Here is a 108,263-nt window from a genome sequence, read left to right on the forward strand (position 1 = left end):
CACGATTGTGACGGCGGCGGCGGACACGCCGTTCTTTCCCTGCGATCTGGTGCCGCAACTGCAACTGGCGACCGAAGGGACGGCGCATCCGCTCGCCCTGGCCGCCACACCCGATCCCAAACGGGGCATGGCGCGGCACCCGACTTTCGGCCTCTGGCCCGTCGCGCTGCGCGACGATCTGCGGGCCGCGCTCAATGACGGTGTGCGCAAGGTCGTGCTGTGGACGGACCGGCACGATGGCCGACTTGCCGCATTCGCGGACGAGGCTGCATTCTTTAACGTCAACACACCCGATGATCTGATCAAGGCCGAGGACATGTTATGAGACTTTACGGCGTGGTCGGCTGGAAAAACGCGGGCAAAACCGGGCTGATGGAACGGCTGGTGACCGAGATCACGGGGCGCGGCCACCGGGTGTCGACCGTGAAACATGCCCATCACAGCTTTGACGTGGATCACGCGGGCAAGGACAGTTACCGCCACCGCGTGGCAGGTGCGACCGAGGTGCTGCTGGCCTCGCGCAACCGCTTTGCCCTGATGCACGAGTTGCGCGATGAGGATGAGCCGACGCTTGCCGAACTGCTCTCCAAACTCGCCCCCGTCGATCTGGTGCTGGTCGAAGGGTACAAACGCGACACCCATCCCAAGGTCGAAGCACACCGCGCCGTGACGGGCAACCCGTTGATCGCGCCGGATGATCCGACCATCCGCGCGGTGGCCAGCGACACGGCCCTGACGCTGGATCGGCCCGTGTTCGATCTGAACGACACCGCAGCGATTGCCGATTTCATTCTGGCCGAGGTGGGGTTGTGAAAACAGGCGCGGGGTTTGACAGGATCATCATTGTCGATTGGTCAGCCTCCAAGGTGCCATCCCCGAAAAAGCCGTCGCCAGATGCGATCTGGATGGCGGTGGTGGATGCAAAGGGCACACAGTGTTCCTATCACCGCACCCGCGCCGATGTGATGACCCGCCTGCGGGCGCAGTTCGATGCAGCACTGGCTGCGGGTCAGCGCGTATTGGCGGGCTTTGATTTCCCCTTTGGCTATCCTGCCGGCTTTGGCCGTGCGGTTGTGGGCGTCGATGATCCGCTGGCGCTTTGGTCTGCGCTCTCAGCGCGCATCGAAGACGGCGATGACAATGCCAACAACCGCTTTGACGTGGCGCGCGCCCTCAATCGCCTTTTTCCCGGTGTGGGTCCGTTCTGGGGCTGTCCTGCGGGTTTGGAAGACGCGGATTTGCCCGCCAGGGGAACGGCGCGCCATGGCCACGGGATGCCGGAAAAGCGGCAGGTGGAGTTGCGGATACCCTCTGCGCAGCCTTGTTGGAAACTCTACACAACCGGCTCTGTTGGTTCACAGGCCTTGCTCGGGATTGCACGGCTTCAGGCCTTGCGGGATAACTATGGCCCGGCGCTTTCGGTCAGCCCGTTTCAGGCCCCGGACACGCCAATTGTTCTGGCCGAGGTTTACCCCTCGATGCTCGCGGGTGAGGTGGCAGCCCGTCAGGGCGCGGATGAGATCAAGGACCGCGCGCAGGTGCGCGTGCTGGCCGAGGCGTTTGCGGGCCTGCCCCATACCGCGCTCGACGCGATGCTGCGTGAAGGGGACGGGGTGGAGGGCTGGATTCTCGGCCTCGGCCTCGGGCACGAAACGGCCCTGCGTGCCGCTCTGGCTGGCGCTCCGATGCCCTTGAAAAACGACTGCTTTGCCTTGCCGCCGGGCGTCCACTGGACACCGGTGGACGAGGCCTTGGCCAGTCTCAAATCGCGCCTTGGCCCGGTTGTCGGCACGACGCAGGTGCCTGTTGGCCAGGCTCTGGACCGGATCGTCTCGGCCGACATCATCGCGCCCCGCGCCCATCCCCCGCTGCCGAACACGGCTGTAGATGGTTACGGTTTCCTTAACGGACGCGGCGAAGGGCCCCACCAGATGTCGGTCATGGCCGAAGATATGGCGGCGGGCGCCGCACCCGACACCGTTGTCCCCGCGGGGACAGCCATCCGTATCCTGACCGGCGCCGCCTTGCCCCCTGGGGTCGACACCGTGATCCTGCAAGAAGACGTGACGGTAAGCGGCAACACGATCAGTTTCACAGGCCCGATTAAACACGGCGCCAACACCCGAAAGGCTGGTGAGGACGTCGCGGCAGGCGATGTCGTTGTGCACCGGGGGCGGCGGGTGACGCCCGCGGACGAGGCGCTGCTGTCGGCTGTCGGTGCGAACGCGGTTCCGGTTTACGCGCCCCTGCGTGTCGGCATCCTGTCCACGGGAAACGAACTGGTGCCCGCCGGGGCGGATGCCGGGCCGGGCCAGATTTACGACGCGAACCGGCCGATGCTGATGGGGTTGGTTTCCAAGCTGGGACACCACGCGGTGGACCTTGGGCAGGTGGCGGATGACCGTGCAGCGCTTGCGGCGCGGCTGGATGATGCTGCGGGCCAGGTCGATGTGATCCTGACCAGCGGGGGCGCCTCGGCGGGGGATCACGATCACGTCTCGGCCCTCCTGAACGAAGCGGGGGCCATGGCGCTCTGGCGCATCGCGATCAAGCCGGGCCGCCCCTTGGCGCTGGGCATGTGGCAGGGAACCCCCGTCTTCGGACTGCCCGGCAACCCGGTCGCGGCGATGGTCTGCACGCTGGTCTTTGGTGCACCTGCGCTGGCGCAGATGGCGGGGGCGGAGTGGTCCGCGCCGCAGGGGTTTATGGTGCCTGCCGCCTTTGAGAAACAGAAGAAGGCGGGGCGTCGCGAATACCTGCGGGCACGTATGGTCGGGGGCGAGGTCGAGGTCTTTGCCTCTGAAGGATCCGGGCGGATCAGTGGGCTGGCCTGGGCCGAGGGGCTGGTCGAACTGCCCGATCACGCCATGCAGGTGCGCCGTGGCGACCTGGTCCGGTACATCCCGTGGAGCGGCTTTGGCCTTTAGTCGAACGTGCCCGCAACGCGGCCCAGCAACATGAAGGCGCGCGCGGTGCGCGTGTCGCTGAGGGCAGACACATCTGCATCCGATGCGATTTCGGCAAAGGCCGACACGGTCTTGTCAAAGCGGCGCAGGAAGTGATGCGCGGCATCGCGAAAGATCGGATCCTGCTTCATCCGCCCGGCGGTCAGCGCCAGGGATGAACGATCCCTTACCCCACCGAGCGCTGCGACGGACCGCCCACGTGCGCCACTGGCGAACTGGCGCCAGATTTCGGGCCGCGCGCGGTCAGGGCGCAGATCGTCCATGTAGATGCCGTCCTGGCTGAGCAGGGTCAGGATGTCCTGTGCGGCCTGGATCAGCTGCGCGGTCTCGCGGTCCTTCATCGCCTTGCGCAGCGCGGCAAAGCCTTCCTCGTCTTCGGCCGTTTCGGGGAAGTTGAGGGCGCGGATGAAATCCTGCGTGGCAAGGGGCGGCGCCATGTCTTCGGCTGTGGTGCCAAGGGCGAGGGCGGGCTGGTCGCCCGCATCCGGCGCGGCAGGGGCCGGTTGGGCCGCAGCGGCGCGCGGCGGGCCGTCACCGTCGCGGCGGCTTTGAAAGGTGGCGAGCGCGGTTTCGGTCTTGCGCGCAGCGGCGGCGATTTCGTCCAGTTTGCGCGCCACCGAAGGTTCGGTGGACAGGTCGCGCCCCTGGGCCTGGGCGATATAGGCCTGGCGGATCGCGTCGATGGCGGCCTGCAAGCGCTGGCTTTCCTCGCGCATCACGCGGCTGGAGCGTGCAGCAGTCGCCGCGACCCAGATCATCGCCACGGGCATGAACACCGCGAGCATCGTGATGAGAAAGCGCAGACCCTCCGCGCCCGTCGGCTGCCCGTCACCGCCGCCGGACAGCAGAAAGAACGCCGCCGCCCCGACCAGCCAGATCGCGGACATGATCAAGGCGGCCACTTCGATACCCGTGACGCCCCCGTGTTTGGGCTTGTCATAGATGCCGAGCGGGGTCGGGCGCGATTGTGGTGAGGTCTTGTCGGCCATGGCCTCAGCTATAGCTGATTTTCAGGACTTCATAGGACTTTTCACCGCCCGGTGTGCGCACCTCGACGCTGTCGCCCTCTTCTTTGCCGATCAGGGCCCGCGCGATAGGCGATTTGATGTTCAAAAGCCCGTTTTCGATGTTGGCCTCGTATTCGCCGACGATCTGGTAGGTCTTTTCCTCGTCCGTGTCCTCGTCCACCAGGGTCACGGTCGCGCCGAACTTGATCGCGCCTGACATCTTGGTGGGGTCGATGACCTCGGCCAGCGAAATCACGCCTTCGAGTTCCTTGATCCGGCCCTCGATGAAGGACTGCTTTTCCTTGGCGGAATGGTATTCCGCGTTCTCGGACAGATCGCCATGCTCGCGCGCCTCGGCAATCGCCTTGATGATGGCGGGCCGCTCTTCGCTTTTGAGCTGTTTGAGTTCCGTTTCCAGTGCAGTCGCACCGGCGCGGGTCATAGGGATCTTTTCCATCGGCTGCGGTCCAATTAGCTGCGGCGGCCCCGTTAAGGGAGCCGCCGATACATGCGATGGAGAATACCTGACCCAATGGGGCGGGGGAATGCAAGCGGATTTGGGGGTGCCGATGGGTCGGGCAGGGGGCGCTGCCCCCGGCCTTCGGCCTCCCCCGTGGTATTTTCAGTCAGAAGACGCGCAGGGTCAGTCGTATTGCACCACCTCGTATTCGATCCCGTCAGTGTCGTGGAAATAGAAGCGTTGGCCGGGCTCGTAGTCGTAGTGTTCGCCCGGTGTGAACCCTTGGGCTGCGACACGCGTGCGCATGGCTGCGATGTCTTCGACCACCACGGCGATGTGATTGAGGCCGCCATTTGTCACGTAGTTGTCTTCGCGCGCGCCTACCTTGCCAGTCTTGGGGGCGTAGAGCGCGAGGTAATGCGTGTCGGTGCCCACATGCACCGTATAGCCGACATCGCGGGAATCGCCTGTCCAGCGGATGTGCCAGCCGAACAGATCGCACATCCACTGCGCTGTGCGGTCGGGATCGGTCACGGTGTAATTCGTGTGTTCGAGTTGCGCGGTCATAACGCTTCCTTTCGTGTGGTTGTAAGGCTACTGTCCCATCTCAAGTTCACTTTAGGTCAAGAGGTTTTTTGCGATGGCAACATCGGAGGGATTGAGCATCGGAGACATCGCGGCCCGCACCGGTCTGGCGGTGTCGGCGATCCGTTATTACGAGGACGAGGGGTTGGTCGCGCCGTGGCGCAATGATGCCGGGCGGCGCCGGTTTCAGCGCGCCGATATAAGGCGGCTGAGTTTCATCATGGTGGCGCAGCAATTCGGGTTCACACTGGCGCAGATCAAGGTCGAACTGGACCGCCTGCCGCGCCACCGCGCCCCGACCAAGGCCGACTGGACGCGCATCAGTGCCGAGTTCCGCGACGGTCTGGACGCGCGCATCGCGCAACTGCAAAAGCTGCGCGACACGCTGGATGGCTGTATCGGCTGTGGCTGTCTGAGCCTTGAGGCCTGCGCGCTGTACAACCCTGCCGACCGTGCGGCCAAGCGCGGCACAGGGCCGCGTTATCTGCTGGGGGACAGCCCTGATCCGGCCTGACTGCCCACGAATCTTGCGAACTTGACCCTCAATTCAAATAACGTGCCGTCTTTCCGTGAATTTTTTCTGGATTTTTTCACGGAGGCAATGCACCACGTTGCGAACGCATTATCTGTGCGATAGCGACGTGACCAACGTGCGACGCACTTGAGGGAAGAGGGAGCCGCCGAGATGGCCGATATTGAACGCGAAGCGATGGAATATGACGTGGTGATCGTCGGTGCAGGCCCTGCAGGTCTGTCGGCGGCCATTCGTCTGAAACAGCTGGATGCCGATCTGAACGTTGTTGTGCTGGAAAAGGGCTCGGAAGTGGGCGCGCACATCCTGTCGGGTGCGGTGCTGGACCCTTGTGGCCTCGATGCGCTGATCCCTGACTGGAAGGACAAGGGCGCGCCGCTGAACGTGCCTGTGGTCGAGGACAATTTCTATATGCTGGGTGAGGCAGGGCAGGTCCGTATCCCCAATGCCCCGATGCCGCCCCTGATGAACAACCACGGCAACTATATTGTCTCGATGGGCAATGTGTGCCGCTGGATGGCCGAGCAGGCCGAGGAGATGGGGGTCGAGATTTTCCCTGGCATGGCCTGTTCCGAGCTGGTTTACGGTGACAGTGGCGAAGTGAAGGGCGTTGTGGCCGGTGTGTTCGGCCTTGAGGCTGACGGGTCGATTGGTGAGGGCACAGAGCCGGGCATGGAGCTGCACGGCAAATACGTGTTCCTGTCCGAGGGTGTGAGGGGCAGCCTGTCGAAAGAGGTGATTGCCAAATACGATCTGGCCAAGGACAGCGAGCCGCAGAAGTACGGCCTTGGCATGAAGGAGATCTGGGAGATCGACCCGGCCAAGCACAAGGAAGGCACTGTCACCCACACGATGGGCTGGCCGCTGGGCGGCAACGCGGGCGGCGGGTCGTTCATCTATCACCTTGAGAACAATCAGGTTTATGTCGGCTTTGTTGTCCACCTGAACTACAAGAACCCGCACCTGTTCCCCTACATGGAATACCAGCGGTTCAAGCATCACCCGATGGTCGCGGACCTGCTGGAAGGCGGCAAGCGCGTGGCTTACGGCGCGCGCGCGATTTCCGAAGGTGGCTACCAGTCGATGCCCAAGATGGTGGCGCCCGGTGTGGCGCTGCTGGGCTGTTCGGTGGGCATGGTCAACGTGCCCCGCATCAAGGGCAACCACAACGCGATGCTGTCGGGCAAGGCGGCGGCCGAGGCGGCGTTTGACGCAATCAAGGCCGAGCGGTCGGGCGACGAGCTGACCGCTTACGAGACCGAAGTGCGCGAAGGCGCGATTGGCAAGGACCTCAAGAAGGTGCGCAACGTCAAGCCGCTGTGGTCCAAGTACGGGCTGACGGCCAGCCTGGTCCTGGGTGGGTTCGATATGTGGACCAACACGCTGGGCTTTTCGCTGTTTGGCACGATCGGGCATGGAAAGAACGATGCGGATGCGACCGAGGAAGCTTCCAAGCACACGCCCATCGACTATCCCAAGCCCGATGGCAAACTGTCCTTTGACCGTCTGACCAACGTCGCCTTCAGCTTTACCAATCACGAGGAAAGCCAACCGGCGCATCTGAAACTGACGGATGATGCGGTGCCGGTGAAGGTGAACCTGGCCAAATATGCAGGCCCTTCGGCACGCTATTGCCCGGCGGGTGTGTACGAGTTTGTGGAGGAAGAGGGCAAGGACGCGCGCTTTGTCATCAACTTCCAGAACTGCGTGCACTGCAAGACATGTGACATCAAGGATCCCAGCCAGAACATCACCTGGACCACGCCGCAAGGGGGTGACGGGCCGAACTACCCCAACATGTGATCGCAGTACCAGAACGATCAAAGGCCGGGCCATGTGCCCGGTCTTTTGCCGTTTCGCGCCCATAGTCTGACCATTTCGCGAGGTTACATTGCACCTCGCGCCAGACGTGCTAGCCTCTGCTCAACGCATAACAAAAGGCAGTCTTACCCGTGATCCGTACGCTTCTTGGCAGTGCCGCGCTGGCCGTTCTTGTGACCGTGGCCCCGCATGTCGCGCAGGCCCAATCCATTTCGGGCCCCTACCTGGCTGCACGTCAGGCCGCCATCGAAAACGATTTTGAGGCCGCCGCGCGCTATTACACCGAGGCGTTGTCGCGGGCGCCGGGCAATCCGGCACTGATGGAGGCGGTGATTTCCACCCAACTGGCGCTGGGCCGCGTGGACCGCGCCTTGCCCATCGCCAAACTGATCGAGTCGCGCGACCTGCGCTCGCAAACCGCCCATATGGCGGTGATTGCCGATCTGCTGGCGCGAGAAGAGTATGACACCTTCCTCGCCCGCGATGTCGAGCAGTTGGGGATCGGGCCGTTGGTGGACGGTCTACTGGTGGCCTGGGCCAAGATCGGCGCGGGTGATGCCGAAGGGGGCCTCGCGGATTTCGACACCATCAGTGAAGAGCGCGGATTGCGCGGATTTGCCTTGTATCACAAGGCGATGGCGCTGGCGGGCCTGGGCGATTTCGAGGCTGCCGAGGCGCTGTTCGAGGCCGAGGCAGGCCCGCTGCAACAGACCCGGCGTGGTGCCATGGCACGCGCCGAAGTGCTGTCGCAACTGGGCCGGAACGAGGATGCCATTGCGTCCCTGCAAGCAGCATTCGGCAGTTCGACCGACCCTGAATTGAGCGCGATGGAGCTGGCCCTTGAGGCCGGTGAAGTGCTGACGTTCACCCACATCACCTCGCCACGCGATGGCGCGGCGGAGGTGTTCTATTCGCTCGCAGGTGCCCTGCGCCAGGATGCGGGTGCGGATTACACCCTGCTCTATGGCCGTGTGGCACGCCATCTGCGCCCGGATCACATTGATGCGCTGCTGTTGAATGCCGATCTCTTGGAAGAGTTGGAGCAGTTTGGCCTCGCCAATGCCGCCTACAAACAAGTGCCTGCCGACCACCCGGCCTTTCACGCCGCCGAACTGGGCCGCGCGGCAGCTTTGCGTGAATCGGGTAAACCCGAAGCCGCCATCGAAGTGCTGGAACAACTGGCCAAACGGTTTGGCGATCTGTCGATTGTGCATTCCACGCTGGGCGACGTCCTGCGCCAGCAGGACCGTTTTGAAGAGGCTGTGGAGTCCTACAACAAGGCGATTGACCTGTTGGGAGAGGGCGAGCGGGGATCATGGTTCCTGCACTATGCGCGCGCGATTTCGCTGGAACGTCTCAAGGACTGGCCCCGGGCCGAGGCCGACTTTCGCAAGGCGCTGGAGCTCAATCCCGGCCAGCCGCAGGTGCTGAATTATCTCGGTTATTCGTTGGTAGAAAAACAAATCAAGCTGGATGAAGCCCTTGAAATGATTGAGGAAGCAGTCACGGCAAGCCCCGACAGCGGCTACATTGTCGACTCCCTTGGCTGGGTTCTCTACCGCCTTGGCCGCTACGATGAAGCGGTCGAACACATGGAACGCGCGGTCGAATTGATGCCCGTCGATCCGGTGGTCAACGACCACCTTGGCGACGTCTATTGGGCCGTGGGCCGCGAACGCGAGGCGCGGTTCCAGTGGATGCGCGCCCTCAGCTTTGTCGACCCGAGCGAGGTGGACGGCGAGGCCGACCCGGACCGAATGCGCCGCAAGCTGGACATCGGTCTGGACCGTGTGCTGGACGAAGAAGGTGCGGAGCCGCTGAAGGTGGCGGATGAAGACGGTTGAGGTTTTTGCCCCGGCCAAGATCAACCTGACGCTACATGTCACGGGGCAACTGCCGAACGGGTATCACACGCTGGATCTCGCTGGTGGCTTTTGCCGATATCGGGGATCGCATCACGCTGCATGCCAAGGCACTGCCCAAATCCTTTGAGGTGAGCGGGCCCGAGGCGGTGCCGGAGCTTGAGAGTGACCACAACATCATGTGGCACGCTGCGATGAAGTTCTGGGCACCCGATACGGCCCTGTCGATGCAGTTGGACAAACATCTGCCCATGGCCTCTGGCATTGGGGGCGGGTCGGCGGACGCGGCCGCCACCTATCGCGGTTTGCTGATGCTGCGTGCCGCCCATGAGGGGCAGGATGCGCCGCGCGATCCCACACCGCAGGATGCGCGCGATCTGCTTGAGATTGGGGCGGATGTGCCGATGTGCGTGATGAGCGATCCCGCACGGGTGCAGGGGATCGGCGAGCAGATTTCGCCGGTGCCGGATTTGCATCCCTATCCGATTGTGCTGGTCAATCCGCGCGTGCAGGTGTCAACGCCCGCCGTCTTTTCGCGGCTTGCGGTCAAGGACAACCCCGGCCTCGATCCCTGGCCCAGCAGTTTTGAAGACCGCGACGTGGCGCTCGATTGGATGTGCGCGCAGCGCAACGATTTGCAGGACGCGGCCATTCAGGATTGCCCGGCGATAGGGGATGTTCTGGGGGCGCTCGCGCGGCACGGCCCCTGCCGCCTTGCCCGTATGTCGGGATCAGGCGCGACCTGTTTTGGCCTTTATGAGCGGATGCATATGGCGAGTGCTGCCGCCGAGGCGATCAGCGCAGCCCATCCCGACTGGTGGGTCCGCGTCGGGCGCTTGAACGGAGGGAAACGTGCCGCGCCTCAGCTGATCCGTTCGACCACGTAGTCGGCCAGATCAATCAGCATGCCGCGCAGATCGTGTTCTGGCAGGGTGTGCAGTGCCGCCTTGGCCTTTTCCGCCCAGGCGATTGCGTCGTCCTTGGTATCTTCGAGCGCCGCGTGACGGTGCAGCAGATCAAGCGCATGGTCGAGGTCGCCATCCTCTTGCTGCCCCTTTTCGATGGTGCGTGACCAAAAGGCGCGCTGTTCGGCATCTGCCTTGGCCACGGCCTTGATCACCGGCAGCGTCAGTTTGCGTTCGCGGAAATCGTCACCAATGTTCTTGCCCGTGGCCGAGGACTGGCCTTGGTAATCGAGCAAGTCGTCCACGATCTGGAAGGCGATCCCGAGCGCGTCACCATAGTCGAACAGCGCCTGTACCACGGCCTTGTCCGCGCCCGCGATCACCCCGCCCACTTCGGTCGCGGCGGAGAAGAGGGCGGCTGTCTTGCCGCGCACCACTTGCAGATACACGGCCTCATCCGTGGCCAGATCCTGCGCGGCGGTCATTTGCAGCACTTCGCCCTCGGCAATGGTGGCAGACGCGTCCGACAGGATGCGCAGCACGTCCATCGATCCGGTTTCGGTCATCAACTGGAAACTGCGGGAAAACAGGTAGTCGCCCACCAGCACAGATGACTTGTTGTCCCACAGGAGGTTGGCTGTGGGCCGCCCGCGCCGCTGGGCGCTTTCGTCCACCACGTCATCATGCAGCAGGGTTGCGGTGTGGATGAATTCGACCGTGGCGGCGAGGTGGATGTGATAGGGGCCGGTGTAGCCACACATATGCGCCGTCGCCAGTGTCAGCATCGGACGCAGGCGCTTGCCCCCCGCATCGACCAGGTGGCGCGTCACTTCGGGGATGCGCGGCGCGTGCTGCGAGGCCATACGGGTCTGGATCAGCGCATTGACCGCATCCATATCTGCCGCCAGCCAGGCGGCCAGCCGGTCGTGCGGTTTGGAGATGTCCGATGCGTCCATGTTCTGTGCCCCATTGGCCCCTCGACATTCCGTGCGAGATGGCCCTACATCCATGATATGAAGGAACTTTTGCGCAGCACAGACCCGACGATCATCGCCTTTGCCTCGGCCCTTCTTGAAGGCGAGGATATAGACTGCTTTCAGATGGACGTAAATATGAGCGTCCTCGAGGGCGGCATCGGAATTTTCCCGCGACGGCTGATGGTGCGCACGGATGATTACGAGGCGGCGCTGAAGGTGGTGCGCGACAATGACATCGACCTCGGACAATGACCTGACATACGACGCCTTTTTGGGCGGAAAACTGCATTTGTGGCAGCCGGTTGCGGGCTATCGCGCGGGTGTGGACCCGGTTTTGCTGGCCGCCTCCGTTACGGCACGCGGCGGCGAGGCGGTGCTGGACCTTGGGTGCGGCGTGGGGGCTGCGGCGCTGTGTCTCGGGGCGCGGGTTGGGGGGCTCGACCTTGTCGGGGTCGAACGGCAAGAGGCTTATGCAACCCTCGCGGCGCGCAACGGGCTGGATGTCGTCACGGCAGACATCAGTGATTTGCCCGCCGATCTGCGTGCGCGCCGGTTCGATCATGTGCTCGCCAATCCGCCCTATTTCGACCGCACTGCGGGTCACGCGGCGCGGGACGCGGGGCGCGAGGGGGCGCGGGGCCATGACACGCCGCTGGCGGCCTGGATCGACGCCGGTGCACGGCGGCTGCGCCACAAGGGGTTCATGCATGTGATCCACCGGGCCGAACGTGTGCCAGACCTGTTGGCCGGTGCCGCCGGGCGTCTGGGCAGCCCCGAGATCTGGCCGATCTGTCCTCGGGTCGGAAAACCGGCAGAACTGGTGATTTTCCGGGCACGCAAGGATGGGCGCGCGGAATTTCGCCTCAATGCGCCGATCATTTTACACAACGGACTCCGGCACGAGCGGGACGGCGATAGCTATGCGCCTGAAATCCAATCGGTTTTGCGCGAAGGCGCGGCGCTCAACCTTTAAACCTTTGTTAAGCGAACATAGGTCTAGTTTTCCACATGCTGCGCGTGCGGCGTGACTTGGCACAAAACTTGTGCTTGGCTGTGCGTGCACTTTATCAGCAAGGAGGACCTAAATGAGCGTGACCGCCCATCTCGAAGAGTTGAAAAAGAAGCACCAAAGCCTGAGTGATCAGGTCGATATGGCCCAACGATCACCCGCAACCGACCATATCGAGGTCGCGGCCATGAAAAAACAAAAGCTGAAACTGAAAGAAGAAATCACGCGCCTGTCGAACTGACAGGCTGCACCAACGACGCAGGGATTAGGCCGCGCGTGACATACTGGCCCGCGCGGCAAGCAGCGCGCCGCCTGCAATCAGGGCGGCGGCGATGGCCAGCGACCAACTGGGCGCAGCAATTCCCGCGACGATCAAGACGACTGTCGACAAGAGCGGCGCCGCATAAGACGCGGTGCCGAGCATCTGTATGTCGCCCCGCTTCACGCCGATGTCCCAGACGTAGAAGGCCAGGCCAACCGGGCCCAGGCCCAGCATGATTGTGCTGAGCCAACCCAACGCGCCGCTGGGCCATACCGTTTGTTCCGTCATGAGGTGCAAGGGCAGGGACAGCGCCGCGCTTGCCACGCAAAACACCGCGACGGAGGCCGTTGGCACCGTACCAAACTTGCGCGACAGAACCGAATAGCTGGACCAGGTGAGCGCGCAGGCGAGGGCCAGCGCGTAGCCGGGCAATGCGCCCGCCTCGAAACCGGTGCCGCCGCCGCTGACGATCAGGGCTGCGCCCGCAAATCCCACGATTGCACCGAGGATATGACCGGGTTTTAACTGCTCTCCGGGCAGGAGGCCGGAAAACAACACGATCAGCAGGGGCCAGAGATAGGCAATCAGGCTCGCCTCGGCCGCAGGGGCAAGGCGCAGCGCGGAAAAATAGAGCGCGTGATAGCCGAACAGCCCAAGGGTGCCCATGACGTAGACATGTGCGGGGACGCGGCGCAGCTGGCCCAACTCTCCGCTTGCGGCCGTCCAGATCAGGCCGAGTGTGCCACCAATCGCAAAGCAGATGGCATTCAGCAGAAAGGGGGTGTCGGCGCACTGCCCACGGTCAGCAGGGCCAGTACACCCCACAACAGGACGGCCACAAAGCCGATCAACGTCGCTGTTTTCTTGGTCATTCGCCTTGATAATCCGCTGAAGGAACGCGGGTCATCGCGTCGGTGATGTAAGTGGTCTTGTCAATCTCGGTGACGATCCAGTCACGAAAGGCGGCGATCTGGGGGCGGGTTTCCGCGCCTTGGGCGCACAGGAACCTGAACCGCACACCTGTGTCCAATGCGACCCCGTAGGGCGCGACAAGGCGGCCATCGTCGATGTCCTTGACCACCACGGCGCGCCGCCCCAAGGCGACGCCGACACCCGCAAGGGCGGCGTCCACCGCGTGATCGGCCTGGCTGAACCGTGGGCCGGTGGTGGGTGCGTAATCGATGCCCACCGCCTTGAACCAGGTCTGCCAGTCGCTGCGCGGTTTGAGAAAACTGATGCTGTCGTCAAAAATCAGCGGCGCCTCTGTCAGGCTTTCCGGCGTTGGGTACTTTTCGGCCAGTGCGGGTGTCATCACGGGACAGACCCATTCATCGGCCAGCGGTATGGAATATAGTCCCTCATCCGCGCCGTAGCCAAAGCGGATGGCCACGTCGATGGCGTCGCGCCCAAAATCCATGATCTTGAGCGACGCGGAAAAGCGCAACTCGATATCCGGGTAGGCCTTGGCGAACTCATATAGCCGTGGGGCCAGCCATTTGGCGGTAAAGGCAGGCCCGGCTGTAACAGTAAGGCTTTGATTGTCTTGCGTTCTCTCGGCTGCGCGCCAGGCTGCGGCCAATGTCTGGAACCCATCTGATGCGCCGGGGGCAAGGGCGGCGCCCGCTTCGGTCAGCTCAACCGCGCGGTTCAGACGGCGAAAAAGGGGGCGCCCAGATGCTCTTCGAGGGATTTGATCTGAAAGCTGAGCGCTGCGGGGGTGACATGCAATTCCTCGGCTGCCTTGGCAAAAGACATGTGCCGGGCAGCGGCGTCAAAGGCGCGCAAGGCAGTCAGAGGGGGCAGGCGATCTGGCATGGTCAGTTAAGTACAGCTTAAGTGAAGCAAGGGAAAGTCTCGTTTGTCGCACCGGGCAAACAGGCGCATATTCATCTCAAGCAAACGCACACAGACACAGCCGGAGAGACATCATGTTCGAGACATCTGCAAACGCCACAATCCGCAACGCCATGCAAAAGGCCCACGCCGAGCGCGGTGCCGCCCTTGCCGACGCATGGAACTGGTTGTTCGGAGCAAAGACTTCCCGCTGATGCGCGCGCGCCATCTTACGGGATAAAGGGAGGGCCGGTGCAGCGATGCACTGGCCCTTTTTTACTCACATCTTCAAGGGTTTTGGCTGCTCAGACGAAGAACTGCGCGCCGTTGGCCGAGATGGTCGACCCGTTGATGAAGCCGGAATCGTCGGAGGCGAGGAAGACCACGCAGCGCGCGATTTCCTCGGGCTCACCCAGGCGGCCTGCCGGGATCTGAGCGATGATCGATTCGCGCACTTTTTCAGGCACGGCCATGACCATGTCGGTGCCGATATAGCCGGGGCAGATCGCATTCGCGGTGATGCCCGCGCGCGCGCCTTCTTGTGCCAGGGATTTGATGATGCCGAGGTCGCCGGCCTTGGTCGCGGCATAGTTGACCTGAGCGAACTGACCCTTTTGGCCGTTGATCGACGAAATCACGATGACACGGCCGAACTTGCGCTCGCGCATGCCGGGCCAGATCGGGTGGACGGTGTTGAACACACCGGTGAGGTTGGTGTCGACGACCTCGTGCCACTGCTCGGGCGTCATGCGGTGGAACGGGGCGTCGCGGGTGATGCCCGCATTTGCAACGACGACTTCGATGGGGCCCAGGTCGGCTTCGACCTGTTCGAGACCCGCTTTGGAACTGTCATAGTCCGCCACGTTCCACTTGTAGGTCTTGATGCCGGTTTCATCGGTGAACTTGGCCGCGGCTTCGTCGTTGCCGGCGTAGGTCGCCGCGACGGAATAGCCTGCATCCTTGAGGGCTGTGGAAATTGCGGCACCGATTCCTCGGCTGCCTCCGGTGACGAGAGCGACGCGGGACATTGATTGGACTCCTCCGAAGTGAATTTAACGTTATGTCGCGTATATCCGGGTTGCGCGCAACAATATTACGCGGCCTCCGCAAAATTAGGCGACTGTAGGTGTGGGCATTTAGGCGGCGCTGGCGCGCGCCGCCTTGATTTGGATCAGTCGCGCTCGAGGCACATGGCGACACCCATGCCGCCGCCGATGCACAGCGTGGCGAGGCCTTTCTTGGCGTCGCGGCGCTTCATTTCGAACAAGAGGGTGTTCAGAACGCGCGCGCCCGAGGCACCGATGGGGTGGCCGATGGCGATGGCGCCGCCGTTGACGTTCACAATGGCCGGATCCCAGCCCATGTCCTTGTTCACGGCGCAGGCCTGGGCGGCAAAGGCTTCGTTGGCTTCGACGAGGTCGAGGTCATCCACGCTCCAACCCGCTTTTTCGAGGGCCTTGCGCGAGGCGTAGATCGGGCCAACGCCCATGATCGACGGATCCAGACCAGCAGTGGCGTAGCTTGCGATGCGCGCCAGCGGCTCGATCCCGCGCTTTTCGGCGTTTTCGGCACTCATCAGCAGGGCACCGGCTGCGCCGTCGTTCAGTCCAGAGGCGTTGGCGGCGGTGACCGACCCGTCCTTGGTGAAGGCCGGACGCATCTTTTGCATCGCTTCGAGGTTGGCACCGTGGCGAATGTATTCATCTGCATCCACGACGATGTCGCCCTTGCGCGTTTTTACGGTGAAGGGCGTGATTTCATCGGCGAATTTGCCAGCCTTTTGCGCGGCTTCAGCCTTGTTCTGCGAGCCGACGGCGAATTCGTCCTGGGCGTCGCGGGTGATTTGCCACTGGTCGGCAACATTCTCGGCCGTCTGGCCCATGTGATAGCCGTTGAACGCATCCCACAACCCGTCGCGGATCATGGTGTCGATGTATTTGAGGTCGCCCATCTTGTGACCGGCGCGCAGGGCGGCGGCGTGGGGGGACAGCGTCATGTTTTCCTGACCACCGGCGGCCACGATGTCCGCGTCACCAAGCTGGATGTGCTGTGCGGCCAAGGCAACGGCGCGCAGACCCGAACCACAGACCTGGTTGATGCCCCATGCGGCGGCTTCCTTGGGAAGACCGGCATTGATATGCGCCTGGCGTGCGGGGTTTTGACCCTGTGCGGCGGTCAGCACCTGCCCGAGGATGGTTTCGGACACTTCCGATTTGTCGATGCCGGCCCGCTCGACAATCGCTTCGAGCATTGTGGCCCCGAGATCATGGGCAGGCGTGTTTGCGAAAGAACCACCAAAGCTGCCCACGGCAGTACGGGCGGCAGATGCGATGACGATGTTGGTCATTTTGGACAAATCCTCTGTCAAGTTAACGAGGATGATCCGAGACATGCACGTCGTGAGTAGGCATGGCGTGCGGGCCCCAGACTGCCCCGCGTTGCGCAGGCCATACTGGATTCTGCGCTACAATCGCAAAGGGTCAGGGTGTCTCAGGCGCGCACACCGGCCTTGCCTTGCGCGCCGCGTTCGCCAAACAGCCAGTTGGGCCGGACCTGCGGTGCATCGAAATAGTAGCCCTGCAAACAGTCGGCGCCCATCTGAACCAGCATTTCCACATCTTCGGCCCGTTCGACCCCTTCGGCCACCACCAGCATGTCGAAATGCTGCCCGATCTGGATCATCGCCTGCGTCAGAACCTGCGTGTCGGGATCATTTGCGATACCATTGCAGAACTGCATGTCCAGTTTGAGAATGTCGAAGTAGAAATCCTTGAGATAGCGCAGGGCGGTGTACCCGGCCCCGAAGTCATCAAGCGCAAAACAGATGCCGCGCGCGCTGAGCCTGTCCATGAAATCGACCACGAGTTCGGGCTGGTCCATGGCTGAGCCTTCGGTGATTTCCAGGATCAGCCGCTCGCCCACGGTCGAGATCCTTTTTCAGCCACCGGTTCAGGGTCTGCATCCAGCGCTGATACCCGATGGACCGCGCCGACATGTTTATGGACAGCCGTACCGACGGGTTTTCGTGCAGCGTGCGCAGCCCCATGTTCAAGGCCACTACGTCGATTTCGCGCCCCAGTTCCGCCCGTTCGACGACGGGCATGAAATCCTTGGCCGGGATGATGCGCCCGGTGTCGTCCATCACCCGGATCAGCCCCTCGTAAAAGCCGACGCGCCCGCGTTCGCGCGCAATGACCACAGGCTGAAACGCCAGAAGGGTCTGGTTGTGCTTGACAGCAAGGGCCACCATCTCGAGCGTGTCGCGGTCGCGATTTGTCACCGCCGCGCTCAGCGGGCTGTCCGCCCCTGCGGGCATGTCGATCGGTCGAAATTTTGCCATGGCCTCGCAGCGACCCCCTTGTCATCCGGTCTGGTCACATTGGCATTTGGGTCGTAAAAACAGTCTTAATGTTGGCATTTTGTTCTAATTTTATCTGTTAACCAAGCGGGGCTGTGATGGACGGACGTTGCGGATGGGCGGGGCACGAAAAAATCTATGTGGATTATCATGATACAGAGTGGGGCGTGCCGGAGTATGACGCCCGCACCTTGTGGGAAAAACTGATCCTCGACGGCTTTCAGGCGGGGTTGAGCTGGATCACGATTCTCAAGAAACGGGACAATTTCCGCGCAGCATTCCAAGGGTTCGACCCGCACGTGATTGCCGAGTGGGGCGAGGCGGACGTGGCCCGCCTGCTGGCCGATCCGGGTATCATCCGTCACCGGGGCAAGATCGAGGCAACGATCAGCAATGCCCGCGCCTATCTCGAGGTTAATGCCCAAGAGGGGTTCGATACGTTTTTATGGAATTACTTTGACGGCGTTCCCTTGCAGAACCATTGGGCGACCCAGGGCGACGTGCCGCCATACACGTCGCTGTCGACCCAGATCTCCAACGACATGAAAAAGCGCGGGTTCAAGTTTTGCGGCCCCACGATTGTCTATGCGTTTCTCGAGGCGACGGGGCTGGTCAACGACCACCTCACCACCTGCCATCGCCACGCCGATTGCGCAGCGATGGCACGCCCGCCAAAGGGGCGTTGACTCTGCCTGCGGCGCCCGTATAAGCGCGCATTCATTGGTGTTGGTGGTCCCCGCGAGGGGGTTCCTGTCGTCCCGGCCAAATCCGGGGAGAGGACAACGCCCTTCACGCGATCATCATCCCGAAAAGTGGATGCCGGTTTTCGGACAAGATGATGATGCACATATAACGAAGGAGATCAGCCGTGACAAAACGCACGTCTGCCAAGTACAAAATCGATCGCCGTATGGGCGAAAACATCTGGGGTCGCCCCAAATCCCCCGTCAACCGTCGTGAATATGGCCCCGGCCAGCACGGTCAGCGCCGCAAGGGCAAGCTGTCCGACTTCGGTATCCAGCTGCGCGCCAAGCAGAAGCTGAAGGGCTACTATGGCGACCTGACCGAGAAGCAGTTCCGCCGCATCTACGCCGAAGCCGAGCGTGTCAAAGGCGACACCGGTGAGAACTTGATTGGTTTGCTCGAGCGTCGCCTGGACGCCGTTGTCTACCGCGCGAAATTCGTGCCCACAGTGTTTGCGGCCCGTCAGTTCGTGAACCACGGCCACGTTCGTGTGAACGGGAAAAAGGTCAACATCCCCTCCTACCGCGTCAAGGAAGGCGACGTGATCGAGGTGCGTGACCGTTCCAAGCAACTGGCCGTCGTTCTGGAAGCGACACAGCTGCCCGAGCGTGATGTGCCGGACTACATGGATGTGGACCACTCGAAACTGACAGCGACATTCGTGCGCACACCGACACTGGGCGATGTGCCCTATCCGGTGATGATGGAACCGAACCTCGTCGTCGAATTCTACGCCAAGAACTGATCTGGTTCTTATCGTTTTGCAGATTTGGCCGTCCCTGTTTGGGGCGGCCTTTTTCGTTGTGGCCACGTGTCACGGCGCGCGCTCATCCGCTTGGGGCTAGGGTCGCGACACTGGCTGGAAAAGGAATGCTGACATGCTGTCTGCCCCCCAGGTGCGCGCCACCCCATTGCCCGCACATAGTGCCCTGCATGCCCTGAAGGGGCAGGGTGATTTTCTGGATTGTTACAGTGTGGCCGCAGACGTGCCGACGCGCCGCGCCGCCGAAGTCATCACCGACTTTCCCGGCTGGGCGCGGGTGCTGTTGCTGATCCGGCGCATTCTCACCACGCCTTTCGGCCTGTCGCAGGACGGACCAGACGCCCCGGACAAGGTGGGCCCTTTTCCCGTCGAGATCGATACCGAGACCGAGATGGTGGCGGGATTTGATGACAAACACCTCGAATTCCGGGTCTCTGTGCTGCGCCATGAGGGGCGGATTTCGCTGGCCACATGGGTGCACCCGCACAACATCTTTGGGCGGGCCTATCTGGCGGCGATCATGCCCTTTCACATCATGGTGGCGCGCAACGCGCTGGCGCGGGTGGCACAGGCGGCCAGGACCTGAGCCTAAGGGGCGGCGAGGCTGCGCAGCACCGCCTCTGACTCCGGATCGGACGGGAAGTACAGCTCGACCTTCAAATCCTCCAGCGCGACATCTTCGGGCGTGCCGAACTGCGCGATGGTGGCAAAGATCGACAGGCGCAGAGTGCCAGTGTTGAGGATTGTCGGGATCACGGGGTTGGCCGCGACGGATCTGGGGCGCGGCACCCGGCCCAAGTGATCGGCCGCGCGATCCAGCGCGGCGATGCCCCCTTGCGCCGCGCTTTCGGTGCGCAGGCGTTGGCAGGCATGATGCGCCACCTCTGCCCAGTTCTCGACAAGCGGCGGCAGGGTGTCCGAGGTCATGAGATCAAGCAGGCTGTCGCCCGGCACGACCCCCAGCAATCCATAGAGCATCCGGGCGGGCGCGTTCATCTGCAGTACCCGCCACAGCCGGTCCACGGCCAGGGCGGGATAGGGCGCGTGGGTGTCGAGCATGTGCCCGACAGCGGCGCGGATCGGGGCCATCTCTGCATCGTCCCAGGGGCGACCGGGGTAGCGCGCGGCAAAGCCTGCATGGGTCAGCATCTGATTGCGCGCATCCAGCGGCAGGGTCAGGGCCTCGCTCAACCGGGTGATCATCTCGCGACTGGGCCGCGCCCGCCCGCTTTCCAGAAACGAGATGTGGCGCGCCGAGACATTCGCCTCGCCCGCCAGATCAAGCTGGCTGAAGCGACGCGCCTTGCGCCATGTGCGCAGAGTGCCGGGAAAACCTGTCATGCCACCAACCTAGCGGTTCAGGCCGCGCACGTCAGTTACCTGTGAGGTAATTGATTTGCACCCGGCGCCGGGCGACATCCGTTGCCAAAGGGATTGGAGGGTGCAGATGACACAAGAGTTCCACAAGTTCTGGCTGAAGATCACGGCCATCGTGGTGGGGTCGTTCGGCCCCGTCTTTTTCCTTGGCACGATGCTGGCCACGTCCGAGCCTGCGCGCTGGTCACTGGACCTGCTCAGCTGGCCGCTTGATGGCGCGCCGACCTATGACGCCTACGGCACGCGGTTCCTGTCGGCGCTGACGGGCGGCTTCCTGTTCGGGTGGGGCGTGATGATCTGGTGCTTGCAACTTTGGGTCCATGACGCGGCACCGGAAGGGGTGCGCCGGGCGGTGCTGACCGGGCTGTTGGGCTGGTTCTTGCTGGACAGCGCCGGATCAATCACGTCAGGCACCCCCTCTAACGCCCTGTTTAACATCATTGTTTTGGTGATCGCTGTGGGGCCGCTGTGGCGGCCTGCGCGCCCATAACTGTCGCGCGTAAAGAATCGGCTATGCAAATATGCAACCTGTGGTAGGCTTGTCTCATTGATTAAGACATTTGGAGCCCATTCATGGCTGCCCGCGACATTTCATTTGCGAGCTTCAACCTCCTCAACCTGCAGCTGCCCGGTGACGCGGTTTACGGCGATACCGACGGCTGGGATGCAGACATCTACCAACGCAAGATAGACTTTACAGCCACCACTCTCGAACGCTTGGATGCCGATGTGATTGGCCTTCAGGAACTCTGGGCCGGTGCGGCCCTGGACGAGGCATTGACCGAGGCGGGGATGGCCTCGGACTACGCTGCCCTGGTCCCGTCCGACCATGAGGACGACAAGATCGTGTGCGCCGCCGCCGTGCGGCGCGACATGCTGGTGGGAGAGCCGGAATGGATCACCGACTTTCCCCCCGAATACGTCCTGAAAACGGGTGGGGATGACCCGCAACAGGATTTCCTCGAAGTGAACCTGAGCACGTTCTCGCGCCCCGTGCTGCATTTCCAGGTGCAACCGGACAGTCGCACGCCGGTGATCCACGTCTTTGTCTGCCACTTCAAGTCCCGCCGCCCGACACAGATCTGGCGCGAGCGCAGTTGGTACGAGAAAGAGGTGCACGGCCCCCATGCAACCGCGCTGGGCTATGCCATCTCGACCGTGCGGCGCACGGCCGAAGCGGCGGCCTTGCGGGTTCTGGTCACGCAACTGACCAAGACGACGGACACACCCGTTGTCCTGATCGGGGACATGAACGATGGCAAGGACAGCAACACGCTGAACATCCTGTCCGAACAGCCCACCTATCTCTCACCGCTGTCCTCGGGGGCGGTGACAACGCGCTCTACACCGCGCAGACCATGCAGGAATACCGCTCGGTCCGCGATGTGTACTACACCCATGTCTACAAGGGGCAGCGCGAAAGCCTGGACCACATCATGTTCAGCCAGGAGTTCTATGACAACTCCAAGCGGCGCAAATGGGCCTTTGACGAGATGCTGGTGCAGAACGATCATCTGAACTTTGACGACCACAAGGAAAGCGGCACCAACGATCACGGCGTGATCCGCGTCGGCTTCAAATGGAAGCCCGCGCCGGGGGCGACAAGCTAAAGCGCGCATTTGTCACTGGTCACTCGCTGCGCCCGGCCCTAAAACTGGCCGGACGAACGGAGAGCCCACATGACGCGCATCACCCCGCAACCCGGTATCATGGACATCGCCTTGTACGAGGGCGGGCAGTCGCATCTGGCTGGTGTCGCGGATGTGCTGAAACTCAGCTCGAACGAGAATCCGCTGGGCGCACCGCCTTCTGCCGTCGAGGCACTGACGGATGCGGCCCGGGGCATGCACCTCTACCCGTCCACCGATCACGCCGCCCTGCGCGCTGCCATTGCAGAGGTCTGGGGCCTTGAGCCCGAGCGCCTGATATGCGGTGTCGGCTCGGACGAGGTGCTGCAATTCGTAACCCAGGCCTATGCCGGGCCGGGGGACGAGATTATCTATACAGAACACGGGTTTTCCATGTACCCGATCCTGACCAGCATGGCCGGGGCCACGCGCATCTGCGTGTCCGAAACGAACCGGGTCGTGGATGTGGATGCGATCCTGGCGGCGGTGACCGAGCGCACGCGCGTCGTGCTGTTGGCCAACCCGGCCAACCCGACCGGCACCTTGCTGGGGCAGGACGAACTGGAACGGCTGGCCGATGCATTGCCGCCTTACGTGATCCTGGTGATCGACGGCGCCTATGTCGAGTTTGCGGTGGGCTATGACGGTGGCATTTCACTGGCCCGCAACCGCGCCAACGTTTTGGTAACGCGCACGTTTTCCAAGATTTACGGTCTCGGTGGCCTGCGCATCGGTTGGGGATACGGCGCCCAAGGGATGATCGACGTCATGACCCGCATCCGCCAGCCCTTCAATCTGTCGGTTGTGCAACTGGCCGCGGCCGAGGCGGCGGTGCGCGACACGGATTGGCTGGAAACATGCATTGCGTTGAACACCGAACAGCGCGCGCGCCTGACCGGTGCGCTGCGCCAGTTGGGTCTGGCCTGCGATGACAGCCACGCCAATTTCGTGCTCGCCCGCGCCAACACGGTCGAAGACGCCGACGCGGCCGAGGCCGCGTTGAACGCGAACGGCATCCTCATCCGGCGGGTGGCGGGCTACGGCTTTCCCGAGGGGTTGCGGATCACCGTGGGCACAGCGGAACAGACAGGCCGCGTCATCGCGGCGCTGACAGACTGGCGGAACGCGTCGTGAGCGTGATCTACGACAAGATCGCCTTTATCGGGCTTGGGTTGATCGCGGGATCCATGGCCTGGGCCACGCGGCGCGCCGACGCTGCCACGGTGATCAGCGGCTATGCACGCTCTGAGGCGACGCGCGACACCACCCGGCGGCTGGGCTTTTGCGACGTGGTGACGGACACGGCCGCCGACGCCATACGGGACGCCGACCTCGTGGTGCTGGCGGTGCCCGTCGGGGCCATGGGCCCCGTCATGGCCGACATCAAGGGGGCCCTGAAACCGGGCGCAACCGTGATCGATGTCGGCTCGGTCAAGCAGGCGGTGTTCGATGCCGTGCTGCCGCATCTGCCGGGTGGGGTGCATTTCGTCGGTACACACCCGATGGCAGGCACTGAACATAGCGGGCCCGAGTCCGGCTTTGCCGAGCTTTATGACAACCGCTGGACGCTGATCGTCACGCCCGATGATGCCGACGAAGGCACGGTCGACCGGGTCGAACGCTACTGGGCCGCGCTGGGCGCGATGACCGACCGGATGGAGGTGACGCATCACGACCGTGTCTGCGCCGTGGTCAGCCACATCCCACACCTGATCGCCTACACCATGGTCGGGGTCGCCGATGACCTGCGGCGCGTGACCGACAGCGAGGTCATCAAATTCTCTGCCGCCGGGTTTCGCGACTTTACCCGCATCGCAGCCTCTGATCCGACCATGTGGCGCGATGTGTTCCTGACGAACAAGGACGCGACGCTGGAAATCCTCGGGCGCTTCACCGAAGAGCTGTTTGCCCTGCAACGGGCCATCCGCACCGGGGATGGCGACCACCTGCACGACTATTTCACCCGCACCCGCGCGATCCGGCGCGGCATCATCGAGGCCGGGCAAGACACCGACGCACCGGATTTTGGCCGGGGGGCAAAGCGGTGAGGTGGATTGCGTTCATCGCAGTGGTGATGGCCACGATGGGCGTGGCCGCACCGGACAGTTCCAAACGCCCCGTGGCGCGGGCAGGCACCGATGCGCGCAACATCACCGTGCCGGTGCCCGCGATCGAGCAGGTGGTGGCAGCATCGGCCTTGCCCCGGTCGTCGACACTGCGGCCCAATCTGCGCCCGAAAACCATCGTGCAACAGGCCATGACCCGCCGTGCCGAACGGCGCAAGGGACAGGTCTGTGGCGATCCCGATCTGCAGGGCGACGAGGTCGGGTTTGTGCCCGGGCGCATCAATGGCTGCGGGATTGCCGAGGCGGTGCGGCTGCGCTCGGTCTCCGGTGTGACGCTGAGCCAGGCGGCGCTGATGGATTGCAACACGGCCAAGGCGCTCAAGCGCTGGACGGAAAAGGGTGCCAAACCCGCCCTGCGCAACAAGGGCGGTGGCCTCAGCAGCTACCGCGTCGCAGCGCATTATGCGTGCCGGACGCGCAACAACCAGCGCGGCGCGCGTATCTCGGAACATGGGAAGGGGCGCGCGATTGATATCTCGGGCTTTACCCTCAAGGACGGATCGACGCTGACCGTGCTCAATGACTGGAATTCGCGCCACCGCCGTGCGCTGCGGTCGATGCACCGCGCCGCTTGCGGCCCCTTCGGCACGGTGCTCGGCCCCAATTCCGACCGCTTCCACCGCGATCATTTCCATTTCGATACAGCGCGCTATCGCAGCGGGTCCTATTGCCGGTGAGGTCGGACTGGGGCTCTGCCCCAGACCCCGGGATTTTTTGGAACAGAGAAGAGGCAGCTAGCGCAGCACGATCCTGGGTGCCGGTCCAATCGGGATAAAGCCGAGATAGACAGCCCCGTTGCGCAGCCCCAGATCGACATCCAGTGTCGTTTCGCTGCCCGACGCGCCCGCAAGCGCCTGTAGGATGTTTTCCGCCTGACGCCGCAGCGTGTTTGGCAACGCGCCTGCGGATTCTGCCAGATCGAGCATGGTGCGCCAGTTTTCGGCCTGTACTGTCATCTCGCCCTCCGGCACGCCCTGCGCGTCCACCACCAGATCGGCGGCCATGTTCAGGCGCAGATCGCCCCACCGTGCCTCGACCAGATGCAGATCGATCACGCGCGGTTGCGGGCGGGCCGTGTCGAGCGCGCGTTGGTCCCAAGCGGTGTCAAAGGTCACGTCGGCGCGCAGTTGCAGGCTGTCAAAGGCGCGCGGGAAATTGTCGGGCAGGCGCAGCCGTGTGCGGGCCGGATCGCCGGGTGCAAATCCGTCTGCGCGCGCCTCGAACGCGTAAGATGGCCCTTGGGTCTGGGTCATTGTGAGGGTCAGGTTTTGCGCCAGCGCCTGTGACCCGGCAGCATCGCTGACCTGCCAGGGCCCGGATGTCCACCCAAGGCTTTCCAGTTCGAGCGCAGTGCCGGGGTGCAGTTCCAGCGCCATGATGCCGTCCTGCATGGTCAGGGCCGAGCGGCCCAGAGGCGAGGCGATCGTGATCGGATCATTATCCAGCGCAACCGTCACATCACCCGGCCACCACGCGGGGGCGGAGATGTCGAGGCGATCCGTGCGCACCGCAAGCCCCGCCTGCGGGTCGGCCAGCGCCAGATCCACAAGGCCCGCCTGCAAGGCTGTGGGAAAGCCGCCGCCTGCGATCTGCCCCACTTCGGCCTGCCACCCTTCGGCGGTGCGCGCGTCGATCCAGGCAGAGATGCCGCCGCGCAAGCCTGTCGAGGCCACCCACCACCACCCGCACCACGCCAGCAGTGCCACTGCGATGACCCACGTGATTTTGCGCATGGTGACCCTTTCCCTTGCCTGCGAAATCGGGTCTACCGCACCGGACGGGATAAGGACCAGACACAATGACGATGTGGGTATTTGGCTATGGCAGCCTGCTGTGGAACCCCGGCTTTGACGTGGCCGAAGAGGTGATGGCCACCTTGCCCGGCTGGTCGCGGTCGTTCTGCATGCGCTCGATCCACCATCGCGGCTCCGAGGCGGAGCCTGGGCTGGTGCTGGCGCTTGACGCGGCACCGGGTGCTGCCTGTGCAGGCGTTGCCCTGCGCGTCGCGCCCGGAACAGAAGACGCCACGCTGGCCTATCTGCGGGAACGGGAATTGATCTCGTCCGCCTATCTGGAAAAGATGCTGGACATCACGCTGGATGGCGGGCGTGCCGTCACGGCCGTGACCTATGTGATCGACCCGGATCACGTGCAGTATTGCGGCGGCCTGCCGCTGGAAGAGCAGGCACAGATCATTGCCCACGCGCATGGCGGGCGCGGCCCGAACCGCGACTATCTGTTCAACACTGCCCAGCATTTGAACGCTTTGGGCGTGGCGGATCCCGACCTTGACTGGTTGGCACGCCGCGTTGCAGCGATTTCGGTATAAATCCTTGGCGCTTTGGGCTTAAACCCGATAGATTGCGCCAAGAGCAGAGCAAATAAGGGGTCAGGAGCCAGCCGATGGCACAGACCACACCCGAGGCACAGCCGCATTTCTCGCACCCTGTGCGCCAAGTCCTTTTGATGGTCAGCGTTCTGGGCCTGTCAGGCTTTGGCGCGTTTTTGGCGTTGCCGCGGGTCCTGCCGGTCTTCCAGTCGAACCCGTATCTCAACGGGTTCATCATGTTCGTCTTTCTGATTGGCGTCGTGTCCTGTTTCTGGATGGTCTACCAGCTGATCACCTCGGTGCGCTGGATCGAAGGCTTTGCCGCCGATGGCCCGTCGGCCAGTGGCAAGGCCCCGCAATTGCTGGCCTCGCTGGCATCCTTGCTGCGCTCGCGCGGGGCCCGGATGCAGCTCAGCGCGTCCTCGACCCGGTCCATCCTCGATTCGGTCGCCACCCGCATCGACGAGGTGCGCGAGATCACGCGCTACATCGTCAGCATGCTGATTTTCCTGGGCCTTTTGGGCACGTTCTATGGTCTTGCGACAACCGTGCCCGCACTGGTCGACACCATCCGCAGCCTTGCCCCGCAAGAGGGCGAAGCGGGTGTCGAGGTGTTCAGCCGGTTGATGACAGGGCTGGAATCGCAACTGGACGGGATGGGCGTGGCCTTTGCCTCGTCCCTGCTGGGGCTGGCCGGATCGCTGATTGTGGGCCTGCTCGAGCTGTTTGCCGGGCACGGCCAGAACCGGTTTTACCGCGAGCTGGAAGAGTGGCTGAGTTCGATCACCCGCGTTGGCCTCAGCGCCGAGGGCGATGCGACGGGCGAGCAGGGGGCCATGGCGGGCGTGATCGACCATCTGGCCGAACAGATGGAAAGCCTGCAAACCATGTTCACGCAGTCCGACATCAGCCGCTCCATGGTGGATGAAAAGCTGGGCAAGCTGGCAGACGCGGTCGAAGGGATGACCGCGCAAATCCAAAGCCAGGGGTCAAGCAATGAGACGATGCTGCGTCTGGCCGAGGGGCAGGAACGGCTGATCCAGGTGATCGAGGCGCAGGGCACGGGCGACGGGATCGATGCCGAAAGCCGGATGCGGCTGCGCTCGATCGACGTGCAGATGCTGCGCATTCTCGAAGAGATCAGCGCCGGGCGGCAGGAAACTATGGCCGAGCTGCGCACAGACATTTCCGCCCTCGCCAACGCCCTGAGCCAGCCGCGCGGACAAGGGCGCAAGGCAGGCAACAATGGCGGACGCGGACGGCAAAACATAGGGGACGGCTGATATGGCCCTGTCGCGACGCACAGGGCAACGGTTCCAGGCCTCGATCTGGCCCGGCTTTGTCGATGCGATGACCGGGCTGCTGCTGGTGCTGATGTTCGTGCTGACCATCTTTATGGTTGTGCAATTCGTGCTGCGCGAAACGATCACCGGGCAGGAATCCGAACTGGACCAACTGGCAGGCGAAGTGGCCGCACTTGCGCAGGCCCTCGGTCTGGAAGAGCGGCGGGCAAACCAGCTGGACGCGCGCCTCACGTCGCTGAATGCAACCCTGAACGACGCGCAAAGCCAGGTGGAAACACAAGCCGATCAACTGGCGGCACAGGCGGCGCGGATTGCCGCGCTCACCTCTGAACGGGATGCGACAGCGACAGCTTTGACCGAGGCACAGACGCGCATCACCAGCTTTGAGGCGCAAGTGGCCGCACTGATTTCCGAGCGCGACGGGGCCCTTGAAACCGTGGCGGGCTTGGAAAGCGAACAGACCCGGTTGCTGTCGGAACAAGAGGCGCTGAACCTCGCGCTGGCCCAGGCCCGCACCGAAGTGGACGCACAATCAGAAGCGGCGCGGTTGGCGGCGGCCCGGACGGATGCACTGCAGGCCCTGATCGCGGATTTGCGCGCGCGCAATGCAGACAGCGCAGAAAGTGCGGCGGCCTTGCAGGCCGATCTGGACGCAGCGGCCCAAACCCTGAGCGAGGAAGAGGCCGCACGGCTGGCCGAAGCGGCGGCGGCGCAAGCCCTGCGCGAACGGTTGGAACAGGCCGATGCCGAACTGACCGCGATGACACTGGCGCTTGAGGCGCAACGCCAAGAGGCCGAGGACACGTTGACCCTGCTCGCAGCCGCCCGCGCGGCACAGGATGATCTGGATGCACAATTGGCAGTGGCGCTGTTGGCCACAGAGGCGGCGAACGCCGACACCGCGGTGTCGCAGGAACGGATCACGGCACTTGAGGATGAATTGGCCTCTGCGCTGTCCGCGCTGAGTGCGGCAAATGCCGAAAACACCACCCTCGCCGGAGAGCGCAGCAGCCTTGAGGCGCAACTGGCGGCCGCCCTTCTGAACGCCGAGGGCGGGGCGGCTGCTGCCGCGGACCTCGAGGCGCAATTGGCCCGCGCCCTTGGTCAACTGGATGCCAGCACCGCGCGCACGGCGACGCTCGAGGCGCGGCTGCGCGCAGCCGAAGACGCGTTGGAGGGCGGCACGGCGACGACAGCCACCCTGCAAACCGAGTTGGGCGAGGCGCAGGCGGCGCTTGCCGCCCGCGAGGCGGATGTTGCCGAGTTGCAGTCACAACTGGAGGACGCGCAAACAGCGCGCGCCGCCACGATCGAAGAGGTCACGGCCCTGCAGGCGCGCATGACCACGCTCGAGGCGCGGATCGCGGTCTCTGACCTGGAACTGGGTGATATCCGTGACCGTTTGGCGGCCGCCGTTGCGGCCAAGGCGGCGGCAGAAGGGCAACTGGCCGAACAGGAAACCAGCCTGTCGGATTTGCAGTTGCAACTGGCCGCGGCCATTGCCGCGCGCGATGCGGCCCAGGCGGATGCGCAGGCCGCAGGCAGCAGCAATGCGGATGTGCGCGCGCAACTGGCCGCCGCGCTGGCCGACAAACTGGCGGCCGAGAACGAATTGGAAAGCCTGGGTTCCGACACCGCCGAAGCGCGCGCTGCCCTTGTTGCTGCGCTGGCTGACAAGGCGGCGGCCGAACAGGCCTTGCTGGATCAGACGGCTGAGGCTGACCGCCGTGCGTCCCTGCTGGCCGCGGCCCGCGACGCATTGAGCGCGGAAGAGTCGGCAACGCTTGAGGCGCAGCGCCAGACTGAGCTGCTGAACCAGCAGGTGGCCGCGCTGCGGGAACAGCTGGGGCAATTGCAGGCGCTTTTGGATGACGCGGTGGCGCGCGATGCGGCCCGTGATGTGCAATTGCAATCGCTGGGCACAGAGTTGAACACGGCCCTGGCGCGTGTCGCGGCAGAAGAGCGGCGGCGGCGTGAGTTGGAGGAAAGCGAGCGCAAGCGGCTTGAGGCCGAGGCGCAGGATCTGGAGCGCTACCGCTCGGAATTCTTTGGCCGGTTGCGCGACGTTCTGGGCGCGCAGGAAGGGGTGCGGATCGTCGGTGACCGATTTGTGTTCTCCTCCGAGGTTCTGTTTCCGCCCGGCGGGGCCGAATTGTCGGATGCGGGCGAGGGCGAGATTGCCAAGATCGCGGGCATCCTGCGCAACATCGCCGATGACATCCCGCCTGAGATTGACTGGGTGATCCGTGTGGACGGGCATACGGACAACGTGCCGTTGTCCGGCCAGGGTGAATTTGCCGACAACTGGGAACTGAGCCAGGGGCGGGCCCTGTCGGTTGTGAAATACATGGTCAACTTTCTCGGGATACCGCCGAACCGGCTGTCGGCCAACGGGTTCGGGCAGTACCAGCCGATCAACCCCGCCGACACGGCGGATGCACGGGCGCAGAACCGGCGGATCGAGTTGAAGTTTACCGAGAAATAGGGCGCACCAGGGTGCGCCTTACCAAGACAGAGTCAGGATGTGTGTGAGACGGCAGCGGGGCGCAGGACACCTGCGCCTTACCGAACCAGCACCGTGCCCGTTTCGCTGTTGATCGTCCGGCTGCCGCGCATCAGGGTGACGGTGCCCTCATAGGTGCCCGGCGCCCAACCCGCACCGCGCAGCCGCTTGCCGACGGCGCGAAAGAATTGGGCCTGGTTCTTTTCCAGCACGACACGCTCATCCATCATCACACCGTCCGGGGCGTCGATGCGCAGGCGCAATGTATCCCCTTTCCTGCCGCCAAACGCATAGCCGAACACGACAAGCGCGGGCGCCGTCGTCGGGAGGGTTGCCGAGGCTGCGCGGCCCGCCTTGACCGCGTCAAACCCCGGCACCTTGTCGGCAAAGCCGACTGACAGGATGCCGCCGGGGCGATAGGGCAGGGGATTTTGCCACAGCGTTTCCGTGCTGGGGGCACCGCAGCTGATCTTGCCATCCGGATCGAAGGGGTCGATCACGTCCCCGTCCTTGCGCACGGTCATGTGCACATGCGGGAACTGGGTGCGTCCCGACAGCCCAACTTCGCCCAGGACAGTGGATTTGGTGACGCGATCCCCTATTTTGACCTCAAGTGAGCCGCGTTTCATATGGCAGTATTGTGTGGTCCAGCCGCCGCCATGGTCTATGACGACCCCGTTGCCACATTCGCGCCCGCTGATGCGGGAGGCGTCGCCGGTGCGGAACAGCCTGTCTTCCATCCCATCGCGTGTCGCGCGCACGGTTCCCGGCGCTGCGGCCAGAACGCTGACCCCGCGCCGCATCTGCTCGAGAGAGCGCAGGGCAAAATCAGTGCCTTGATGGGTGTCGTAGCTGAGATTGGAGCACCTGAAATCCATCGCCTGGTTCGAGGTGTCGTGATCGACATATTGCTGCACAAAGCAGTCGCTGCCCAGATCGCAATCAATGGGCGGGTTCAAGATGATATCCCTTGCCGCAAGGGGGCCTGCGGCAAGGGTTGTCAGTAGAGCGGCAAGTGCAGCCGCGCGCATCAGTCCGCCGTCAACAGGGGCGGCTTGTCACCGGACAGGCGCGGCTTGTCCGGACCTTCCAGTTTCAGGTCGAGTTCGCCGTTCTTGACGCCGACCTTGACCACGCCACCTTTCATCAGCTTGCCGAACAGTAGTTCTTCGGCCAGCGGCTTCTTGATGTGCTCCTGAATCACGCGACCCAGGGGGCGGGCGCCCATCTTGTCGTCATAGCCCTTGTTGGCGAGCCATTCGGCAGCAGGTTTGGTCAACTCGATGGTCACGTTGCGATCCATCAGTTGCGCCTCAAGCTGCAGCACGAACTTCTCGACCACCTGCAGGATCACGTCCTTTGGCAGCGGCGCAAAGCTGATCACCGCATCCAGACGGTTGCGGAATTCAGGCGTGAACGTGCGTTCGATGGCCGCCGTATCCTCGCCCTCGCGCCGGTCACGGCCAAAGCCGATGGCGGCCTTGGCCTGTTCGGAAGCACCCGCATTCGAGGTCATGATCAGGATCACGTTGCGGAAATCCACCGTCCGGCCGTTGTGGTCGGTCAGCTTGCCGTGGTCCATCACCTGCAGCAGGATGTTGTAGACATCCGGGTGCGCCTTTTCCATCTCATCGAGCAGCAGCACACAATGCGGATGCTGGTCGACACCGTCCGTCAGCATGCCACCCTGGTCAAACCCGACATAGCCCGGAGGGGCCCCGATCAGGCGCGAGACCGCGTGTTTCTCCATGTACTCGGACATATCGAACCGCAGCATTTCCACACCCAGCGTGTCCGCCAACTGCTTGGCGACCTCGGTTTTCCCCACGCCTGTCGGCCCGGCAAACAGGTAGTTGCCGATGGGCTTTTCAGGCTCGCGCAGACCGGCCCGCGCCAGTTTGATGGCCGAGGAAAGAGCGACAATCGCATCGTCCTGACCGAACACCACGCGCTTCAGCGAGGCCTCGAGGTCCTTCAGCGTCTCCGCATCGTCCTTCGAGACGTTCTTGGGCGGAATGCGCGCGATCTTGGCGACGACATTCTCGATCTCCTTGGTGCCGATGGTCTTGCGGCGCTTGGCAGCGGCGACCAGATGCTGGGCGGCGCCCGCCTCGTCGATCACGTCAATCGCGCTGTCGGGCAGCTTGCGGTCGTTGATGTAGCGACTGGCCAGCTCGACAGAGGTCTTGATCGCGTCGGAGGTGTATTTGACGCCGTGGTGATCTTCGAAATAGGGTTTGAGGCCGCGCAGGATCTTGGTGGCATCCTCGACCGAAGGCTCGTTCACGTCGATCTTCTGGAACCGGCGGCTCAGCGCGCGGTCCTTTTCGAAATGCTGACGGAACTCCTTGTAAGTGGTCGACCCCATGGTGCGCAGCTTGCCGCCCTGCAACGCAGGTTTCAGCAGGTTGGAGGCATCCATGGCCCCGCCAGAGGTCGCACCCGCACCGATCACGGTGTGGATTTCGTCGATGAACAGCACCGCGTCCTTGTGATCTTCCAGCTCGGTCACGACCGCTTTCAGCCGTTCCTCGAAATCACCGCGATAGCGGGTGCCAGCCAGCAATGCGCCCATGTCGAGCGAATAGATGGTGGTGCCTGCCAGCACCTCGGGGGTTTCACCGGCCACGATCTTGCGCGCGAGGCCCTCTGCAATCGCCGTTTTGCCCACGCCGGGGTCACCCACCAGCAGCGGGTTGTTCTTGCGGCGGCGGCACAGCACCTGAATGCAGCGCTCGACTTCGGAATCGCGCCCGATCAGCGGGTCGATGTCGCCCTCGCGGGATTTCTCGTTCAGGTCCACACAGTACTTGGCAAGCGCGCTTTCCTTTTTCTCGCCTTCGGTGACGCCTTGCGGCTCTTCCTCGGACTCGGGCGCGCCGGATACGGGGCGCGCCTCGCCAAAGGCCGGGTCCTTGGCGACGCCATGTGCGATGAAGTTCACCGCATCATAGCGCGTCATGTCCTGCTCCTGCAGGAAATAGGCGGCGTTGCTTTCGCGTTCGGCAAAGATGGCGACCAGCACGTTGGCGCCCGTCACCTCGGTGCGGCCAGAGGACTGCACGTGAATGGCGGCGCGCTGGATCACGCGCTGAAAGGCGGCCGTTGGCACAGCTTCCGAGCCGTCGATATCCGTCACGAGGTTGGACAGATCGTCGTCCACGAATTCTTCCAAAGTGCTGCGCAGATCGTCGATGTCGACCGAACAGGCCTGCATGACGCGGCGCGCATCGGGTTCTTCCATCAACGCCAGCAGCAGATGCTCGAGCGTAGCGAATTCGTGCCGGCGTTCGTTGGCCAGCGCAAGCGCTTGATGGATCGCTTTTTCCAGTGTCGTCGAGAATGAAGGCACGGCAGTGCTCCTTATCGCTCGGGGTCGGGTGGGGGCCGCAAGGGATGTCGAGGCCCCGTACCAACCATGGCCTCATGTGTTTAAGTTTGGTTGAACATCGCGCAGCTTCAAGGCTTTTCTTTGCCTCAAGCCTCACAATCTGCGTGAACAGCGCGTGTTTGTGCTCGAATTAGGCGCGCTTGGGAACGCTCCGTCTCAGAAATTGTCTTTTCTGTTGCGGATTTCCGTGAACACGTCGGTGGCGTTGGCGCCGGTCATGCCCAGGTGGGCCTGAATGGCGGGATCATGGGCGCGCAGAAACGGGTTTGTCGCCAGTTCTTCAGACAAGAGGGACGGAACGGTGGGGGTGCCCGATGCGCGTTTCTCGGTCACCTCCCGGACACGCGATATAAGGGCGGGATTTTCGGGATCAATGGTGAGGGCGAATTTGGCGTTTGCCGCTGTGTATTCGTGGCCCGAACAGACAACGGTGTCGCCGGGCAGGGCGGCCAGCTTTTGCAGGCTCTCGTGCATCTGCGGCTTTGTGCCTTCGAACACGCGGCCACAGCCCAGGGCCATCAGGCTGTCGGCGGTGAACACGGCCCTCGATGCCGGAAAATGAAAGGCGATGTGCCCGATCGTGTGGCCCGAAACGTCGATGACCGTACCAACCTCGGACCCGATGCGCACCTCGTCGCCTTCGCTCACCTTGACGTCCAGCGCGGGCAGGCGTTGCGCATCCGCCTCTGCACCGGTCACGCGGGCGGGGTGCTGGGCCAGAACCTCTGCCAGACCGTCGATGTGGTCATAGTGGTGATGCGTGATCAGCACGTCCGTCAGGGTCCAGCCCGTGTCCTCGAGCACGGCGAGGATCGGCGCCGCCTCGGGGATGTCGATCAGCGCAGTCGCGCCGCTGGCAGGATCATGCGCAAGATAGGCGTAATTGTCGGACAGGCAGGGGATCGTGCGGATGTCGAGGGGCATGGCAATTGCGCTTTCTTCCGTTAGGTATGTAGCCAAGGTGGTCCGCAGGGGCCGCAAGGGCAAGAGGGTGTGATGCATCTCGACGTGCAGGATCTGCGCAACTTCTATTATCGCAGTGCGCTGGGACGTGCGGCGCAGGGGTCGTTGCGGCGCCGGATGATCGAGGTGTGGCCCGAGGCCAAGGGGCAGACGGTCGCCGGTTTCGGCTTTGCCGTGCCGCTGCTGCGCCCTTACCTCGCCGAGGCGCGGCGCGTGATTGCACTGATGCCCGGACCGCAAGGCGTGATGCCCTGGCCTGCGGACAAGCCCAATGTGTCGGTCCTGACCGAGGAAACGCTGTGGCCGATCGAAACGGGCCACGTGGACAAACTGGTTGTCCTGCACGGGCTCGAAACATCCGAGCGTGCCTATGACCTGCTGGAAGAGGCATGGCGCGTGCTCGGCCCCGGTGGCAAGGCGCTGTTCATCGTGCCCAACCGCGCAGGCCTGTGGTCGCGGCGGGATCGCACGCCCTTTGGCTTTGGGCGGCCCTATTCGGCCAGCCAGCTCGAAACGCAGCTGCGCAAGCACCAGTTCCTGCCCGAACGCCATGTCGGGGCGCTCTACCAGTTCCCGTCGGGCAAGCGTGTGTGGATGAAATCCGGTGCGATGTTCGAAAAGGTGGGGCGATTGATGCCGGGCATGTTTGCAGGTGGGGCGTTCATGGTCGAAGCCTCGAAACTGGTCTATCCGCCCAAGGGCAAGGTCGTGCGCAGTTCGGCCAAGAAACAGACGGTGCCGCAGGGCGTGACGGCGCCAATTGCCGGGCGGCTCTGAGGGACGGGCGCGCGCGCGTACCCGATCCGCACCCGCCGCATTGCCTGAATAATGACCATCTGGGGCCGTCGCCGATCACCATCCCCTTCGGAATCGGATGGAAATGCGTGAGTTTTGTGACAGATTCCCAACAAAACCTTTGGCGCAAACGGTCGCACTTTACCTAACGCGCTGATAACGCTCAAAAACTGCCTTTGTAACTGTTCACGAACATATGTTGCGGGGTGGTGCACCCTCTGCTACATCCCCCCTGATTTCCGCGCCTTGGCCCAAATCAAGGCGTTCCCACGTCCCCGGACCACGCTATGTGGTAGCACACCGGGGCCAAGACTTCGAAAGGGTGGACGTGTCCGAACCAGCTTCGATCTCCACAGGTATCGCCGCGCGCTATGCCACTGCCGTATACGAACTTGCCAAGGATGCAGGCGACGTCAAAGGGCTTGAAGGCGACATCGCCACTTTGACAGCCGCAATGGCCGACAGCGCCGACTTCAACGATCTGATCCAGTCCCCGATCTACAGCCGTGCCGATCAGGCCACAGCCATCACGGCGATTGCGAAAAAGGCCGGGGTCTCGGCACTGATGACCAACACGCTGGCCCTGATGGCCGACAAGCGCCGCCTGTTCGTGGTGCCGCAACTGGTCCAGACGCTGCGTGACATCATCGCCGAGGACAAGGGCGAAGTGACGGCCGACGTCACCTCCGCCAAGGCGCTGACCAAGACGCAATCAGACAAACTCGCCAAGACGCTCACCGCCCGTATGGGCAAGGACGTCACTATTAATGCAACCGTCGATGAAAGCCTCATCGGCGGTTTGATCGTAAAAGTGGGCTCGAAGATGATCGACACGTCGATCCGCTCCAAGCTCTCTTCCCTCCAGAATGCAATGAAAGAGGTCGGATAAATGGGTATCCAAGCAGCAGAGATTTCTGCGATCCTGAAAGACCAGATCAAGAACTTTGGTCAGGAAGCAGAAGTGGCCGAAGTGGGCCGCGTTTTGTCGGTGGGTGACGGGATTGCCCGCGTCTATGGCCTCGACAATGTCCAAGCCGGTGAGATGGTCGAATTCCCCGGTGGCATTCAGGGCATGGCCCTGAACCTGGAAACCGACAACGTCGGTGTGGTGATCTTCGGCTCTGACCGCGACATTAAAGAAGGTGACACGGTCAAGCGCACGAACTCCATCGTGGACGTGCCCGTGGGCGACGAACTGCTGGGCCGCGTTGTGGACGGTCTGGGCAACCCGCTGGACGGCAAGGGCCCGATCAACGCCTCCGGCCGCAGCGTTGCGGACGTCAAGGCACCCGGCATCATCCCCCGCAAATCGGTGCACGAGCCGATGGCGACCGGCCTCAAGGCCGTGGACGCGATGATCCCGATTGGCCGTGGTCAGCGCGAACTGATCATTGGTGACCGTCAGACCGGCAAGACCGCCGTGGCCCTCGACGCGATCCTGAACCAGAAATCCTACAACGACGCCGCCGGCGATGATGAGAGCAAGAAGCTCTACTGCATCTACGTGGCCGTTGGCCAAAAGCGTTCGACCGTGGCGCAGCTGGTGAAGAAACTGGAAGAATCCGGCGCGATCGAATACTCGATCGTCGTGGCCGCAACCGCGTCCGACCCGGCGCCCATGCAGTTCCTGGCACCTTATGCCGCGACCTCCATGGCCGAGCACTTCCGTGACAATGGCCGCCACGCGCTGATCATCTATGATGACCTGTCCAAACAGGCCGTGTCCTATCGTCAGATGTCCCTGCTGCTGCGCCGCCCACCGGGCCGCGAAGCCTATCCCGGCGACGTTTTCTATCTCCACTCGCGCCTGCTGGAACGGTCGGCCAAGCTGAACGAAGACAATGGCGCGGGTTCGCTGACGGCCCTGCCGATCATCGAAACCCAAGGCGGCGACGTGTCGGCCTTTATCCCGACCAACGTGATTTCGATCACCGACGGCCAGATCTTCCTCGAGACCGAATTGTTCTACCAGGGCATCCGCCCCGCCGTGAACACAGGTCTGTCGGTGAGCCGCGTGGGTTCCTCGGCCCAGACAGACGCGATGTCGTCGGTGGCTGGCCCGGTGAAACTGAGCCTCGCCCAGTACCGCGAAATGGCGGCCTTTGCCCAGTTCGGTTCCGATCTGGATGCGGCAACCCAGCAGTTGCTGAACCGCGGTGCGCGCCTGACCGAGCTGATGAAGCAGGCCCAGTATTCGCCCCTGACCAACGCCGAAATCGTCTGCACCATCTTTGCAGGCACCAACGGCTACCTCGACAACATCCCCGTCAACCGCGTGGGTGACTTCGAAGCGGGTCTGCTGGCCTTCCTGCGCAGCCAGAAGGCGGACTTCCTGAACTGGATCGCGAATGACGACCCCAAGTTCAAATCGGGTGAGAACGTCGACAAGATGAAGGCGGTCCTCGACGAGTTCGCTTCGACCTTCGCATAAGGAGTATGCCAGAGGCGTTCATTTGCACGGTGTGTCGCCGGAAATCCACGGATCGGACCCCTTGTGGTTCAGACCTAAACTGTGGTTTCCGAACATCAAAATGGACGGCAACTGAGGTTAGTAAGGAAGAACTTAAATGGATGAGATTTTGGAATGCCACATCGAAGCTATTTTTAATCGCAGTCCTAGCGATTATCGTGGCGGCGGCGTTCCTCACCTCATCCTGAATTGGAAGGCAAATCTTTAGATGCCAAATCTCAAGGACCTGAAAAACAGGATCGAAAGCGTGAAATCCACGCGCAAGATCACCAAGGCCATGCAAATGGTGGCCGCCGCAAAACTGCGGCGGGCCCAGGAAGCGGCCGAAATGTCGCGCCCCTATGCCGAACGGTTCACTGCCGTGATGGCGGGGCTGGCCTCGGCGGCTGCCGGGTCTGACAGCGCGCCCAAGCTGCTGTCAGGCACAGGGTCGGACAAGGTGCAATTGCTGGTCGTCATGACCTCCGAACGCGGGCTTTGCGGTGGGTTCAACACCAACATCGCCAAACTCGCACGGGCGCACGCGACGAAGCTGCAAAACGACGGCAAGACCGTAAAAATCCTGACCGTCGGCAAAAAAGGCCGCGACCAGTTGAAACGCGACTTTGGCGAACTGTTCGTCGGGCACGTGGACATGTCCGAGGTCAAGCGGATGTCCTATGCCGACGCCCAAGGCGTGGCGAAGGATGTGCTGGGCCGCTTTGATGCGGGCGAGTTCGATGTGGCGACAATCTTCTTTGCGCGCTTCCAGAACGTCGTGACGCAAATCCCGACGGCCCAACAAATCATCCCCTTCGCGGTCCCAGAGGACTACGAGGCGGGCGAGACGCTCTATGACTACGAGCCCGACGAAGAGGCCATTCTGGCCGACCTTCTGCCGCGCGCCGTGGCCACGTCGATCTTTTCGGCCCTGCTGGAAAACGGCGCATCCGAACAAGGTGCACGGATGTCGGCAATGGACAACGCCACACGCAACGCGGGCGAGATGATCGACCAACTGACCATCCAGTACAACCGCTCGCGTCAGGCCGTGATCACGAACGAGCTGATCGAAATTATTTCCGGCGCTGAAGCGCTGTAAGAGAGAACCGGAGACGAAACATGGCAAATGCTAAAGGCAAAGTAACACAAGTCATCGGGGCCGTCGTCGACGTGCAGTTCGATGACCACCTGCCGGAAATTCTGAACGCGCTGACCACCGACAACAACGGCAACAAGCTGGTGTTGGAAGTGGCGCAGCACTTGGGTGAAAACACCGTCCGCACCATCGCGATGGACTCTTCCGAAGGTCTGGTCCGCGGTCAGGAAGTTGTCGACACGGACGGCCCCATCATGGTGCCCGTCGGCCCCAAGACTCTGGGCCGCATCCTGAACGTCGTGGGCGAGCCCGTTGACGAAGGTGGCCCTGTCGAGGCCGAGGAAAAGCGCCCGATCCACGCGGACGCCCCTGCCTTCGCCGAACAGGCGACCGAGTCCGAAATCCTCGTGACCGGCATCAAGGTGGTTGACCTGCTGGCGCCCTATTCGAAGGGCGGTAAAATCGGCCTCTTCGGCGGTGCCGGCGTGGGCAAGACCGTTCTCATCATGGAACTGATCAACAACATCGCCAAAGTGCACTCGGGCTACTCCGTGTTCGCGGGCGTGGGTGAGCGGACCCGTGAGGGCAACGACCTCTATCACGAGATGATCGAATCCAACGTGATCAAGCCCGACAACCTCGAAGAAAGCCAAGTGGCCCTGGTCTACGGCCAGATGAACGAACCTCCCGGTGCGCGTGCCCGTGTGGCCCTGACTGGCCTCACACTGGCCGAACAGTTCCGCGACGCCTCCGGTACGGACGTTCTGTTCTTCGTCGACAACATCTTCCGCTTTACCCAAGCGGGTTCCGAAGTGTCGGCCCTACTGGGTCGTATTCCTTCGGCGGTGGGCTACCAGCCGACACTGGCCACCGACATGGGCGCGATGCAGGAACGGATCACCTCGACCAAGTCGGGTTCGATCACCTCGATCCAGGCCGTCTACGTGCCTGCGGACGACCTCACCGACCCCGCGCCTGCGACAACCTTCGCGCACTTGGACGCGACAACCGTTCTGTCCCGTGCGATTTCGGAACTCGGCATCTACCCGGCCGTGGACCCGCTCGACAGCTCCTCGCGCCTGATGGACCCGCAGATCGTGGGTGAAGAGCACTACAAGGTGGCCTCGGACGTGCAGCAGATCCTGCAACGCTACAAGTCGCTGCAAGACATCATCGCCATTCTGGGCATGGACGAACTGTCCGAAGAGGACAAGCTGACCGTGGCTCGCGCCCGGAAAATCCAGCGCTTTCTGTCCCAGCCGTTTGACGTGGCCAAGGTCTTCACCGGCTCTGACGGTGTGCAGGTGCCGCTGGAAGACACGATTTCGTCTTTCAAGGCAGTTGTGGCCGGCGAATACGATCACCTGCCCGAAGGTGCCTTCTACATGGTGGGCGGCATCAACGAAGTGATCGCCAAAGCCGAGAAGATGGCCGCGGACGCTGCTTAAGAGTAACGCCGCCTCGCAGGTCGGGGCGGCCCTCCAATAAGGAGAAAGCAGATGCAATTTGATTTGGTATCCCCCGAGCGCAGCCTTGCCTCGATGGAAGCAACATCGGTGCAAATCCCCGGTGCGGACGGTGACATGACGGTGATGGCGGATCACGCCCCCACCATCACCACGCTGCGCCCCGGTGTGCTGAAGGTCGATGCCGGCGGTGCGAGCCATGAATATGTCGTGACCGGTGGTTTTGCCGAGATCGGCGTGGCGGGCGTGTCCGTCCTGGCCGAGCGTGCGGTTGCCCGGGGCGACATGACGCAAGACGACATGGATGCGATGTTCGACGAGGCGCAGGACGCCTATAACCGCGCCAAAGAGGCCGGGTATGTCGACGATGCAGCCAAACTGCTGGCAGACATGGCCGCCGTTGGCTCTGAAATCGGGCTGAGCACCAAGCAAGCCAGCCTGTAAGGGCTGTTGCCTTGAGAAATTGAGACAGGCCTTGCGAAACGCAGGGCCTTTTTCGTTTTTTGACCCTTAAAATGTCTCTTTCACGTGTTAGACACTGTGACCACCAAAAAGACGACCACATGAAACGACTGCGCAATCATCTGATAGGTATCGACCAGGGCGATACTGTCCTGTTTTCGGATTTCGAAGATGGGGGCGAAATGTGGACGGGGCGGGGGCAACGGGAAAGACGGCGGCGTATTGCCTTCTCCGAGCCATTTCGCGCATCCCCCACCGTGCATGTGTCGATCTCCATGTGGGACGTGGACAATGAAACGCCCATGCGCGCCGATGTTACGGCAGAAACCATCACACCGGACGGGTTTGACCTGGTGTTCCGCACCTGGGGCGACACCCGCGTGGCCCGTGTGCGCGTAGCGTGGATGGCCATGGGCGAATTGCGCCAGGTGGATGAGTGGGACCTTTACTAAAGCCGGGTGAGGCTTGGCAGATCGGCCCTTCGGGGAGAGTTTATCTGGCAAGATGAAGCGCGCATTAGCGCAGGACCGATGCCAGGAACCGCTTGGTGCGCGCCTTTGAGGGGGCCGAGAATATCTGGTCCGGCGTGCCCTCTTCGGCGATCACCCCCTGATCCATGAAACACACCCTGTCGGCCAGTTCGCGGGCAAACCCCATCTCGTGTGTGGCCAGCACCATCGTCATGCCGTCATCGCGCAAAGAGCGCAGCACATCCAGCACTTCGCCCACCAGTTCGGGATCAAGGGCCGAGGTGATCTCGTCAAAGAGCATGGTTTGCGGCTGCATCGCCAGGGCGCGGATCACCGCGACACGTTGCTGCTGCCCACCTGACAGCTGATCGGGGTATTTGCGCATATGCGCGGCAAGGCCAAAGCGGTCAAACAGGGCCTCGACCTCTGAGTGCAGCGCGGCCCCATCCGCGCGCAACACGCGGCGCGGGGCAAGGCAGACATTGTCAAAAGCCGTCATGTGCGGGAACAGGTTGAAGGACTGGAACACGATCCCGATGCGTTGCCGTATGGGACCAAGGTCAAAGCCCGGTTCGGCGATGTCCACACCGTCCAGCAGCACGGCGCCGTCATCCACAGGCTCCAGCCCGTTCATGCAGCGCAGCAGCGTCGATTTTCCCGACCCGGACGCGCCGATGAGGCACACCATCTCACCCGGCTGGATGCTCATGTCGATGCCCCGCAGCACCTGCACATCGCCAAAGCTTTTGGTGACGCCGCGCAACTCCAACCTAGGATCGGGCATCGCGGTCCCTGTTCAGCAGATAGTCGGCATAGCGTGTCGCAGGCACCGTGACACATAAGAAGATCACCGCCGCCACCACATAAGGCGTGAAATTGGCCAGCAAGCTTTTGAAGATGCCCGCTTGTCGCAGGATTTCGACCGGACCGATGAAAGACAGCAGCGCGACATCCTTTTGCAGCGCCACCAGCATGTTCATGTTGGCAGGCACCACGCGCCGGATCGCCTGCGGCAGGATCACGTATCGCATCGTGTCCCGTTCGCTGAGCCCGAGGCAGATGGCGGCATTGCGCTGGCTGGCATGGATGCTTTCGATGCCTGAGCGCAGCACCTCGGCCACATAGGCCGAATAGGTCAGCACCAGCGCCACCGTGCCCCAGATGTAGGGCGAATTCCACGGGCGGGGCAGGCCCAGGCCGGGGATGCCGAAGCCAACCAGATACACCAGCAGGACGACAGGAATACCGCGAAACAGATCCACATAGACCGCGCCAAAGATGCGCAGTGGAAACAGGGCAGGAGCCCGCGCGCCGCGCGCCAGTGCAATGGCAAGCCCGAGGACAAAGATCATCGGCACGGACCAGGCAAAGATCGCCACATCCAGCAGGAAGGCGCGCGCAAGGTCGGGAAAGGTGCGCAGGAAAATCTCGCCGTCGAAAAACGAGGCCCGGACCGCCTGCCATCCCGGCGCGAGGGGCACCAGCAGGATGACCAGCAGCACGACAGCCAGCGTGCTGCCCCCGGCGATCAGGTTGGCCCGGCGGCGTTGCCGGGCCTCGTAAGCCGCGCGTCTTGTCACTTGATCAGGGGCACGCCTGTGGCCTCTTGCAGCCACTCCGCCTCGATCGCGGCCAATGCACCGCTGTCTTTCAGGGCGGCCAGTGCTTCATCCACACAGGCCTTGAGGGCCGAGCCTTCGGGCATCAGCGCGCCGAACTGGTCGGGGTTTTCCGCCGCTGCGGGGTCGAACTGGCCCAGCACCGCACCGTTGTCGAGCAGCACGGCCGAGGTGAACAGCGCCGTGGGCAGATCGAATAGGGCGGCGTCGATCTGTCCCGCCTTGATGGCGGCGGTGACATTGGCGTTGTCATCATAGACCAGCGGGCTTTGCGTGGGCTGGATCGTCTCCATCACGATGGGCAGCGCCGTGGTCGAGGCCATCACCCCCCATTTGAGTTCCTTCAGGCTTTCCATCGTGCCCGTCGCCCCCGCATCAATCACGGCCTGCGTCGTCAGCACGGCCTGGGGCGCGGTGTAATAGGGGGCCGAGAAATCGACGATCTTGTCGCGATCTGCGGTGATCGAAAACTGCTGCATGTTGAGGTCAAAGTTCTTGGCACCCGGCTGGATCGCCTCGTCAAATGAGGTGCGCACCCAGGTCACGGCATCATCGGCAAACCCCATCTCTTCGGCTAGCGCATAGGCGACTGCGGCCTCGAACCCCTGTTTGCTTTCGGGGGCGTCGTCGATGACCCATGGGTAATAGGCGGGATTGCCGGTGGCGATGGTCAGCGTGCCTTCGGTCAGTGTCTTGCCGGCGGCGCAGTGACCGGCAGCAAAGGCCCCGCTTGCCAGAACGCTCAACACGGTCGCGGTGATGATGGTTTTCATCGGTGATCTCCCCACATGTTTGCCAAGATACTCGGGCAAGGCGCGAAAGGTGTCCAGAGGGTTTGCCGGATCGCCCCCGCGCCACGCCGCCTGCGGTCGAAATTTGATCAGACGTGCAGGGCGTGGCCATGGCGCGGCTTTGTCCTAGGTCTGCGGACATGAGCGATCCAGACACAGCCACCCGACCCGCCGTTGATGCAGCCATGACTGCGCCTGAGTTCCTGCGCTGGTACTGGCCGGTCGAGGCCCTGCACCAGTTCTGCGCGGCCCTGGGTATCGCGGCCACGGGCACAAAGGCCGTGTTGCGCGACCGGGTGGCCTATGCGCTGGCCCATCCCGGCGCGCCGGTTCCGCCCGCGTCGCGCACACGGGGCAAAAGCAAATTCAAATGGGCCACCGCCCCCCTGACCCGCGAGACAGAGATCACCGACACCGTGTCATTCGGGCCCAATCTGCGCGGGTTCTTTGCCGATCACATCGGCACCCGCTTTGTGTGCCATGGGGACTTCATGGCTTGGGTCAAGGCGAACGCGGGCGCCACCCTCGGGGATGCGATAGAGGCGTGGCACGTGCTTGAGGCGCGCAAGGATGATCCGGCCTTCCGGCGCGAGATCGCGGCCTGCAACAACTACCTGCAATACCTGCGCGACATTCGCGACGCCCATCCAGAGATGTCACTGGAGGCGGCCAGGACCTGCTGGGATCACAAGAAAATCCAGCCCGCCACCGACGGTTTCGTGATCTACGAACCCGGCGACCTGCGCGTCCTGCGCTGACGGCTTACTCTGCCGCGTACATCCCGTCATAGATCGGGCTGAGGGTCTCGGCCTCGAACAGCGAGGACACAGAGGTGCCATGCCAGATGTTCAGGATGGCCTGGGCAAAGACAGGGGCCGTCGGCACGATGCGGATGTTGGGCGCGGCCATCACGGCGTCGGTGGGCTGAATGCTGTCGGTGATCACCAGCGATTTCATCACCGATGCGGTCACACGCTCCACCGCCGGGCCGGACATGACGCCGTGCGAGATGTAGGAATGGACCTCCTTGGCCCCGTTTTCCGTCAACACCTCGGCGGCCTTGCACAGGGTGCCAGCGGTGTCGACCATGTCGTCCACGATCACACAGGTCTTGCCCGACACATCCCCGATGACAGTCATCTCGGCCACCTCGCCCGCCTTTTCGCGGCGCTTGTCCACGATGGACAGGGGGGCGCTCAACCGCTTGGCCAGATCACGGGCACGGGCCACACCACCCACATCGGGCGAGACAATCATCAGATCGTCCATGCGGCCCGCAAACTGCGTCTTGATGTCCAGCGCAAAAATGGGCGAGGCATAAAGGTTATCCACGGGGATGTCGAAAAAGCCTTGGATCTGGGCAGCGTGCAAATCCATGGTCAGCACCCGCTCGATCCCCGCGCCGACCAGCATGTTGGCCACCAGCTTGGACGAAATCGGCGTGCGGGCCTTGGTCCGGCGATCCTGCCGGGCATAGCCGAAATAGGGGATCACGGCGGTGATGCGGGCAGCCGAGGATCGGCGCAGCGCGTCGCACATGATCAGCAGCTCCATCAGGTTGTCATTGGCCGGGTTCGACGTGGGCTGGATGATGAACATATCCTCGCCGCGGACATTCTCGAACACCTCCACGAAAATCTCGCCGTCGTTGAACCGCTCGACCCGGGCCTCGACCAACCCCACATTGACCCCCCGGTGCAGCGACATGCGCCGCGCAATGGCTTTGGCCAACGGCAGGTTGGCATTGCCCGAGATCAGCTTGGGCTCTTGGATATTCGGCATGTTCGTTCCCCGCAGCACGATATGTGACAGATTCGTGATGTTGACTCCGCTTAACACGGGCGTACCGTCGCGCGAAGCAAAAGACCCCCGAACCGGAGAAAGAAATGCCCCATATCGACTATTACTTCGCGACACTGTCGCCCTACACCTACCTTGCCGGGAACCGGTTCGAAGAGGTGGCGGCCAAGCATGGGGCCACTGTGACCTACAAACCGCTCGATATCATGGCCCTGTTCGGGCGCACCGGCGGGACACCGCCCAAGGATCGCCACCCCAACCGGATCGAATACCGCGCCCAGGAACTGGTGCGGCAGGCCAAGAAATACGACATGCCCTTCAACCTCAAACCCGCGCACTGGCCCACCAATGCCGCGCCGTCCTCTTATGCAGTCATCGCCGCACAAGCGGCCGGTGGCGGCGACCTGGGCAAGCTGGTGCACTCCGTGCTGCGCGCCGTCTGGGCCGAGGAAAAGGACATCGCCGAGGATGACGTGGTCAAATCCTGCCTGACGGCTGCGGGCTTTGATGCCTCCCTTGCCGATAGCGGCCTGCTGGCGGGGGCAGAAACCTACGCCGCCAACCTCGAAGAGGCGGTGGACAAGGGCGCATTCGGCGCACCGTTCTACATCGTGGACGGCGATCAACGCTTTTGGGGGCAGGACAAGATCGAGGATCTTGATCTGCATCTCTCCGGCAAGCTGTGATCCCACATATCCACCGCCGGACCTTCGGGTCCGGCGGCCTCCCGATGCTCGCCATCCACTGCTCACTTGCCCATGCCGGGGCATGGCGCGGCATGGGCGCGGCCCTTGGCGATATCGCAACTCTGCACGGCTTCGATCTGCCCAATCACGGAAAATCGGGCGATTGGAACGGGCAGGGGGTCATGCATGACACCGCCACCGACATGGCCCTGCGCGTGCTCGACGATCTTGGCCCGGAGCCCGTCGATATCATCGGCCATTCCTTTGGCGCGACCGTGGCCCTGCGCCTCGCCATCGAACATCCCGACAGGGTGCGCGCGGCCATCCTGTTCGAACCGGTCTACTTTGCGCCGGTCATGGCCGACGATCCGGCCTTTCGCCCCAACTACACCCGCGACACCGCCGATTTCGATGCCGCGCTCGACGCAGGCGAGCGTGACGCAGCCGCCCGCGCCTTCAACAGAGCCTGGGGTGACAGCACGCGGTGGGAGGACATCCCGCAAACATCCCGCCGCTACATGGCCGACCGTATCGATTTCGTCCGGCACTCGGCCCCATTCCTGCTCGATGACAGTGCCGGGCTGCTGGCGCCCGGGCGCTTCGAGGCCGCGCACATGCCAGTCCTCCTGATGCGCGGGGCAGACTCGCGCTGGGCGGGCCCGGTCAACGCCGCCATCGCCCGACGCCTGCCCGATGCGCGTGACATCGCACTGCCGGGGCTTGGGCACATGGCCCCGATCACCGACCCGGATGCGGTGGCGAACCCTGTGCGCACCTTCCTCGCAACCCGGCCCTGACCCGCGGCATATCGCCCCGCGTTAACCAAATTTCGCCCTTGGATTTCAGCCATTTGCGCAAAATGTACAGTTTGGGGGGAAATCGGCGCAGTTCCGCAAAATAAGGCCCAGATCGCCCGAATACGCCTCTCACAAAACGTACAATTTCCGCACATAGCTGTTCACTTTGGCCGACATCTTGACCCCGGACACGGCCAAACCCGCCGCCAAAGGCCCGGTTAACACAGCGTACGCTCAGACCGGTTCGTCGATGATGTGATCTTCCCAATCGTCATCGGCGACATCGAATTCGCTCACCGTACGACCCTGCATGGAGACACCTGCCTCGTGCACCGTCTCCGCCGTCCCGCTGATCAGCGGATGCCAGTCCGCCAGCGGCTTGCCCTCATAAAGAAGCCGATAGGCGCAGGTTTGCGGCATCCAGTAGAGATGGCTGTCGATGTTGGACGGTTTCAGCACGATACAGTCCGGCACGAACTGGTGCCGGGTCTCGTAATGCGCGCAGCGGCAGGTCGCGTCATCCAGCAATCGGCAGGCCACGCGGGTCAGGGCGACCTCTCCGCTCTCGTCATCTTCCAGCTTGTTCAGACAGCACTTGCCACAGCCGTCACACAGCGCTTCCCACTCCGCTTCATTCATTTTCTTGAGGGGTTTTTTCTCCCAAAAACGGGGGCTTAGCCCGTTGCGCACAATCGGGTCGCTCATAGGGCCGTTAGGATCGCGCGCGCCTCTGCGCTGTCCGCATCCATCTGTGCAATCAGGGCTTCAAGGCTGTCAAACGTCTCTTCGCCCCGCAGATGTTCCACCAACGCGACCGAGACCGAGGCACCATAAAGATCGCCCGAGAAATCAAAGACGAAGGTCTCCAGGTTGGGCCGGTTCTCCCCGAACATGGGCCGCACACCCAAGGATGCAACGCCATGATACTCACCCGCATGCGGGCCGTCCAACACACTGAAAAGAACGGCATAAACGCCAAAAGCAGGCGGATGCAGTCCCTCGATCGACATGTTCGCCGTAGGGTATCCCAGCTCGCGCCCCCGCTGCTCGCCCCCGATCACAGGCCCTTCGATCCGGTGCCAATGCCCCAGCATGGCGGCCGCATCGCGCGGACGCGCCTCGCTCAGCGCCGTGCGGATTGCAGTTGACGAAACGGTCGCCTCCGAGCGCGCCAAAAGCGGGGCAATTGTCACCCCGAACCCCATCTCGCGCCCATATGCAGCAAGGTCTTCGGCCGTGCCCGCGCGCTTGCGGCCAAAGCAGAAACCAGCCCCCACAACCACGTGATTCAGACCCAGACCCTCGCAGATCACACGCTCTGCAAACTCCTCCGGGCTCAACCCGGCAAGGCCCGCGTTGAAGGGCAATTCGTAAAGGCGTTCGACCCCCAGTTTCTCTAGCCGACTGGCCCGCGCCGCCTGGCTCATCAGCTGAAAAGGCGGGGCATCAGGGGCAAAGTACACACGCGGGTGCGGCTCGAATGTCAGCACGCCCAAGGGGGCGTCGGGGGCGGCATCGCGGGCCAGGTCGATCACCGATTGGTGGCCCAGATGCACCCCGTCAAAGTTGCCGATGGCCACGGTCGCACCGCGGTCGGCATCCTCGACAAACTGATAATCGCGTATGATCCTCATGGCGCATGCCTAGCCGCGCGACGCCGCGAGAGCAAGCACATGCACTTGTCTTGTTTGAGCCGAAAATACCACGGGGGAGGCGCGTATACGCCGAGGGCAGCGTCCCCTAGTACACTGAAAATTCAGTCAAACTTGCGGGACGGTGCCAATACCATCGCTTCGCCCACCAGCACCTTTTTCCCGTCCACCGCGCAGTGGCAATCCAGTTTCACCCGGCGCTTGGCAAAGTCGATGTCGATGACCTTCACCTCGGCATAGACCATGTCGCCCGGACGCACCGGTGCGAGAAATTTAAGGGATTGGCCCATATACACCGTGCCGTGGCCGGGCAGTTGCTCTCCGATCACGGCAGAGATCAGGCCAGCCGTCAGCATCCCATGCGCAATACGCCCGGCAAAGATCGTGTCGCGCGCATAGTCGTCGTCCATATGCACCGGATTGTGGTCGGTCGAGACCTGGGCGAACATTTCGATGTCCTCATCCGTCACGACTTTGCGCAGGTGACGGGACATGCCCATTTCAATGTCTTCGATGCAGATCGTGCCGCGGGGCAGGTTGTCCAACATAGTGCGCTCCGGTAATTTTCTGACGCATGGCGCCATCCTCACGCAACGTAATTACTTTGCACGCGCAGAAAAGCAAGCAAAAAGAAGGTCAGCGCAGGTGCCCTATCGCAAAGGTCGGTGCGCTCATTTCCTTTTGTAAATAGGTGCTTAGCGAGTCCGAGTCCGGTTGGTGCGACGTTTTTGTTTCTGCGGCGGCCAGTCCGCCCGAGATGAACAGAGAATCGATGTCCTCGCCCATCGCGCCCGCGATGTCGGTCAAAACACCATCACCGATGGCGAGGATGGCGATGTCGGGCACATCCACACCCAGTTCGGCCAGCCGCCGACGCGCCAGATCATAGATCGGCGGATGGGGTTTCCCGAAATAGAGGCTCTCGCCCCCCATCTCCGTATAAAGCTGCGCCAGCGCGCCTGCGCACCACTCGCGCACTTCGCCCCGGTCCACCACGATATCGGGGTTCGCGCACAGCAGCTTCAGTCCCAATTGCTTGGCCATCAGGAATTCGGGGCGCATGGTGTCGGGGTCTGCCATCGGGTCGCGCGGGCCGGTGCAAACGATCCCTTCGGCCTCTTCCAGCGCCACCATCTTCACGTCGATCGGGTCCTTGATCACGCCGATGGGCTCAAAGAATTTCTCTTCCCCCGGATGCCCGATGAAATAGACCTTGGTGCCCACAACACCGCGAAACATGGCGGCGCGCGCACTGTCACCCGAGGTCGCAATCGTGTCCCAGGCATCGTCCGGCACGCCGAAATGCACCAGTTGCTTCGTCACCCCTGCACGTGGGCGGGGCGAGTTTGTCACCAGAACGACCTTGCCGCCCTTGGCCCGGTAGGCTTGCAGGGCCGCGACCGCCTCTGGCAAGGCGTGCACCCCGTTGTGCACACAGCCCCACAGATCGACGAACAGCGCGTCATAGCGGTCGGAAATCTCGGCGAGGGAGGAAATGATCTGGGCCATAAGCGCGCCTTTCAAATGAATGCTGCGCGCGGTCTGCCACAGGGCCGGGGCAAGGGAAAGGGCTCAGTCGGTGCTGTTGAGCGGATGATCCCGCGTCCAGTCATAAAGCCCGCTGTCCCGTTCGCGCACCGCCTGTTTCCAGCCGACAGCCTCGGCGCGCGCCTTGAAATTCAACCCTTCGGGCGAATGGCGCGTGATCCCATCGAACACTGTCGCCAGCCGTTGGGTCTGCGTGATCGTCGCCTCGATGGTCTGGTTGATCACCATCTTGTTCATTGCCAACTGGTTGATGGGCACGGTCGCCATGCGCTGCGCGAGGGCCTCGACCTCTGTGTCCAGCTGGTCGGCAGGCACGGCCTTGAGGACAAGGCCCATCTCGGCGGCCTCGCGGCCCGTGATCTTGTCGCCGGTCAGCATCATGCGCTTGGCCTTTTCCAAGCCCAGCCGATAGACCCACATCGCCGTGGTGGGGCAGCCCCAGACACGCGCGGGCATGTAGCCAATCTGCGCATCCTCGGCCATCACCACCAGATCGCAGCACAGGGCGATGTCTGACCCGCCCGCAACGGCATAGCCATGTACCTTGCAGATCACCGGCTTCATTGCGCGGAACAGGGACATGAAGGCCTGCGTGTTGGCCCACATGAATTGATAGTCCTGCATCGGATCCCAGGGCATGTCTTGAGTGATCCTGTTTTCGGGATCCTGCGCGTAGTGGGCCAGGTCATAGCCTGCGCAAAATGCCTTTCCCGCGCCGGACAGGACGATCACGTGGATCGCAGGATCACTGTCCAAGGCGCGCACCGCCGCTTCCAGTGCGCGCGGCATCTCGTAATCGATGGCGTTCATCACATCCGGGCGGCTCAGGATGATGCGCCCGATACGCCCGTCTTTCTGAATGTCCACTGCTGGCATGTTCCCCTCCCGATCTGCACTCATCCTAGTGCGCGGTCGGGATGCTTTGAAAGGTAAGGCGCATCTTGATGCGCACCGCACAAGAAAAAAGGCGAGGAGGGCCCCGCCTTTATCCTTCGCAAACTGTAAGGCGGACCTGTGGTCCGCCCCCGATCACACCTTGAGCTTCGGGATGATCTGTTTCTTGCGGCTCATCACACCGGGCAGCACCACGGTGTCGCCGGTCACGGTCGCATCAAAGCTTTTCTCGGCCACGCCCTTCACCCGGTCGTTGGGGATCAGCATCGTGGCTTCTTCGTTCAGGATGTCGACCACGAACAGCAGCACCTCGTCCGCGCCGTCTTCCTTGGCGACATCGACCATCGACGCCATCAGGCTGTCCTTGCGGTCCAGCACGATCTTGGGGGCAGTGGTTTCCAGCACGGACACGCGGAACTGGGTGCCGTCCACGGCATATTCCTTGCTGTCCATGCGCAGCAATTCAGCGTCCGAGAAGGCAGAAACATCCGATTTCGCCTCGAACATCTCGGCCGCATAGGCGGCGATGTCCACGCCCAGGTCCTTGGCCAGATCGTGCGCGATGGCCGTGTCTTCCTGTGTTGTCGTGGGCGAGCGGAATTCCAGCGTGTCCGAAAGGATGCAGGACAGCATGGCCCCTTTCACACCCGTGGGCATCTGCGCCATGTCCTTGCCGATCATCTTCCACATGATCGTGGCGGTGCAGGCCAGCGGCTCGATGCGGATGTCGATGGGACCCTTGGTTTCCAGGCCACCAACCAGTTTGTGGTGATCGATGATGCCCTGGATGTCGGCGTCATTGATGGTGTCCGGCAGCTCGGCGGGGTTGTTCGTGTCCACGATCACCACCGGCTGGTCGGCGTCCACGCCGTCGATGATACGCGGCTTGGGCAAGTCCCATTTGTTCAGCACGAATGCGGCCTCGGTGTTGGGTTCGCCCAGCAGCACGGGTTCGGCGGCGGTGCCTTTGATCTCGTTCAGATACCATGCCCAGATGATGGGCGAGCCTGTGGAATCGGTGTCGGGGGATTTGTGGCCAAAAACGAGCGTTGTCATATGGAATGCATCCTTTGGGAGGAGAGAATTTCGCGCCCTTATAGCAAGGTGTGTGGCCATGTCACGGGGGCGAGAGATGCAAGGATGTCGCGGGTAGGGATTTGACGAAACCCCGCTCATTGAGGTAGGATATTGCATCTGCAAAGGAGTGCCCTGCACATGGACAATCTGGCCTGACCGCCCACCCGTTCCGCACCAGCCTCGGTGCACCTTTCTTGCAGGAGTAATCTGACAATGGACCAGTCCGCCTGACCCGCATCCGCGGGACATGCTGCGCAGGCCAATGGCCGTGCGCGTTCCGACACTCAGATATGCGAGGCATCCCATGCCCAGAAAAACCAAAACACGCCGCACGCGCGGTGACACCCGCACTGTATCCAATCCAGCCAAAACCGCACCAAAGCGGCCGAACCCGCCGCGCGCACCGTCCGAGACGTTGCGCACCCAGATCAGGGGCGGGCGGCCGCCGCGCTTTCCGGGGCGCACCGGCGGGCGCTAAGCGCTTGCCTTGGGGCCGCGCGTGGGGTTTCCTCGCGTGGCCCATTTGAGACCCAGAGAGCACCGTGGCCGAACGCGAGACTGACCTGTACCCACCCGTCAAAACCTTTCTCGAAGGGCAGGGATATGTGGTGAAGTCCGAAGTGGGGGCAGCCGATGTGGTGGCGGTGCGCGGGGCCGAGCCGCCGGTGATTGTCGAGCTAAAGCTGGGGTTTTCCTTGACTCTCGTCCACCAGTGCGTTGCCCGCCTGTCGGTCAGCGACGATGTCTACATGGCCGTGGGGCGGGGCAAGGGGAAACGGTTTCTGAAATCGATCAAGGACATGACGAGGCTGTGCCGCCGATTGGGTCTTGGGCTGATGACAGTGCGCATCAGTGACGGCCTTGTCACTGTGCATTGCGATCCGGGGCCATATGCCCCGCGCAAGAACACCAAGCGTCAGGGCAAGTTGCTGCGCGAGTTCGCAGGGCGCGTCGGGGATCCGAATGATGGGGGGCAGACCCGGGTCGGGCTGATTACGGCCTACCGTCAGGATGCGCTGAAACTGGCGATGTATCTGTTTGAGGTGGGCGCCAGCAAGGGCGCGGATGTGGCGCGTGAAACCGGTGTGGTGCGCGCGACGACCATGATGCGCGATGACCACTACGGGTGGTTTGAAAAGGTGGAAAAGGGTGTTTACGGGCTGACGCCCAAAGGGGCATCTGCCGTTTCCGAGTCCGGGTCTGTTTTGGGGCAGTAACGGGTTTTGACACAAAACCCGGCTGTTTTCCGACGCGGAAAACGGCGCCTCCGATCAGCGTGGCGCGGGGAAACTGTGTCAGTTTCCAGCCGTTTTTTGCTTCAAAAAACGTCAGGCGGCAGAGGGGATCAGCGTTTCGGCCATCAGATCGTCCAGAAACAGGCTCAGCAACTGCAACCGCCCGGACACGTCTGCCTTGCGATAAAGGGCCGCGCACTGGGCCTTGACCGTGCCTTGCGCCGTGGCGCGCAGATCGGCCATTTCAGCGACGGAATACCCCTTGAGGGACAGAACCGCGATTGCGCGCTCTGCCTCTGTCAGCCCCCATTCTTCAAACCGGACCTCCAACAGGTCTGCAAATGCGCCCGAGGCGATCTTGAGTTGATCCGTGATCTTGTCTTCGCGCTGCATCATCTGGCGCAGCTCCGACGCGGTGAAGGCCAGGCTCAGGAACAGCGCGATCGTCACGATACCCTCGACCACATCGCTTTCGGCCAGCGCCCAGCTTTGCGTCGGCATCACCAGATCGAAAAACACGTCCGCCAGAAAATAGGCGCAACACAGCGCCTGGATGACAAAGAGGGTCACAAGGATCGTGCGGCGTGTCGGCATATTCAGGTCCAGTGCATTGGTCTGACCGCCCGGATGTGCCCGGGCGGTCGGTCATCGGCTCAGCTTAGTCGTCGTCGCTGTCGCCGTCATCATCGACTTCGATTTCCAGCACAAGCCCAGTGTCCATTGCCACCTCGACCTCATAGGCCACACCGTCCAGCGTGACTTCGGCTTCGATCTCGCCATCTTCGATCTCGATCTCCTGCACCTCGTATCCCATGCCTGTCAGGGCCGTGCGCACATCCGCTTCGGTTGTGCCCAGCGACTGGCCCACGTCCAGACCGGCAAAGGCAGCGGCAGGGGCCAGAAGGGCGGCGAGCAGGGCGGATTTCGTAAAAGATGTCATAGCGGTTTCTCCATTGATCACTATCGCGCCGCACCGTTGCGGCTGGGGATGATCTGTGGATCGAACAGCGGTGGTCGAATTGGACTTTTGGCAGAGTGTTTCGGGCCTAGGCCGAAGGTTTAGGCGGTTGGCCGGGGCCATTCGGGGCGATTACAGACAATTTTTGCAAATCCACCTTTGGCGAGGCGTTGACTCGGCTGCGCGAGTTCCCTACCTACCCCTGCGTTAGCACTCGCCACAAATGAGTGCTAACGGCCCCGAACGCGGGGTCCAAGGGAGAAACTTTGAGCCTTAAGGAGCTGCAAAGATGGCATTGAAACCGCTTCATGACCGCGTGCTGGTACGCCGCACGGAAAGCGAAGAGAAAACCGCTGGCGGGCTTATCATCCCCGATAGCGCCAAGGAAAAGCCCAGCGAAGGCGAAATCGTTGCCGCAGGCCCCGGTGCCCGCAAGGACAGCGGTGAGCTGATCGACATGGGTGTCAAAGCCGGCGACAAAGTGCTGTTCGGCAAGTGGTCCGGCACCGAAGTCACCATCGACGGCGAAGAGCTGCTGATGATGAAAGAAAGCGACATCATGGGGATCATCGAGTAAGCGCCCGCCGCTTCTCTGACCCTCACTCACACATTCTCAAAGGAGAAAGAATATGGCTGCTAAGGACGTCAAATTCGATACAGATGCCCGCAATCGCATGCTGGCAGGCGTGAACACTCTCGCCGACGCTGTAAAAGTGACACTGGGCCCCAAGGGCCGCAACGTGGTTCTGGACAAATCGTTCGGTGCCCCCCGCATTACCAAGGACGGTGTGTCGGTCGCCAAGGAAATCGAACTGGAAGACAAGTTCGAGAACATGGGCGCCCAGATGGTGAAAGAAGTTGCTTCTCGCACCAATGACGAAGCAGGCGACGGTACAACAACCGCGACTGTTCTGGCCCAGGCCATCGTCAAGGAAGGCATGAAATCGGTTGCCGCTGGCATGAACCCGATGGACCTCAAGCGCGGCATCGACATGGCGACATTGAAAGTGGTCGAGTCGATCAAATCCGCGTCGCGCCCCGTGTCTGACAGCGACGAAGTCGCCCAGGTCGGCACCATCTCGGCCAACGGCGAAACCGAAATCGGCCGCCAGATCGCAGACGCGATGCAGAAAGTCGGCAACGAGGGTGTGATCACCGTCGAAGAGAACAAGGGCCTGGAAACAGAGACCGATGTTGTCGAAGGCATGCAGTTCGACCGCGGCTACCTGAGCCCCTATTTTGTCACCAACGCCGACAAGATGACCACCGAACTCGAAGACTGCATGATCCTGCTGCACGAAAAGAAACTGTCGTCGCTGCAGCCCATGGTCCCCCTGCTCGAGCAGGTGATCCAGTCGCAGAAACCCCTGCTGATCATCGCGGAAGACGTCGAAGGCGAAGCGCTGGCAACTCTGGTTGTGAACAAACTGCGCGGCGGTCTGAAAATCGCGGCTGTCAAAGCCCCCGGCTTCGGCGATCGCCGCAAGGCCATGCTGCAGGATATCGGCATTCTGACCGGCGGTCAGGTCATCTCCGAAGAGCTGGGCATGAAGCTTGAGTCCGTGACCATGGACATGCTGGGCACAGCCAAGCGCGTTCAGATCACCAAGGACGAGACCACAGTGATCGACGGTGCAGGCGAGAAGGCAGAGATCGAAGCGCGCGTCGCCCAGATCCGCGGCCAGATCGAAGAAACCACATCCGATTACGACCGTGAGAAACTGCAAGAGCGTGTGGCCAAGCTGGCTGGCGGTGTTGCCGTGATCCGCGTCGGCGGCATGTCCGAAGTGGAAGTCAAAGAGCGCAAGGACCGCGTTGACGATGCCCTGAACGCGACCCGCGCTGCCGTGCAGGAAGGCGTTGTCGTCGGTGGTGGTGTTGCCCTGGTTCAGGCCGGCAAATCGCTGGACGACGTCAAGGGTGCGAACTCCGACCAGGACGTTGGTATCGCCATCGTGCGCAAGGCCATCGAAGCGCCGCTGCGCCAGATCGCCGAAAACTCCGGCGTTGACGGTTCGGTTGTTGCGGGCAAAATCCGCGAGAGCGACGACAAGGCCTTTGGTTTCAACGCACAGACTGAAGAATATGGCGACATGTTCAAGTTTGGCGTCATCGACCCGGCCAAAGTGGTGCGCACCGCGCTGCAAGACGCCGCATCGGTTGCCGGTCTGCTGATCACCACCGAAGCGATGGTGGCCGACAAGCCGTCCAAAGACGGTGGCGGCGCCCCCGCAATGCCCGACATGGGCGGCATGGGCGGCATGATGTAAGTCACGCCGACGTCGTTAAGACATCGAGAAGGGGTCGCCAGTGGCGGCCCCTTTTTACATGTCCGCGCCCTGCAACAAGGCAAAGTAATCGGGCAGCAACCGGTCAAACACCTCATGCCCCTTTGGCGTCAGTTCCAGTTGTGTTTGCCGCTGGTCAGCTGGTTGCGATCTGGCCGCGGCGATCATTCCCTTGTCCGACAAGGTGCCAAGCGCCTTGCTGAGGACCGGTTTTGACACATCGAGACGCACGGCAATCTCTGCCGCGGACAGGCTGTCGCGTTCAGGTTCCCGCACGATCATCATCAGGGCAAGAAACTGCGTCTGGGACAGGCCATGGCCCCGCAGGAACGCATCAATGCGGCGCAACAGGACGCTCGCAGCACGCAATTGCCCCAGCACGTGCAGGACGCGGGGGGCGACACGTCCGGCACCTGTTCGGTGACGCCCTCGATCATCGCCGGGCTCGGCAGATCCTTCAGAAAGAACATCAGCCGTGGCGGCGCATGCGAACGATGTCGACCGGCTGGGCGAGCCAATCCTGATAGGATGCAAAGACCGATGCCACATAGTCGGTGGCATAATGGGCCTCCAATGCGCTGTCGTCTTCCCAGTGTTCGACGAGGTAAAGCGCGCCGTCCTCTCCGTCGCCCACGTTCAACTCGAAACGGTGACACCCCGGTTCGGCGCGGGTGGCGTCCAGTATCCCTTCGATGGCGGCAAGTGCCGCGCCGCGGTGTTCGGGTTTCGGGCGGATGGTGGCAAAAAGGCTGAGTTCGGGCATGGCATTTCTCCATTTGGTTAGCATGATAACCATATTTGGAAGTCACATGAATGTGCAAGCCCGTACTTGGCGCATCCGCGTGACCAGCGTATGTGGCCTCATGCGTTTGATCCTCCTTACCGTCCTCACCATGATCGCCTTTGCGGCCAATTCCATCCTGAACCGGTTGGCGGTAGACAGCGGGGCCATCGACCCCTCCAGCTTTGCGATGATCCGGGTGCTGGCGGGGGCCGTTGCGCTTTGCATGATCCTGACGGTGCGCGGGGGCGGCTTGCCGATCCTGGCGCGGGGCCGTTTCGTGGGTGCGGCGAGCCTTGCGGCCTACATGATCGGGTTCTCGTTGGCATATGTGACGCTGGATGCGGGCCTTGGCGCGCTGATCCTGTTCGGGACAGTGCAGGTCACGATGTTTGCCTGGTCCGCCCTGCGCGGCGCAGGGCCGACACAGCGCCAGTTGCTTGGGGCAGGGGTCGCCTTTGCCGGCCTGATGCTTGCGCTGTGGCCTTCAGGCGAAGGCGCTGGCGATCTCGCGGGGGCACTCTTGATGGTGATCGCGGGGCTGGGCTGGGCGGCGTACACGATTGTAGGCAAGGGCGCGCAGGACCCTTTGGCCACGACGGCGGCCAATTTTGTCGTCGCAGTGCCCCTGCTGCTGCTGTTGCTGCTGGGGGCCGGGCTGCACGCGGCACCCACGGGCATTGCGCTTGCGATCCTGTCGGGGGCGGTCACGTCAGGTTTGGGCTATGCGTTGTGGTATCACGTGCTGCCGCAACTGGCGGGGCAAACCGCAGCCGTGGTGCAACTGAGCGTGCCGATCATCGCGATCACCGCCGGGGTTCTGTTTCTGGGCGAAGCGATGACAGTCGCAGTTGGCGTTGCTGCGGTGCTTGTGTTGGGAGGGATCGCGCTGGCTGTCACTTCACCAGCGGTTCAAGCGGGTCATACGTGACGCCATCCGCGTCAAAGGCGACGGATGCCAGACTGTCGGGTTTGTGCGGGATGTCGGCAAGTTCGCTGCGCGTGACCCAGTGCCGTTCCGTCACGATGGCCTCTGGATCGGCCCAACGGGCCGGGCGGGGCGAGCCCGGTGTGACCGCGCAGCGAAAATACACATCGACCTGGTGAAAACTGCTGCCGGGATCGTGGAACTCGTTCACCAGGCACGGCGCGCCGACCTCGATCACCAGCCCGGTTTCCTCGAAAACCTCTCGCGCCAGATTGTCGGGCAGGCTGCTGCCCAGTTCGACCCCGCCACCGGGGGCGCACATCAGCGGGCTTTGCCCGTCGGGCCAGGCATTCACCATCAGCAGGCGGCCGTTTTCCACGATGATGGCGCGCACGGCGAGGCGTGGAGATTTGGGGCGCATGTCCGGTTTCTTCCTTTGCGACGGGGCGTTGCCATTCCATAGGGCGACAGATGGGAGTATCTCAAGGGACATGAGATGGTTGATCGTGATATGTGCACTGGTTTTGATGCCCACACTCGCGCGTGCGGACTGCGTCGTACTGTTGCACGGGCTGGCGCGGAGCGAGGCGTCGCTGCTGGTGATGGAGCAGGCGTTGCTGGCGCAGGAGTATCGCGTCGTGCGCCCCGGCTACCCGTCGACCAGCGAAACGGTCGAGACTTTGGCAGCCGAGGTTGTCCCCCAGGCCATGGCCGATTGCGGCGATGACAAGGTGCATTTCGTGACCCATTCCATGGGCGGCATCCTCGTGCGCTACTGGTTCGCCAACCATGACCGCCCGGCGCGGCTGGGCCGCGTGGTGATGATGGGCCCGCCCAACCGGGGCAGCGAGGTTGTTGACACCTTGGGCGATCTCGAGGCGTTCGGCTGGCTTAACGGGCCTGCCGGTCGGCAATTGGGCACGGGCCCCGACAGCCTGCCGCGCAAGCTACCTGCCGTCGACTATCCGGTGGGCATCATCGCGGGTGAGCAGTCGTTAAACCCGTACTTTTCCTCCCTGCTGCCCGGGCGTGACGACGGCAAGGTCTCGGTCATCTCGACGGCTGTTGCGGGAATGCAGGACCATATCGTGCTGCCAGTCACGCACACCTTCATGATGAACAATCCCAATGTGATTGCGCAGGTTTTGACCTTTCTCGACACAGGCGCATTCGACCGTGATCTGCGTTGGGTCGATGCGGTGCTCGATCAACTGGGCTGTCCCGAGGGCGACTGCATCCTGGGGGGCGATGATGCTCGAAATTGATCTGGTTGGGGGCGAGGTGCTGCATCCTGACGGGCTGAGCACTGCCCCGCTGAGTGTTGCCGATGGCCATATCACGGACAGCCCGTCCGGGCGCGCCGTCGATGTGACCGGCTACCGCGTGTTGCCCGGTATCATTGATGTGCACGGCGATGGTTTTGAACGGCATATGGCGCCGCGCCGGGGCGCGATGAAGCAGACGGCCGAAGGCCTGGTCGCGGTCGAGGCGGAACTGGCCGCCAACGGGATCACCACGGGCGTGCTGGCGCAGTTCATCAGTTGGGAAGGCGGGTTGCGCGGATACGAATTCGCCGATCAGGTCTTTTGCGCCATGCGTGATGTGCGCGCCGATCTTGTGACCGACCTACGCCCACAATTGCGGTTCGAAATCAGTCTGTTGGAGCTCTACGACGATCTACCTGCGCATATTGCGGATTGGGGTGTCGAATATGTCGTGTTCAACGATCACCTGCCCCATGACCGGCTGGCCGAGGGACGCAAACCACCCCGCCTGACCGGGCAAGCGTTGAAGGCTGGGCGCAACCCCGAGGCACATTTTCAGATGCTGCTGGATCTGCATGCCAAGGCGAAAGAGGCGGAAACGGCCCTTGGCCCTCTTTGCGCCAGGTTGGCAGAGATGGGCGTGCGCATGGGCAGCCATGATGACCACACTGTCGACGATCGCAATGTCTGGCATGGGCGAGGCGTGCATGTCGCCGAATTTCCCGAAACGCTCGACGCGGCAGAGGCTGCGCATTCCGGCGGCGCGCCGGTGGTGCTTGGCTCGCCCAATCTGGTGCGGGGCGGGTCGCACAAGGGCAATGTATCGGCTCTTGATCTGGTCACGATGGGGCTGTGCGACGCCTTGGCCTCTGACTACCACTACCCCTCGCCACGCCGTGCGGCGCTGATGTTGGCGCGCAGCGGATTGCTGGATCTGGCGGGCGCCTGGGCGCTCGTGTCATCGGGACCTGCGGGCGTGCTGGGGTTGGATGATCGCGGCACTTTGGCACCGGGCAAGCGGGCCGACATCGTCATTCTGGATGCGCAAGACCGTGTCGCAGCCACGCTGTCCGGCGGGCGCGTCAGTTTCATGTCCGGGGACATAGCAAGCCAGTTTGTCGCCGCCGGGTGATCCCGCCCTCAGGACGTGATGCGGTTGACGTGGCCCATCTTGCGACCTGCGCGCGCTTCGGCTTTGCCATAAAGATGCAACGCCGTGCCGGGTTCGCTGGCGAGGGCCGGAACGCGGTCCATATCGTCGCCGATCAGGTTCTCCATCACCACATCCGCATGCCGCTTGCCGTCGCCAAGGGGCCAGCCGGCAACAGCGCGAATGTGCTGCTCGAACTGATCCACGACACAGCCATTCTGGGTCCAGTGCCCGGAATTGTGCACGCGCGGGGCAATCTCATTCACGATCAACCCCTCCGGTGTCACGAACAGTTCGACCCCCAGAACGCCGACATAATCCAGCGCATTCAGGATGTTGGCCGCCAGCAAGATCGCGTCTGTCCGTTGGCTCGCGCTTAGACGGGCGGGGACGGTGGTGGTGTGCAATATGCCGTCGCGGTGCACGTTCTCGCCGGGGTCGAAACAGGCCACGGCGCCGTCCAGCCCACGTGCGGCAATCACCGACACCTCGTGGCTGAAATCGACAAACCCTTCGAGGATCGCAGGGGCGCCCTGCATGTCCTTTAGTGCGGCCTCGGCATCGTCCGCTTGCATGATCCGGGCCTGCCCCTTGCCATCATAGCCAAAGCGGCGGGTTTTCAGGATCGCAGGTGCACCGATCTGGCCGAGGGCCGTCGCAAGCGCTGCCATGTCCGGCACATCCGCGTAAGGTGCGGTCTTGAGACCCAGCCCGCTCAGGAAATCCTTTTCCACCAGCCGGTCCTGGCTGACGCGCAAGGCCTCGCGACCGGGACGAATGGCGGCATGGTCCTCCAGCGCATCAAGGGTCAGGGTCGGGATGTTCTCGAATTCGTAAGTGATGACATCGACCGTGGTGGCAAAGGCGAACAGCGCATCGTTGTCTTCGAACGGGGCGGTGGTGACCAGGTGTGCGACGTCACCGGCCGGGGGCAGGGCGCCGGGATCAAAGATGTGAGTCTTGAACCCCAAACGGCTGGCCGCAACCGACAGCATCCGACCCAACTGGCCGCCGCCCAGAATGCCGATGGTCGATCCCGGCGCGAGGGGTTCAGTCATCGCTTGGTACCTCGGGGATCGACGCGGACAGGGCGGCGCGCCACGCATCCAGCCGTTCGGCCAGCGCATCATCTGAAACGGCCAGAATACCCGCCGCCATCAGTCCGGCATTTGCCGCACCCGCCGCTCCAATCGCCATGGTGGCGACGGGAAATCCGCGTGGCATCTGCAGGATGGAATAGAGGCTGTCGACACCCGACAGGGCCTTGGTCTGGACCGGAACGCCGATCACGGGCACACGGGTTTTTGACGCCATCATGCCCGGCAGATGCGCGGCACCTCCGGCCCCTGCAATGATCACTTTCAACCCGCGTGTCGCGGCCGTCTTGCCGTAATCCCACAGCCGATCCGGCGTGCGGTGCGCCGACACGATCCGCGCCTCATAGGGGATATCAAGCTGATCCAGCATGTCCGCCGCCTCGCGCATGGTCGGCCAGTCGGACTGGCTGCCCATGATGATGCCAACGGGTGGGGTTTGATCGGTCATGAGAAAACGGCCCTGCCTCTAGAAAGCGCGCACTATAGCCAGATCGCCCACGCTGGCAATGGCGTCCCGCCCGGTGTTGCGCCCCCAATCGTCAAACGGGAATTGACTTGATGCCGCAACGCAGCAAAGCTGCGGCATTGGCCACAAAGGAGTTTAGCAATGATCACCCCGTTCGACGTCTGGGCCCCGATGTTTCGCGCGCCGTTTTCCGGCGATGTGACGCAAGAGATCACCCCACGCTTCCTGTCGCCCGATATCAAGGGAAGCCCCGAGATCGAGCACAAGGTGCAGACCGAAGTGGCGAGTTATGGCACCCAGTTGGGCAAGGTCCTCGAGGCATTGCAAACCCTGTCGGAGGCTACAAACACGCCCCTGCCCGAGATCGACGCGCTGGTTGCGCGCATCGAAACGGTGAAATCCAACAGCAAAGATCACATTCGCGCGGATGCCGAGGCCGCCCTGAAACGCCTGCGCGCTGTGGATGAAGAGGGCTGGCGCAGATTGGTCGCGCAGGCCGATTAGGCGATGATATCGGGGGTCAGGCGATCCTCGAGGTTCGAAATCTTGTCCTTGAGTTGCAGCTTTTTCTTTTTGAGCCGCTGGATCGTCAACTGGTCGGATGTGCCCAATTCCTGCATTGCGCGGATCGCCTCGTCGAGATCACGGTGCTCGCGTTTGAACACTTCCAGTTCAATGCGCAACACATCATCGGTCTTCATGGAGAGGTCAGACGGTGCGTTCATGCGGCGATTCCAAGCAGTTGCAGAGACCTTAATATAATCACGTGGATGCGATACGCCTAGACCTTGTTCCGGCGTGTGTTTCTGCCCATATTCATACCATCCGCTGCCGCATTCGGGGCGGGTACTGACTGTCGCTTGATCTTGTAAGGACGTGTCGTATGACGAAAATGACTTTGGCTTCCTATCCCCACATGCTGGGATTCGAACAGCTTGAACGGCTTCTGGAACGCACTGCAAAGGGCAGTGAGGGCTACCCGCCATTCAATATCGAACAAACATCAGACTTTTCCTATCGCATCACTCTGGCCGTTGCAGGCTTTGGCGATGACGATCTGTCGATCACGGTCGAAGACCGCCAGCTGGTCATCCGTGGCCGGCAGTCGGAAGACACCGAAGGGCGCGTATTTTTGCATCGTGGCATTGCCGCGCGGCAGTTTCAGCGCAGTTTCGTGTTGGCCGACGGTGTCGAAGTGGGCGAGGCTGTGATGGAGAACGGGCTGCTGCATGTCGATCTGACTCGTGCCGCCCCCGAAACAATCGTCCAGACGATCAACATACGGAAAGGATAAGTCATGAATACGCCTTTTGATTTGAACGCCGATGTGGGCCGTATGGTATATGTCAAACCGGTCCTTGTGAACGATCTGCCGCGTGAAGTGCGCGATCAGGCCGAGGGGCTCGACCAGCTCTTTGCGGTCCACGATGCCGAGGGGCAGCAACTGGCCCTTGTTGCCAACCGCAAGCTGGCCTTTGCGCTGGCGGTTCAGCACGACTACGCACCACAACCCCTGCACTGATGCGCAGCGCCCTGGCCCTTGGCTTTGCGCTATGGGCCGGAGCATTCGGGCTGCCTGCTGCGGCCCAGGAGGGTGTGGCCTGCCTTCAGGCCCAACTGACCGACCTTGGCCATGATCCGGGGCCCGTTGATGGCACCATGCGCCCGGCTGTGCGTGATGCCGCGCAAGCCTGGGGTGGCGGTGATGGGTTTCCCGATCTGCGCCGCCGCACTGCCACCAGCTGGTGCCGGGAGATCGGCATCGCAAATCCCGATTTGCAGACATATTGGCCCAGCCGCGCGCCCGTGACCCTGCGCGCGCAAAGCCCTGCGGGAGAAGCGCTGTTGCGCCAATCCGTTGCCAATGTGCGCGCCTATTTTCAGGAACAGCACGGGATCGCCTTGGCCACCCGTGTGGCGCTGGTCGGCACCAGTGACCCGGCCTTTGTCAATCCTGCTTTGCAAGAGGTGTTGGCCGAGTTGGGGCGCCGCCCGCGTGTCCGGCTTATCGATACCGCGCGTCTGTGCCAAGGTGAGAAGGTCGGTGGCGCCGCCAACCGGGGCTACATGCTGTTCTGCTGGCCTGACGCGCTTGAAGATACTGCCTGGCAGGCGGTCACACGGCCGGAACTGCAAAAGGTGATGGTCCACGAGTACACACATCAGGTGCAATATGCGCTGGCCGCCGACGACCCGGCGCGGCGCGAGAACGGGGCGTGGCTGCTTGGCCCCCACTGGATGATCGAGGGGATGGCGGAACTGATCGAATGGCAATTCGAGACCGGCATCATCGATGCGGACGGAACAACCCTGTTTGATTTGCAATCGCGCGCGCGGCGCAGTCGGCTCATGCTGGACGATCTGTCGGTTCTGGGAACCGTTGAAACCTCCGAAGCCTACGGTGTGGCGCGGTTTGCGACCTACCTTTTGGCGCAGCGCAATGGCTCGGATGCTCTGTTTGACTACTTTCGCGCCATGGGTCGGGGTGCCTCGCAAGAGGCTGCGTTCCAATCCACATTTGGCCTTTCGCTCGAGGCCTATTCCACCTTGTTCGAGGATTTGCGGCGCGACTATGGTGCGGCACGCCGCTTTGGACGAGAGGGACCGTGATGCAATTTGACGTGGATTGGGTGGATGCGTTCACCGATCGCCCCTTTGGCGGCAACGGCTGTGCGGTTGTCCATGCCGGGGCGGGGTTGGACGATGCAACCTGCATGGCCTTTGTGCGAGAAACATCGCTGGTGGAATGCACGTTCACAGGCCCCTCGGATGTGGCTGACATCCGCGTGCGGTACTTCCTGGCCAGTCGCGAAATCCCCTTTGCCGGGCATCCCACTGTGGCAACGGTCGCCGCCTTGCGGCACCGTGGTCTGATTGGTGATGGCCCGCTGACGTTGGAAACAGGGGCGGGGATCGTGCCGGTCGACGTGGAGGGGACATCCGTGCGCATGACGCAGGTGGCTCCCAGCTTTGGTGCGTGCCCACCGGCAGAACTGGTCGCGGCCGTTGGCGGTATTGCGGCCGATGCCATCCTGCATCCTCCACGCGTTGTATCGACGGGCCTGCCTTTTTGCATCACCGTGCTCAGCGATCGCGCGACGCTTGAGGCGTTGCGTTTCGATATGCCCGCCTTCCAGACCTACCTCGATCATCTGGGTGTCCACGGCACCGATGTGATGGAGCCGTTCTGGGTCACGCTGGAGGGTGCAACAGGGCAGGGGGACACGTTCTCTCGCCTGCTGATGGCACCGCCCAGCCCCGCCGAGGATCCGTTCACGGGGTCTGCAACAGGAGCCATGGCTGCGTATCTGTGGTCAGAGAGTTTGATTGAAACGCCGCGCTTTGTCGCGGAACAAGGCCATGGTCTGGGACGGCCCGGGCAAGCGCGCGTCGAGGTGCTGGGTTCGCGGGACGCGATCATCGGGGTGGTCGTGGCCGGGGACGCCCATATCCTGATGAGCGGTACGCTGCATCTCTAGCGCTGGGCGTAGCGAGCTACGCCTTACGGAGTATCTCGTAAGGCGGAGGTGTCCTCCGCCCCGCAACAGAACAGCGCAGAACAAAAAAGGCGCACCAACAGGTGCGCCTTACGTTTCGTTAGGGGTAAGGCGCAGCTGGCTGCGCCCCCGCCCGATCAGCCATCAGCCGACAACAGCCCCATGCTTTCCAGCTTCAGCAGAACCTGGTGTGCGCAGTTGTCCACGTCGACATTCTCTGTCTCAACGCTCAACTCCGGGTTTTCGGGCACGTCATAGGGGTCGGAAATCCCTGTGAATTCCTTGATCTTGCCCTCACGCGCCAGCTTGTAGAGGCCCTTGCGGTCCCGGCGCTCGCATTCCTCGATCGAGGTGGCCACGTGCACTTCGACAAAGGCGCCAAATGCTTCCACATCCTCGCGCACGGCCCGACGGGTCGAGGCATAAGGCGCGATGGGCGCACAGATCGCGATGCCACCGTTCTTGGTGATCTCCGACGCGACATAGCCGATCCGGCGAATGTTGAGATCGCGGTGCTCTTTGCTGAAACCCAGTTCCGAGCTGAGGTTCTTACGCACGATGTCACCATCGAGCAGTGTCACCGGGCGGCCACCCATCTCCATCAGCTTGACCATAAGGGCGTTCGCGATTGTGGATTTGCCCGAGCCCGAGAAGCCTGTGAAGAACACGGTAAAGCCCTGCTTGGACCGCGGCGGACGCGTGCGACGCAGCTCTGTCACAACTTCGGGGAAGGAGAACCATTCGGGGATCTCCAGGCCTTCGGCCAGACGGCGGCGCAATTCTGTGCCCGAGATGTTCAGGATGGTGACGTTGTCGCGATCCGCGATCTCGTCATTGGGCTCATACTGGGCACGCTCTTGCACATAGACCATGTGCTTAAAGTCGACCATTTCGATGCCCATTTCTTCCTGATGCTCGCGGAACAGGTCCTGCGCGTCATAGGGGCCATAGAAATCTTCACCCTGGCTGTTGTTGCCGGGGCCTGCGTGATCGCGGCCAACGATAAAGTGGGTGCAGCCGTGGTTCTTGCGGATCAGACCGTGCCAGACCGCCTCGCGCGGGCCTGCCATGCGCATGGCAAGGTTCAGCAGGGACATGGACGTTGTTGCTGCCGGATACTTGTCGAGGACCGCCTCGTAACAGCGCACGCGGGTAAAGTGATCGACGTCGCCGGGTTTGGTCAGGCCGACAACGGGGTGGATCAGCAGGTTGGCCTGCGCTTCGCGCGCGGCGCGGAACGTCAGTTCCTGGTGGGCGCGGTGCAGCGGGTTGCGGGTTTGGAAGGCCACGACCTTGCGCCAGCCCATCTTGCGGAAATAGGCGCGCAATTCGTTTGGCGTGTTGCGCTTGGCGCGGAAATCATAGTGCACAGGCTGCTGGATGCCGGTGACCGGGCCACCAAGATAGATTTTGCCAGCGGTGTTGTGCAGGTAGTTCACGGCGGGGTGGGCCAGATCGTCGGCGCCAAAGACCTTCTCGGCCTCCAGGCTCTTGTTCGGTTCCCAGCGGTCGGTGACGGTCATGGTCGCAAGGATCACACCTTCCTGATCGCGCAGGGCGATGTCCTGACCGACCTCAAGGCCCTCTGCAAACGCTTCGCTCACATCCAGCGTGATGGGCATGGGCCACAGCGCGCCATCGGCGGTGCGCATGGTGTCGACGACACTGTTGTAGTCGGCTTCGGACAGGAACCCTTTGAGCGGGTTGAACCCGCCGTTCATCAGCAGCTCCAGATCGCAGATCTGACGGGGTGTCAAATCCCAGCTGACCAGGTCGCCAGCTTCGGATTTCAGCTTTTGTGCGCTGTCATAAGAGACGTAAAGCTCGGGGATCGGAGCGAGATTGTTTTCCATCAATTTGGTCCTGTAGTTCAAGGGGTTGAAGCCGGAGGTGGTGCCGGTCAATTCAGAATAAAGTGCGTCATATTCTGCGAATTTCCGGGTGAGGAATTGGTCTGTGAGCCGGTTCTTTTCGGCTGCACCGCGCGTGGTGAGCGCGTAAGAGTAGCGCTGGCGCTTGTCCGGGCCGTCATGGCCACCAACATCGACAAACCCGGCAGCGGTTGCATCGCGCAGCAGCGCGTTGAGCCGACCAAGCGAGACGCCCAGCACCTCGGCCATCGCGCGTTGCGATGCCTGCGGCGCGAGATCCAGCTGACGCAACAAGCGAAAAAGCTGGTCTTCGTACTCTGGACTGGTTTTGGTTGCAGCGCTTGGCATGTCACCGACTCGATTGCGTTCACGGATGAACGCATGTCATAAAAAGTATGTTCACGAAAGAACAAACTTTGTCGCAGGGCCGAAATCGCGAACCGTGGTTAATCGGCAACGCTCTGCAATGGGGCGCGATTTTCCATGGCGGGCTGTGCTTTCAAGACACTGGTGTCAGCGGCATCCCGCAAGGGCAGGGCAAGCAAATCCGCCTCCCGTCCGCGCAATGTCAGCGAGATGAGCGCCTCGGGCGGTGCATCCACCCCTGCCGCATCAAGCGTGTCGATGGAAATCAGCACCTGCACGCCTTGGGCCTTGGTCTCGCTTTCGAGCCGCGAGGCAATGTTGACGGTGTCGCCGATCAGGGTGCGGGGGGCCTGGCCGGCGGCCCCGATCTCACCCAGCACAACATTGCCCAGATGCACCCCGATCCCGATGGCGACGGGTGCGCTGCCTTCGCCTGCCAAGGTACGGTTAAAGGTGGTCAGCGCGTGCCCCATTCCTTCCACGGCCTTCAGCGCGGCCTGCGCCGACGTGGCCTCGGAATCGGTTTCGAAAACAGCCATCAGGCCATCGCCCATGTATTTGTCGACTGTGCCGCCCGCGCGCACGATGGGCGGCACGATCTCATCAAAAAAACGGTTGAGCAGGAACACCACGTCATAGGGCAACTGCCCGTCCGTGCGCGCGGTAAAGCCGCGCATGTCGAGGAAGAGAACCGCCAGACGCGCCTCCTTGCCCTGGCTGGCATGGGCGCGCCCACGTTTGCCGTCACGGTCAAAGACGCGGAACACAGTGACGGGCGCCGTGGGGCGGACCTGGCAGGCCAGCCGCGCATTGGGCGGCGCGCCCACGGCGGCAAGGCTGCGTTTCTCTGCCTCTGACGGGGGCGGCAGGTCGTCTTGCCCGTCCTCGATGATGACGCGGCACGTGGTGCATCGCCCGCGGCCACCGCACAAGGCGGTGTGCGCGACGCCACTGGTCTGCGACGTCTCTAGAATGGTCTGCCCGCGCGGCGCGCGCACGCTGGGCCCGTCCACATAGTGTATCCGTATGGGTTTGCGGATCGCGGCCACTCCACGCCGGATGACAAAGGCCAGCAAGGCGAGGCCCAGCACGGCCCAGACCGCGTAAGTCGTGTTTGTCGATGCGGCCTGAAGCTGTGCAAACCCGTCCGCATCCGGCCAGTTCCAGACCTCGAACGCCAAGGACTCGGCCCGCGCATCAGACAACAGCCCATCCATCACGCGGGCAAAGGTCACGTATCCGATCAGCGCAAGTGTGGGGACAACAACGCCCACACCGATCATCCAGGGCCCCACCGCGCGCCACCAGTCGGTCAGGCGCAGCCACATGTGCAAGCCGATGGCCCCGTGGACCCACGCGATCACCAGCAGGATTGCCTGCATCCATCCATCCGCCGTGCCCCAGATCAACCGGTCCACATAGCCCAGCATCGTGTTGACGCCCAACATCTCATGCGCGCCGCGCGTATAGATCAGATGGTCAACCAGCATCAGCGGGATGAGCAGGCCCAACACAACCTGCAAGGCCTCGCTTGGCGGCATGTGCCACGTGCGTGCCACGACAACCTTGCCCAAGGCGAGGACCATGTGCGCAAGCAGTGCTACCCCGATGATCAATGTGCCGATGTCTGACCGGATCACCCACAGCCGGGCGCGCTGGAAGCCATCAAAGGCTTCGGGCGATATCAGGACAGCGGCGATGTTGAGCACATGCAGCGTGACATAGACCATCAGGATCAGACCGGAAACGATCCGCACCCGCGTTGCCCAGCTGCCGCGCCACAGCACGTGTGTCATGGATCACCCCTGTCCGTCATGTCGCGCAATCACAGTGGCGTGCAGGTCCGTTGGGGTCAATTGGGCGCGCTGCCCTCGGCGGTAACGCCTTGCCATGGGTTTTGGGGGCAGTGACAGGGCAGGGCGGGCTATTCGGCCGCCAGATCCGCGCTGTCTTCGACCTCTGCCAGAAACCGCTCGGCCTCTAGCGCGGCCATGCATCCCATGCCGGCGCTGGTCACGGCCTGCCGGTATTTGTGATCCGTCAGATCGCCCGCTGCAAACACGCCCGGGATCGAGGTTTCGGTGCTGTCGGGCTTTGTCACCACATAGCCGCCCATATGGGTGTCGAGCACATCCTTGACCAACTCGTTGGCAGGCGCGTGGCCGATGGCGATGAACACGCCTTTGGCCGGGATGTCCGTGATCTCTCCTGTCTCGACATGTTTGACCTTCACACCTTCGACGCCCAGCGGGCTGTCGGTGCCATAGACTTCGTCAAGCTGGTGGAACCAGAGCGGTTCGATCTTGGGGTTCTTCATCAGCCGGTCCTGCAGAATCTTTTCCGCGCGCAGCTCGTCGCGGCGGTGGATCAGGGTAACCTTGGATGCAAAGTTGGTGAGGAACAGTGCTTCTTCCACTGCCGTATTGCCGCCGCCGACAACCACGATTTCCTGACCGCGGTAAAAGAAGCCGTCGCAAGTGGCACAGGCGCTGACGCCAAAGCCCTTGAACTTGTCTTCCGAAGCCATCCCCAACCACTTGGCACGTGCACCCGTGGCCAGTATCAGCGCGTCAGCCACATAGACGGTGCCGCTGTCAGATTGGGCCACGAAGGGGCGTTTCGAAAAATCGACCGACGTGATGATGTCGCCGATGATCTCGCAGCCCATCGCCTTGGCGTGGTCCTGCATACGCACCATCAGGTCGGGGCCTTGCACCTCGGTGTCGCCGGGCCAGTTTTCGACTTCGGTCGTGGTGGTCAGCTGGCCACCCGGCTCGATCCCCTGCACGAGGATCGGGTTCAGCATGGCGCGGCTGGCATAAACCCCTGCCGTGTACCCGGCGGGCCCGGAGCCAATGATCAGTACTTTGGTGTGTTTCGTTTCGGCCATGTGAAAACCCCCGTGTCCTTGCGTGCAGCCCATCCGATATAGACGCGCCTGCGATGGGATTGAACCCTCATATTGGGTAACGGGGTTGCACAGATTGCATGCAAATGCGTTTCGGAAAGTTGCGCAAATGCGAAACATTATTGCGCGCGTTCGTGGGGCTGCTATAAGAACCGCAAATTCACGGGGGGCCTGATGGCAAGCACGCGACTCGATCCAATTGATCGCAAGATTCTGGCGGAACTGCAGGCCGATGGCCGCATGACCAATGTTGAGCTGGCCAAACGCGTGGGTATTTCGGCCCCTCCGTGTCTGCGCCGCGTGCGCACTCTTGAGGAAAGCGGATACATCCGTGGATACCATGCGGACGTGGATGCGCACGAACTTGGCTTTGAAGTGCAGGTGTTCGCCAATGTGGGCCTTGCCAGCCAGGCCGAGGCGGATCTGAGCGCCTTTGAGGACCGGTGCCGCAATTGGCCCCTGGTCCGCGAATGCCACATGCTAAACGGCGAGGTCGACTTTATCCTCAAATGCGTGGCCCCCGACCTCTCCAGCTTTCAGAGCTTTCTGACGGGTGAGTTGTTGACCACGCCCAATGTGGCCTCGGTCAAGACATCGCTGGTGATCCGTCAGGCCAAGGATGCGCCGGGCGTGCCCTTCGATGTGCTCGAAGAGCGGCTGGCGAAAACCGCCTGAGCGTTCGGGTGGGCATGTCTGCCCACCACTCTATCAGCCAATTGTGTCTGGTTCGGGTGCGCGCGGATGCGCGAGTGGGCCAAAATCCGTGATGTGCGAAATGTGCGGGAACATCGACAGGAACATGTCGCGCTGCGCGTGAGAGACCTGACGGGTTGCGCCCATGCCTGGGTGGAATGTTTCGATGCTGATCCCGCCCACGTCGACCGCCGCGTGACGTGAAAGGCAGATGTGGAACAGGCGGATCGGCGTGGGGGGCACCACCTCGATCACGTTCACGTTGTCCACGAATTCGGTTGCAGGCGTCAGCATCGGTGCACCCCCGGTGGTGCCGCGCAGATGCGGCGGGGTCTGCAGGATGCGCGCACCGGGGCCGACGGTCACGAAAGAGGCCGGACGCGCCTCGCCAAAGCTGTCCGCCATGATGCGGATCAGAGGCATCCGCCGTCCTGTATCGGCCGGAACAAAGCTTGACGATCCGATCCACAAGACCTGCGCAGGCTCACCGGAGGTGGTGTTGAGCCAATCACCGGGCAGAATATCCTCGATGGCGACACCTCCGTCGGGGGACGACAGAACAACGCCGCGCGCAAAGGCGGAAAAGGCGGATTCAAACAGCGGCAGCGCAGGGGCCTTGAATGTCGCGATGCTGCGGGTCTGGTCGGCGCGCAGGGCGGCAACCTCGAACGTGCGCAAGGCGGGTGCCTCGGGGCGCGACATCGGCGTGGTAAAACGGTCATAGGCAGCGCGCGGCACGCGCAGGGCAGTAGGGGTCGTCATATGTAACCTCGTAATAGTGGTCACATCTGCGTCGGCCCCCACCGACGACGACAGATGGAATGTGTCCATGTGTCAAAGTGATGGAGGATAATTCTTAGATTTGCCGCAAATTGTCAAAAAAGGAGAGACATTAACTGCGAAAGGCGCACCAATGATGCGCCTTTGTTCGGGATTGTCCACACGCACCCGTAGGCCCGTGCCACAATTTGATTCTCGCGTTGCCGGTCAGGCAGACTTGCGGGTGATCGCGACAGCCTTGCGTTTGGCGATAAAGGCGGCGCGGCGCTTGCCGCGGGCCCAGGGCATTTGGGGGGCGTCGGTCTGTGCGGAAGTCACTACCGATTTGATGAAGCGTGCGTTTGTCATGTCTTTGTCCTCTGCTCGATCTCTTGTTCGGGTCTGTTGCCCGTCTGAGGAAGAGAATGGCCTGCCAATCGGGCAGGTTTTGGGCATGTTCGAAAAAAGATCGGGGAATATTGGGCGGCGGTGCGCGCGAATTGTGACGCCCTGTTCAGGCCACTTCGCCCTTGTTTTTCAGGGTCGTTGCGCGGTCATCGTTCGCTGTGAGGAAACAATAGGGCGGGCAAAGGGCCGCCTTTGCCCGAATTTCGCCCAGATCAGAGAACAATCGCCGAAATCAGGCGCCCATAATCAGGGTCCTTGGCGTGGACCGTGCGGCGGTATGAATAGAACCGGTCGGCATCGAAGTAGGTGCAATGGCGCGTCCATTCTGCCGAGGCCACACCGGCGGCGCGCAAACGGGACAGGCCGTAACCGGGCAGATCAAAGTGCATCCTGTCGCCATCTCCGCCTGCAAAGAAGCGCGTGTTTTCCATGTCTTCCGTCAGGAAGATGTCAAAGAATTCCGGGCCGACCTCATAGGCGCGCTGGCTGATCGACGGCCCGATAACTGCATGGATACGCGCGCGTGCGGCCCCAAGGGCCTCCATGGCATCAATGGTCGCCTCGAGGATGCCTGCTTGCGCCCCTTTCCAACCCGCATGGGCTGCGCCGATGACGCCTGCCTCGGGATCTGAAAACAAAACGGGCTGGCAATCGGCCGTCAGCACGGTCAGCGCCACACCCGGCGTGGCCGTCACCAAGGCGTCGGCTTCGGGCTTGTGGGCCAGCGGCCCATCCACGTGCACCGCGTCCGCTGAATGCACCTGATGCACCCCGACCAGATGATCCACAGACACGCCCATCGCCTTGGCGACGCGCTGGCGGTTGATGGCAACGATTTCGGTCTGATCGGTGCTGCCGGTGCCGCAATTGAGACCCGCGAACACACCTGACGACGCACCTCCCTTGCGGGTAAAGAATCCGTGCCGCACGGGCGCCAGGCTGTCAGCGGTCAGAATTTCAAGCGTCATGGGGTCAATCCCGGTGGTGGCGCAGCATTTGCCGGATAAAGCCCCAGCACTTTGAACAGGTTTCCCATTTCGTCCGGGTGCGTCAACCGCCGATGTGCCGCGACATGTGTGTTCAATGCGGCCCCGTCCAGCTTTGCCGCGAGGGCCTGCGCGCGGGCGGTGATGCCAAGGCGTTCCAGAAACACGCCCTGGGGCGTGATACGCGCGAATTGGGCAGGTGCGGCGGCCTGTGCCAGCGCCTCGAAATCCACGTGCGCCGTCAGATCGGCTTGCCCCGGATCCGCGAGCGGATCGACGGGCTGGTGGCCTTGCACTGCTTGCAGGGTGTCACCCTGGCTGCGCCAGTCGCCGTAGTCCACGATCAGCGCCGCGCCGCCCTGCGCTGCAATCTGCGCACCGATCCGCGCCGCAATGGCCGTCGCCGCCCGGCACAATTCGATCAGGTCACCGTCCGTGGTGTCCTCCAGTCGGTGTTCCAGCGCGGCCTGCGGACCCACGGGAGACAGGCCAAAGGTCAGGGCGTTTGCGGTCACGCCCACACAGCGCTCGCGCCACCCGTCCCCGGCGCGCTGGAACTGGCGGATGGGCAGGGCGTCGAAAAACTCGTTCGCCACCAGCCAAAGCGGCCCCTCGGGCAGATCACTGGCATCCGGGACCCAGGTGACATCGTATCCGCTGAGCGTGGTGCGCTGCCGTTCCTGCAATACTGGCGAGGCTTCGACCAGCACGATCTGCGCAGCATCGACAAAACCCGGCACACGGGCCACGGCCCGCAAGATGTCTGCCATCAATGTCCCGCGCCCCGGCCCCAACTCGGCCAGTACGAACGGTGTGGGCGATCCCTGATCCAGCCAGCTTTGCGCCAGGCTCAACCCCAGCACCTCGCCAAACATCTGGCTGATTTCCGGCGCCGTGGTGAAATCCCCCGCAGACCCCAAGGGATCGCGCGTGGTGTAATAGCCGTGCGTGGGATGCAGCAGGGCCTGCAGCATGTAATCGGCAACCGTGATCGGACCTTGCGCAGCGATCCGCGCGACAAGATCGGCCTTGAGGTTCATGCCAGCGCAGGTTTGCGCCGGGCCCGCGCGATCAGCCACGCGCCCAGCAGGATCATGGGCAGCGACAGGATCTGTCCCATAGTCAGACCATAGCCACCCAGATGCCAGGCAAGGCCTAGCGGATTGCCGTCTGAAATGAACTGCGCGTCCGGCTGGCGCACGAATTCCACGACAAAGCGCGACAGGCCATAGCCCGCCAGAAACGTGCCGCAGACGAGGCCCGGCCGCTTGTAGGCCTTGTGCCGCCAGACCATCCACAACAGCAGGACCAGCAGGACAAACCCTTCGAGAAACGCCTCGTAAAGCTGCGAAGGGTGGCGCGCACATGCGCTCACGACCTCTGGGCAGAACTGTGCGGCGCGGCCCGGAAACACAACGCCCCATGGCATGTCGGTAGGACGCCCCCAAAGCTCTGCGTTGATGAAATTGGCAATCCGCCCCAAAAGCAGACCCGGCGGCACCCCCAGCGCGATGGCATCTGCTGCGCTGAGGCGGGAAATGCCGTGGCGGCGGGTATAAAGCCACGCGGCCAGAACGACGCCCAGCATCCCGCCGTGAAAGGCCATACCACCCTCCCATATCGCGATGATGGACAGGGGATCGTTCAGATACACGTCGGGTTGATAAAACAGCACATAACCCAGGCGACCACCAAGCAGGACACCCAGGATGATCCAGGTCAGCATGTCCTCGATCTGGGCAGGGGTCATGACGGGTTGGCGTGCGGGCCACAGTGCAGGCGTCTTGACCGTCATGACGACCAGCCGCCAGCCAATGATGATGCCGACGATATAGGCCAGCGCGTACCAGCGTAGCGCCAACTCCATCCCGAACAAGGAGATCGAGAAAATCTCGGGCGAGATGTCGGGGAAGGGGATCATGCCTGTCATCTGCGTCCTCATGCCTCTGGTCGCGGCCAAGGTCAACCTTGCCCCTGCCTGCGATGGCCCCCATATATGAGGTGCGTTTGAACGGGAGACGATACCATGCAGGCACGCGGCAAGATTTTCGACGATATCTCGCAACTTATGACCAACGCGATGGGCGTGGCCCAAGGCGCGCGGGACGAGGCCGAAACGGCGATGAAATCGATGATGGATCGTTGGTTGGCCGACCGTGATTTCGTCACGCGCGAGGAATTCGACGCAGTGCGCGCGATGGCGCAAAAGGCGCGCGAAGAGAACGAAGCGCTGAAAGCGCGTATCGAGGCGCTTGAAAAGTAATCAAACGGCGGCGCTGCCGCGCCATTCCTATTTATTGCCAGCCCAGAATGATCGCCCGGTATGCGCCGGGCGTTTTGTGTTCTTGCGGTCCGCTTGGGGCGGTGGATCGTAGATGTTTGCGCATCAGGCGACTAGATGTTCATCATCTTGATATGCCATGTGATTGCGATGTCGTATCCCATCTGCCTGAGCAGCGCCGCCTTTGCAGGCCAGGCCGCCGGACAGACGACAAGAACGGAGTGGTCTCCCCTATGCGCGCGGGCGCTTTCTGCGGCTGAGAACAACACTGTGGCTTGCGCCTCGCTTTCGCCAAGCTTCGCTGGGTCCTCCAACGCGTTGTGGTAAAAGTCGTCAATCACGCCGACCCCGGATATGTCATGCAGTGTCGGAAAGTGGAGCTGGGTCGCGGGCTGTGAAATCGCGTATCCCGTGAGTGCGCCGCCCGTGTTGGATACGAACATGTCACGATCATTCAGGGTCAGGCTGCGCGCCATCCACGCTCCAAAGCGGGTGTCGGCATCCGGATGCGGTTTCCAGAACAGGTGATGCAGCGTGTTCAGAATGTGCCTGTGCCGGGCACTGGCTGCGACGATGGAGGGCACGTCATCGTCATGGGCAGGCCGCACGGTTTCAAACGCCCGTTCCCCAGTCAGACCGGTTTTGGCGAAGTATTGTGTGATGGGCTGATATCCATGCGCTGCATATGCGCTTTCCCAAGGACCGCCATCCACACTCGAGGCAAGAAGTATCCGCGCGCCAGCGTCGATCAGGTCGGTTTCGGCGGCGTTGATCAGGCCTTGCTTCGTGCCCGGCGGTGCGCTCGGGGCGACAAAACAATCCTCCATGATCAGCCCCGGCGGGCCAAATTCCCCGGCATAGATTGGCGGGACCGGCAAAAGGATGGTGTGCATGACGCCGACAAGCATGTCCCCGTCATCTGCAACCATCCATTGCTGACGGAAGGGCGGTGCCTTCGCCTCCATCGCAGCCTTGAGGCTCGCGTGCGTCTTGTCACCCGCGCCGCTGTCCATTTTCCACAGGCCAGCATTGTGGGCGCACCGGGCCTTGGCATCCTCCAGAAGGAGGTCTGTGATCTGCTCCAGATCAGCAGGTGCGGCCGGGCGGATGGTGAGAGTCATGACGGACCTTTTCGCAGTCATATCAGGGCGGGACGGAATGTGCTGTCAGTAGATCGCAGACGCGGAACGATTTGACAAAGCAGCAAAAGTGCCTGCGGTGTTAGAAAAACTGATATGCAGGGCGCATGATGAAAAACCTGAACCTCAACGCTTTGCGCGTGTTCGCGGTGTCCGCGCGGCACGGCAGCTTTCAACGCGCGGCTCAGGAGTTGCACATCACGCATGGTGCCGTGTCCCAGCGGATCAAACAGCTTGAGCTGGATTTGGGAGTTGTTCTGTTCGACCGGCATCCGCGTGGCGTTTCCCTGACGGCAAGGGGCCAACAGTATTGCGCGGCTGTGAACGAAGCGCTGGCGATCCTCACAGCGGCCACCGCCGATCTGGAACGTGCCAACGCGCAGATCACACTACACTTGGGCCCCTCTTTCGCGACCAAGTGGCTGATGCCCCGGATGCAAGCCTTTCGCGCGCAGTTTCCGGATGTCTCGCTGGCGACTGAAATTCATGGCACCCTGATGGAGCGCAACCTGGGCCGCAACGAAATCGCCATCTGGCCCGCCAGCCAGGCCCACAGCAACGGGTCACATCACGTGCAGCACCTGTGCGCGGTGCAGCTTGTGGCAGTGTGCAACCCGCAGTTCCCGCGCCCGTCCGGGCCGTTGGACACTGATGCGTTGCTGCGACTTCCGCTGTTGCAGGATCTCGCATCGCAGATGGGAGGGCCTGATCCAAAGCACTGGCCATGACGCAGAACATGACGTTTTGAACTTTGACCGCTCTGCGCTGGCGCTGGATGCCGCACTACACGGTCACGGCGTTGCCATGGCACCGACCTATATGGTCGAGGCGGACATAGCCGCGAAACGGCTGGCTGAAATCTGGCGCAGCCCGGAGGCGTCGGGTGAGCATCTGTTCATGTCCTGGGCGAAGCAATATGCGCATGAAAATCCGATGCGGCGCACCGTGAACTGGGTGCTTTCGGAATTCGGCGTCAACGCGCCACTCTGACACGCGCCTTCCTGCCAACGGCAGGAATTGGCTGGCCCACCTGCGCAATTTGGCTGCGGGATGCCCACATGTTCCAGTGCGGTGGCGTACGCCGCCTGCGCTCTGCCAAGATCACGGTATCTGGAACAACGCGGGAAACAGCCATGATTACACTCACCTTTGACGGGGACATTTCAGCGGACCGCCGTGCGGTCTTTGAGCGATCTGCCACGCGCTGGGACGGGGTTGTGAACACAGGGTTCGATCCGATCGAGGTGGATGGCACTGTCCTGAGCGGTGTTCGTATTGACGTGTCGATCCAGTCCATCGACGGCACGGACGGCGTGCTTGGCCGTGCCGGGCCAACGATCCTGCGCCGCGATACCGAATTGCCGCTGGTAGGTGTCATGGAGTTCGATCAGGCCGATGTTGTCAGCCTGGAAAATGGCGGCCGTTTCGAAGACGTCATCCTGCATGAAATGGCGCATGTTCTGGGGTTCGGGACGCTGTGGAGCCGAAAGGACCTGATCCGTGGCACGGGCACGCTTGATCCGAGATTTGTGGGTCCTGCGGCGTCACGTGAGTTTGCGGCGCTGGACGGGCAGGGCGCAGGATCTGTTCCGCTGTCGAACACCGGGGGCACGGGCACACGCGAAAGCCATTGGCGGGAACTGGTGTTTGGCGATGAGTTGATGACCGGCTTTCTATCCGGGGGCGAGCGCCCGCTCAGCCGCCTGTCGATCGCGGCCTTCGAGGACATCGGCTATACCGTGGATTACAGCAGCGCAGACTCGTTTACTTTGCCGAACTTCCGCGCCATCGCGATGATGGGTGTGGCCGAGGCTGTGCGCATTTGCGATCTGTGCCGCATGGCGCGCACCGAGCCTGTTCTTTTGGGAGATGCACCGACTGATAGCGCAGCGAGATGAATTGCCGTTAGGCTGTTCCCCTGCCTTTGGCACAGACCGCGCGCCGGGGTGAAGGCGACAGGCCGCAGTGTTGCGCCCCCATCGCCTCATGGCCTTGTCACCCCGAGTGGCCTGCATCCCCTTGCGCCAACACCGCGACCGCAAATCGATTGCGCGCATCCGTCAACACATGTTCAAGGCGCCAGCCTGATGCGCGCGCGAGGCTTTCAAGGTCGCCATGTGTGTACTTTCGGCAGCTCTCTGTGTGGATGCTCTCACCCTTTTCAAACGCGATGGACTGCCCGCCGAGCGTTACGGTGTGGGCATTGCGCGCGACCAGGTGCATTTCAATGCGATCATTCATCCAGCGGGCCTCGTGATCGAAGGCGGCTATGTCGAATGTCGCGCCAGCCTCGCGATTGAGGCGGACAAGAAGGTTGAGGTTGAAGGCCGCCGTCACACCACGCGCGTCATCATAGGCGGCAATCAGTTCGTCCTGGCCCTTGATCAGGTCCGCCCCAAGGATAAAGCGTTGCATTCCCGGCCAATCCCGTGCCCGTGACAGCAAATCGATGGCTTCCTTTGGCTCAAGGTTGCCGATGGTGGAGCCAGGGAAGAAGCCGACCTTTGGCAGGTCGCGGACGGCCAAGGGCAACGCAATCTCTGCATTGAAATCACCAACGACGGGGTGGATCGGCAGATCGGGGTAGCGCGCGCCGAGATCCTTGGCTGTGGCCATCAGGAACTCTTGCGAGATGTCGATGGGCACATAGGCCCCGAAATGCGCACCTGCATCCAGCAGCGTGCGCGTCTTGACCGACGCGCCCGAGCCCAACTCGACCAAGGCCCCCCCGTCCGGCACCAGCCCGACCAAGCTGTGCGCGTTGTTCAGCAGGATCGCAGCCTCCGTCCGGGTGGGATAGTATTCGTCGAGCATCGTGATCTCTTCGAACAGTTCCGAACCGCGCTGGTCGTAGAACCACTTGGGCGACAGGTATTTGACGGGGGCAGACAGGCCTTTGACAGCGTCAGCCAGCAATTCGGTGTTCAGCGCAACAGGGGCGCGTGTGTCAAACATCTCAAACGTCCCTCGCCAGCCGCAGGCCCATCATTTGCCAACGCTGATGGGGGTAAAAGAATGTGCGATAACTTGATCGCATTTGCGCCCTTGGCGTGGCGCAGGATCCGCCCCGCAAGACCATCTGATTGACCATGAACTTGCCGTTGTATTCGCCAAGCGCGCCTTCGGGCGGGCGAAAGCCCGGATAGGGTGTGAACGGTGATGCCGTCCATTCCCACACATCGCCCCAGATGCCGGCCCCCGGCATGGGGCGCAGTGGGCCATCGTCAAGAAAATTGCCCGCAATCGGTTTGTCGATAAAGGCCAGTTCGTGCTCGGCCTCCGTGGGCAGGCGCGCGCCCGCCCAGCGGGCATAGGCGTCGGCCTCGTAATAGCTGACATGCACAACCGGCGCATCCAGCGCGACGGGCTGTGCCCCGCGCAAGGTAAAGGTCCACCACGCGCCATCCTGTTGCCACCAATAGAGCGGATGCGCCCATGCCTGATCGGTCGCAACGGCATGTCCCTCCATCAACCAATGGCCCGGTTCGCCGTAGCCGCCCGCCTCCATAAAGGCGATCCAGTCGCGGTTGGTGACGGGACGGTCCGCGATCTCGTACGGATCGACCCAAACCCGGTGGCGTGGCCCCTCGCAGTCATAGGCAAACCCGGCGCCGTTGTGACCGATCTCGCACAGCCCGCCTGCGTGCTGTGTCCAGCCCAATGCAGCCTCGCCGGTCACGGGGAGCGGTTCGGGATCGCGATATGCAGGCAGGAGCGGATTGTAGGACAGCGCATGCAACAGGTCGGTGACCAGCAGTTCCTGATGCTGCATTTCGTGATGACAGCCCAATTCGACCAGCTGCGCGATCTCTTCAGAATCGTCGCGCCCGGCTTCGATTAGGTGCGCCAGGGCCTCGTCCACGTGCGCGCGATAGGATATCACCGCATCGCAATCGGGTCGACTGATCAAACCCCGCTGGTCGCGGGCATGCCGGGGGCCTGCCTTGACGTAATAGCTGTTGAACAGGACGGCAAACCGCTCATCCGGCGAGACGTAGTTTGGCTGCCGTGGCTTCAGAATGAACTCTTCGAAGAACCAAGTGGTATGCGCGAGATGCCATTTCGCGGGTGATGCATCCTCCATCGATTGCAACATCATGTCCTCTGGCCCAAGGGGCGCGGTCAAACGCGCTGTGCGTGCCCGCGTTTGTTCAAACAGCCTTTGTGCTGCGGGGGGATCAATGGCGGGGGCGTGCTGGGCGGTCATTTGGGGCGCTCCTGAGTGGTGGGAAGAGTGAAATCGCAGTTGAAAGGGCCCCGTTCGTGCATGGATGTGGGCAAGGGTGCGTCATGGCTATGCGCCATGTCTGCACCGGGCTGGGGCGCGACGTAAAAACAAGTGCAATCACCTTTTTGTGGGCGGCGGCTGATACGTGTCGAACGTTTGGGCCGGGCGACGTGATCCATCGCCCGGTGTGCCCGCGCGATGGATCACTGTGGTGGCAAGGGTGACGTCTGTGTTTTGCATGTCGCAGCCTTTTGGTCGCCCGGCAGGGGATATGTTCACAGCCACCCTGCCGCATGGGTTGGACAGAAAGTGGCAACAGGCACAGTCGGTCTGACCTCAAGGTGCAACGCGAATGCGTCGGTTTTGCACGCTTGGGCACAAAGCTGCCCAAGCTCGGCAAGGTCGTGCCGTCAGACCGCCACCCGGCGCAGCCAATCCGCGATGCCCTGCCCGATCAGGTCTGGGTGATCTTCCTGCAGGAAGTGCAGACCGGCGCCCAGGAATCGGGTTTCGAGATTGGGCACATTGGCGGTCAGCCATGCGATCACGGGCTGGGGCATGAGCGCGCCCGGTTCGGCATAAAACAGCAGCTTTGGAATGTCTGAACTGGTCAGCCACGCGCCATTCTGCGTGACCTCGTCCACGACATCGGCCGGTTCCCCGGCAATGGGCACCTGTCGGGGCCATTCCAGCGTTGGCAGGCGGCTTTGCGGTGTCGGGTAGGGCGCGCGGTAATGAACCATCTCCGCATCACTCAGCCGGCGGGCCACGCCCAGCTTGGGCAGGATTTCCTCGACAAAGAAATTGCCCTCCAGAACCATCTGTTCGCCCTGGCCCGGAGTGCGGAGCGCACGAAACAACTCGCCCAGTTCCGGACCCATCGCCTCGTAGGACGGCACGGGCATGCCGGGCGGTACGATCGCCTCCATGAAGGCCATGCGCGCCACACGATCCGGGTTCATGCGAGCCCACCGCATCCCCAGCGCGCTGCCCCAATCGTGGATGACCAGCGTCACATCGCTGAGATCCAGTTGGGCCAGCAGGTCATCCAGATACGCGGCGTGGTCGGCAAAGGTGTAGGCGATATCGGGTTTGCCGCTGTCCCCCATCCCGATCAGATCGGGTGCAATGGCCCGGTATCCTGCGGCTGTGACATGCGGGATGATGTTGCGCCACAGGTAGGAGGATGTCGGATTTCCGTGCAGAAAGACGACCGGCGCGCCTGTGCCGGTGTCCACATAGGCCATGTCGCTGCCGCGCACTGAGGTGCGTTGTTTTTCAAAGGGAAAATCGGCCGAGATGGGTAAACCATAGGGCGTTGCGGCGTCTGCGGCCTGCGTGTCGGCATGTGCCATCCCGGTCAGGGCGAGCGGAAGGGCGGCACCTGACATCAGGGCTGTGCGTCGGGTCATGGGCATCAGGGCATCTCCATCATTGTGCGTTTGGGGCGGCGTCACTGGCATGTGACGACCCGTTTGAATTAAAAAGCTAGCGGATTAAAAACGTGACGGATGCAGCAAATACCGATACATGGCGTCACGAAAACAGACCGCATATCTGGAGGTGTGTGTCACCATGGATTGGGATCAACTGCGCATTCTCCTCGCCATCCACCGCTCAGGCAGTCTGCGGGGTGCGGCGCAGGCGCTTGGGGTCAGCCACGCCACCATCGCGCGCGGGCTCGAAGCGGCGGAAAGGGGCTTGGCACCCGGATTTTTGACCGCTCGTCTCGTGGGATGGCGGTGACCGAACCGGGGGAAATCCTGATCCCCCATGCCGAAGAGATGGAGCGGCGCGTGCTGGAGGTGCAAAGGCGGGTGGCGGGACTCGATTCCGATCCCAGCGGCACCGTCACCGTCAGTTTGGCGCCATCCTTCGCCCAAAGTTTCTTTGTCCCGATGCTGAGCGCGTTTACGGCGCGCTATCCCGACATTCAGATCAGAGTTGTCGCAACCAACCGGATTTCCGATCTCGCGCGGCAAGAGGCGGATGTGTCGCTGCGCGCAGCCAACCAGATTGATGATGATCTGGTGGGGCGGCGGCTGGTCGACTACGTCACGGCAGCCTTTGCGTCGCCCGATTATGTGGCGGCCCACCCCGATCTGATGCAGACAGGCGGGCAGGGCGCGCATTGGATCGGCTGGGGGGATGACCATTCATGGATCGCATCGTCGCCCCTGCCAAACGCACAGCCGCGCCACTCCATGCCCGAAATCCTCATGCAGGCCGAGGCCGCGGCGGTGGGTCTTGGGATGGCCTGGGTTCCTGCGGTTCTGGTTGATCTGCATCCGGGGCTGATGCGGGTGCCCGGCGTGCCGACCGGGCCCGGACGCGGGCTCTGGATTCTGTTGCACGGTGATCTGCGGCGCACCGCGCGGGTACGCGCCTTTGTCGATTTCGCAAGCGACTGGATCATCGAGCGCCGCAGCCTGTTCACGTCGTGACCGCGCGCCTTCGGCCCACACGCCCGCGCCGAATGCCCGGTGCGAAACGCCGTGCAGTTCTTAGCCCTGCAGCGCTTTCACACCCACATCGCCCTGCGCCTGTTCCCGGATGGCCAATGCGGCGGCATATGCCCCGGCAGCAGTCGTGAAATACGGGATCTTGTCATAGAGCGCGATGGAGCGGATGGATTTGCTGTCTTCGACGGCCTGCGCGCCCTCGGTCGTGTTGAGCACGAGTTGTACGCGCCCATCCTTCATCATGTCGGTGACATCCGGGCGGCCCTCGTAGACCTTGTTGACCGTGCCGCAAGCCACGCCTTGCCCTTCGAGCCAGGCGGCGGTGCCGCGTGTGGCGACAAGCGTAAAGCCGAGGCCCGTCAGGATTTGAGCCGCTTCCAGCATTTCGGGCGTCTTGTCCGCATCCTTGATCGAGACAAAGGCACAGCCCGCATCCGGCAGCACCATGCCCGCGCCCATCTGCGCCTTGAGGAAGGCGCGCCCGAACGTGCGATCCCAGCCCATCACTTCGCCGGTCGAGCGCATTTCGGGGCCAAGGATCGTGTCCACGCCGGGGAAACGCGCAAAGGGCAACACGGCCTCTTTGACCGAGAACCACGGCATGTTCGGATCGGCCAGCGTCATCGGATCGCCCAACGGCAGCACAGCGTCATAGCTTGCGTCCGCGTCATAGGGCGCACGCAGGGGGAAGTTGGCCAGCGGCTCGCCGGCCATGATGCGCGCGGCGATCGACGCGATGGCGCTGTCGGTGGATTTGGCGACAAAGGGCACGGTGCGCGAGGCGCGTGGGTTGACCTCGATCAGGTAGATGTCGTCGCCCTGAACGGCGAACTGCACGTTCATCAGGCCGACCACGTTCAGTGCACGGGCCAGCGCGTGGGTCTGTTTCTCGATTTCGGCGATCACGTCCTTGCCCAGCGAGTAGGGGGGCAGGGAACAGGCGCTGTCACCGGAATGCACGCCCGCCTCTTCGATGTGCTGCATGATGCCCGCGACATGCACATCGGTGCCATCGCACAGCGCGTCCACATCCAGTTCAACCGCACCGGCGAGATAGCTGTCCAGCAGGACAGGACTGTCACCCGACACCACCACCGCCTCGGAGATGTAGCGCTGGAGTTGTGCCATATCGCGCACGATCTCCATCGCGCGCCCGCCCAGCACGTAAGAGGGGCGGATGACGAGGGGGAAACCGATCCCTTCCGCGATTTCAAGGGCTTCGGCGTCGGAATGGGCGATGCCGTTCTTGGGCTGCTTGAGGCCCAGATCGTTGACCAGCGCCTGAAACCGTTCGCGGTCCTCGGCCAGATCAATGGCATCGGGCGTGGTGCCGAGGATGGGAATGCCTGCTTCTTCCAATGCGTTGGCGAGTTTCAGCGGAGTCTGCCCGCCGAACTGCACGATCACGCCGTGCAGCAGCCCGTTATCCTGTTCGACCCGCAGGATTTCCATCACGTGCTCAAAGGTCAGCGGTTCGAAATAGAGCCGGTCAGAGGTGTCATAGTCGGTCGACACCGTCTCGGGGTTGCAGTTGATCATGATGGTTTCATAGCCCGCTGCCGTCAGGGCAAAGCAGGCGTGACAGCAGCAGTAATCGAACTCGATCCCCTGACCGATCCGGTTGGGGCCGCCGCCCAGGATCACGACCTTCTTGCGGTCGCTGGGCCGCGCCTCGCATTCGACGTCGCCAAAGACGGGCGTTTCATAGGTCGAATACATGTAAGGCGTCTGGGCCTCGAATTCGGCGGCGCAGGTGTCGATCCGCTTGAACACCGCGCGCACGTCGAGGTTTTCGCGTGCCCGGCGGACCTGCCCCTCGGTACGCCCGGTCAGGTCGGCAAGGCGCGCGTCGGTAAAGCCCATCATTTTGAGGCCGCGCAGGGCTTCCTCGGTCACGGGCAGGCCGTTGGCGATCACTTCGGCTTCGGTGTCGACGATTTCGCGGATACGGGCGAGGAACCACGGATCGAACATGGTCACACCGTGGATTTCGTCATTGGACAGCCCGTGGCGCATGGCCTGCGCGATCAAGCGCAGGCGGTCGGGCGTCTGGGCCGAGATGGATTTGACGATGGCCGCCTTGTCCGGCGCGCCGGGAATGTCGATGTCATCAAGGCCGCACAGGCCGGACTCCATCGACGCCATCGCCTTTTGCAGGGATTCGTGGAAGGTGCGGCCGATGGCCATGACTTCGCCCACGGATTTCATCGCCGTGGTCAGCGTCGCCTCTGAGCCGGGGAATTTCTCGAAGGCAAACTTGGGGATCTTGGTGACGACATAGTCGATTGTCGGCTCGAACGACGCGGGCGTCACCTTGGTGATGTCGTTGTCGAGCTCATCCAGCGTGTAGCCGACCGCCAGCTTGGCCGCGATCTTGGCGATGGGAAAGCCCGTGGCCTTGGATGCCAGCGCGGATGAGCGAGACACGCGCGGGTTCATCTCGATCACCACCATGCGCCCGTCATCGGGGTTGATGGCCCACTGGACGTTCGATCCGCCCGTTTCCACACCGATCTCGCGCAGCACCGCGATCGAGTGGTTGCGCATGATCTGGTATTCTTTGTCCGTCAGCGTGAGGGCGGGGGCGACAGTGATGCTGTCGCCGGTATGTACGCCCATCGGGTCCACGTTTTCGATGGAACAAACGATGATGGCGTTGTCGGCGGTGTCGCGCACCACCTCCATCTCGTATTCCTTCCAACCCAGCAGGGATTCATCGACAAGGATCTGACCCACGGGGGAGGCATCCATGCCCGACCGGCAGATCGCTTCGTAATCGTCGCGGTTATAGGCCACACCGCCACCCGTTCCGCCAAGGGTAAAGGCGGGGCGGATGATGGCGGGCAGGCCAATGTCCTCGAGCGTTTCGAGCGCGATTGACACACCCGCAGCCAGGTCCTTGTTTCCCTTCGCGTCCTTGGGCGCGGTCACGATGGTGGCGCGCGGGTTTTCGATGCCCAGGCGATCCATCGCTTCACGGAACAGTTTGCGGTCTTCGGCCATCTCGATGGCTTCGCGCTTGGCCCCGATCATCTCGACGCCGAATTTTTCCAATACGCCCATCTCTTCGAGCGCGAGCGAGGTGTTCAGACCCGTCTGGCCGCCCATCGTGGGCAGCAGCGCGTCGGGGCGTTCCTTTTCGATGATCTTGGCGACGACTTCGGGTGTGATCGGCTCGATATAGGTAGCGTCGGCCAGTCCGGGATCGGTCATGATCGTGGCCGGGTTCGAGTTGACCAGGACGACGCGGTAGCCTTCTTCCCGCAGCGCCTTGCAGGCCTGCGCACCCGAGTAGTCGAACTCGCAGGCTTGACCAATCACGATGGGACCCGCGCCGATAATCATGATCGACTGGATGTCGGTACGCTTTGGCATCAGTGGCCCCCCGGATGTGCAAATTGTCCTGCGTTATAGGGATGGCGACGGCAGGTGCAAGGGGGCCGGACAGGCATCTGTCGGATTCTGCGAATGCCAGGTGCGGGGATGTTTATGCGCTGGCTTTCTGCCGGCTGGCGCGGGCGGGTTTCTCTGCCTCGTAAAGGTAGTCGCGTGTCAACGGAACCGCATCGCGTTTGTGTGCCAACTGCAGGTGATAGACGGCCTGTTTCTGATGCTCGAACGCTAGAATGCAGACCGTCAGGTAGTAGCGGAACATGCGAATGAAACGCGCGTCATACATGGATGAGATTTCACCGATATGGGCGTCGAAACGATCCCGCCAGTGGCGTATGGTCTTGGCGTAGTGCAGCCGCCAGACTTCGATGTCCGCTTGCCAAAGGCCGGAGTTTTCGACCGCTGGGGCCAGTTCGGACAGGGACGGAACGTATCCGCCGGGAAAGATGTACTTGTTTATCCACGACGAATGCGCAGATGGCGGGGCCGGGCGACCAATAGTGTGGATCAGCGCGATGCCGTCCGGGTCCAGCAGTTCGGCAACCCGGTTAAAGTAGGTGCCAAAGTTCGGCACACCCACATGTTCCAGCATGCCCACGGACACGATCCTATCGAACCTACCGCTCGTATGGCGGTAGTCTTGCAGGTTGAAGTGGATGCGGTCGGACAGGCCCGCAGCGTCAGCCCGGTTTTGTGCCGTGGCCAATTGGTTCGCGCTGAGTGTGATGCCCGTGACCTCGCAGCCGTAATCGCGCGCCAGCGTCAGCGCCATGCCGCCCCATCCACATCCGATGTCGAGCACCCGCATCCCCGGTTCCAACCGCAGCTTGGCAGCGATATGCGCCTTCTTGGCGTCCTGTGCCTCTTCCAGCGTCATGGACTCATCGCGGAAATAGGCGCAGGAATACTGCATGTCCGTGTCCAGAAAGAGCCGGTAAAGGTCGTCGGAGATATCGTAGTGGTGCGCCACGTTTTGCCGGGCAGTGCGCGGGGCGTTGCGCTGGATAAAGCGGCGGGCATGAAAACGGGCGCGGTCCGCCATCAAGACCCAGGGCGGCAGTGTTCCCCTGATCCGATTGCGGATCAGAATTTCGAGCACACCGTCCAGCGTGCAATTCTGCGGGACGATGCGGCCCTCCATGTACCCCTCGCCCATCCCAAGGTCGGGGTTCAGGATAAGTGCACGGACCGTTGCAGTGTCGGTAATGGCCAGATGCGCCTGCATTCCTGTGTCTGGTCCGTAGTCGCAGAGCGTGCCGTCCGGATACGTGATGCTCAGGCGATCTTCGACGATCATGCCTTTCAGAAAACGATCAAGCAGCTTGTCCCACATCATTGCACCCTCACTGTCTTTCCCAACGGTAAAATTGGGGGTTCCTAGGGGGTTGCGTCAAGGGTCATGGGGTTGGCGCGTCCAGGTAGGCGCGCACCGTGCCCTCGAATGCGCGGGGGTTGTCGGCGTGCAGCCAGTGCCCTGCGCCCGGAATCTTGGCAAAGCGCGCGGCGGGAAACAGCGCGCGGATCGTGTCGCGATATGCGGGTGTGACGTATTCCGAAGTGCCACCGGACAGGAACAGTGTCGGGCCGGTGTGGTGGGTCGAAAACGAGGGAAAATCAAGGATTTTCTCCATGTTTTGCGCCAGGGCATCGAGGTTGAAGCGCCAGCGTTTCTCTGTCACGTCCAGCGATTGGGTGAGAAAGCTGCAAATCGCGTCCTCCACACCAAGGGCCGCAAGCTGCGCGTTCGCCTCGGATCGGCGTGTGACCGTCGAAAGGTCTACGGCGCGCATTGCGGTGATAAATTGCATCTGGCTGTGGCTGTAGCCGACCGGCGCGATATCGCCGATCACGAGGCGGTGCAGCGTATCGGGGCGGGTCAGTGCGAGGGTCATCGCCGCCTTGCCGCCCATCGAATGCCCCACCACGTCCATGGGCGCACCCAGATGGTCAATCACCTCGGCCAGATCGGTGGCGAGGTCGGCATAGCTGTGGTCATCCGACCAAAAGCTGTGCCCGTGATTGCGCATGTCCACCGTGATCACCCGCCTCGTGTCGGACAGCCGCTTGGCGATCACACCCCAGTTGCGCCCTGATCCATAGAGGCCGTGAACGATAAGAAGGGGTGTGCCCGGGGCGTCCCCGGTAACGGAATAGGCAAGCATGGGCCAAGACTTAACCGGCTTGCGTGTCTTGGGCCAGAGGGATTGAGCCACCTTGCGCACCGGGGTAAAGCTGAGCGCATGGAAAGCCAGGAAAGTATCAACAAGCGGGCCGCGCGCATTGAAAGCGCGCTGGAGGGTGCGTTTGGGGTGCGGGGCAAGTCCCTTGCGGGCGTGTTACGCAAGACGGGACGGCGGATGCCCAAGCGTCTGCATGCCGAGGCGCAGCAGATCGTGGCGGCACAGGCGCTGGGCGGTCATCCCAAGCTGATGCGGCAAGTGGATGGCGCGGCATTGGCGGCTGCCGAAGAAAAGGTGGTCACCTGGCTCGATGCCATTGACCGCGCCGACCGGCGCAAGGGGCGATGGTTGGGTATTGCGGGGGCGATTGCCTTCAACATCCTCCTGATCCTTGTCGGCTTTGTCATTTGGATGGTCTGGGCCGGACAGGTGTAAGGGCGCAAATGCGGCACCGGTCGTCATCACGTCCCATCGGCTCAGCCACACGCGGCTCTACATGGCCTGTGTAGCTGTTTGTGCTTTGATCAACCGCCATCAGGCGGCGACCTGCACTACCATTTCGACCTCGATCTGCAGGGTTGGGCCCGCGAGGGCGGCAACACCAATTCCGGTCAGGCTTGGCTGGGCGCCGTCGAGAAAGCGCAGGATCTGCACCATTGCGATCTCCTGCGTCTCGGGTCGCAAATCCGTCACGTAGATGCGCATCTGAACGATGTCGTCAGGGCTGGCCTGAAGCGCCGCAAGCGCGCCGCGCAGGTTTTCGATCACGATTGCGGTCTGCTCGGCCAGGGATGCGGGTGGTGCCGCCCCGTCGGGGCGCAGGGCCACCTGACCGGACACAAAGGCCAAGGCGCCCGGATGGGCGATGGAAATCTGCGAGTATCCGATATTGCCAGCATCCGGTAAGGTGGGGGGGTTCATACGATCAATAGCGGCGGACATGTCATTCTCCTTTCTTGGGGTGTCATGCAAACAGAGATAGCGGCCCACGAAGACGAATAGGGTTCGCATCAGAAACGAATACTGTGCTACAATCATTGCATCATGATCGGATCGAAAGTGAACGACATCCTTGTCTTTCTGTCCGTCGTCGAAACCGGCAGTTTCGTAGCGGCGGGCAAGAGGTTTGGGCTGTCACGCTCAACCGCAGGCAAGGCGATTGCCCGGCTCGAGGACGGGTACGGGGCACGGCTGCTGAACCGCACGACACGCGCGCTTGACCTGACAGAGGAGGGCCGGCGGCTATACGACCAAGGCTTGGCCATCAGGGAAGCCATCGAAGCCGCTGACAACAGCATCGCCAGCGATCAAGGGGTTCCACGCGGTGTGCTGCGTATCACCGCCCCGGATGCAGTTGGGCGCAGGCTGCTGCTGCCGACGGTCCGTCGATACCTTGAAACCTGGCGCGAGACACAGATCGAACTGTCCCTGTCGGACAGGGTCGACAACATCGTGGAGAAGGGGTTTGACCTTGCGATCCGCATTGGCGTGCGTGCCCCGGATCAAAGTTTCATCACCCGGACACTGATGCGGGACGAGGCGGTGATGTGCGCCGCACCCGCCTATTTCGAGGCACATCCGCGGCCCTTGCGCGTCGAACAGCTCAGCCGCCACAACCTGCTGCAATTCGCCAGCCGCAGCGAACGGCAGGGTTGGCATCTGCAGGACGAAGACGGTGCCTGGGTGCGCGCGCCGGGCCATGTGCGCCTGCGGATGGACAGTGCCGAAGCCTTGCGCGCGACGGCTCTGGACGGGCTTGGCATTGCGCTGCTGCCGCGGATGCTGGTCGATGCAGACCTCGCGGAGGGGCGGCTGGAACAGGTTCTGCCCCATGCCACTGTCAGCACCGTTCCCATTGTCGCGTTATACCCGCATAAGCGCCTGTTGGAGCCGCGTGTCCGCAGGTTCATTGATATGTTGAGCGAAGATCTCGGGGCGTCAAAGTCTGACTAGGCGACTTGCACCCCCTGTCATCCACATGCGTTTACACCAAAAAGGCCGCCCTGTTCAGAGCGGCCTTTTCGCTTTGTGTTAGGTGCCTAGTGCGAGAACTTCTTGATCTCACCTGAACTCAGGCGCGCGCTGTAGGAATTAAGTTCCGCGCGCACTACCTTCATCAGGAAGTAGAGGCAGAAGATGTTGACCACGGCCATGGCAAAGATCGCCGCATCAGAGAAGTCGATGACCGGCCCGAGGCTTGCCGCCGCTCCGATCACGATGAAGATGCAGAAGATGATCTTGAACACCAGTTCCGTCGTCTTGCCCTCGCCAAAAAGGTAGGTCCACGCCTTCAGCCCGTAATAGGACCACGAAATCATCGTCGAGAAGGCGAACAGAACCACAGCGATGACCAGGACATAGGGGAACCAGCCGATGGCCGAACCAAAGGCTGCAGATGTCAGGGCCACACCGGAGTTGTCGCCGACTGTCGCGATTGCGCTGCCCGCTTCGTTCAGCATGTAGTTGCCGGTCGCCTGATCAATGATCAGCTGCTGCGAGATAATGATGACCAAGGCCGTCATCGTACAGATCACAACCGTGTCGATCAGCGGCTCGAGCAGCGAGACGAACCCTTCGGTAATCGGCTCCTTCGTCTTGACCGCAGAGTGGGCGATGGCCGCCGACCCCACGCCTGCCTCATTCGAGAAGGCGGCGCGCTTGAAGCCCTGGATCAGCGCACCGACAAGCCCGCCTGCCACGCCAAGGCCGGTGAACGCACCTACAAAGATCTGGCTGATCGCCCAGCCGATCATGTCGTAGTTGACGATCAGCACGATCAGCGCCGCGCCGACATACATGATGCCCATGAACGGAACGACCTTTTCCGTGACCTTGGCGATGGACTTGATCCCGCCCACGATCACAGCAAAGACAACGGCGGCAAAGATGACGCCCGTGATCCAGCCCGGGTATTCGCCGGTGATCACGGTGATCTGCACATGCGCCTGGTTCGCCTGGAACATGTTGCCGCCACCCAGCGCGCCGAGGATGCAAAAGACCGAAAACAACACGGCCAGGATCTTGCCACCCGGCAGGCCCAACTCGTCAAACCCTTTCGAGATGTAGTACATTGGACCACCCGAAACGGTGCCATCCGGGTATTCATTGCGGTATTTCACGCCCAGCGTACATTCGGTGAACTTTGATGCCATGCCAAGCAGACCCGCAAGGATCATCCAGAACGTGGCCCCCGGCCCACCGATCCCGACGGCGACGGCGACACCGGCGATATTGCCAAGGCCGACTGTGCCCGACAGGGCGGTCGCAAGCGCCTGAAAGTGGCTGACTTCGCCCGCATCGTCGGGGTCGGAGTAGTCACCTTTGACCAACCCGATGGCATGCCCGAAGAACCGGAATTGCACGGCGGCAAAGTAGATCGTGAACACGGTTGCCCCGATGACCAGCCACATCACGATCCACGGGAAGGTGGTGCCGGGGATCGGCGCAAAGATAAAGTTGACAAACGGGCCGGTGAAATTGGCAAAAGCCTCGTTCACACGGGCATCCAGCGACTGGGGCGCTTCTTGCGCCTGTGCGGGCATCGCGACTGCGACACATGCCGACAGGGCGAGGAAGATCGAAAACATCTTTTTCATTTGAAATGATCCTTATGCGACGACGGTGACGGGAACGCGTGCGTTCATCACAAGATTTGCGGTCGAGCTGCCGAAGATGCGTGATGTCAGCCCACCGGCACTGGTGCGTGCGACGATGATCTGGCTTGCACCTTCTTTATGGGCGATGTCGTCGATGGTGTCGGCCACATCGCCGTGCCGCACGATGGCGCGCGCAGACAATCCGGCCTCTGTCAGGGACGCAACCGCCGGGTTCACGACCCGTTCCATGGCGACGGAAATCTCTTCCTCGCGCCGTTTGTGTCGCTCTGCGTTTTCCTCTGCTGTCTGGAATGAAAACGGCGACCATTCGATCACGTAGACGATGATCAGTTCGCACGCGGTCGTTTTGGCTGCCAGGTCCTTGGCAAAGGCGAGGGCTTTGTCCCCCGAACTTTGGCCATCAAGGCCGATCACTAATTTCATGAGTCTGTCCCTATCTTCTGGTTTTTTTAGTCAGCTTCTTGAGGGTGTGCGGCATGTGTGCATGCCTGCTTTGTGTGACTGCCCTGCTGTCACGCTATGAGATCATGTGGCGCCGGTCCACTACGTTGACGGGAATCCGGCTGCGTGCGCGGGTCCGGAACTGTGCGATGCCTGAAGCGGAGGCGCAAAATCATGCGGCCTGCCAGCGTTTGAAGCGTCCCGGTGCAGGGCGATCTTTGGCGGCGCCCCCAAGCTTTGCTGAAGGGTGGCTTGGACAGCGGGCTTTGCAAGCAATGCTTACTGCGGCTAATAATCGGTACAATCAATAACAGTGAGGTATGGGATATGGAGCTGCGCCACCTTCGTTACTTCGTCGCGGTCGCCGATCACGGTGGGATCAGCCATGCGGCTGAGCGGTTGCATATCGCGCAACCAGCCGTGTCGCGCCAGATCCGGGACCTTGAGGCTGAACTGGGCGTTGATCTGCTGTTGCGCGAGGGGCGGCGGGTCATCCTGACGGATGCCGGGCGGGCTTTTGCCGAGCGTGCACGCGCGGTGCTGGCCGCATCCCATGACGCGGCTGATGAAGCCCGCAGGATCGCCCGGGGTGAAACGGGGCGACTGCGGATCGGGCTGCTTGAAAGCGCCTCCTGGGCCGGGCATCTGCCCCTGGCGCTCAGTCGCTATGCGCGCGCCTATCCCAATGTGCGCCTCGACATCGTCCCGATGGGCTCGGTCGATCAGATCAACGCGCTGTTGGCTGAAAAGCTGGACGCAGGGTTTGTCTACCGTCAGGACAACATCGTGCAGGACGCGTTTGCCATCCACCCCTTGCGCGTTGATGACGTGGTTCTGGCCGCATCGGTGGATCTTGAGTTCGACAAGGCTGGGCCGTTGGAACTCGAGGATATTGACGGATTGCCCCTTGTCGCGTTTCCGCGCCGCGTCGCGCCTGCGTATTATGACTCGCTGTTCGGCGCGCTCGGTGCCATCGGGTTTGATCCCGTGGTCGTGCAAGAGGCCGAAAACGAGACAACGATGCTGAGCCTCGTATCAGCCGGGGTGGGCTGCGCGTTCGTCAATTCGGCCAACATGCACCGACCACCACGCCGGGTGCAGTTCCGCCCGGTCCGCGGTCTGTCCGTGCCTATCGAATTTCTCTTTGTGACGCGGAAAAACCGGGGAAGCCTGACGTTGAGGCTGGAGGACATCGTTCGAGATATAAATGCCGGATAGGCATCGGTTTAATAGGAATACAGAATTATTGTTTATGTAATTTTGCCCCCAAGTTTGTCTCATCACACGAACACGATGGAGACAAACCATGAAACGCACCCTCGTATCCGCCCTGCTCGCCACTGCCTTGGCCACACCTTTCCCCGCATTTGCGGACAGTGCAGCCCTTGCGGGATCGCCAGTCACCGCAGAGACGGTTGTTGCCCAAGCCGAGATGATCCGCATTGCCGATGCCATCGACGCGGCTGTCGACGCAAAGGACTGGGAGTTGGCCCGCGCATTCTTTGCCGACATGATCGACGTGGATTTCACGTCGCTTGTGGGTGGTGAGCCCGCGACGATACCTGCGGATGCCTTGATCAACGGATGGTCGTCAAATCTGACGGCGGAAAAGGCCTCTTTCCACCTGCGGGGTAATCATCGTGTCACGTTTGAGGGCGATGGACGCGCCACGATGCTGTCGCACGGCTATGCCTGGAACCGGATGGAGCGGGGCGCACTGCCCGAAAACGGCGGCGAGGCCCTGTGGGAAGTCTGGGGCACTTACATCCACGGCTTTGTCGAGACCCAGGATGGCTGGAAGGTCAATGCGATGACCTTCACGGCCACGGCAGAGCGCGGGAACCAATTCGTGCGCAACACGCCCGGCAGCTGACGCCGCAAGTTTCAACCATTCGAGCCATTATCCAAACGCAAGGAGCCATTCCATGACCCATCCTTCGAACCCCACACGTCGTTCCATCCTGACCGCAGGCGTTGCTGCCGCCGCCTTGGGCGGCCTTGCCGCAACCCGCGCAACTGCGCAGGCCGTAGACGCACAGACCAGCAACACGGCAACAGCCCAAGGGCGGCGCATGTTGGGCGCGCTTGAGGTGTCGGCCATCGGCCTCGGGGTTCAAAACCACAGCCGGACCTTTCAAACAACCGTCCCCAACCGGTCGGAAATGCACAACATCATCCGGACTGCGTTCGATGAGGGCATCACGTTTTTCGACACGGCCGAAGTCTATGGCCCGCATGAGTCCGAACGCATTCTTGGCGAAGCTACTGGTGCAATCCGTGACCATATCCAGATCGCGACCAAGTTCGGCTTTAATGTCGACCTGGACACGGGGGCGTGGGCCCCGGGACTGATCAGCCGCCCCGCCCATATCAAACAGGCGGTCGAGGGATCGCTGCAGCGGCTGCGCACCGACCGGATCGACTTGCTCTATCAGCACCGGGTCGATCCAGAAGTGCCAACCGAGGACGTCGCGGGTGCGGTCAGGGACCTCGTGGACGAAGGCAAGGTCCTGCATTGGGGGCTGTCGGAAATGGGGTCCAACACCCTGCGCCGCGCGCATGCCGAACTGCCGGTCAGCGCCGTGCAGAACGAATATTCGATGCTGTGGCGCGGACCAGAAGAGGGGCTGCTGGCGCTGTGCGCCGAGCTTGGCATCGGCTTTGTGCCGTTCAGCCCACTAGGCTATGGCTTCCTGACAGGTGCCATCGACATGGTGACCAGTTTCGCCCCCGGCGATTTCCGTGCTGGCACGACACGCATGGACCCCGAAAACCGGCAGGCGAACCTCGCCCTTGTCGATCTGGTCACATCCTGGGGCGCGCGCAAGAACGCGGCACCGGGGCAGATCGCCCTGGCATGGCTGCTTGCGCAAGGCCCCTCGATCGTGCCCATTCCCGGCACGACCCAGATGCCGCATATGCTGGAGAATGCAGGCGCGACGACTGTCCGATTCACCGCAGACGAATTGGCCGAACTGAACAGCGCGGTGGCTGCCATCGCAGTGCAGGGCGCGCGGATGCCCCCGGCTGTCGCAGCCTGGTCCGACGTGGAAGCCCCGGCCAAGCTCTGATCATGTAGAGGGCGCTTGCCTTTTGATCCGGGCGGCTACGGTCATCCTCACTCGGACGGATTTACGGGCCCTTGATAGGATACGACCCGCGCGTTCCAGGCATCGTTGTCGTCAACGGCATCGGCGTCAGGTTCGGGCAGGTCGCCGATCTGGTCCGTGAAGCGACAGGCGTATCGGTGATTGATCTGCAGGGTCGGCGGCGCCATTTCGGGATCGTCCAGGGACCCGGTTGCAATCTCGATCTGATCGTCATCGAAGTTCTCGAGGCTCAGAGGGGTGCCGCAATCGCCGCAAAAGCCGCGTTGGCTGAGATTGGAACTGGCAAACAGACGGCGTTCACCAGCCGTCCATTCCAAACCATTGGCAATAACCAACGGCGCATAGAAAGCCCCGAATGCCCGTTGGCACATGCGGCAGTGACAGACCGAAGACCGGCCCAGCGACTTCATGCTGTAGCGCACAGCCCCGCATTGGCATCCGCCGGTTATGGTGTGCTCGCCCGTGCTCATACGGGCAGGGTCGCATTAATCGGAACGGCGCGTCCAGAGCAGAGCGCGCGCCGGACACCACGTTTAGGTGTTTTGCCCGGCACTGCCGTCGATTGGTGTGCAGGGTCAGCGCTTGAGGCTGGAAATGAGTTGATGAAACTTTTCGCCCTGGACGGCGACGTGGTCGCGCAAGACCTTGGCGGCCGTTTCGGCGTCTCCTGCCTTGAGCGCCGACAAGATGTCGGAATGCTCGCTCATGGATTGAGCCAAGCGACCACGAAAGCGTAGCTGAATCCTGCGATATGCCTTGAGCCGACTTTGCAAACGCAATGCCTGCTTTTCCAAAAAGCTGTTGGCCGCGCCGCGGTAGATGATCTGATGAAACGTCTCGTTCTCAAGGTAATAGCGGTCGTGATCGGCGTCCTGGATTGCCTGCCCGCACCGATCATTGGCGGCGGTCAGAGCCTCAAGATCGCTGTCCGTCATACGTGTCGCAGCCAGGCGCACACAAACGGCCTCGATCTCGGCCATGGTTTCGAACATCTCCATCAATTCGACCGGGCCGGGTTGCCGGATAAAGACACCGCGTCGCGGGATTTGTTCCGCCATTCCAGATGTCACAAGCACCTGCAATGCCTCGCGAATGGGGGTGCGCGACACGTGGAACTGTTCGGCCAGCTTCAATTCGTCGAGCCGCTCACCATCCTGAAATTCGCCCGAGAACACGAGTTGCTCGAGGGTCTGGGCGATCTGATCTGCGCGTCTGATATCCATGGCTCGAGTGTACTATCCATACGCATGTAAATGCAAGATAGATACGATTGTATACAATAATGTTGACTTGATATGCGCCTTATGGAAGCGTGGTGGGCGTAGTGTCAGCTCGTGAAGTTGATTCATACCAAGGGAGGAACAAATGAAATTTGCAAAACTTACCGCCACGGCCATGGCGGCGTGCCTTGCCATTGGATCGGCTGCGAGCGCGGAAACGCTTCGTCTGTCGCATCAGTGGTCAAACAAGGATGTGCGCCACCAGGTCGCGCAGATGGTCGCAGATGACGTGGCCGCTGCCGGTGTTGACCTGGAAATCCAGATCTTCGGATCAAAGTCGCTGTTCAAGCCGCGCGAGCAGTATCGCCCGCTCAGCCGCGGGCAGCTTGACATGACGATCCTGCCGCTCAGCTACGCGGGTGGCCAGCAACCCGCCTACAACCTGACCTTGATGCCGGGCATGGTCAAAAACCACGACCACGCCGCGCGGCTAAGCGCATCGCCATTCATGGCCGCCCTCGAGGAAAAGATGGCCGACGATGACGTAATGGTTCTGGTCCACGGCTATCTCGCTGGTGGCTTTGTCGGCAAAGACAAATGCATCACCAAGCCAGACGATGTGAAAGGTCTGCAAACGCGTGCCGCTGGGAAGGCGTTCGAGCAGATGCTGGCCGGGGCAGGGGCATCCATTGCCTCCATGGCGTCGTCCGAAATCTACAACGCGATGCAAACCGGTGTTCTGACGGCGGCCAACACCTCTTCGTCGTCCTTCGTGTCCTACCGGATTTACGAGCAGGTCAGCTGCTACACCCCTGCGGGCGATGTTGCGCTGTGGTTCATGTATCAGCCGTTGCTGATGAACAAATCCCGCTTTGATGGTCTGACGGCGGAACAGCAAAGCGCGCTGCTCGAAGCATCGGCAAAGGCGCAGGCGTTCTACCTGGAAGAGGCGAAAAAGCAGGATGCGGCCTCTGAACAGGTGTTTCGGGATGCCGGTGTCGAGATCGCCCAAATGTCTGCTGAAGACTTCGAGGCATGGCGCGCGCTGGCGCAGGAAACCTCCTATGCCAAGTTCGTGGCCGAAGTTGATGACGGCCAGGAGCTGCTCGATATGGCGCTTGCCGTAGAATAATCGCTGGCGAAGGGCCGCGTATCTGCGCGGTCCTTCGGACCCATACACCCTCATCCAAGGACATCGTCATGGCGGGCCAAAGCTCCGCCGCGATTGCGCAAACCGGGAACAATCCGTTTCTGCGCTTCGTGGCTGTACTTTCTACACTTGCGGGCTGGTGCTCGGCGGCGATGATTGTCGCAGCTGTGGCGATCACCTGCCAAATGATCTTTATCCGCTTCGTGCTGAACGGCTCGACCGTGTGGCAGACCGAGGCGGTGATTTATCTTGCCATCGGTGCGACCTTGATCGGTCTGCCTTACGTGCAACGCCTGCGCGGGCACGTGAATGTCGACCTGATCCCGCTGGCGTTGGGCAGACGCGCACGGTTCGCACTTGCGATGTTCACCCTGTCCCTGTCCATCGTCATGGTCGCTGTGATGCTCTGGTACAGCTACGAATTCTGGCACCTGACATGGGAGCGGAACTGGAAATCGGACACGGTCTGGGGCGTGCGCCTGTGGATTCCTTATCTCGCCTTGCCGGTTGGCTTTGCGCTGTTTCTGCTGCAACTCATCGCGGACCTCGTCGCCATTCTGCTGAAGTTCGAGACCCCCTTCGGCTTGGGTGACGTGTAATGGATCCGCTGACGCTGGGCGCGCTGGTCGCCGTCTGCACCATCCTGGTCCTCTTTTCTGGGGTGTCGGTCGCGCTGGGGCTGCTGATCGTTTCGGCAGGGTTCATCATGGTTTTCGACGGCATGCGGTCGCTCGAACTGATGCCGGAAATCCTGTTTGGCAAGCTTGATAACTTTGCCCTTCTGTCGATCCCCATGTTCATCATCATGGGCTCGTCCATTGCATCCACACGTGCGGGCGCTGATCTCTACGAGGCGCTTGAACGGTGGCTGACCCGTGTTCCTGGCGGGCTCGTGATTTCCAACCTCGGGGCCTGCGCGCTGTTTGCGGCGATGTCCGGGTCCAGCCCGGCGACCTGTGCGGCCATCGGCAAGATGGGCATCCCCGAGATGCGCAAGCGCGGATACCCTGACGGCGTCGCCGCAGGGTCCATCGCGGCGGGCGGCACCCTTGGCATTCTCATTCCGCCATCGGTAACGATGATCGTCTATGGCATCGCAACCGAGCAATCCATCGGGCGCCTGTTCCTTGCCGGCGTGATCCCCGGGTTGATGCTGGTGGGCCTGTTCATGGTCTGGTCGCTCTACTCCACATGGCGCTCGGGTGACCGGGCGTTGCTGGCCCAAGGCTACTATTCGTGGAAGGAGCGGTTTGAAATTCTGCCGCGTGTCCTGCCCTTCCTCTTCATCATCATCGGCGTGCTTTATGCGATGTATGGTGGTGTCGCGACGCCATCCGAGACGGCGGCGGTTGGTGCCTTGCTGTGCCTGCTGATCGCGATGGTCATCTACAAGCTCTGGAACCCGCGCGACCTGTGGGTCGTCCTACGTGACAGCACCAAGGAAAGCGTGATGATCCTGTTCATCATCGCCGCCGCGGGTGTCTTTTCCTACATGCTTTCGAGCCTCTTCATCACCCAATCCATCGCGGCGTGGATCGGCACGCTGGATGTGAACCCGTGGGTCCTGATGGGGGCGGTCAATGTCTTCCTGCTGGTGGCCGGTTTCTTCCTGCCGCCCGTTGCGGTGATCCTGATGGCGGCACCCATCCTGTTGCCGATCATCACCACTGCCGGTTTCGATCCGATCTGGTTTGCCGTCGTTTTGACGATCAACATGGAAATCGGCCTGATCTCTCCTCCGGTTGGACTGAACCTTTATGTGATTAACGGCATCGCGCCCGATATCTCGCTGAAAACGATCCTTAAGGGGTCTCTGCCGTTCGTTGCGTGCATGGTGATCGCGATCATCCTGTTGTGCATCTTTCCGGGGCTGGCGACATGGTTGCCCAACGCGGTGATGGGCACGGCGATATGAGCTATTTTGCGGGCCTCATCTCAACGGTGTTCGAGCGTCGCTATGCCCGCTCTGTGTCGACGGATGCTCAGGGGCGCGACATCGACGAACTGGCGCATGACCTTCTGGGGGCGCAGGGCGAGGTGTCCGGCAGCACCCTTGCCCGGATGATCCTTGATCAATACGCCCAAGCGGATGATGCGAAAAAGGCCGCGTTCTTTGAGCTCATGTTACGCGACCTAGAAATCGATCCGGTCGAGGTGGTCGAAACCCTCAAGCGCTACAAGGAGGCGCCATCCAAAAGCAGCTATCGCGCATATGCCCGCGCGAGCGAGCCCAAGCGGCAAGAGCTGTTGCGACGGCTTAACCAGATCCCCGGTGGAACGGAGCGCTTGGTGTCCATGCGCAAGGACCTCTTGCGGATGATGAAAGATGATCCTGCATTCGGCCCTTTGGATGTCGATTTTCAGCACCTGTTCGCATCCTGGTTCAATCGCGGTTTCCTTGTTCTGCGGCCTATCAACTGGGCCAGCCCGGCGGAAATTCTGGAAAAGATCATCGCCTACGAAGCCGTCCATGCCATCGACAGCTGGGACGATTTGCGCCGCCGCCTGCAACCATCCGATCGTCGGTGTTTCGGATTTTTCACCCGGCCATGCCGGACGAACCGCTTATCTTTGTCGAAGTTGCCCTGACCCGTGGCGTGCCCAATTCCATCCAGACCCTGCTGGCGGACGGGCGCGATCCGATTGAGGCGGATGAGGCGGATACAGCCGTGTTCTATTCCATATCGAACTGTCAGGCGGGCCTTGCCGGCATCTCCTTTGGCAACTCGCTGATCAAACAGGTGGTGGCAGATCTGTCCCGCGATCTGTCGGCGCTCGAGACCTTTGTGACCCTGTCGCCCATACCGGGTCTGGCGCGATGGTTGGACACGCGCGCGCATCCCGCCGCGCAACAGGCGGCCGTGCCTGCCCAAGCCGCGCATTACCTGCTCGAAGCAAAGCGCGAAGACAGGCTGCCTGTTGATCCTGTGGCCCGGTTTCATCTGGGGAACGGCGCGGCGGTGCATGCCGTTCATGCCGATGCGGATATCTCCGAGAACGGTTTGCGGCAATCGCACGGCGCGATGGTGAGCTACCTCTACGATCTCACGCAGATCACCGCCAACCACGAACAGTTCGTCACGGAAAAAACAGTCGCCGCCTCGCCCGAAGTGCGTGCGCTCAGCGCGTCGGTTTCGCCGCAGAACTAAGGACACAGTGGATGGCCAACCCGCTATATGACACGCTGTTTGGACGCCATGAGGGCAGTGAGGAAACGTTCCTGCACCTGCCGGGCACGGGATCGCTGAGCTACAAGGACTTCCTCGCGACCGCGGCCCAATATGCGGGGCTGTTTACCGAGTTGGGCCTTGGGCCGGGTGACCGCGTGGCCGTCCAGATCGCCAAGTCGCCCCAGGCGCTTGCCGTCTATGCGGCCTGCGTGCAGGCCGGATTGGTCTTCTTGCCGCTCAACACCGCTTACACGGCGGACGAAGTGGCCTATTTCGTGGAAAACAGTGGCGCGCGCATCCTGTTGTGCGACGACGACAGGCGCGATGCGCTCGCCCCCACAGCGGCGCGGTGCGACGCCCGCCTCGATACCCTGAACGCGGATGGCAGCGGCTCCTTTCCCGACAGGGCGATATCCTTCCCGACGTCGTTCAAGACGGTCGCGCGACGCGAGGATGATCTCGCGGCCTTCCTTTACACCTCGGGCACCACCGGGCGATCCAAGGGGGCCATGCTGAGCCAGAAAAACCTGTTGTCCAACGCGCAGGTCTTGCAGCAGGAATGGCGGTTTTCCTCAGAGGACGTGCTGCTGCACGCCCTGCCGATTTTCCATACGCATGGGCTGTTTGTCGCGACCAACATCACGCTCCTTGCCGGGGGGCAGATGATCTTTTTGCCAAGGTTCGACATTGACCTGATGATCGCCGAGATGCCGCGCGCGACAACGATGATGGGTGTGCCGACCTTCTACACCCGTTTGCTGGCTGATGCGCGGTTCACCCGGGAACTGACGGCCCACATGCGCCTCTTCGTGTCGGGCAGTGCGCCATTGTTGGCTGAGACGCACAACCGGTTTGAACAGCAGACAGGGCACCGTATCCTTGAACGCTATGGCATGACGGAAACCAACATGATCACGTCCAACCCTTACAACGGTGATCGCCGCGCCGGTACGGTCGGGTTCCCCCTACCGGGGGTGGAGTTGAAGATCACCAACAGCGCGACGGGCGCAACACTGCCCCAAGGGGATATCGGCGAGATCGAAGTGCGCGGCCCCAACGTGTTCCAGGGTTACTGGCAAATGCCTGACAGGACGGCAGAGGAGTTGCGGCCAGACGGCTTTTTCATCACCGGCGACCTTGGGCGGATCGATGCGGACGGATATGTCAGCATCGTGGGGCGCAACAAGGATCTGATCATTTCCGGTGGCTACAACATCTACCCCAAAGAGATCGAGATGCTGCTGGACGACCAGGACGGTGTGCTGGAAAGCGCGGTGATCGGCGTGCCCCATCCCGACTTTGGAGAAAGCGTGATCGGCGTGCTGGTCGCCAAACCGGGTGCAGCCCTGGACCTCGACGACATCAAGTCGAAGATCGGCACGTCATTGGCGCGCTTCAAGCAACCGCAAAGGCTGGTGGTTCTGCCCGAGTTGCCCCGGAACACCATGGGCAAGGTGCAGAAGAAGGCGCTGAGAGAGCAGTTTGCGAGTGCGTTTGTTTAGGCGCGGCGACGCTGCCAAATCCGCGGCAATAGGCATAAAGCCAAACAAGAACGCAAAACGCCCGCTGACCTGTGCCAGCGGGCGTTTTACAAGCGCAAGTGAAGCGTTCAGAGGCCAGGGTAGAGAGGGAAGCGCGCGCATAGCTCTGCAACTTCGCCCCTGACCTTAGCCTCGACCTCGGCATTGCCGTCTTCGCCATTGGCGGCCAGCCCGTCGACGACCTGATTGATCCAGTCGCCAATCTGGCGGAACTCCGCCTCGCCAAAGCCGCGCGTGGTGCCCGCGGGCGAGCCGAGGCGAATGCCGGACGTGATTGTCGGCTTTTCATCATCAAACGGCACGCCGTTCTTGTTGCACGTGATGTGGGCACGGCCCAGGGCCTTTTCGGTGGCGTTGCCCTTGACCCCTTTGGGGCGCAGATCGACCAGCATCACGTGGGTGTCCGTGCCGTGCGTGACGGTGTCGAGCCCGCCCTTGTGCAACTGATCTGCCAGTGCCTGAGCATTCTTGATCACCTGCTGCTGGTAAAGTTTGAACGACGGGTCCAGCGCCTCGCCAAAGGCGACGGCCTTGGCCGCGATCACGTGCATCAGTGGGCCGCCCTGAATGCCGGGGAAGATGGCCGAGTTGAACTTTTTCGCCAGGGCCTCGTCATTGGTCAGGATCATGCCGCCGCGCGGGCCGCGTAATGTCTTGTGCGTGGTGGTGGTCGCCACATGCACGTGGGGGAAGGGGTTGGGATACTCGCCTGCGGCAATCAGACCGGCAAAGTGGGCCACATCGGCCAGCACATAGGCGCCGACCTTGTCTGCAATCTCGCGGATGCGGGCAAAGTCAATGACGCGCGGGATGGCCGAGCCGCCCGCTATGATCATCTGCGGCTTGTGCTCAAGCGCGAGTGCTTCGATCTGGTCGTAATCGATGTCGAGCGTGTCGCGGCGCACGCCGTACTGGATGGCGTTGAACCACTTGCCCGACTGGTTGGGCTTGGCCCCGTGGGTCAGGTGGCCCCCTGCGTCAAGCGACATGCCGAGGATGGTATCGCCGGGTTGCAGCAACGCCTGGAAAACACCCTGGTTGGCCTGGCTGCCCGAATTGGGCTGCACGTTGGCAAAATCGCAGCCAAACAGTTGTTTGGCGCGGTCAATGGCCAGGTTTTCGGCCACGTCCACGTATTGGCAACCGCCATAATAGCGGCGGCCCGGATAGCCTTCGGCATATTTGTTGGTCATGACCGAGCCTTGGGCCTCGAGCACGGCGGCGGACACGATGTTTTCCGAGGCGATCAGTTCGATCTCATCCCGTTGGCGGCCCAGTTCGTCCCGGATCGAGCCAAACAGCTCGGGATCACGGTCAGCCAGCGATTGGGTAAAGAAGCCGTCGGTGCGATGGGGCGCGTTCATGGAGCACTCTCCTTTGGGTCGAGTCGGGGTCACGTTTGGGCCGTTTCCTATCGGAAACGACGCAAGAGGCAAAGGATGTAAAGCGACTTTCTGACCGTTCACAGCGGCAATGCTGGTAAGGCGCGAAAATATATGGTTCTTTCGGCGCAGAACGCACGGCATAGGAAACGCAAATGCCTCTCAAGATCGCCTTTGCCGCCAGCCGGGCGCCTGTGGCCCAGACGGCGCGGGCCGCATTGGTGGGCCGTTACGGCGACACCCCACTGGACGAGGCAGAGGTGATTGTCGCGCTGGGCGGAGACGGGTTCATGTTGCAGACCCTGCATGGCACTGATCACTTGCCCGCCCCCGTCTACGGGATGAACCGCGGAACCATCGGCTTTCTGATGAATGAATACAGCGAGAGCAATCTAGGGGCGCGGCTGGAAGCCGCGGAAGAGGCGGAGTTGAACCCGCTGTCGATGACCGCGTGGGATGCGCAGGGTAGCGAGCACAACGCCCTCGCGATCAACGAAGTGTCGCTGCTGCGCGCAGGGCCACAGGCGGCCAAGCTGCGGATCTCCGTCGATGGACGGCTGCGTATGGATGAGTTGGTCTGTGACGGTGCCTTGGTTGCGACGCCTGCGGGCTCTACCGCGTATAACTACTCCGCCCATGGTCCCGTGCTGCCGATCGGATCGGATGTGCTCGCCTTGACGGCGGTGGCCGCGTTTCGGCCCCGACGCTGGCGCGGGGCACTCTTGCCCAAGATGGCGCGGGTGCGCTTTGACGTGCTGGAGCATGAAAAACGCCCCGTCATGGCAGAGGCGGATTCGCGGTCAATCCGGAACGTGTCTGCCGTTGAAATCGAGTCCGAACCCAGTGTCGTGCATCGCATCCTTTTTGATCCCGGTCACGGGTTGGAGGAGCGGTTGATTTCGGAGCAGTTCACGTGACACTCCGCGACCCCGTTCCGCGCAGCTTGTGTACCGATTGCGGGGTGTCGCGGATGGCCGATCCGTCGGCCTGCGGGACGGCCTGCCAATTCATCAAACCTGACTATCCGGGCATGGAAACGACTGTGCATGGGCGCATGCGGGGCGAAGGTGATGAGCTGTTCTTTGGCCCTTACCGCGCGATGCACCGTGCCCGGATGGCTGAACCGCAGGCAGGGGCGCAGTGGACGGGCATCACGACCGCGCTGGCGGCCGATCTGCTGGCGCGGGGCAAGGTCGATGCCGTGCTGACCATGGTGCCGGACGCGCAGGACCGTTGGAAACCGCAGCCAGCGCTGATCACCGAGCCCGCAGACATGGCCCGCGCGCGGGGCATGCGGATGGGCTATGCGCCGCTGCTCGCTCTGCTCGAGGACGCGCAGGCGCGCGGGTTCAAGCGCCTCGCCGTCATTGGGATACCCTGCCAGATCTATGCGCTGCGCAAGCTGGAGGCGTCGTTGGGTCTGGAGCGCCTCTATGTCATCGGCACGCCCTGTTCGGACAACACCACGACCGAGAATTTCCACCAGTTCCTGGCGCTGCTGGACGAGGACCCGGACGCCATCACCTACCTCGAATTCCGCGCCGACTACCGGGTCGAGTTGCGCTACAGCGACGGGCGCACGCGGCTGATCCCGTTCCTGTCGCTGCCGATCTCGGACCTGCCTGCGGATTTTTTCCGCTGACCTGCCGCACCTGCGTGGACTACACCAATGTGCTGGCCGACATCACCGTGGGCTATATGGCGGGCGAGGGCGAACAGTGGGTGCTGGTGCGCAATACGCGCGGGGCGGAGATGCTGGAGGGCCTTGGTGATCGCGTCGTGCTGGCTGCGCCGGGCAGCAAAGGCAAACGGCAGGCGGCCGTCAAAGGGTTCATCGCCAACACGGCGCGGGCTGCGGGTGGCTTGCCGCTGCGCCGCATGCCGGACTGGGTGCGCCCGATTGTCAGCTGGTTGCAGCCGCGCACCGGGCCCCGGGGGCTGGAATTTGCGCGGACGCGGGTCGAGATGAAGGCCGCGGAAACCATCCTGCATCTGCGCCACGCCCTGCCGGCCAAGATGAAGAACATGATCCCGGATCACGTGTGGAAGATCGCGGAGCCCTACGATCTGACACCTCAAGATGGCGAACGACCGCCTTCCGACTGACGGCGGGGCGGAGGACACCTCCGCCTTACGTAAGGCGCATCTTGATGCGCAAACTCATGGCTCAGCTTAGCGCTGATATGCATCGGTCGTAAGGCGCACTTAAGTGCGCCTTACCCTTTGGCGTCGAGATAGCCGCGCGCGATGTCCGTGGCCTGACTGACGTCCAGCACCGGTGGCAGCAAGGTCAGCGTCTCGCCATTCCCGTCCAGCAAATGCAGGAAACTGCCATGGGCGTAGATCCAGCCATATTCCGGATCTTCGAACAGCGGCGTCACCTCGACCGAGAACGCCTCGTAAGCCTGTGCGAGCGCCGCCTCATCCCCGGTCAACCCGATGAAATCGGGGTGGATGTCTGCCAATGGTGCGCCCATCGTCTCCACCCTGTCTTGTTCCGGGGCCACCGTGATCATCACGGGGGTCACGGCAATCCCGTCCTCTGCCAATTCATCGACCACCTGCGCCATCAGCGGTAAGGCGGCTGAACAGATGTTGAGACAATTGGCATAGCCAAAGAACAGCAACTGCGCAGCCCCGTCCGGGTCGGCCTGGGTCCGGGTCTGGCCGTATTGGTCGACCAGCGCATAAGGTCCGCCGATATCCACCGGGAACGGGCTTTGCCCCGCGGCAGGCAAAGCCGCAAGGCACAGGGCCGCGATCATCGTGCGCATCGCTCAGAAATTCTCCGCGATAAAGGTCTTATCGACCTCAAGTCCGAGGCCAAGATACCCCTCGCTTGCGATGATCTCCTTCACGCGCGGATCACGGCGGAACCACGGGCCCTTCCCCTTGGCTTCGGGGTGTTCCTTGGCCCAGTTCTTGGTCCACTGGTTGGCCTTGATCTTGTCGGCGTCTCCGGCCTTGATGGTTTGCAGCAGGT

At 62.3% G+C, this 108,263-nt stretch carries 111 protein-coding genes and 5 pseudogenes (2 of these 116 cut by a window edge); 61 read left to right on the top strand and 55 right to left on the bottom strand.

Annotated elements, in window-relative coordinates; all coding sequences use genetic code 11:
* The 3 genes in view from mobA to glp are tightly spaced (each overlapping or abutting the next) and all read left to right on the top strand, a layout consistent with a single transcriptional unit that may run on beyond the window.
* Positions 1-325, top strand: partial view of a molybdenum cofactor guanylyltransferase MobA gene (mobA, locus tag ACMHLQ_RS17230; RefSeq protein WP_415401934.1) — the 3' portion only. It extends 278 nt beyond the left edge of the window; only the last 325 of its 603 coding nucleotides appear in the window; the start codon falls outside the window, past its left edge; its stop codon occupies positions 323-325.
* Entirely contained in the window at positions 322-813 is a 492-nt protein-coding gene (gene mobB, locus ACMHLQ_RS17235; RefSeq protein WP_415401935.1) for a molybdopterin-guanine dinucleotide biosynthesis protein B, read from the top strand. The genes mobA and mobB overlap by 4 nt, the downstream gene beginning before the upstream one ends.
* Complete coding sequence (gene glp, locus ACMHLQ_RS17240; protein WP_415401936.1) at positions 810-2,927, top strand: gephyrin-like molybdotransferase Glp; 2,118 nt, start codon at positions 810-812, stop codon at positions 2,925-2,927. The genes mobB and glp overlap by 4 nt, the downstream gene beginning before the upstream one ends.
* Here the strand turns inward: glp and ACMHLQ_RS17245 are convergent.
* The 3 genes from ACMHLQ_RS17245 to ACMHLQ_RS17255 all read right to left on the bottom strand — a co-directional run bounded on the left by ACMHLQ_RS17245 (position 2,924) and on the right by ACMHLQ_RS17255 (position 5,000).
* Positions 2,924-3,955, bottom strand: coding sequence for a hypothetical protein (locus tag ACMHLQ_RS17245; RefSeq protein ID WP_415401937.1), 1,032 nt, complete (start codon positions 3,953-3,955; stop codon positions 2,924-2,926). The genes glp and ACMHLQ_RS17245 overlap by 4 nt on opposite strands.
* 4 nt (positions 3,956-3,959) lie before the next feature.
* Positions 3,960-4,430, bottom strand: coding sequence for a transcription elongation factor GreA (greA, locus tag ACMHLQ_RS17250; protein ID WP_415401938.1), 471 nt, complete (start codon positions 4,428-4,430; stop codon positions 3,960-3,962).
* 186 nt (positions 4,431-4,616) lie between these two features.
* The gene (locus tag ACMHLQ_RS17255; RefSeq protein ID WP_415401939.1) at positions 4,617-5,000 is read right to left on the bottom strand and encodes a VOC family protein; all 384 of its coding nucleotides are present in this window, start codon (positions 4,998-5,000) and stop codon (positions 4,617-4,619) included.
* A gap of 73 nt (positions 5,001-5,073) precedes the next feature.
* Here ACMHLQ_RS17255 and soxR point away from each other — a divergent pair, with 73 nt between their 5' ends.
* The 4 genes from soxR to ACMHLQ_RS17275 all read left to right on the top strand — a co-directional run bounded on the left by soxR (position 5,074) and on the right by ACMHLQ_RS17275 (position 10,120).
* Positions 5,074-5,532 carry a redox-sensitive transcriptional activator SoxR gene (gene soxR, locus ACMHLQ_RS17260; RefSeq protein ID WP_415401940.1) on the top strand — a complete coding sequence of 153 codons (459 nt, stop codon included), beginning with the start codon at positions 5,074-5,076 and terminating at the stop codon, positions 5,530-5,532.
* 171 nt (positions 5,533-5,703) lie between these two features.
* The gene (locus ACMHLQ_RS17265; RefSeq protein ID WP_415401941.1) at positions 5,704-7,353 is read left to right on the top strand and encodes an electron transfer flavoprotein-ubiquinone oxidoreductase; all 1,650 of its coding nucleotides are present in this window, start codon (positions 5,704-5,706) and stop codon (positions 7,351-7,353) included.
* Between the two features lie 149 nt (positions 7,354-7,502).
* Positions 7,503-9,215 (top strand): tetratricopeptide repeat protein, encoded by a 1,713-nt coding sequence (locus ACMHLQ_RS17270; RefSeq protein ID WP_415401942.1) that lies wholly within the window; start codon positions 7,503-7,505, stop codon positions 9,213-9,215.
* Between the two features lie 35 nt (positions 9,216-9,250).
* Entirely contained in the window at positions 9,251-10,120 is an 870-nt protein-coding gene (locus tag ACMHLQ_RS17275) for a 4-(cytidine 5'-diphospho)-2-C-methyl-D-erythritol kinase (protein WP_415401943.1), read from the top strand.
* On the opposite strand, the gene ACMHLQ_RS17280 is transcribed toward ACMHLQ_RS17275, so the two are convergent.
* Entirely contained in the window at positions 10,096-11,148 is a 1,053-nt protein-coding gene (locus tag ACMHLQ_RS17280; protein ID WP_415401944.1) for a polyprenyl synthetase family protein, read from the bottom strand. The genes ACMHLQ_RS17275 and ACMHLQ_RS17280 overlap by 25 nt on opposite strands.
* A 3-nt stretch (positions 11,149-11,151) precedes the next feature.
* Between ACMHLQ_RS17280 and ACMHLQ_RS17285 the strand changes: the two genes are divergently transcribed.
* From ACMHLQ_RS17285 to ACMHLQ_RS17295, 3 genes are all read left to right on the top strand, one after another.
* Positions 11,152-11,367, top strand: a complete 216-nt coding sequence (locus tag ACMHLQ_RS17285; RefSeq protein WP_415401945.1) for a DUF2007 domain-containing protein — start codon at positions 11,152-11,154, stop codon at positions 11,365-11,367.
* The gene (locus ACMHLQ_RS17290) at positions 11,345-12,088 is read left to right on the top strand and encodes a tRNA1(Val) (adenine(37)-N6)-methyltransferase (protein WP_415401946.1); all 744 of its coding nucleotides are present in this window, start codon (positions 11,345-11,347) and stop codon (positions 12,086-12,088) included. Before ACMHLQ_RS17285 ends, ACMHLQ_RS17290 begins: the two co-directional genes overlap by 23 nt.
* A gap of 112 nt (positions 12,089-12,200) precedes the next feature.
* The gene (locus tag ACMHLQ_RS17295; protein WP_415401947.1) at positions 12,201-12,365 is read left to right on the top strand and encodes a YdcH family protein; all 165 of its coding nucleotides are present in this window, start codon (positions 12,201-12,203) and stop codon (positions 12,363-12,365) included.
* Positions 12,366-12,389: 24 nt separating this feature from the next.
* On the opposite strand, the pseudogene ACMHLQ_RS17300 reads toward ACMHLQ_RS17295, so the two are convergent.
* The 5 genes and pseudogenes from ACMHLQ_RS17300 to ACMHLQ_RS17320 form a co-directional block, all read right to left on the bottom strand.
* A pseudogene (locus tag ACMHLQ_RS17300) lies at positions 12,390-13,258 on the bottom strand (DMT family transporter).
* A pseudogene (locus ACMHLQ_RS17305) lies at positions 13,255-14,201 on the bottom strand (transcriptional regulator GcvA). The pseudogenes ACMHLQ_RS17300 and ACMHLQ_RS17305 overlap by 4 nt, the downstream one beginning before the upstream one ends.
* A 323-nt stretch (positions 14,202-14,524) precedes the next feature.
* Entirely contained in the window at positions 14,525-15,247 is a 723-nt protein-coding gene (gene phbB / locus ACMHLQ_RS17310; RefSeq protein ID WP_415401948.1) for an acetoacetyl-CoA reductase, read from the bottom strand.
* A 143-nt stretch (positions 15,248-15,390) separates the two neighbouring features.
* The gene (locus ACMHLQ_RS17315) at positions 15,391-16,566 is read right to left on the bottom strand and encodes an acetyl-CoA C-acetyltransferase (protein WP_415401949.1); all 1,176 of its coding nucleotides are present in this window, start codon (positions 16,564-16,566) and stop codon (positions 15,391-15,393) included.
* A gap of 143 nt (positions 16,567-16,709) precedes the next feature.
* A pseudogene (locus tag ACMHLQ_RS17320) lies at positions 16,710-17,559 on the bottom strand (EAL domain-containing protein).
* A 116-nt stretch (positions 17,560-17,675) separates the two neighbouring features.
* On the opposite strand from ACMHLQ_RS17320, the gene ACMHLQ_RS17325 reads away from it, so the two are divergent.
* From ACMHLQ_RS17325 to ACMHLQ_RS17335, 3 genes are all read left to right on the top strand, one after another.
* Positions 17,676-18,263: a DNA-3-methyladenine glycosylase I gene (locus tag ACMHLQ_RS17325; protein WP_415401950.1), complete on the top strand. Its 588-nt coding sequence runs from the start codon at positions 17,676-17,678 to the stop codon at positions 18,261-18,263.
* 182 nt (positions 18,264-18,445) lie between these two features.
* Positions 18,446-19,066 carry a 30S ribosomal protein S4 gene (gene rpsD, locus ACMHLQ_RS17330; RefSeq protein ID WP_299368878.1) on the top strand — a complete coding sequence of 207 codons (621 nt, stop codon included), beginning with the start codon at positions 18,446-18,448 and terminating at the stop codon, positions 19,064-19,066.
* A gap of 133 nt (positions 19,067-19,199) precedes the next feature.
* Positions 19,200-19,670, top strand: a complete 471-nt coding sequence (locus ACMHLQ_RS17335; protein WP_415401951.1) for a DUF2867 domain-containing protein — start codon at positions 19,200-19,202, stop codon at positions 19,668-19,670.
* A gap of 2 nt (positions 19,671-19,672) precedes the next feature.
* On the opposite strand, the gene ACMHLQ_RS17340 is transcribed toward ACMHLQ_RS17335, so the two are convergent.
* Positions 19,673-20,425 (bottom strand): helix-turn-helix domain-containing protein, encoded by a 753-nt coding sequence (locus ACMHLQ_RS17340; protein WP_415401952.1) that lies wholly within the window; start codon positions 20,423-20,425, stop codon positions 19,673-19,675.
* 106 nt (positions 20,426-20,531) lie between these two features.
* Between ACMHLQ_RS17340 and ACMHLQ_RS17345 the strand changes: the two genes are divergently transcribed.
* From ACMHLQ_RS17345 to ACMHLQ_RS17365, 5 genes are all read left to right on the top strand, one after another.
* Positions 20,532-20,951: a hypothetical protein gene (locus tag ACMHLQ_RS17345; protein WP_415401953.1), complete on the top strand. Its 420-nt coding sequence runs from the start codon at positions 20,532-20,534 to the stop codon at positions 20,949-20,951.
* A gap of 83 nt (positions 20,952-21,034) precedes the next feature.
* Positions 21,035-21,979, top strand: coding sequence for an endonuclease/exonuclease/phosphatase family protein (locus ACMHLQ_RS17350; protein WP_415401954.1), 945 nt, complete (start codon positions 21,035-21,037; stop codon positions 21,977-21,979).
* Positions 21,980-22,140: 161 nt separating this feature from the next.
* On the top strand, positions 22,141-23,223 hold the full coding sequence (gene hisC, locus ACMHLQ_RS17355; RefSeq protein WP_415401955.1) for a histidinol-phosphate transaminase: 1,083 nt from the start codon (positions 22,141-22,143) through the stop codon (positions 23,221-23,223).
* Positions 23,224-23,276: 53 nt separating this feature from the next.
* A complete protein-coding gene (locus tag ACMHLQ_RS17360) occupies positions 23,277-24,137 on the top strand; it encodes a prephenate/arogenate dehydrogenase family protein (RefSeq protein ID WP_415405307.1) in 861 nt (286 codons plus the stop codon).
* On the top strand, positions 24,134-24,892 hold the full coding sequence (locus ACMHLQ_RS17365; RefSeq protein WP_415401956.1) for an extensin family protein: 759 nt from the start codon (positions 24,134-24,136) through the stop codon (positions 24,890-24,892). The genes ACMHLQ_RS17360 and ACMHLQ_RS17365 overlap by 4 nt, the downstream gene beginning before the upstream one ends.
* A 57-nt stretch (positions 24,893-24,949) precedes the next feature.
* Here ACMHLQ_RS17365 and ACMHLQ_RS17370 read toward each other — a convergent pair whose 3' ends face one another.
* On the bottom strand, positions 24,950-25,948 hold the full coding sequence (locus ACMHLQ_RS17370; protein WP_415401957.1) for a DUF2125 domain-containing protein: 999 nt from the start codon (positions 25,946-25,948) through the stop codon (positions 24,950-24,952).
* Between the two features lie 65 nt (positions 25,949-26,013).
* On the opposite strand from ACMHLQ_RS17370, the gene ACMHLQ_RS17375 reads away from it, so the two are divergent.
* The 3 genes from ACMHLQ_RS17375 (at position 26,014) to ACMHLQ_RS17385 (ending at position 30,333) form a co-directional block, all read left to right on the top strand.
* Positions 26,014-26,544 (top strand): gamma-glutamylcyclotransferase, encoded by a 531-nt coding sequence (locus tag ACMHLQ_RS17375; RefSeq protein WP_415401958.1) that lies wholly within the window; start codon positions 26,014-26,016, stop codon positions 26,542-26,544.
* A 74-nt stretch (positions 26,545-26,618) separates the two neighbouring features.
* Entirely contained in the window at positions 26,619-27,827 is a 1,209-nt protein-coding gene (locus tag ACMHLQ_RS17380) for a biopolymer transporter ExbB (RefSeq protein ID WP_415401959.1), read from the top strand.
* 1 nt (position 27,828) lies between these two features.
* Positions 27,829-30,333, top strand: a complete 2,505-nt coding sequence (locus ACMHLQ_RS17385) for a peptidoglycan -binding protein (protein ID WP_415401960.1) — start codon at positions 27,829-27,831, stop codon at positions 30,331-30,333.
* A 77-nt stretch (positions 30,334-30,410) separates the two neighbouring features.
* On the opposite strand, the gene ACMHLQ_RS17390 is transcribed toward ACMHLQ_RS17385, so the two are convergent.
* The 3 genes from ACMHLQ_RS17390 to gloB form a co-directional block, all read right to left on the bottom strand.
* Positions 30,411-31,310, bottom strand: coding sequence for a peptidoglycan DD-metalloendopeptidase family protein (locus ACMHLQ_RS17390; RefSeq protein ID WP_415401961.1), 900 nt, complete (start codon positions 31,308-31,310; stop codon positions 30,411-30,413).
* Positions 31,311-31,381: 71 nt separating this feature from the next.
* The gene (clpA, locus tag ACMHLQ_RS17395; RefSeq protein ID WP_415401962.1) at positions 31,382-33,703 is read right to left on the bottom strand and encodes an ATP-dependent Clp protease ATP-binding subunit ClpA; all 2,322 of its coding nucleotides are present in this window, start codon (positions 33,701-33,703) and stop codon (positions 31,382-31,384) included.
* A gap of 195 nt (positions 33,704-33,898) precedes the next feature.
* Entirely contained in the window at positions 33,899-34,666 is a 768-nt protein-coding gene (gloB, locus tag ACMHLQ_RS17400) for a hydroxyacylglutathione hydrolase (protein ID WP_415401963.1), read from the bottom strand.
* 72 nt (positions 34,667-34,738) lie between these two features.
* Here gloB and ACMHLQ_RS17405 point away from each other — a divergent pair, with 72 nt between their 5' ends.
* From ACMHLQ_RS17405 to ACMHLQ_RS17435, 7 genes are all read left to right on the top strand, one after another.
* Entirely contained in the window at positions 34,739-35,482 is a 744-nt protein-coding gene (locus ACMHLQ_RS17405; protein WP_415405308.1) for a hypothetical protein, read from the top strand.
* A 346-nt stretch (positions 35,483-35,828) separates the two neighbouring features.
* Positions 35,829-36,389, top strand: a complete 561-nt coding sequence (locus ACMHLQ_RS17410) for a F0F1 ATP synthase subunit delta (RefSeq protein WP_415401964.1) — start codon at positions 35,829-35,831, stop codon at positions 36,387-36,389.
* Positions 36,390-37,931: a F0F1 ATP synthase subunit alpha gene (gene atpA / locus ACMHLQ_RS17415; RefSeq protein ID WP_415401965.1), complete on the top strand. Its 1,542-nt coding sequence runs from the start codon at positions 36,390-36,392 to the stop codon at positions 37,929-37,931.
* Positions 37,932-38,178: 247 nt separating this feature from the next.
* Positions 38,179-39,051, top strand: coding sequence for a F0F1 ATP synthase subunit gamma (locus ACMHLQ_RS17420; protein WP_415401966.1), 873 nt, complete (start codon positions 38,179-38,181; stop codon positions 39,049-39,051).
* A 20-nt stretch (positions 39,052-39,071) separates the two neighbouring features.
* Positions 39,072-40,496 carry a F0F1 ATP synthase subunit beta gene (atpD, locus tag ACMHLQ_RS17425; protein WP_415401967.1) on the top strand — a complete coding sequence of 475 codons (1,425 nt, stop codon included), beginning with the start codon at positions 39,072-39,074 and terminating at the stop codon, positions 40,494-40,496.
* Between the two features lie 51 nt (positions 40,497-40,547).
* Complete coding sequence (locus ACMHLQ_RS17430; RefSeq protein ID WP_415401968.1) at positions 40,548-40,958, top strand: F0F1 ATP synthase subunit epsilon; 411 nt, start codon at positions 40,548-40,550, stop codon at positions 40,956-40,958.
* Positions 40,959-41,077: 119 nt separating this feature from the next.
* Positions 41,078-41,428, top strand: a complete 351-nt coding sequence (locus ACMHLQ_RS17435; protein ID WP_415401969.1) for an H-type lectin domain-containing protein — start codon at positions 41,078-41,080, stop codon at positions 41,426-41,428.
* Positions 41,429-41,492: 64 nt separating this feature from the next.
* Here the strand turns inward: ACMHLQ_RS17435 and ACMHLQ_RS17440 are convergent, their stop codons facing one another.
* The 3 genes from ACMHLQ_RS17440 to ACMHLQ_RS17450 are packed head-to-tail and all read right to left on the bottom strand — an operon-like array spanning position 41,493 to position 43,838.
* Positions 41,493-42,230: an amino acid ABC transporter ATP-binding protein gene (locus ACMHLQ_RS17440; protein ID WP_415401970.1), complete on the bottom strand. Its 738-nt coding sequence runs from the start codon at positions 42,228-42,230 to the stop codon at positions 41,493-41,495.
* Positions 42,217-43,026 carry an amino acid ABC transporter permease gene (locus ACMHLQ_RS17445; RefSeq protein WP_415401971.1) on the bottom strand — a complete coding sequence of 270 codons (810 nt, stop codon included), beginning with the start codon at positions 43,024-43,026 and terminating at the stop codon, positions 42,217-42,219. Before ACMHLQ_RS17445 ends, ACMHLQ_RS17440 begins: the two co-directional genes overlap by 14 nt.
* Positions 43,023-43,838 carry an ABC transporter substrate-binding protein gene (locus ACMHLQ_RS17450; protein ID WP_415401972.1) on the bottom strand — a complete coding sequence of 272 codons (816 nt, stop codon included), beginning with the start codon at positions 43,836-43,838 and terminating at the stop codon, positions 43,023-43,025. Before ACMHLQ_RS17450 ends, ACMHLQ_RS17445 begins: the two co-directional genes overlap by 4 nt.
* Positions 43,839-43,996: 158 nt before the next feature.
* On the opposite strand from ACMHLQ_RS17450, the gene ACMHLQ_RS17455 reads away from it, so the two are divergent.
* Positions 43,997-44,614: a DUF6434 domain-containing protein gene (locus ACMHLQ_RS17455; protein ID WP_415401973.1), complete on the top strand. Its 618-nt coding sequence runs from the start codon at positions 43,997-43,999 to the stop codon at positions 44,612-44,614.
* Positions 44,615-44,618: 4 nt separating this feature from the next.
* On the opposite strand, the gene ACMHLQ_RS17460 is transcribed toward ACMHLQ_RS17455, so the two are convergent.
* On the bottom strand, positions 44,619-45,638 hold the full coding sequence (locus ACMHLQ_RS17460) for a ribose-phosphate pyrophosphokinase (RefSeq protein ID WP_415401974.1): 1,020 nt from the start codon (positions 45,636-45,638) through the stop codon (positions 44,619-44,621).
* A 104-nt stretch (positions 45,639-45,742) separates the two neighbouring features.
* Between ACMHLQ_RS17460 and ACMHLQ_RS17465 the strand changes: the two genes are divergently transcribed.
* Positions 45,743-46,342, top strand: a complete 600-nt coding sequence (locus tag ACMHLQ_RS17465; protein WP_415401975.1) for a 2-hydroxychromene-2-carboxylate isomerase — start codon at positions 45,743-45,745, stop codon at positions 46,340-46,342.
* A complete protein-coding gene (locus ACMHLQ_RS17470; protein WP_415401976.1) occupies positions 46,339-47,139 on the top strand; it encodes an alpha/beta fold hydrolase in 801 nt (266 codons plus the stop codon). The genes ACMHLQ_RS17465 and ACMHLQ_RS17470 overlap by 4 nt, the downstream gene beginning before the upstream one ends.
* A 234-nt stretch (positions 47,140-47,373) precedes the next feature.
* Here the strand turns inward: ACMHLQ_RS17470 and ACMHLQ_RS17475 are convergent, their stop codons facing one another.
* The 6 genes from ACMHLQ_RS17475 to ACMHLQ_RS17500 all read right to left on the bottom strand — a co-directional run bounded on the left by ACMHLQ_RS17475 (position 47,374) and on the right by ACMHLQ_RS17500 (position 52,289).
* Positions 47,374-47,844, bottom strand: coding sequence for a YcgN family cysteine cluster protein (locus tag ACMHLQ_RS17475; protein ID WP_415401977.1), 471 nt, complete (start codon positions 47,842-47,844; stop codon positions 47,374-47,376).
* On the bottom strand, positions 47,841-48,773 hold the full coding sequence (locus ACMHLQ_RS17480; RefSeq protein ID WP_415401978.1) for a bifunctional riboflavin kinase/FAD synthetase: 933 nt from the start codon (positions 48,771-48,773) through the stop codon (positions 47,841-47,843). Before ACMHLQ_RS17480 ends, ACMHLQ_RS17475 begins: the two co-directional genes overlap by 4 nt.
* Before the next feature lie 122 nt (positions 48,774-48,895).
* Positions 48,896-49,339, bottom strand: a complete 444-nt coding sequence (locus tag ACMHLQ_RS17485) for a MaoC family dehydratase (protein WP_415401979.1) — start codon at positions 49,337-49,339, stop codon at positions 48,896-48,898.
* 88 nt (positions 49,340-49,427) lie between these two features.
* On the bottom strand, positions 49,428-50,300 hold the full coding sequence (locus tag ACMHLQ_RS17490; RefSeq protein WP_415401980.1) for a TIGR01459 family HAD-type hydrolase: 873 nt from the start codon (positions 50,298-50,300) through the stop codon (positions 49,428-49,430).
* Positions 50,301-50,363: 63 nt separating this feature from the next.
* The gene (locus tag ACMHLQ_RS17495) at positions 50,364-51,215 is read right to left on the bottom strand and encodes a crotonase/enoyl-CoA hydratase family protein (RefSeq protein ID WP_415401981.1); all 852 of its coding nucleotides are present in this window, start codon (positions 51,213-51,215) and stop codon (positions 50,364-50,366) included.
* Between the two features lie 153 nt (positions 51,216-51,368).
* Positions 51,369-52,289, bottom strand: a complete 921-nt coding sequence (locus ACMHLQ_RS17500; RefSeq protein ID WP_415401982.1) for a manganese-dependent inorganic pyrophosphatase — start codon at positions 52,287-52,289, stop codon at positions 51,369-51,371.
* A 563-nt stretch (positions 52,290-52,852) separates the two neighbouring features.
* Between ACMHLQ_RS17500 and ACMHLQ_RS17505 the strand changes: the two genes are divergently transcribed.
* Positions 52,853-53,527, top strand: coding sequence for a DUF2161 domain-containing phosphodiesterase (locus ACMHLQ_RS17505; RefSeq protein WP_415401983.1), 675 nt, complete (start codon positions 52,853-52,855; stop codon positions 53,525-53,527).
* A gap of 111 nt (positions 53,528-53,638) precedes the next feature.
* Here the strand turns inward: ACMHLQ_RS17505 and ACMHLQ_RS17510 are convergent, their stop codons facing one another.
* Together ACMHLQ_RS17510 and ACMHLQ_RS17515 are read right to left on the bottom strand one after the other, a co-directional pair.
* On the bottom strand, positions 53,639-54,139 hold the full coding sequence (locus tag ACMHLQ_RS17510) for a helix-turn-helix transcriptional regulator (protein WP_415401984.1): 501 nt from the start codon (positions 54,137-54,139) through the stop codon (positions 53,639-53,641).
* A 64-nt stretch (positions 54,140-54,203) separates the two neighbouring features.
* Positions 54,204-54,485, bottom strand: a complete 282-nt coding sequence (locus tag ACMHLQ_RS17515) for a PepSY domain-containing protein (RefSeq protein WP_415401985.1) — start codon at positions 54,483-54,485, stop codon at positions 54,204-54,206.
* 307 nt (positions 54,486-54,792) lie between these two features.
* On the opposite strand from ACMHLQ_RS17515, the gene ACMHLQ_RS17520 reads away from it, so the two are divergent.
* Both ACMHLQ_RS17520 and groL read left to right on the top strand, forming a co-directional pair.
* Complete coding sequence (locus ACMHLQ_RS17520) at positions 54,793-55,080, top strand: co-chaperone GroES (RefSeq protein WP_415401986.1); 288 nt, start codon at positions 54,793-54,795, stop codon at positions 55,078-55,080.
* A gap of 52 nt (positions 55,081-55,132) precedes the next feature.
* Positions 55,133-56,773, top strand: a complete 1,641-nt coding sequence (groL, locus tag ACMHLQ_RS17525) for a chaperonin GroEL (RefSeq protein ID WP_415401987.1) — start codon at positions 55,133-55,135, stop codon at positions 56,771-56,773.
* 54 nt (positions 56,774-56,827) lie between these two features.
* Here the strand turns inward: groL and ACMHLQ_RS17530 are convergent, their stop codons facing one another.
* Both ACMHLQ_RS17530 and ACMHLQ_RS17535 read right to left on the bottom strand, forming a co-directional pair.
* On the bottom strand, positions 56,828-57,172 hold the full coding sequence (locus ACMHLQ_RS17530; protein WP_415401988.1) for a MarR family winged helix-turn-helix transcriptional regulator: 345 nt from the start codon (positions 57,170-57,172) through the stop codon (positions 56,828-56,830).
* An 88-nt stretch (positions 57,173-57,260) separates the two neighbouring features.
* A complete protein-coding gene (locus ACMHLQ_RS17535) occupies positions 57,261-57,554 on the bottom strand; it encodes a putative quinol monooxygenase (RefSeq protein WP_415401989.1) in 294 nt (97 codons plus the stop codon).
* Positions 57,555-57,654: 100 nt separating this feature from the next.
* Between ACMHLQ_RS17535 and ACMHLQ_RS17540 the strand changes: the two genes are divergently transcribed.
* Positions 57,655-58,503, top strand: a complete 849-nt coding sequence (locus ACMHLQ_RS17540; RefSeq protein ID WP_415405309.1) for a DMT family transporter — start codon at positions 57,655-57,657, stop codon at positions 58,501-58,503.
* Here the strand turns inward: ACMHLQ_RS17540 and ACMHLQ_RS17545 are convergent.
* Positions 58,469-58,921 carry an NUDIX domain-containing protein gene (locus ACMHLQ_RS17545; protein ID WP_415401990.1) on the bottom strand — a complete coding sequence of 151 codons (453 nt, stop codon included), beginning with the start codon at positions 58,919-58,921 and terminating at the stop codon, positions 58,469-58,471. The two genes, ACMHLQ_RS17540 and ACMHLQ_RS17545, sit on opposite strands and share 35 nt — an antisense overlap.
* Positions 58,922-59,027: 106 nt before the next feature.
* Here ACMHLQ_RS17545 and ACMHLQ_RS17550 point away from each other — a divergent pair, with 106 nt between their 5' ends.
* Entirely contained in the window at positions 59,028-59,765 is a 738-nt protein-coding gene (locus ACMHLQ_RS17550; protein ID WP_415401991.1) for an esterase/lipase family protein, read from the top strand.
* On the top strand, positions 59,749-60,897 hold the full coding sequence (locus ACMHLQ_RS17555) for an alpha-D-ribose 1-methylphosphonate 5-triphosphate diphosphatase (RefSeq protein ID WP_415401992.1): 1,149 nt from the start codon (positions 59,749-59,751) through the stop codon (positions 60,895-60,897). The genes ACMHLQ_RS17550 and ACMHLQ_RS17555 overlap by 17 nt, the downstream gene beginning before the upstream one ends.
* A gap of 8 nt (positions 60,898-60,905) precedes the next feature.
* Here the strand turns inward: ACMHLQ_RS17555 and ACMHLQ_RS17560 are convergent, their stop codons facing one another.
* Both ACMHLQ_RS17560 and purE read right to left on the bottom strand, forming a co-directional pair.
* On the bottom strand, positions 60,906-61,973 hold the full coding sequence (locus ACMHLQ_RS17560) for a 5-(carboxyamino)imidazole ribonucleotide synthase (protein WP_415401993.1): 1,068 nt from the start codon (positions 61,971-61,973) through the stop codon (positions 60,906-60,908).
* The gene (gene purE / locus ACMHLQ_RS17565; RefSeq protein WP_415401994.1) at positions 61,966-62,460 is read right to left on the bottom strand and encodes a 5-(carboxyamino)imidazole ribonucleotide mutase; all 495 of its coding nucleotides are present in this window, start codon (positions 62,458-62,460) and stop codon (positions 61,966-61,968) included. The genes ACMHLQ_RS17560 and purE overlap by 8 nt, the downstream gene beginning before the upstream one ends.
* A 159-nt stretch (positions 62,461-62,619) precedes the next feature.
* Here purE and ACMHLQ_RS17570 point away from each other — a divergent pair, with 159 nt between their 5' ends.
* Positions 62,620-62,982, top strand: coding sequence for a hypothetical protein (locus ACMHLQ_RS17570; RefSeq protein WP_415401995.1), 363 nt, complete (start codon positions 62,620-62,622; stop codon positions 62,980-62,982).
* Here the strand turns inward: ACMHLQ_RS17570 and ACMHLQ_RS17575 are convergent.
* Positions 62,979-63,203, bottom strand: a complete 225-nt coding sequence (locus ACMHLQ_RS17575) for a YdcH family protein (protein ID WP_415401996.1) — start codon at positions 63,201-63,203, stop codon at positions 62,979-62,981. The two genes, ACMHLQ_RS17570 and ACMHLQ_RS17575, sit on opposite strands and share 4 nt — an antisense overlap.
* A 158-nt stretch (positions 63,204-63,361) precedes the next feature.
* Here ACMHLQ_RS17575 and ACMHLQ_RS17580 point away from each other — a divergent pair, with 158 nt between their 5' ends.
* From ACMHLQ_RS17580 to ACMHLQ_RS17595, 4 genes are read left to right on the top strand one after another with little or no spacing between them, the layout of a single operon-like run.
* On the top strand, positions 63,362-63,772 hold the full coding sequence (locus tag ACMHLQ_RS17580; RefSeq protein WP_415401997.1) for an Hsp20 family protein: 411 nt from the start codon (positions 63,362-63,364) through the stop codon (positions 63,770-63,772).
* Between the two features lie 3 nt (positions 63,773-63,775).
* Positions 63,776-64,000 carry a DUF1150 family protein gene (locus tag ACMHLQ_RS17585; RefSeq protein WP_415401998.1) on the top strand — a complete coding sequence of 75 codons (225 nt, stop codon included), beginning with the start codon at positions 63,776-63,778 and terminating at the stop codon, positions 63,998-64,000.
* Positions 64,000-65,088, top strand: a complete 1,089-nt coding sequence (locus ACMHLQ_RS17590) for a hypothetical protein (protein ID WP_415401999.1) — start codon at positions 64,000-64,002, stop codon at positions 65,086-65,088. The genes ACMHLQ_RS17585 and ACMHLQ_RS17590 overlap by 1 nt, the downstream gene beginning before the upstream one ends.
* Positions 65,088-65,957: a PhzF family phenazine biosynthesis protein gene (locus tag ACMHLQ_RS17595; RefSeq protein ID WP_415402000.1), complete on the top strand. Its 870-nt coding sequence runs from the start codon at positions 65,088-65,090 to the stop codon at positions 65,955-65,957. Before ACMHLQ_RS17590 ends, ACMHLQ_RS17595 begins: the two co-directional genes overlap by 1 nt.
* 155 nt (positions 65,958-66,112) lie before the next feature.
* Here the strand turns inward: ACMHLQ_RS17595 and ACMHLQ_RS17600 are convergent, their stop codons facing one another.
* The 3 genes from ACMHLQ_RS17600 to trxB all read right to left on the bottom strand — a co-directional run bounded on the left by ACMHLQ_RS17600 (position 66,113) and on the right by trxB (position 71,102).
* Complete coding sequence (locus ACMHLQ_RS17600) at positions 66,113-68,194, bottom strand: bifunctional sulfate adenylyltransferase/adenylylsulfate kinase (RefSeq protein WP_415402001.1); 2,082 nt, start codon at positions 68,192-68,194, stop codon at positions 66,113-66,115.
* A 98-nt stretch (positions 68,195-68,292) separates the two neighbouring features.
* Positions 68,293-70,008, bottom strand: coding sequence for an adenylate/guanylate cyclase domain-containing protein (locus tag ACMHLQ_RS17605; protein WP_415402002.1), 1,716 nt, complete (start codon positions 70,006-70,008; stop codon positions 68,293-68,295).
* Positions 70,009-70,136: 128 nt separating this feature from the next.
* A complete protein-coding gene (gene trxB, locus ACMHLQ_RS17610; protein WP_415402003.1) occupies positions 70,137-71,102 on the bottom strand; it encodes a thioredoxin-disulfide reductase in 966 nt (321 codons plus the stop codon).
* A 192-nt stretch (positions 71,103-71,294) separates the two neighbouring features.
* On the opposite strand from trxB, the gene ACMHLQ_RS17615 reads away from it, so the two are divergent.
* The gene (locus tag ACMHLQ_RS17615; RefSeq protein ID WP_415402004.1) at positions 71,295-71,795 is read left to right on the top strand and encodes an Lrp/AsnC family transcriptional regulator; all 501 of its coding nucleotides are present in this window, start codon (positions 71,295-71,297) and stop codon (positions 71,793-71,795) included.
* 33 nt (positions 71,796-71,828) lie between these two features.
* On the opposite strand, the gene ACMHLQ_RS17620 is transcribed toward ACMHLQ_RS17615, so the two are convergent.
* The 5 genes from ACMHLQ_RS17620 to lgt all read right to left on the bottom strand — a co-directional run bounded on the left by ACMHLQ_RS17620 (position 71,829) and on the right by lgt (position 75,896).
* A complete protein-coding gene (locus ACMHLQ_RS17620) occupies positions 71,829-72,575 on the bottom strand; it encodes a Hint domain-containing protein (protein WP_415402005.1) in 747 nt (248 codons plus the stop codon).
* A 225-nt stretch (positions 72,576-72,800) separates the two neighbouring features.
* On the bottom strand, positions 72,801-72,941 hold the full coding sequence (locus ACMHLQ_RS17625) for a hypothetical protein (RefSeq protein WP_415402006.1): 141 nt from the start codon (positions 72,939-72,941) through the stop codon (positions 72,801-72,803).
* 251 nt (positions 72,942-73,192) lie between these two features.
* Positions 73,193-73,948: a peptidoglycan editing factor PgeF gene (gene pgeF / locus ACMHLQ_RS17630; protein WP_415402007.1), complete on the bottom strand. Its 756-nt coding sequence runs from the start codon at positions 73,946-73,948 to the stop codon at positions 73,193-73,195.
* Complete coding sequence (locus ACMHLQ_RS17635) at positions 73,945-75,006, bottom strand: class I SAM-dependent methyltransferase (protein WP_415405310.1); 1,062 nt, start codon at positions 75,004-75,006, stop codon at positions 73,945-73,947. The genes pgeF and ACMHLQ_RS17635 overlap by 4 nt, the downstream gene beginning before the upstream one ends.
* Positions 75,003-75,896 carry a prolipoprotein diacylglyceryl transferase gene (gene lgt, locus ACMHLQ_RS17640; protein WP_415402008.1) on the bottom strand — a complete coding sequence of 298 codons (894 nt, stop codon included), beginning with the start codon at positions 75,894-75,896 and terminating at the stop codon, positions 75,003-75,005. Before lgt ends, ACMHLQ_RS17635 begins: the two co-directional genes overlap by 4 nt.
* A gap of 96 nt (positions 75,897-75,992) precedes the next feature.
* On the opposite strand from lgt, the gene ACMHLQ_RS17645 reads away from it, so the two are divergent.
* Positions 75,993-76,229 (top strand): accessory factor UbiK family protein, encoded by a 237-nt coding sequence (locus ACMHLQ_RS17645; protein WP_415402009.1) that lies wholly within the window; start codon positions 75,993-75,995, stop codon positions 76,227-76,229.
* Positions 76,230-76,360: 131 nt separating this feature from the next.
* Here ACMHLQ_RS17645 and ACMHLQ_RS17650 read toward each other — a convergent pair whose 3' ends face one another.
* On the bottom strand, positions 76,361-77,368 hold the full coding sequence (locus ACMHLQ_RS17650; protein ID WP_415402010.1) for a hypothetical protein: 1,008 nt from the start codon (positions 77,366-77,368) through the stop codon (positions 76,361-76,363).
* Between the two features lie 128 nt (positions 77,369-77,496).
* Here ACMHLQ_RS17650 and ACMHLQ_RS17655 point away from each other — a divergent pair, with 128 nt between their 5' ends.
* The 3 genes from ACMHLQ_RS17655 to ACMHLQ_RS17665 all read left to right on the top strand — a co-directional run bounded on the left by ACMHLQ_RS17655 (position 77,497) and on the right by ACMHLQ_RS17665 (position 79,284).
* Positions 77,497-78,114 (top strand): LysR family transcriptional regulator, encoded by a 618-nt coding sequence (locus ACMHLQ_RS17655; protein WP_415402011.1) that lies wholly within the window; start codon positions 77,497-77,499, stop codon positions 78,112-78,114.
* Positions 78,038-78,376 carry a LysR substrate-binding domain-containing protein gene (locus tag ACMHLQ_RS17660; protein ID WP_415402012.1) on the top strand — a complete coding sequence of 113 codons (339 nt, stop codon included), beginning with the start codon at positions 78,038-78,040 and terminating at the stop codon, positions 78,374-78,376. Before ACMHLQ_RS17655 ends, ACMHLQ_RS17660 begins: the two co-directional genes overlap by 77 nt.
* 143 nt (positions 78,377-78,519) lie before the next feature.
* Positions 78,520-79,284: a leishmanolysin-related zinc metalloendopeptidase gene (locus ACMHLQ_RS17665; RefSeq protein WP_415402013.1), complete on the top strand. Its 765-nt coding sequence runs from the start codon at positions 78,520-78,522 to the stop codon at positions 79,282-79,284.
* A gap of 97 nt (positions 79,285-79,381) precedes the next feature.
* Here the strand turns inward: ACMHLQ_RS17665 and egtD are convergent, their stop codons facing one another.
* The 3 genes from egtD to ACMHLQ_RS17680 all read right to left on the bottom strand — a co-directional run bounded on the left by egtD (position 79,382) and on the right by ACMHLQ_RS17680 (position 83,032).
* Positions 79,382-80,341, bottom strand: coding sequence for an L-histidine N(alpha)-methyltransferase (egtD, locus tag ACMHLQ_RS17670; RefSeq protein WP_415402014.1), 960 nt, complete (start codon positions 80,339-80,341; stop codon positions 79,382-79,384).
* 1 nt (position 80,342) lies between these two features.
* On the bottom strand, positions 80,343-81,593 hold the full coding sequence (gene egtB / locus ACMHLQ_RS17675; protein WP_415402015.1) for an ergothioneine biosynthesis protein EgtB: 1,251 nt from the start codon (positions 81,591-81,593) through the stop codon (positions 80,343-80,345).
* 431 nt (positions 81,594-82,024) lie between these two features.
* On the bottom strand, positions 82,025-83,032 hold the full coding sequence (locus tag ACMHLQ_RS17680; protein WP_415402016.1) for a haloalkane dehalogenase: 1,008 nt from the start codon (positions 83,030-83,032) through the stop codon (positions 82,025-82,027).
* 157 nt (positions 83,033-83,189) lie between these two features.
* On the opposite strand from ACMHLQ_RS17680, the gene ACMHLQ_RS17685 reads away from it, so the two are divergent.
* Together ACMHLQ_RS17685 and ACMHLQ_RS17690 are read left to right on the top strand one after the other, a co-directional pair.
* The gene (locus tag ACMHLQ_RS17685; RefSeq protein WP_415402017.1) at positions 83,190-83,360 is read left to right on the top strand and encodes a LysR family transcriptional regulator; all 171 of its coding nucleotides are present in this window, start codon (positions 83,190-83,192) and stop codon (positions 83,358-83,360) included.
* Positions 83,351-84,058 (top strand): LysR family transcriptional regulator, encoded by a 708-nt coding sequence (locus ACMHLQ_RS17690; protein WP_415402018.1) that lies wholly within the window; start codon positions 83,351-83,353, stop codon positions 84,056-84,058. Before ACMHLQ_RS17685 ends, ACMHLQ_RS17690 begins: the two co-directional genes overlap by 10 nt.
* A 60-nt stretch (positions 84,059-84,118) precedes the next feature.
* Here the strand turns inward: ACMHLQ_RS17690 and carB are convergent, their stop codons facing one another.
* The 3 genes from carB to ACMHLQ_RS17705 all read right to left on the bottom strand — a co-directional run bounded on the left by carB (position 84,119) and on the right by ACMHLQ_RS17705 (position 89,631).
* Positions 84,119-87,451, bottom strand: coding sequence for a carbamoyl-phosphate synthase large subunit (gene carB, locus ACMHLQ_RS17695; RefSeq protein WP_415402019.1), 3,333 nt, complete (start codon positions 87,449-87,451; stop codon positions 84,119-84,121).
* A gap of 112 nt (positions 87,452-87,563) precedes the next feature.
* A complete protein-coding gene (locus tag ACMHLQ_RS17700; protein WP_415402020.1) occupies positions 87,564-88,805 on the bottom strand; it encodes a class I SAM-dependent methyltransferase in 1,242 nt (413 codons plus the stop codon).
* 61 nt (positions 88,806-88,866) lie between these two features.
* Complete coding sequence (locus ACMHLQ_RS17705; RefSeq protein WP_415402021.1) at positions 88,867-89,631, bottom strand: alpha/beta fold hydrolase; 765 nt, start codon at positions 89,629-89,631, stop codon at positions 88,867-88,869.
* A gap of 78 nt (positions 89,632-89,709) precedes the next feature.
* On the opposite strand from ACMHLQ_RS17705, the gene ACMHLQ_RS17710 reads away from it, so the two are divergent.
* Positions 89,710-90,084 carry a hypothetical protein gene (locus ACMHLQ_RS17710; protein ID WP_415402022.1) on the top strand — a complete coding sequence of 125 codons (375 nt, stop codon included), beginning with the start codon at positions 89,710-89,712 and terminating at the stop codon, positions 90,082-90,084.
* Between the two features lie 99 nt (positions 90,085-90,183).
* Here the strand turns inward: ACMHLQ_RS17710 and ACMHLQ_RS17715 are convergent, their stop codons facing one another.
* Positions 90,184-90,591, bottom strand: a complete 408-nt coding sequence (locus ACMHLQ_RS17715; protein ID WP_415402023.1) for a RidA family protein — start codon at positions 90,589-90,591, stop codon at positions 90,184-90,186.
* Between the two features lie 102 nt (positions 90,592-90,693).
* On the opposite strand from ACMHLQ_RS17715, the gene ACMHLQ_RS17720 reads away from it, so the two are divergent.
* Entirely contained in the window at positions 90,694-91,602 is a 909-nt protein-coding gene (locus ACMHLQ_RS17720) for a LysR family transcriptional regulator (RefSeq protein WP_415402024.1), read from the top strand.
* A gap of 86 nt (positions 91,603-91,688) precedes the next feature.
* On the opposite strand, the gene ACMHLQ_RS17725 is transcribed toward ACMHLQ_RS17720, so the two are convergent.
* On the bottom strand, positions 91,689-93,245 hold the full coding sequence (locus tag ACMHLQ_RS17725; protein ID WP_415402025.1) for an alanine/glycine:cation symporter family protein: 1,557 nt from the start codon (positions 93,243-93,245) through the stop codon (positions 91,689-91,691).
* Positions 93,246-93,257: 12 nt separating this feature from the next.
* The gene (locus ACMHLQ_RS17730; protein WP_415402026.1) at positions 93,258-93,689 is read right to left on the bottom strand and encodes a universal stress protein; all 432 of its coding nucleotides are present in this window, start codon (positions 93,687-93,689) and stop codon (positions 93,258-93,260) included.
* A gap of 345 nt (positions 93,690-94,034) precedes the next feature.
* On the opposite strand from ACMHLQ_RS17730, the gene ACMHLQ_RS17735 reads away from it, so the two are divergent.
* The 3 genes from ACMHLQ_RS17735 (at position 94,035) to ACMHLQ_RS17745 (ending at position 96,778) form a co-directional block, all read left to right on the top strand.
* Entirely contained in the window at positions 94,035-94,925 is an 891-nt protein-coding gene (locus tag ACMHLQ_RS17735; RefSeq protein WP_415402027.1) for a LysR family transcriptional regulator, read from the top strand.
* An 88-nt stretch (positions 94,926-95,013) separates the two neighbouring features.
* Entirely contained in the window at positions 95,014-95,580 is a 567-nt protein-coding gene (locus tag ACMHLQ_RS17740; RefSeq protein ID WP_415402028.1) for a nuclear transport factor 2 family protein, read from the top strand.
* Between the two features lie 52 nt (positions 95,581-95,632).
* Positions 95,633-96,778, top strand: coding sequence for an aldo/keto reductase (locus ACMHLQ_RS17745; protein ID WP_415402029.1), 1,146 nt, complete (start codon positions 95,633-95,635; stop codon positions 96,776-96,778).
* 47 nt (positions 96,779-96,825) lie between these two features.
* Here the strand turns inward: ACMHLQ_RS17745 and ACMHLQ_RS17750 are convergent, their stop codons facing one another.
* Positions 96,826-97,287 (bottom strand): GFA family protein, encoded by a 462-nt coding sequence (locus ACMHLQ_RS17750; RefSeq protein WP_415402030.1) that lies wholly within the window; start codon positions 97,285-97,287, stop codon positions 96,826-96,828.
* 105 nt (positions 97,288-97,392) lie between these two features.
* Positions 97,393-98,040: a GntR family transcriptional regulator gene (locus ACMHLQ_RS17755; RefSeq protein ID WP_415402031.1), complete on the bottom strand. Its 648-nt coding sequence runs from the start codon at positions 98,038-98,040 to the stop codon at positions 97,393-97,395.
* A gap of 142 nt (positions 98,041-98,182) precedes the next feature.
* Here ACMHLQ_RS17755 and dctP point away from each other — a divergent pair, with 142 nt between their 5' ends.
* The 5 genes and pseudogenes from dctP (at position 98,183) to ACMHLQ_RS17780 (ending at position 103,859) form a co-directional block, all read left to right on the top strand.
* Positions 98,183-99,169 carry a TRAP transporter substrate-binding protein DctP gene (dctP, locus tag ACMHLQ_RS17760; RefSeq protein ID WP_415402032.1) on the top strand — a complete coding sequence of 329 codons (987 nt, stop codon included), beginning with the start codon at positions 98,183-98,185 and terminating at the stop codon, positions 99,167-99,169.
* Between the two features lie 68 nt (positions 99,170-99,237).
* Positions 99,238-99,786 carry a TRAP transporter small permease gene (locus ACMHLQ_RS17765; protein ID WP_415402033.1) on the top strand — a complete coding sequence of 183 codons (549 nt, stop codon included), beginning with the start codon at positions 99,238-99,240 and terminating at the stop codon, positions 99,784-99,786.
* Positions 99,786-101,102, top strand: coding sequence for a TRAP transporter large permease (locus tag ACMHLQ_RS17770; RefSeq protein ID WP_415402034.1), 1,317 nt, complete (start codon positions 99,786-99,788; stop codon positions 101,100-101,102). The genes ACMHLQ_RS17765 and ACMHLQ_RS17770 overlap by 1 nt, the downstream gene beginning before the upstream one ends.
* Positions 101,099-102,336: pseudogene (locus ACMHLQ_RS17775) on the top strand (malonyl-CoA decarboxylase domain-containing protein). The gene ACMHLQ_RS17770 and the pseudogene ACMHLQ_RS17775 overlap by 4 nt, the downstream one beginning before the upstream one ends.
* An 11-nt stretch (positions 102,337-102,347) precedes the next feature.
* Complete coding sequence (locus tag ACMHLQ_RS17780) at positions 102,348-103,859, top strand: malonate--CoA ligase (protein ID WP_415402035.1); 1,512 nt, start codon at positions 102,348-102,350, stop codon at positions 103,857-103,859.
* Positions 103,860-103,966: 107 nt separating this feature from the next.
* Here the strand turns inward: ACMHLQ_RS17780 and glyA are convergent, their stop codons facing one another.
* The gene (gene glyA / locus ACMHLQ_RS17785) at positions 103,967-105,262 is read right to left on the bottom strand and encodes a serine hydroxymethyltransferase (protein ID WP_415402036.1); all 1,296 of its coding nucleotides are present in this window, start codon (positions 105,260-105,262) and stop codon (positions 103,967-103,969) included.
* Positions 105,263-105,435: 173 nt separating this feature from the next.
* Between glyA and ACMHLQ_RS17790 the strand changes: the two genes are divergently transcribed.
* Entirely contained in the window at positions 105,436-106,197 is a 762-nt protein-coding gene (locus tag ACMHLQ_RS17790; RefSeq protein WP_415402037.1) for an NAD kinase, read from the top strand.
* A pseudogene (locus tag ACMHLQ_RS17795) lies at positions 106,194-107,386 on the top strand (Coenzyme F420 hydrogenase/dehydrogenase, beta subunit C-terminal domain). Before ACMHLQ_RS17790 ends, ACMHLQ_RS17795 begins: the two are co-directional and overlap by 4 nt.
* A 110-nt stretch (positions 107,387-107,496) precedes the next feature.
* Here the strand turns inward: ACMHLQ_RS17795 and ACMHLQ_RS17800 are convergent.
* Both ACMHLQ_RS17800 and ACMHLQ_RS17805 read right to left on the bottom strand, forming a co-directional pair.
* On the bottom strand, positions 107,497-108,054 hold the full coding sequence (locus ACMHLQ_RS17800) for an SCO family protein (protein ID WP_415402038.1): 558 nt from the start codon (positions 108,052-108,054) through the stop codon (positions 107,497-107,499).
* A 3-nt stretch (positions 108,055-108,057) separates the two neighbouring features.
* On the bottom strand, positions 108,058-108,263 hold the 3' portion of the coding sequence (locus ACMHLQ_RS17805) for a hypothetical protein (protein ID WP_415402039.1). It continues 355 nt past the right edge of the window; 206 of the gene's 561 nt are visible here — the last part of the coding sequence; its start codon lies beyond the right edge, outside the window; its stop codon occupies positions 108,058-108,060.

This window comes from Tateyamaria algicola (assembly GCF_047715485.1).
GTDB lineage: Bacteria > Pseudomonadota > Alphaproteobacteria > Rhodobacterales > Rhodobacteraceae > Tateyamaria.

What these genes read in the sequence shown, in the direction of transcription:
- mobB (WP_415401935.1), top strand. Translation starts at nt 322, where the DNA reads ATGAGACTTTACGGCGTGGTCGGCTGGAAAAACGCGGGCAAAACCGGG.
- ACMHLQ_RS17245 (WP_415401937.1), bottom strand. Translation starts at nt 3,955, where the DNA reads ATGGCCGACAAGACCTCACCACAATCGCGCCCGACCCCGCTCGGCATC.
- greA (WP_415401938.1), bottom strand. Translation starts at nt 4,430, where the DNA reads ATGGAAAAGATCCCTATGACCCGCGCCGGTGCGACTGCACTGGAAACG.
- ACMHLQ_RS17255 (WP_415401939.1), bottom strand. Translation starts at nt 5,000, where the DNA reads ATGACCGCGCAACTCGAACACACGAATTACACCGTGACCGATCCCGAC.
- soxR (WP_415401940.1), top strand. Translation starts at nt 5,074, where the DNA reads ATGGCAACATCGGAGGGATTGAGCATCGGAGACATCGCGGCCCGCACC.
- ACMHLQ_RS17265 (WP_415401941.1), top strand. Translation starts at nt 5,704, where the DNA reads ATGGCCGATATTGAACGCGAAGCGATGGAATATGACGTGGTGATCGTC.
- ACMHLQ_RS17275 (WP_415401943.1), top strand. Translation starts at nt 9,251, where the DNA reads ATGTCACGGGGCAACTGCCGAACGGGTATCACACGCTGGATCTCGCTG.
- ACMHLQ_RS17280 (WP_415401944.1), bottom strand. Translation starts at nt 11,148, where the DNA reads ATGGATGTAGGGCCATCTCGCACGGAATGTCGAGGGGCCAATGGGGCA.
- ACMHLQ_RS17285 (WP_415401945.1), top strand. Translation starts at nt 11,152, where the DNA reads ATGAAGGAACTTTTGCGCAGCACAGACCCGACGATCATCGCCTTTGCC.
- ACMHLQ_RS17290 (WP_415401946.1), top strand. Translation starts at nt 11,345, where the DNA reads ATGACATCGACCTCGGACAATGACCTGACATACGACGCCTTTTTGGGC.
- ACMHLQ_RS17295 (WP_415401947.1), top strand. Translation starts at nt 12,201, where the DNA reads ATGAGCGTGACCGCCCATCTCGAAGAGTTGAAAAAGAAGCACCAAAGC.
- phbB (WP_415401948.1), bottom strand. Translation starts at nt 15,247, where the DNA reads ATGTCCCGCGTCGCTCTCGTCACCGGAGGCAGCCGAGGAATCGGTGCC.
- ACMHLQ_RS17315 (WP_415401949.1), bottom strand. Translation starts at nt 16,566, where the DNA reads ATGACCAACATCGTCATCGCATCTGCCGCCCGTACTGCCGTGGGCAGC.
- ACMHLQ_RS17325 (WP_415401950.1), top strand. Translation starts at nt 17,676, where the DNA reads ATGGACGGACGTTGCGGATGGGCGGGGCACGAAAAAATCTATGTGGAT.
- ACMHLQ_RS17335 (WP_415401951.1), top strand. Translation starts at nt 19,200, where the DNA reads ATGCTGTCTGCCCCCCAGGTGCGCGCCACCCCATTGCCCGCACATAGT.
- ACMHLQ_RS17340 (WP_415401952.1), bottom strand. Translation starts at nt 20,425, where the DNA reads ATGACAGGTTTTCCCGGCACTCTGCGCACATGGCGCAAGGCGCGTCGC.
- ACMHLQ_RS17345 (WP_415401953.1), top strand. Translation starts at nt 20,532, where the DNA reads ATGACACAAGAGTTCCACAAGTTCTGGCTGAAGATCACGGCCATCGTG.
- ACMHLQ_RS17350 (WP_415401954.1), top strand. Translation starts at nt 21,035, where the DNA reads ATGGCTGCCCGCGACATTTCATTTGCGAGCTTCAACCTCCTCAACCTG.
- hisC (WP_415401955.1), top strand. Translation starts at nt 22,141, where the DNA reads ATGACGCGCATCACCCCGCAACCCGGTATCATGGACATCGCCTTGTAC.
- ACMHLQ_RS17360 (WP_415405307.1), top strand. Translation starts at nt 23,277, where the DNA reads ATGGCCTGGGCCACGCGGCGCGCCGACGCTGCCACGGTGATCAGCGGC.
- ACMHLQ_RS17370 (WP_415401957.1), bottom strand. Translation starts at nt 25,948, where the DNA reads ATGCGCAAAATCACGTGGGTCATCGCAGTGGCACTGCTGGCGTGGTGC.
- ACMHLQ_RS17375 (WP_415401958.1), top strand. Translation starts at nt 26,014, where the DNA reads ATGACGATGTGGGTATTTGGCTATGGCAGCCTGCTGTGGAACCCCGGC.
- ACMHLQ_RS17380 (WP_415401959.1), top strand. Translation starts at nt 26,619, where the DNA reads ATGGCACAGACCACACCCGAGGCACAGCCGCATTTCTCGCACCCTGTG.
- ACMHLQ_RS17385 (WP_415401960.1), top strand. Translation starts at nt 27,829, where the DNA reads ATGGCCCTGTCGCGACGCACAGGGCAACGGTTCCAGGCCTCGATCTGG.
- gloB (WP_415401963.1), bottom strand. Translation starts at nt 34,666, where the DNA reads ATGCCCCTCGACATCCGCACGATCCCCTGCCTGTCCGACAATTACGCC.
- ACMHLQ_RS17405 (WP_415405308.1), top strand. Translation starts at nt 34,739, where the DNA reads ATGCATCTCGACGTGCAGGATCTGCGCAACTTCTATTATCGCAGTGCG.
- atpA (WP_415401965.1), top strand. Translation starts at nt 36,390, where the DNA reads ATGGGTATCCAAGCAGCAGAGATTTCTGCGATCCTGAAAGACCAGATC.
- ACMHLQ_RS17420 (WP_415401966.1), top strand. Translation starts at nt 38,179, where the DNA reads ATGCCAAATCTCAAGGACCTGAAAAACAGGATCGAAAGCGTGAAATCC.
- atpD (WP_415401967.1), top strand. Translation starts at nt 39,072, where the DNA reads ATGGCAAATGCTAAAGGCAAAGTAACACAAGTCATCGGGGCCGTCGTC.
- ACMHLQ_RS17430 (WP_415401968.1), top strand. Translation starts at nt 40,548, where the DNA reads ATGCAATTTGATTTGGTATCCCCCGAGCGCAGCCTTGCCTCGATGGAA.
- ACMHLQ_RS17435 (WP_415401969.1), top strand. Translation starts at nt 41,078, where the DNA reads ATGAAACGACTGCGCAATCATCTGATAGGTATCGACCAGGGCGATACT.
- ACMHLQ_RS17440 (WP_415401970.1), bottom strand. Translation starts at nt 42,230, where the DNA reads ATGCCCGATCCTAGGTTGGAGTTGCGCGGCGTCACCAAAAGCTTTGGC.
- ACMHLQ_RS17450 (WP_415401972.1), bottom strand. Translation starts at nt 43,838, where the DNA reads ATGAAAACCATCATCACCGCGACCGTGTTGAGCGTTCTGGCAAGCGGG.
- ACMHLQ_RS17455 (WP_415401973.1), top strand. Translation starts at nt 43,997, where the DNA reads ATGAGCGATCCAGACACAGCCACCCGACCCGCCGTTGATGCAGCCATG.
- ACMHLQ_RS17460 (WP_415401974.1), bottom strand. Translation starts at nt 45,638, where the DNA reads ATGCCGAATATCCAAGAGCCCAAGCTGATCTCGGGCAATGCCAACCTG.
- ACMHLQ_RS17465 (WP_415401975.1), top strand. Translation starts at nt 45,743, where the DNA reads ATGCCCCATATCGACTATTACTTCGCGACACTGTCGCCCTACACCTAC.
- ACMHLQ_RS17475 (WP_415401977.1), bottom strand. Translation starts at nt 47,844, where the DNA reads ATGAGCGACCCGATTGTGCGCAACGGGCTAAGCCCCCGTTTTTGGGAG.
- ACMHLQ_RS17480 (WP_415401978.1), bottom strand. Translation starts at nt 48,773, where the DNA reads ATGAGGATCATACGCGATTATCAGTTTGTCGAGGATGCCGACCGCGGT.
- ACMHLQ_RS17485 (WP_415401979.1), bottom strand. Translation starts at nt 49,339, where the DNA reads ATGTTGGACAACCTGCCCCGCGGCACGATCTGCATCGAAGACATTGAA.
- ACMHLQ_RS17490 (WP_415401980.1), bottom strand. Translation starts at nt 50,300, where the DNA reads ATGGCCCAGATCATTTCCTCCCTCGCCGAGATTTCCGACCGCTATGAC.
- ACMHLQ_RS17495 (WP_415401981.1), bottom strand. Translation starts at nt 51,215, where the DNA reads ATGCCAGCAGTGGACATTCAGAAAGACGGGCGTATCGGGCGCATCATC.
- ACMHLQ_RS17500 (WP_415401982.1), bottom strand. Translation starts at nt 52,289, where the DNA reads ATGACAACGCTCGTTTTTGGCCACAAATCCCCCGACACCGATTCCACA.
- ACMHLQ_RS17510 (WP_415401984.1), bottom strand. Translation starts at nt 54,139, where the DNA reads ATGCCGACACGCCGCACGATCCTTGTGACCCTCTTTGTCATCCAGGCG.
- ACMHLQ_RS17515 (WP_415401985.1), bottom strand. Translation starts at nt 54,485, where the DNA reads ATGACATCTTTTACGAAATCCGCCCTGCTCGCCGCCCTTCTGGCCCCT.
- ACMHLQ_RS17520 (WP_415401986.1), top strand. Translation starts at nt 54,793, where the DNA reads ATGGCATTGAAACCGCTTCATGACCGCGTGCTGGTACGCCGCACGGAA.
- groL (WP_415401987.1), top strand. Translation starts at nt 55,133, where the DNA reads ATGGCTGCTAAGGACGTCAAATTCGATACAGATGCCCGCAATCGCATG.
- ACMHLQ_RS17535 (WP_415401989.1), bottom strand. Translation starts at nt 57,554, where the DNA reads ATGCCCGAACTCAGCCTTTTTGCCACCATCCGCCCGAAACCCGAACAC.
- ACMHLQ_RS17540 (WP_415405309.1), top strand. Translation starts at nt 57,655, where the DNA reads ATGCGTTTGATCCTCCTTACCGTCCTCACCATGATCGCCTTTGCGGCC.
- ACMHLQ_RS17545 (WP_415401990.1), bottom strand. Translation starts at nt 58,921, where the DNA reads ATGCGCCCCAAATCTCCACGCCTCGCCGTGCGCGCCATCATCGTGGAA.
- ACMHLQ_RS17550 (WP_415401991.1), top strand. Translation starts at nt 59,028, where the DNA reads ATGCCCACACTCGCGCGTGCGGACTGCGTCGTACTGTTGCACGGGCTG.
- ACMHLQ_RS17555 (WP_415401992.1), top strand. Translation starts at nt 59,749, where the DNA reads ATGATGCTCGAAATTGATCTGGTTGGGGGCGAGGTGCTGCATCCTGAC.
- ACMHLQ_RS17560 (WP_415401993.1), bottom strand. Translation starts at nt 61,973, where the DNA reads ATGACTGAACCCCTCGCGCCGGGATCGACCATCGGCATTCTGGGCGGC.
- purE (WP_415401994.1), bottom strand. Translation starts at nt 62,460, where the DNA reads ATGACCGATCAAACCCCACCCGTTGGCATCATCATGGGCAGCCAGTCC.
- ACMHLQ_RS17570 (WP_415401995.1), top strand. Translation starts at nt 62,620, where the DNA reads ATGATCACCCCGTTCGACGTCTGGGCCCCGATGTTTCGCGCGCCGTTT.
- ACMHLQ_RS17575 (WP_415401996.1), bottom strand. Translation starts at nt 63,203, where the DNA reads ATGAACGCACCGTCTGACCTCTCCATGAAGACCGATGATGTGTTGCGC.
- ACMHLQ_RS17580 (WP_415401997.1), top strand. Translation starts at nt 63,362, where the DNA reads ATGACGAAAATGACTTTGGCTTCCTATCCCCACATGCTGGGATTCGAA.
- ACMHLQ_RS17585 (WP_415401998.1), top strand. Translation starts at nt 63,776, where the DNA reads ATGAATACGCCTTTTGATTTGAACGCCGATGTGGGCCGTATGGTATAT.
- ACMHLQ_RS17590 (WP_415401999.1), top strand. Translation starts at nt 64,000, where the DNA reads ATGCGCAGCGCCCTGGCCCTTGGCTTTGCGCTATGGGCCGGAGCATTC.
- ACMHLQ_RS17595 (WP_415402000.1), top strand. Translation starts at nt 65,088, where the DNA reads ATGCAATTTGACGTGGATTGGGTGGATGCGTTCACCGATCGCCCCTTT.
- ACMHLQ_RS17600 (WP_415402001.1), bottom strand. Translation starts at nt 68,194, where the DNA reads ATGCCAAGCGCTGCAACCAAAACCAGTCCAGAGTACGAAGACCAGCTT.
- ACMHLQ_RS17605 (WP_415402002.1), bottom strand. Translation starts at nt 70,008, where the DNA reads ATGACACACGTGCTGTGGCGCGGCAGCTGGGCAACGCGGGTGCGGATC.
- trxB (WP_415402003.1), bottom strand. Translation starts at nt 71,102, where the DNA reads ATGGCCGAAACGAAACACACCAAAGTACTGATCATTGGCTCCGGGCCC.
- ACMHLQ_RS17615 (WP_415402004.1), top strand. Translation starts at nt 71,295, where the DNA reads ATGGCAAGCACGCGACTCGATCCAATTGATCGCAAGATTCTGGCGGAA.
- ACMHLQ_RS17620 (WP_415402005.1), bottom strand. Translation starts at nt 72,575, where the DNA reads ATGACGACCCCTACTGCCCTGCGCGTGCCGCGCGCTGCCTATGACCGT.
- ACMHLQ_RS17625 (WP_415402006.1), bottom strand. Translation starts at nt 72,941, where the DNA reads ATGACAAACGCACGCTTCATCAAATCGGTAGTGACTTCCGCACAGACC.
- pgeF (WP_415402007.1), bottom strand. Translation starts at nt 73,948, where the DNA reads ATGACGCTTGAAATTCTGACCGCTGACAGCCTGGCGCCCGTGCGGCAC.
- ACMHLQ_RS17635 (WP_415405310.1), bottom strand. Translation starts at nt 75,006, where the DNA reads ATGAACCTCAAGGCCGATCTTGTCGCGCGGATCGCTGCGCAAGGTCCG.
- lgt (WP_415402008.1), bottom strand. Translation starts at nt 75,896, where the DNA reads ATGACAGGCATGATCCCCTTCCCCGACATCTCGCCCGAGATTTTCTCG.
- ACMHLQ_RS17645 (WP_415402009.1), top strand. Translation starts at nt 75,993, where the DNA reads ATGCAGGCACGCGGCAAGATTTTCGACGATATCTCGCAACTTATGACC.
- ACMHLQ_RS17650 (WP_415402010.1), bottom strand. Translation starts at nt 77,368, where the DNA reads ATGACTCTCACCATCCGCCCGGCCGCACCTGCTGATCTGGAGCAGATC.
- ACMHLQ_RS17655 (WP_415402011.1), top strand. Translation starts at nt 77,497, where the DNA reads ATGAAAAACCTGAACCTCAACGCTTTGCGCGTGTTCGCGGTGTCCGCG.
- ACMHLQ_RS17660 (WP_415402012.1), top strand. Translation starts at nt 78,038, where the DNA reads ATGCGTTGCTGCGACTTCCGCTGTTGCAGGATCTCGCATCGCAGATGG.
- ACMHLQ_RS17665 (WP_415402013.1), top strand. Translation starts at nt 78,520, where the DNA reads ATGATTACACTCACCTTTGACGGGGACATTTCAGCGGACCGCCGTGCG.
- egtD (WP_415402014.1), bottom strand. Translation starts at nt 80,341, where the DNA reads ATGTTTGACACACGCGCCCCTGTTGCGCTGAACACCGAATTGCTGGCT.
- egtB (WP_415402015.1), bottom strand. Translation starts at nt 81,593, where the DNA reads ATGACCGCCCAGCACGCCCCCGCCATTGATCCCCCCGCAGCACAAAGG.
- ACMHLQ_RS17680 (WP_415402016.1), bottom strand. Translation starts at nt 83,032, where the DNA reads ATGCCCATGACCCGACGCACAGCCCTGATGTCAGGTGCCGCCCTTCCG.
- ACMHLQ_RS17685 (WP_415402017.1), top strand. Translation starts at nt 83,190, where the DNA reads ATGGATTGGGATCAACTGCGCATTCTCCTCGCCATCCACCGCTCAGGC.
- ACMHLQ_RS17690 (WP_415402018.1), top strand. Translation starts at nt 83,351, where the DNA reads ATGGCGGTGACCGAACCGGGGGAAATCCTGATCCCCCATGCCGAAGAG.
- carB (WP_415402019.1), bottom strand. Translation starts at nt 87,451, where the DNA reads ATGCCAAAGCGTACCGACATCCAGTCGATCATGATTATCGGCGCGGGT.
- ACMHLQ_RS17700 (WP_415402020.1), bottom strand. Translation starts at nt 88,805, where the DNA reads ATGATGTGGGACAAGCTGCTTGATCGTTTTCTGAAAGGCATGATCGTC.
- ACMHLQ_RS17705 (WP_415402021.1), bottom strand. Translation starts at nt 89,631, where the DNA reads ATGCTTGCCTATTCCGTTACCGGGGACGCCCCGGGCACACCCCTTCTT.
- ACMHLQ_RS17710 (WP_415402022.1), top strand. Translation starts at nt 89,710, where the DNA reads ATGGAAAGCCAGGAAAGTATCAACAAGCGGGCCGCGCGCATTGAAAGC.
- ACMHLQ_RS17715 (WP_415402023.1), bottom strand. Translation starts at nt 90,591, where the DNA reads ATGTCCGCCGCTATTGATCGTATGAACCCCCCCACCTTACCGGATGCT.
- ACMHLQ_RS17720 (WP_415402024.1), top strand. Translation starts at nt 90,694, where the DNA reads ATGATCGGATCGAAAGTGAACGACATCCTTGTCTTTCTGTCCGTCGTC.
- ACMHLQ_RS17725 (WP_415402025.1), bottom strand. Translation starts at nt 93,245, where the DNA reads ATGAAAAAGATGTTTTCGATCTTCCTCGCCCTGTCGGCATGTGTCGCA.
- ACMHLQ_RS17730 (WP_415402026.1), bottom strand. Translation starts at nt 93,689, where the DNA reads ATGAAATTAGTGATCGGCCTTGATGGCCAAAGTTCGGGGGACAAAGCC.
- ACMHLQ_RS17735 (WP_415402027.1), top strand. Translation starts at nt 94,035, where the DNA reads ATGGAGCTGCGCCACCTTCGTTACTTCGTCGCGGTCGCCGATCACGGT.
- ACMHLQ_RS17740 (WP_415402028.1), top strand. Translation starts at nt 95,014, where the DNA reads ATGAAACGCACCCTCGTATCCGCCCTGCTCGCCACTGCCTTGGCCACA.
- ACMHLQ_RS17745 (WP_415402029.1), top strand. Translation starts at nt 95,633, where the DNA reads ATGACCCATCCTTCGAACCCCACACGTCGTTCCATCCTGACCGCAGGC.
- ACMHLQ_RS17750 (WP_415402030.1), bottom strand. Translation starts at nt 97,287, where the DNA reads ATGAGCACGGGCGAGCACACCATAACCGGCGGATGCCAATGCGGGGCT.
- ACMHLQ_RS17755 (WP_415402031.1), bottom strand. Translation starts at nt 98,040, where the DNA reads ATGGATATCAGACGCGCAGATCAGATCGCCCAGACCCTCGAGCAACTC.
- dctP (WP_415402032.1), top strand. Translation starts at nt 98,183, where the DNA reads ATGAAATTTGCAAAACTTACCGCCACGGCCATGGCGGCGTGCCTTGCC.
- ACMHLQ_RS17765 (WP_415402033.1), top strand. Translation starts at nt 99,238, where the DNA reads ATGGCGGGCCAAAGCTCCGCCGCGATTGCGCAAACCGGGAACAATCCG.
- ACMHLQ_RS17770 (WP_415402034.1), top strand. Translation starts at nt 99,786, where the DNA reads ATGGATCCGCTGACGCTGGGCGCGCTGGTCGCCGTCTGCACCATCCTG.
- ACMHLQ_RS17780 (WP_415402035.1), top strand. Translation starts at nt 102,348, where the DNA reads ATGGCCAACCCGCTATATGACACGCTGTTTGGACGCCATGAGGGCAGT.
- glyA (WP_415402036.1), bottom strand. Translation starts at nt 105,262, where the DNA reads ATGAACGCGCCCCATCGCACCGACGGCTTCTTTACCCAATCGCTGGCT.
- ACMHLQ_RS17790 (WP_415402037.1), top strand. Translation starts at nt 105,436, where the DNA reads ATGCCTCTCAAGATCGCCTTTGCCGCCAGCCGGGCGCCTGTGGCCCAG.
- ACMHLQ_RS17800 (WP_415402038.1), bottom strand. Translation starts at nt 108,054, where the DNA reads ATGCGCACGATGATCGCGGCCCTGTGCCTTGCGGCTTTGCCTGCCGCG.